The organism is Arthrobacter sp. NPDC057013 (assembly GCF_042674585.1).
Classification (GTDB): Bacteria; Actinomycetota; Actinomycetes; order Actinomycetales; family Micrococcaceae; genus Arthrobacter.
In genome coordinates this window covers 1-115,343 of sequence record NZ_JBHUSE010000004.1, presented here as the reverse complement: position 1 = coordinate 115,343, position 115,343 = coordinate 1, and the positions used below count along the sequence as shown (strand labels likewise).

Annotated in this window: 97 protein-coding genes and 3 pseudogenes; 41 read left to right on the top strand and 59 right to left on the bottom strand. The window is 62.9% G+C overall.

Annotated features, from left to right (window positions below; all coding sequences use genetic code 11):
• The first annotated feature begins 27 nt into the window (after positions 1 to 27).
• The 4 genes from ACFTSA_RS07790 (at position 28) to ACFTSA_RS07775 (ending at position 4,616) form a co-directional block, all read left to right on the top strand.
• The gene (locus ACFTSA_RS07790; protein ID WP_377950708.1) at positions 28 to 1,146 is read left to right on the top strand and encodes a carbohydrate ABC transporter permease; all 1,119 of its coding nucleotides are present in this window, start codon (positions 28 to 30) and stop codon (positions 1,144 to 1,146) included.
• A complete protein-coding gene (locus ACFTSA_RS07785) occupies positions 1,146 to 2,057 on the top strand; it encodes a carbohydrate ABC transporter permease (protein ID WP_377950707.1) in 912 nt (303 codons plus the stop codon). The genes ACFTSA_RS07790 and ACFTSA_RS07785 overlap by 1 nt, the downstream gene beginning before the upstream one ends.
• A 55-nt stretch (positions 2,058 to 2,112) precedes the next feature.
• A complete protein-coding gene (locus tag ACFTSA_RS07780) occupies positions 2,113 to 3,492 on the top strand; it encodes an ABC transporter substrate-binding protein (RefSeq protein ID WP_377950706.1) in 1,380 nt (459 codons plus the stop codon).
• Positions 3,493 to 3,593: 101 nt separating this feature from the next.
• Positions 3,594 to 4,616: a LacI family DNA-binding transcriptional regulator gene (locus ACFTSA_RS07775; protein WP_377950705.1), complete on the top strand. Its 1,023-nt coding sequence runs from the start codon at positions 3,594 to 3,596 to the stop codon at positions 4,614 to 4,616.
• Between the two features lie 1,021 nt (positions 4,617 to 5,637).
• On the opposite strand, the pseudogene ACFTSA_RS07770 reads toward ACFTSA_RS07775, so the two are convergent.
• A pseudogene (locus ACFTSA_RS07770) lies at positions 5,638 to 6,176 on the bottom strand (hypothetical protein).
• A 268-nt stretch (positions 6,177 to 6,444) separates the two neighbouring features.
• Here ACFTSA_RS07770 and ACFTSA_RS07765 point away from each other — a divergent pair.
• Positions 6,445 to 6,688 (top strand): annotated as a pseudogene (locus ACFTSA_RS07765) (ACP phosphodiesterase); the annotation flags it as partial.
• 273 nt (positions 6,689 to 6,961) lie between these two features.
• Here ACFTSA_RS07765 and ACFTSA_RS07760 read toward each other — a convergent pair.
• Both ACFTSA_RS07760 and ACFTSA_RS07755 read right to left on the bottom strand, forming a co-directional pair.
• Positions 6,962 to 7,984: an LLM class flavin-dependent oxidoreductase gene (locus ACFTSA_RS07760; protein ID WP_377950704.1), complete on the bottom strand. Its 1,023-nt coding sequence runs from the start codon at positions 7,982 to 7,984 to the stop codon at positions 6,962 to 6,964.
• 29 nt (positions 7,985 to 8,013) lie between these two features.
• Positions 8,014 to 8,439: a hypothetical protein gene (locus ACFTSA_RS07755; RefSeq protein ID WP_377950703.1), complete on the bottom strand. Its 426-nt coding sequence runs from the start codon at positions 8,437 to 8,439 to the stop codon at positions 8,014 to 8,016.
• Between the two features lie 275 nt (positions 8,440 to 8,714).
• Here ACFTSA_RS07755 and ACFTSA_RS07750 point away from each other — a divergent pair, with 275 nt between their 5' ends.
• Positions 8,715 to 9,128 carry a VOC family protein gene (locus ACFTSA_RS07750; RefSeq protein ID WP_377950702.1) on the top strand — a complete coding sequence of 138 codons (414 nt, stop codon included), beginning with the start codon at positions 8,715 to 8,717 and terminating at the stop codon, positions 9,126 to 9,128.
• Positions 9,129 to 9,940: 812 nt separating this feature from the next.
• On the opposite strand, the gene ACFTSA_RS07745 is transcribed toward ACFTSA_RS07750, so the two are convergent.
• The gene (locus ACFTSA_RS07745) at positions 9,941 to 10,240 is read right to left on the bottom strand and encodes a muconolactone Delta-isomerase family protein (protein WP_377950701.1); all 300 of its coding nucleotides are present in this window, start codon (positions 10,238 to 10,240) and stop codon (positions 9,941 to 9,943) included.
• A 961-nt stretch (positions 10,241 to 11,201) separates the two neighbouring features.
• On the opposite strand from ACFTSA_RS07745, the gene ACFTSA_RS07740 reads away from it, so the two are divergent.
• The gene (locus ACFTSA_RS07740; RefSeq protein ID WP_377950700.1) at positions 11,202 to 11,822 is read left to right on the top strand and encodes a DUF1269 domain-containing protein; all 621 of its coding nucleotides are present in this window, start codon (positions 11,202 to 11,204) and stop codon (positions 11,820 to 11,822) included.
• A gap of 817 nt (positions 11,823 to 12,639) precedes the next feature.
• Here the strand turns inward: ACFTSA_RS07740 and ACFTSA_RS07735 are convergent.
• From ACFTSA_RS07735 to ACFTSA_RS07690, 10 genes are all read right to left on the bottom strand, one after another.
• Positions 12,640 to 12,930 (bottom strand): MFS transporter, encoded by a 291-nt coding sequence (locus tag ACFTSA_RS07735; RefSeq protein ID WP_377950893.1) that lies wholly within the window; start codon positions 12,928 to 12,930, stop codon positions 12,640 to 12,642.
• A gap of 282 nt (positions 12,931 to 13,212) precedes the next feature.
• The gene (locus tag ACFTSA_RS07730) at positions 13,213 to 14,163 is read right to left on the bottom strand and encodes an alpha/beta hydrolase (protein ID WP_377950699.1); all 951 of its coding nucleotides are present in this window, start codon (positions 14,161 to 14,163) and stop codon (positions 13,213 to 13,215) included.
• A 289-nt stretch (positions 14,164 to 14,452) separates the two neighbouring features.
• On the bottom strand, positions 14,453 to 15,295 hold the full coding sequence (locus tag ACFTSA_RS07725; protein ID WP_377950698.1) for an alpha/beta hydrolase: 843 nt from the start codon (positions 15,293 to 15,295) through the stop codon (positions 14,453 to 14,455).
• Positions 15,296 to 15,411: 116 nt separating this feature from the next.
• The gene (locus ACFTSA_RS07720; RefSeq protein ID WP_377950697.1) at positions 15,412 to 16,782 is read right to left on the bottom strand and encodes a Dyp-type peroxidase; all 1,371 of its coding nucleotides are present in this window, start codon (positions 16,780 to 16,782) and stop codon (positions 15,412 to 15,414) included.
• Between the two features lie 91 nt (positions 16,783 to 16,873).
• A complete protein-coding gene (locus ACFTSA_RS07715; RefSeq protein WP_377950696.1) occupies positions 16,874 to 17,470 on the bottom strand; it encodes a hypothetical protein in 597 nt (198 codons plus the stop codon).
• 32 nt (positions 17,471 to 17,502) lie between these two features.
• Positions 17,503 to 18,696 carry a catalase family protein gene (locus tag ACFTSA_RS07710; protein WP_377950695.1) on the bottom strand — a complete coding sequence of 398 codons (1,194 nt, stop codon included), beginning with the start codon at positions 18,694 to 18,696 and terminating at the stop codon, positions 17,503 to 17,505.
• Positions 18,697 to 19,123: 427 nt separating this feature from the next.
• Entirely contained in the window at positions 19,124 to 19,471 is a 348-nt protein-coding gene (locus ACFTSA_RS07705; protein WP_377950694.1) for a UBP-type zinc finger domain-containing protein, read from the bottom strand.
• Positions 19,472 to 19,540: 69 nt separating this feature from the next.
• A complete protein-coding gene (locus ACFTSA_RS07700; RefSeq protein ID WP_377950693.1) occupies positions 19,541 to 20,512 on the bottom strand; it encodes a DUF5996 family protein in 972 nt (323 codons plus the stop codon).
• Between the two features lie 242 nt (positions 20,513 to 20,754).
• Positions 20,755 to 21,639 (bottom strand): NmrA/HSCARG family protein, encoded by an 885-nt coding sequence (locus ACFTSA_RS07695; protein WP_377950692.1) that lies wholly within the window; start codon positions 21,637 to 21,639, stop codon positions 20,755 to 20,757.
• A 331-nt stretch (positions 21,640 to 21,970) separates the two neighbouring features.
• Positions 21,971 to 22,267 carry a hypothetical protein gene (locus ACFTSA_RS07690; protein ID WP_377950691.1) on the bottom strand — a complete coding sequence of 99 codons (297 nt, stop codon included), beginning with the start codon at positions 22,265 to 22,267 and terminating at the stop codon, positions 21,971 to 21,973.
• Between the two features lie 205 nt (positions 22,268 to 22,472).
• Here ACFTSA_RS07690 and ACFTSA_RS07685 point away from each other — a divergent pair, with 205 nt between their 5' ends.
• From ACFTSA_RS07685 to ACFTSA_RS07670, 4 genes are read left to right on the top strand one after another with little or no spacing between them, the layout of a single operon-like run.
• A complete protein-coding gene (locus tag ACFTSA_RS07685; RefSeq protein WP_377950690.1) occupies positions 22,473 to 24,176 on the top strand; it encodes a DUF2397 domain-containing protein in 1,704 nt (567 codons plus the stop codon).
• Positions 24,173 to 25,597 carry a DUF2398 family protein gene (locus ACFTSA_RS07680; RefSeq protein WP_377950689.1) on the top strand — a complete coding sequence of 475 codons (1,425 nt, stop codon included), beginning with the start codon at positions 24,173 to 24,175 and terminating at the stop codon, positions 25,595 to 25,597. The genes ACFTSA_RS07685 and ACFTSA_RS07680 overlap by 4 nt, the downstream gene beginning before the upstream one ends.
• Positions 25,587 to 30,098, top strand: a complete 4,512-nt coding sequence (locus tag ACFTSA_RS07675; protein WP_377950688.1) for an SbcC/MukB-like Walker B domain-containing protein — start codon at positions 25,587 to 25,589, stop codon at positions 30,096 to 30,098. Before ACFTSA_RS07680 ends, ACFTSA_RS07675 begins: the two co-directional genes overlap by 11 nt.
• Positions 30,095 to 31,414 (top strand): TIGR02679 domain-containing protein, encoded by a 1,320-nt coding sequence (locus ACFTSA_RS07670; RefSeq protein ID WP_377950687.1) that lies wholly within the window; start codon positions 30,095 to 30,097, stop codon positions 31,412 to 31,414. Before ACFTSA_RS07675 ends, ACFTSA_RS07670 begins: the two co-directional genes overlap by 4 nt.
• A gap of 1,346 nt (positions 31,415 to 32,760) precedes the next feature.
• Here the strand turns inward: ACFTSA_RS07670 and ACFTSA_RS07665 are convergent.
• From ACFTSA_RS07665 to ACFTSA_RS07655, 3 genes are all read right to left on the bottom strand, one after another.
• Positions 32,761 to 33,393 carry an MFS transporter gene (locus tag ACFTSA_RS07665; RefSeq protein WP_377950686.1) on the bottom strand — a complete coding sequence of 211 codons (633 nt, stop codon included), beginning with the start codon at positions 33,391 to 33,393 and terminating at the stop codon, positions 32,761 to 32,763.
• A 132-nt stretch (positions 33,394 to 33,525) separates the two neighbouring features.
• Positions 33,526 to 36,090 (bottom strand): S8 family peptidase, encoded by a 2,565-nt coding sequence (locus tag ACFTSA_RS07660; RefSeq protein ID WP_377950685.1) that lies wholly within the window; start codon positions 36,088 to 36,090, stop codon positions 33,526 to 33,528.
• 5 nt (positions 36,091 to 36,095) lie between these two features.
• The gene (locus tag ACFTSA_RS07655) at positions 36,096 to 37,094 is read right to left on the bottom strand and encodes an AAA family ATPase (RefSeq protein WP_377950684.1); all 999 of its coding nucleotides are present in this window, start codon (positions 37,092 to 37,094) and stop codon (positions 36,096 to 36,098) included.
• A gap of 907 nt (positions 37,095 to 38,001) precedes the next feature.
• Here ACFTSA_RS07655 and ACFTSA_RS07650 point away from each other — a divergent pair.
• The 3 genes from ACFTSA_RS07650 (at position 38,002) to ACFTSA_RS07640 (ending at position 40,322) form a co-directional block, all read left to right on the top strand.
• Positions 38,002 to 38,445: a hypothetical protein gene (locus tag ACFTSA_RS07650; protein ID WP_377950683.1), complete on the top strand. Its 444-nt coding sequence runs from the start codon at positions 38,002 to 38,004 to the stop codon at positions 38,443 to 38,445.
• A gap of 297 nt (positions 38,446 to 38,742) precedes the next feature.
• Positions 38,743 to 39,003, top strand: a complete 261-nt coding sequence (locus ACFTSA_RS07645; protein ID WP_377950682.1) for a hypothetical protein — start codon at positions 38,743 to 38,745, stop codon at positions 39,001 to 39,003.
• A 158-nt stretch (positions 39,004 to 39,161) separates the two neighbouring features.
• Positions 39,162 to 40,322: a PIN domain-containing protein gene (locus ACFTSA_RS07640; RefSeq protein WP_377950681.1), complete on the top strand. Its 1,161-nt coding sequence runs from the start codon at positions 39,162 to 39,164 to the stop codon at positions 40,320 to 40,322.
• A gap of 635 nt (positions 40,323 to 40,957) precedes the next feature.
• On the opposite strand, the gene ACFTSA_RS07635 is transcribed toward ACFTSA_RS07640, so the two are convergent.
• Positions 40,958 to 41,128, bottom strand: coding sequence for a hypothetical protein (locus ACFTSA_RS07635; protein ID WP_377950680.1), 171 nt, complete (start codon positions 41,126 to 41,128; stop codon positions 40,958 to 40,960).
• Between the two features lie 382 nt (positions 41,129 to 41,510).
• Between ACFTSA_RS07635 and ACFTSA_RS07630 the strand changes: the two genes are divergently transcribed.
• Complete coding sequence (locus tag ACFTSA_RS07630) at positions 41,511 to 41,951, top strand: hypothetical protein (RefSeq protein ID WP_377950679.1); 441 nt, start codon at positions 41,511 to 41,513, stop codon at positions 41,949 to 41,951.
• A 370-nt stretch (positions 41,952 to 42,321) separates the two neighbouring features.
• Here the strand turns inward: ACFTSA_RS07630 and ACFTSA_RS07625 are convergent, their stop codons facing one another.
• Positions 42,322 to 43,032: a hypothetical protein gene (locus ACFTSA_RS07625; protein ID WP_377922862.1), complete on the bottom strand. Its 711-nt coding sequence runs from the start codon at positions 43,030 to 43,032 to the stop codon at positions 42,322 to 42,324.
• Positions 43,033 to 43,105: 73 nt separating this feature from the next.
• Between ACFTSA_RS07625 and ACFTSA_RS07620 the strand changes: the two genes are divergently transcribed.
• Positions 43,106 to 43,984, top strand: a complete 879-nt coding sequence (locus ACFTSA_RS07620) for a PIN domain-containing protein (RefSeq protein ID WP_377950678.1) — start codon at positions 43,106 to 43,108, stop codon at positions 43,982 to 43,984.
• A 15-nt stretch (positions 43,985 to 43,999) separates the two neighbouring features.
• Here ACFTSA_RS07620 and ACFTSA_RS07615 read toward each other — a convergent pair whose 3' ends face one another.
• The 11 genes from ACFTSA_RS07615 to ACFTSA_RS07565 all read right to left on the bottom strand — a co-directional run bounded on the left by ACFTSA_RS07615 (position 44,000) and on the right by ACFTSA_RS07565 (position 54,074).
• Complete coding sequence (locus tag ACFTSA_RS07615; RefSeq protein WP_377950677.1) at positions 44,000 to 44,671, bottom strand: hypothetical protein; 672 nt, start codon at positions 44,669 to 44,671, stop codon at positions 44,000 to 44,002.
• A 722-nt stretch (positions 44,672 to 45,393) separates the two neighbouring features.
• Positions 45,394 to 47,865: a VWA domain-containing protein gene (locus tag ACFTSA_RS07610; RefSeq protein ID WP_377950676.1), complete on the bottom strand. Its 2,472-nt coding sequence runs from the start codon at positions 47,863 to 47,865 to the stop codon at positions 45,394 to 45,396.
• Positions 47,862 to 48,665, bottom strand: a complete 804-nt coding sequence (locus ACFTSA_RS07605; RefSeq protein ID WP_377950675.1) for a PASTA domain-containing protein — start codon at positions 48,663 to 48,665, stop codon at positions 47,862 to 47,864. Before ACFTSA_RS07605 ends, ACFTSA_RS07610 begins: the two co-directional genes overlap by 4 nt.
• Before the next feature lie 410 nt (positions 48,666 to 49,075).
• Positions 49,076 to 49,312, bottom strand: coding sequence for a hypothetical protein (locus tag ACFTSA_RS07600; protein WP_377950674.1), 237 nt, complete (start codon positions 49,310 to 49,312; stop codon positions 49,076 to 49,078).
• A 98-nt stretch (positions 49,313 to 49,410) separates the two neighbouring features.
• Complete coding sequence (locus ACFTSA_RS07595) at positions 49,411 to 49,749, bottom strand: hypothetical protein (RefSeq protein WP_377950673.1); 339 nt, start codon at positions 49,747 to 49,749, stop codon at positions 49,411 to 49,413.
• 36 nt (positions 49,750 to 49,785) lie between these two features.
• On the bottom strand, positions 49,786 to 49,953 hold the full coding sequence (locus ACFTSA_RS07590) for a hypothetical protein (RefSeq protein WP_377922877.1): 168 nt from the start codon (positions 49,951 to 49,953) through the stop codon (positions 49,786 to 49,788).
• Between the two features lie 23 nt (positions 49,954 to 49,976).
• Positions 49,977 to 50,726 (bottom strand): hypothetical protein, encoded by a 750-nt coding sequence (locus tag ACFTSA_RS07585; protein ID WP_377950672.1) that lies wholly within the window; start codon positions 50,724 to 50,726, stop codon positions 49,977 to 49,979.
• Between the two features lie 12 nt (positions 50,727 to 50,738).
• Positions 50,739 to 51,005 carry a hypothetical protein gene (locus tag ACFTSA_RS07580; RefSeq protein WP_377950671.1) on the bottom strand — a complete coding sequence of 89 codons (267 nt, stop codon included), beginning with the start codon at positions 51,003 to 51,005 and terminating at the stop codon, positions 50,739 to 50,741.
• A 188-nt stretch (positions 51,006 to 51,193) separates the two neighbouring features.
• A complete protein-coding gene (locus ACFTSA_RS07575; RefSeq protein ID WP_377950670.1) occupies positions 51,194 to 52,192 on the bottom strand; it encodes a hypothetical protein in 999 nt (332 codons plus the stop codon).
• Positions 52,189 to 53,385, bottom strand: coding sequence for a sensor histidine kinase (locus ACFTSA_RS07570; protein WP_377950669.1), 1,197 nt, complete (start codon positions 53,383 to 53,385; stop codon positions 52,189 to 52,191). Before ACFTSA_RS07570 ends, ACFTSA_RS07575 begins: the two co-directional genes overlap by 4 nt.
• A 2-nt stretch (positions 53,386 to 53,387) precedes the next feature.
• On the bottom strand, positions 53,388 to 54,074 hold the full coding sequence (locus ACFTSA_RS07565; RefSeq protein WP_377950668.1) for a LuxR C-terminal-related transcriptional regulator: 687 nt from the start codon (positions 54,072 to 54,074) through the stop codon (positions 53,388 to 53,390).
• Between the two features lie 260 nt (positions 54,075 to 54,334).
• Between ACFTSA_RS07565 and ACFTSA_RS07560 the strand changes: the two genes are divergently transcribed.
• The 5 genes from ACFTSA_RS07560 to ACFTSA_RS07540 all read left to right on the top strand — a co-directional run bounded on the left by ACFTSA_RS07560 (position 54,335) and on the right by ACFTSA_RS07540 (position 57,735).
• On the top strand, positions 54,335 to 54,679 hold the full coding sequence (locus ACFTSA_RS07560; RefSeq protein WP_377950667.1) for a hypothetical protein: 345 nt from the start codon (positions 54,335 to 54,337) through the stop codon (positions 54,677 to 54,679).
• A gap of 119 nt (positions 54,680 to 54,798) precedes the next feature.
• Positions 54,799 to 55,179: a hypothetical protein gene (locus ACFTSA_RS07555; RefSeq protein ID WP_377950666.1), complete on the top strand. Its 381-nt coding sequence runs from the start codon at positions 54,799 to 54,801 to the stop codon at positions 55,177 to 55,179.
• A 305-nt stretch (positions 55,180 to 55,484) separates the two neighbouring features.
• Positions 55,485 to 55,943: a DUF4870 domain-containing protein gene (locus ACFTSA_RS07550; protein ID WP_377922908.1), complete on the top strand. Its 459-nt coding sequence runs from the start codon at positions 55,485 to 55,487 to the stop codon at positions 55,941 to 55,943.
• Between the two features lie 319 nt (positions 55,944 to 56,262).
• A complete protein-coding gene (locus ACFTSA_RS07545; RefSeq protein ID WP_377922906.1) occupies positions 56,263 to 56,592 on the top strand; it encodes a DUF4190 domain-containing protein in 330 nt (109 codons plus the stop codon).
• Between the two features lie 3 nt (positions 56,593 to 56,595).
• Positions 56,596 to 57,735 (top strand): DUF4190 domain-containing protein, encoded by a 1,140-nt coding sequence (locus ACFTSA_RS07540; RefSeq protein WP_377950665.1) that lies wholly within the window; start codon positions 56,596 to 56,598, stop codon positions 57,733 to 57,735.
• 538 nt (positions 57,736 to 58,273) lie between these two features.
• Here ACFTSA_RS07540 and ACFTSA_RS07535 read toward each other — a convergent pair.
• The 4 genes from ACFTSA_RS07535 to ACFTSA_RS07520 form a co-directional block, all read right to left on the bottom strand.
• Positions 58,274 to 58,831: a hypothetical protein gene (locus ACFTSA_RS07535; protein WP_377950664.1), complete on the bottom strand. Its 558-nt coding sequence runs from the start codon at positions 58,829 to 58,831 to the stop codon at positions 58,274 to 58,276.
• 253 nt (positions 58,832 to 59,084) lie between these two features.
• Positions 59,085 to 59,888 carry a Cof-type HAD-IIB family hydrolase gene (locus ACFTSA_RS07530; protein ID WP_377950892.1) on the bottom strand — a complete coding sequence of 268 codons (804 nt, stop codon included), beginning with the start codon at positions 59,886 to 59,888 and terminating at the stop codon, positions 59,085 to 59,087.
• 43 nt (positions 59,889 to 59,931) lie between these two features.
• Positions 59,932 to 60,813: a pentapeptide repeat-containing protein gene (locus ACFTSA_RS07525; RefSeq protein WP_377950663.1), complete on the bottom strand. Its 882-nt coding sequence runs from the start codon at positions 60,811 to 60,813 to the stop codon at positions 59,932 to 59,934.
• Positions 60,810 to 63,230, bottom strand: a complete 2,421-nt coding sequence (locus ACFTSA_RS07520; RefSeq protein ID WP_377950662.1) for an ATP-binding protein — start codon at positions 63,228 to 63,230, stop codon at positions 60,810 to 60,812. The genes ACFTSA_RS07525 and ACFTSA_RS07520 overlap by 4 nt, the downstream gene beginning before the upstream one ends.
• A 158-nt stretch (positions 63,231 to 63,388) precedes the next feature.
• Between ACFTSA_RS07520 and ACFTSA_RS07515 the strand changes: the two genes are divergently transcribed.
• Positions 63,389 to 64,435 (top strand): DDE-type integrase/transposase/recombinase, encoded by a 1,047-nt coding sequence (locus tag ACFTSA_RS07515; RefSeq protein WP_377950661.1) that lies wholly within the window; start codon positions 63,389 to 63,391, stop codon positions 64,433 to 64,435.
• Between the two features lie 373 nt (positions 64,436 to 64,808).
• On the opposite strand, the gene ACFTSA_RS07510 is transcribed toward ACFTSA_RS07515, so the two are convergent.
• Positions 64,809 to 64,949 carry a hypothetical protein gene (locus ACFTSA_RS07510; protein WP_377950660.1) on the bottom strand — a complete coding sequence of 47 codons (141 nt, stop codon included), beginning with the start codon at positions 64,947 to 64,949 and terminating at the stop codon, positions 64,809 to 64,811.
• A 244-nt stretch (positions 64,950 to 65,193) separates the two neighbouring features.
• On the opposite strand from ACFTSA_RS07510, the gene ACFTSA_RS07505 reads away from it, so the two are divergent.
• The 3 genes from ACFTSA_RS07505 (at position 65,194) to ACFTSA_RS07495 (ending at position 68,960) form a co-directional block, all read left to right on the top strand.
• Complete coding sequence (locus ACFTSA_RS07505) at positions 65,194 to 67,125, top strand: hypothetical protein (protein WP_377950659.1); 1,932 nt, start codon at positions 65,194 to 65,196, stop codon at positions 67,123 to 67,125.
• Between the two features lie 1,102 nt (positions 67,126 to 68,227).
• On the top strand, positions 68,228 to 68,362 hold the full coding sequence (locus ACFTSA_RS07500; protein WP_377950658.1) for a hypothetical protein: 135 nt from the start codon (positions 68,228 to 68,230) through the stop codon (positions 68,360 to 68,362).
• 439 nt (positions 68,363 to 68,801) lie between these two features.
• Positions 68,802 to 68,960: a hypothetical protein gene (locus tag ACFTSA_RS07495; protein ID WP_377950657.1), complete on the top strand. Its 159-nt coding sequence runs from the start codon at positions 68,802 to 68,804 to the stop codon at positions 68,958 to 68,960.
• Positions 68,961 to 69,581: 621 nt separating this feature from the next.
• On the opposite strand, the gene ACFTSA_RS07490 is transcribed toward ACFTSA_RS07495, so the two are convergent.
• A complete protein-coding gene (locus ACFTSA_RS07490; protein ID WP_377950656.1) occupies positions 69,582 to 70,064 on the bottom strand; it encodes a winged helix-turn-helix transcriptional regulator in 483 nt (160 codons plus the stop codon).
• 128 nt (positions 70,065 to 70,192) lie between these two features.
• On the opposite strand from ACFTSA_RS07490, the gene ACFTSA_RS07485 reads away from it, so the two are divergent.
• From ACFTSA_RS07485 to ACFTSA_RS07435, 11 genes are all read left to right on the top strand, one after another.
• Entirely contained in the window at positions 70,193 to 70,909 is a 717-nt protein-coding gene (locus ACFTSA_RS07485; protein WP_377950655.1) for an SDR family oxidoreductase, read from the top strand.
• Between the two features lie 48 nt (positions 70,910 to 70,957).
• Positions 70,958 to 71,482, top strand: coding sequence for a PaaI family thioesterase (locus tag ACFTSA_RS07480; RefSeq protein WP_377950654.1), 525 nt, complete (start codon positions 70,958 to 70,960; stop codon positions 71,480 to 71,482).
• Positions 71,479 to 72,522, top strand: a complete 1,044-nt coding sequence (locus ACFTSA_RS07475) for a TDT family transporter (protein ID WP_377950653.1) — start codon at positions 71,479 to 71,481, stop codon at positions 72,520 to 72,522. Before ACFTSA_RS07480 ends, ACFTSA_RS07475 begins: the two co-directional genes overlap by 4 nt.
• 666 nt (positions 72,523 to 73,188) lie before the next feature.
• Complete coding sequence (locus ACFTSA_RS07470) at positions 73,189 to 74,178, top strand: LacI family DNA-binding transcriptional regulator (RefSeq protein WP_377950652.1); 990 nt, start codon at positions 73,189 to 73,191, stop codon at positions 74,176 to 74,178.
• Between the two features lie 2 nt (positions 74,179 to 74,180).
• Entirely contained in the window at positions 74,181 to 75,161 is a 981-nt protein-coding gene (locus ACFTSA_RS07465; RefSeq protein WP_377950651.1) for a 2-hydroxyacid dehydrogenase, read from the top strand.
• Positions 75,158 to 76,375 carry a D-mannonate dehydratase ManD gene (gene manD, locus ACFTSA_RS07460; RefSeq protein ID WP_377950650.1) on the top strand — a complete coding sequence of 406 codons (1,218 nt, stop codon included), beginning with the start codon at positions 75,158 to 75,160 and terminating at the stop codon, positions 76,373 to 76,375. The genes ACFTSA_RS07465 and manD overlap by 4 nt, the downstream gene beginning before the upstream one ends.
• A 3-nt stretch (positions 76,376 to 76,378) precedes the next feature.
• Positions 76,379 to 77,902, top strand: coding sequence for a mannitol dehydrogenase family protein (locus ACFTSA_RS07455; protein ID WP_377950649.1), 1,524 nt, complete (start codon positions 76,379 to 76,381; stop codon positions 77,900 to 77,902).
• Positions 77,899 to 78,966: an alcohol dehydrogenase catalytic domain-containing protein gene (locus ACFTSA_RS07450; RefSeq protein WP_377950648.1), complete on the top strand. Its 1,068-nt coding sequence runs from the start codon at positions 77,899 to 77,901 to the stop codon at positions 78,964 to 78,966. Before ACFTSA_RS07455 ends, ACFTSA_RS07450 begins: the two co-directional genes overlap by 4 nt.
• An 82-nt stretch (positions 78,967 to 79,048) precedes the next feature.
• Positions 79,049 to 80,440, top strand: a complete 1,392-nt coding sequence (locus ACFTSA_RS07445) for an MFS transporter (protein WP_377950647.1) — start codon at positions 79,049 to 79,051, stop codon at positions 80,438 to 80,440.
• 91 nt (positions 80,441 to 80,531) lie between these two features.
• The gene (locus ACFTSA_RS07440; protein WP_377950646.1) at positions 80,532 to 81,218 is read left to right on the top strand and encodes a bifunctional 4-hydroxy-2-oxoglutarate aldolase/2-dehydro-3-deoxy-phosphogluconate aldolase; all 687 of its coding nucleotides are present in this window, start codon (positions 80,532 to 80,534) and stop codon (positions 81,216 to 81,218) included.
• On the top strand, positions 81,215 to 82,186 hold the full coding sequence (locus ACFTSA_RS07435; RefSeq protein ID WP_377950645.1) for a sugar kinase: 972 nt from the start codon (positions 81,215 to 81,217) through the stop codon (positions 82,184 to 82,186). The genes ACFTSA_RS07440 and ACFTSA_RS07435 overlap by 4 nt, the downstream gene beginning before the upstream one ends.
• Positions 82,187 to 83,171: 985 nt before the next feature.
• Here ACFTSA_RS07435 and ACFTSA_RS07430 read toward each other — a convergent pair.
• From ACFTSA_RS07430 to ACFTSA_RS07400, 7 genes are all read right to left on the bottom strand, one after another.
• A complete protein-coding gene (locus ACFTSA_RS07430) occupies positions 83,172 to 84,524 on the bottom strand; it encodes a NosD domain-containing protein (protein WP_377950644.1) in 1,353 nt (450 codons plus the stop codon).
• Positions 84,525 to 84,573: 49 nt separating this feature from the next.
• On the bottom strand, positions 84,574 to 85,524 hold the full coding sequence (locus ACFTSA_RS07425) for a carbohydrate kinase (protein WP_377950643.1): 951 nt from the start codon (positions 85,522 to 85,524) through the stop codon (positions 84,574 to 84,576).
• 35 nt (positions 85,525 to 85,559) lie between these two features.
• Entirely contained in the window at positions 85,560 to 87,140 is a 1,581-nt protein-coding gene (locus ACFTSA_RS07420; protein ID WP_377950642.1) for a glycoside hydrolase family 32 protein, read from the bottom strand.
• A gap of 37 nt (positions 87,141 to 87,177) precedes the next feature.
• Entirely contained in the window at positions 87,178 to 88,221 is a 1,044-nt protein-coding gene (locus ACFTSA_RS07415) for a LacI family DNA-binding transcriptional regulator (RefSeq protein WP_377950641.1), read from the bottom strand.
• A gap of 69 nt (positions 88,222 to 88,290) precedes the next feature.
• The gene (locus ACFTSA_RS07410) at positions 88,291 to 89,241 is read right to left on the bottom strand and encodes a carbohydrate ABC transporter permease (protein ID WP_377950640.1); all 951 of its coding nucleotides are present in this window, start codon (positions 89,239 to 89,241) and stop codon (positions 88,291 to 88,293) included.
• Positions 89,241 to 90,128, bottom strand: coding sequence for a carbohydrate ABC transporter permease (locus ACFTSA_RS07405; protein ID WP_377950639.1), 888 nt, complete (start codon positions 90,126 to 90,128; stop codon positions 89,241 to 89,243). Before ACFTSA_RS07405 ends, ACFTSA_RS07410 begins: the two co-directional genes overlap by 1 nt.
• Before the next feature lie 68 nt (positions 90,129 to 90,196).
• Entirely contained in the window at positions 90,197 to 91,474 is a 1,278-nt protein-coding gene (locus ACFTSA_RS07400; RefSeq protein WP_377950638.1) for an ABC transporter substrate-binding protein, read from the bottom strand.
• A gap of 282 nt (positions 91,475 to 91,756) precedes the next feature.
• Between ACFTSA_RS07400 and ACFTSA_RS07395 the strand changes: the two are divergent.
• Positions 91,757 to 91,861, top strand: a pseudogene (locus tag ACFTSA_RS07395) (hypothetical protein); the annotation flags it as partial.
• Positions 91,862 to 92,343: 482 nt separating this feature from the next.
• Here ACFTSA_RS07395 and ACFTSA_RS07390 read toward each other — a convergent pair.
• The 10 genes from ACFTSA_RS07390 to ACFTSA_RS07345 form a co-directional block, all read right to left on the bottom strand.
• Entirely contained in the window at positions 92,344 to 93,372 is a 1,029-nt protein-coding gene (locus ACFTSA_RS07390) for a LacI family DNA-binding transcriptional regulator (RefSeq protein WP_377950637.1), read from the bottom strand.
• A gap of 453 nt (positions 93,373 to 93,825) precedes the next feature.
• The gene (locus ACFTSA_RS07385; RefSeq protein ID WP_377950636.1) at positions 93,826 to 94,311 is read right to left on the bottom strand and encodes an RpiB/LacA/LacB family sugar-phosphate isomerase; all 486 of its coding nucleotides are present in this window, start codon (positions 94,309 to 94,311) and stop codon (positions 93,826 to 93,828) included.
• Positions 94,304 to 95,587 carry a Tm-1-like ATP-binding domain-containing protein gene (locus tag ACFTSA_RS07380; protein ID WP_377922964.1) on the bottom strand — a complete coding sequence of 428 codons (1,284 nt, stop codon included), beginning with the start codon at positions 95,585 to 95,587 and terminating at the stop codon, positions 94,304 to 94,306. Before ACFTSA_RS07380 ends, ACFTSA_RS07385 begins: the two co-directional genes overlap by 8 nt.
• A 3-nt stretch (positions 95,588 to 95,590) precedes the next feature.
• Positions 95,591 to 96,418 carry a phosphoenolpyruvate hydrolase family protein gene (locus tag ACFTSA_RS07375; RefSeq protein ID WP_377950635.1) on the bottom strand — a complete coding sequence of 276 codons (828 nt, stop codon included), beginning with the start codon at positions 96,416 to 96,418 and terminating at the stop codon, positions 95,591 to 95,593.
• Positions 96,419 to 96,440: 22 nt separating this feature from the next.
• Positions 96,441 to 97,241 (bottom strand): triose-phosphate isomerase, encoded by an 801-nt coding sequence (locus tag ACFTSA_RS07370; protein ID WP_377950634.1) that lies wholly within the window; start codon positions 97,239 to 97,241, stop codon positions 96,441 to 96,443.
• A 2-nt stretch (positions 97,242 to 97,243) separates the two neighbouring features.
• Positions 97,244 to 98,368: a Gfo/Idh/MocA family protein gene (locus ACFTSA_RS07365; RefSeq protein ID WP_377950633.1), complete on the bottom strand. Its 1,125-nt coding sequence runs from the start codon at positions 98,366 to 98,368 to the stop codon at positions 97,244 to 97,246.
• A gap of 11 nt (positions 98,369 to 98,379) precedes the next feature.
• Entirely contained in the window at positions 98,380 to 99,228 is an 849-nt protein-coding gene (locus ACFTSA_RS07360; RefSeq protein WP_377922961.1) for an amidohydrolase family protein, read from the bottom strand.
• Complete coding sequence (locus tag ACFTSA_RS07355) at positions 99,225 to 99,641, bottom strand: cupin domain-containing protein (protein ID WP_377950632.1); 417 nt, start codon at positions 99,639 to 99,641, stop codon at positions 99,225 to 99,227. Before ACFTSA_RS07355 ends, ACFTSA_RS07360 begins: the two co-directional genes overlap by 4 nt.
• 24 nt (positions 99,642 to 99,665) lie before the next feature.
• Positions 99,666 to 100,298, bottom strand: coding sequence for an NADPH-dependent F420 reductase (locus ACFTSA_RS07350; RefSeq protein WP_377950631.1), 633 nt, complete (start codon positions 100,296 to 100,298; stop codon positions 99,666 to 99,668).
• Positions 100,299 to 100,311: 13 nt separating this feature from the next.
• A complete protein-coding gene (locus ACFTSA_RS07345; RefSeq protein WP_377950630.1) occupies positions 100,312 to 100,599 on the bottom strand; it encodes an antibiotic biosynthesis monooxygenase family protein in 288 nt (95 codons plus the stop codon).
• A 625-nt stretch (positions 100,600 to 101,224) separates the two neighbouring features.
• On the opposite strand from ACFTSA_RS07345, the gene ACFTSA_RS07340 reads away from it, so the two are divergent.
• The 4 genes from ACFTSA_RS07340 (at position 101,225) to ACFTSA_RS07325 (ending at position 107,291) form a co-directional block, all read left to right on the top strand.
• Entirely contained in the window at positions 101,225 to 102,544 is a 1,320-nt protein-coding gene (locus ACFTSA_RS07340; RefSeq protein ID WP_377950629.1) for an ABC transporter substrate-binding protein, read from the top strand.
• The gene (locus tag ACFTSA_RS07335; protein WP_377950628.1) at positions 102,537 to 103,487 is read left to right on the top strand and encodes a carbohydrate ABC transporter permease; all 951 of its coding nucleotides are present in this window, start codon (positions 102,537 to 102,539) and stop codon (positions 103,485 to 103,487) included. The genes ACFTSA_RS07340 and ACFTSA_RS07335 overlap by 8 nt, the downstream gene beginning before the upstream one ends.
• A 7-nt stretch (positions 103,488 to 103,494) precedes the next feature.
• Positions 103,495 to 104,373: a carbohydrate ABC transporter permease gene (locus ACFTSA_RS07330; RefSeq protein ID WP_377950627.1), complete on the top strand. Its 879-nt coding sequence runs from the start codon at positions 103,495 to 103,497 to the stop codon at positions 104,371 to 104,373.
• A gap of 1,565 nt (positions 104,374 to 105,938) precedes the next feature.
• Positions 105,939 to 107,291: a NosD domain-containing protein gene (locus tag ACFTSA_RS07325; RefSeq protein WP_377950626.1), complete on the top strand. Its 1,353-nt coding sequence runs from the start codon at positions 105,939 to 105,941 to the stop codon at positions 107,289 to 107,291.
• An 852-nt stretch (positions 107,292 to 108,143) separates the two neighbouring features.
• Here the strand turns inward: ACFTSA_RS07325 and ACFTSA_RS07320 are convergent.
• From ACFTSA_RS07320 to ACFTSA_RS07295, 6 genes are all read right to left on the bottom strand, one after another.
• Positions 108,144 to 109,187, bottom strand: coding sequence for a LacI family DNA-binding transcriptional regulator (locus ACFTSA_RS07320; protein ID WP_377950890.1), 1,044 nt, complete (start codon positions 109,185 to 109,187; stop codon positions 108,144 to 108,146).
• Between the two features lie 92 nt (positions 109,188 to 109,279).
• Positions 109,280 to 110,272 carry a carbohydrate kinase gene (locus ACFTSA_RS07315; RefSeq protein WP_377950625.1) on the bottom strand — a complete coding sequence of 331 codons (993 nt, stop codon included), beginning with the start codon at positions 110,270 to 110,272 and terminating at the stop codon, positions 109,280 to 109,282.
• Between the two features lie 99 nt (positions 110,273 to 110,371).
• A complete protein-coding gene (locus ACFTSA_RS07310) occupies positions 110,372 to 111,721 on the bottom strand; it encodes a hypothetical protein (protein ID WP_377950624.1) in 1,350 nt (449 codons plus the stop codon).
• 116 nt (positions 111,722 to 111,837) lie between these two features.
• Positions 111,838 to 112,884, bottom strand: coding sequence for a ribose ABC transporter permease (locus ACFTSA_RS07305; protein WP_377950623.1), 1,047 nt, complete (start codon positions 112,882 to 112,884; stop codon positions 111,838 to 111,840).
• On the bottom strand, positions 112,877 to 114,409 hold the full coding sequence (locus tag ACFTSA_RS07300; protein ID WP_377950622.1) for a sugar ABC transporter ATP-binding protein: 1,533 nt from the start codon (positions 114,407 to 114,409) through the stop codon (positions 112,877 to 112,879). Before ACFTSA_RS07300 ends, ACFTSA_RS07305 begins: the two co-directional genes overlap by 8 nt.
• A gap of 76 nt (positions 114,410 to 114,485) precedes the next feature.
• Positions 114,486 to 115,343: ABC transporter substrate-binding protein (locus ACFTSA_RS07295; RefSeq protein ID WP_377950621.1), on the bottom strand; the 858-nt coding region annotated here is incomplete at its 5' end.

Sequence of the window (115,343 nt, the reverse complement as noted above, 5' to 3'; positions counted from 1 at the left end):
TTTTGCTACGTTGAATAGGTGTCGAAGATGACTACAGGCCAAGATGCACTCAGGCCAGCGATTTCGAAGCGTACACTCCGGCCGGGAAAGGCATCCGGGCTGGCCCGGAGGGCCATCAGGGATGGCTGGGCTTTCCTTGCCCCCTTCATGCTGGTTTATGCGGCGTTCATCCTCGTCCCGCTGTTCCAGTCGGTGTACGTCAGCGGGTTTGACTGGGATTTGCTGGGGGCGACGCGGAAGTTCATCGGCGGCGGGAACTACGTGAAGATGCTCTGGGGCCGGGACATCGTCTGGAGTTTCGGCCACGAGTGGCCCGTGCGGCTCGCAGTTGTCACAGTGGCGACTGCGGGCGCCTTCGGACTACGCCGGCATCGGCGAAGGGCCATTAGTGTCCTCGCAGCAGGCGTGACCGTTGCTGTCCTGCTGGGGTTCCATCCCTCCCCGTCCGGTTCCTGGAATGATGAGAACTTTTGGATTGCGCTAAGGAACACCTTGGGCTTCACGCTGATCTCAACGCCGGTGCTGGTGCTGATCGGGCTGGTGTTGGCCCTGCTCCTGCACACCAAGCATCGCGGAACCGGTATTTACAGGGCACTGTTCTTCATCCCGTACGTGCTGCCGGTTTCGGCCGTCACGCTGATCTGGAGTTACCTGCTCAATCCGGAACGCGGACTGATCGCCGGATTCCTCAAATGGTTCGGCATCGATGGCATCCCCTTTCTCTCGGACCCGGCCCTGGCGATGCCATCCATCATTGCCACCACGGTCTGGTGGTCCGCAGGTTTCAATCTCGTGCTGTTCCTGGCCGGGCTGCAGGACATCGATCCCAGCCTGCATGAGGCAGCGTCCCTGGATGGAGCCACCCGCTGGCAGCAGTTCCGCCACATCACCCTTCCTGGCCTGTCACACGTGACCGTGCTGGTCGCAGTGACCCAACTGATTGCCTCCTTCCAGATCTTCGGACAGGTCTACATCATGACGAAGGGAGGCCCCGGCACTGCCACCCAGGTGCTCATCCAGCACATCTACGAAGCAGGGTTTAAAAACTACGAGCTCGGTTACGCCTCCGCGGTTTCCGTGTTCCTGTTCGTCATCATGGCTGCCGTGTCCGCTGTCCAATTCCGTCTGCTCTCCAAGGACTCCTGATGGCCGCCTCCACCCCAACAACTTCCCCCAGCACACCAACACCCGCTGCCTCGACAATTACGAACACGCCCGGCGCACCCACCAGGCGCCGGTCACGCGGGTCATGGACCTACCACTCCTTCATGATCGTGGCCGCGCTTCTATGGTTCGCGCCGATCCTGTGGATGATCTCGATGGCGGTCACGCCGAACGATGTACTGCAGCAGTCATCCAGTGATTTACTCCCCCGGAGCCTCACGCTGGAGAATCTGGTCAGCGTCTTCGCCACCGGTGACCTGGGACGCTGGTTTCTTAACAGTGCCGTCGTCACGACGGTGACAACGGCTGTGACGGTGATCTTCTCAGCCATGGCCGGCTACGCCTTCGCCAAAATCAGCTTCCCTGGCCGCCGAATGCTCTTCGTCATCGTGCTCGCCGGGCTGATGGTGCCCAAGGAAGCCATGTTCGTCCCGCTATTCCTGATGTTTTCCGGAGCACACGGGCAAAACAGCTACGAAGCGCTCATCCTCCCCCGTCTGGCCGCCCCGCTCGGCGTATTCATCATGACCCAGTTCTTTAGCAAGGTCCCGGCCGAGGTCGAGGAGGCAGCCCGCATCGACGGAGCCGGCCGCTGGCGGGTCTTCTTCGAAATCATGCTTCCGCTGGCCCGGCCCGCGATGGCCTCCCTGGCAATCTTCACGTTCGTCCTGACCTGGAACGACTACCTGTGGCCCCTGGTCATATCCACCAAGACGGAATGGTTCACCGTCACCACCGGCCTGGCGTCCCTGCAATCCAACTTTGCCGCTACCACCAACCTGGGAGACCTCATGGCCCGCGGGCTCATCGGGAGCCTGCCGCTGCTGATAATCTTCCTCGCCTTCCAGCGCCAACTCATCCGCGGCATCACCCTGGGCAGCGGCGAAAAATAGCCCCCTAGTAGGTTCCCCTCAACGACTTGGAACAACCCTTCAAAGGAGAAACCCTATGAAACAATCCCTGCGACACATGACCGTCGCACTAACCGCATCAGCCATCCTCACGACCGCCCTGGCCGGCTGTGGCGCATCCGAGGGCAGCACCGACAAATCCGGACCGGGAGCAATAACCGCCGTCACCGACGACCAGCTCAAAGGCTCCACACTGCAGATGTCCAACCCCTTCGGCAACTGCCCGGAGGCAGCCGGCACCAACACCGACCTGTCCAAGGCCGTCGGAGAATGTGCGACCCTGCAGACCCTGGTGAACAAGTTCAATGCCGACAACAAATGGGGCATCAAGGTCCAACGCCTCGGCGGCAGCGCCTGGGACTCCTACTACGACGCCCTGAACACCGCCTTCGCCGGCGGAAACCCGCCCGACGTTGCAGTCATGCACGGATCCAGCCTGGTCGACTACGCCAAACGCAACCTGCTCGTACCGCTCGATGACCTCGCCGCAATTACCAAGCTTGACACGAATGACATCGCCCCTGCTGCAAAGACAGCCATCGGATACAACGACAAGACCTACGCCGTCCCCTTCGACGTGCACGCCATCCTCGCCCACGTCAACGTCGACATCTTCAAGGCCGCCGGGCTCATCGACGCCACCGGCAAACCCAAGCTGCCCACCTCGACCGAGGAATTCCTGGCTGACGCCAAGACGGTCAAGGAAAAAACCGGCAAGAACTTCATGGCCGTCGCACGCTCGGGCGACCAGCTCGGCATCCACACCCTGCACAGCCTGATGCAGCAGCAGGGTGGGGACTTCCTCAACGCCGACGGCACCAAACCAACTCTGGACTCACCGCAGGCACGGACGGCCCTGTCATTCCTGGACGAGGTCTTCAAGTCCGGCTACGCGAACGGTAACCAGACCTACGACGCGGCGGGCCAGTCATTCCTGAACGGAGACGCCGCCATGCTGGTCAACGGCACCTGGGTCGTGGACGAGTACAGCAAGAAAGCAAAGTTCAACTACGAAGCCACGAACTTCCCGACGCTGTACGACAAGCCCGCCGTGTGGGCCGATTCGCACACGTGGGTGATCCCCAAGCACGCGGACGCCGATCCGGTGAAGTACCGTGCCGCGGCAGAATTCCTGTCCTTCCTGAACGCAAACGACAGCGCTTGGGCGCTAGGCACCGGGCACATCGCGGCACAAAAGTCAGTACTGAACAGCGCAGCCTACAAGGCAGCCCCGCAACGGGCCAACTACGCCGACACGGGACTGAGCATTGCCCGCGCCGTGCCGCACATTGCCAGCTGGCCCGCCGTCGCCAAGGCCGTCCGGGACTCCATCGAATCAATCTGGTTCCAAGGACGCCCCGTGGACCAGGCCCTCAAAGATGGCGACAACAGCATCAACGCCGCACTGACAAAATAGCCGCCTCCGGGGCGGGACACCCGGTCCCGCCCCGGAGCGCCGCTGATATGACATTCTGGCTTCAGAAGACCCGCACGACCACGGCACCATCAGGAGGAAACATGGGAACAAGCATGCGAGACGTCGCGGAACTGGCCGGTGTCTCGCAGCGCACCGTGTCCAACGTCGTCAGTGGCTATATCCACGTCAAACCCGAAACCCGGGCCCGCGTCCAGGCAGCCATCGACAGTCTGAAGTACAAACCGAACATCTCTGCCCGAAGGTTAAGGCAAGGCCGGACAGGCATCCTCGCCCTGGCGCTTCCGGAAATAGCTGCCCCCTACTTCGCTGAACTGGCCGACCACGTCGAACAACGGGCCGCCGAACTTGGCGTCACTGTCCTGATCGGCCAGACCGGAGGCATCCGGGACCGGGAACTCCTGGTCCTGCGCGGTTACCAGTCCAACCTCATCGACGGCCTGATACTTAACCCGCTCTCCATCACCGCCCAAGACCTCGTCGATGAAGATATTGATTTTCCGGTCGTCCTCCTGGGCGAAAGCCTCGAAGCCACCGGCACACCCGTCGTGCACATCTCCGTGGACAACGAAGCAGCCGCTGCGGAAGCAACCCAGCATCTGATTGACATGGGACGACGCTCGATCGCCGCCATCGGAGCGTCACGCAATATGGCCGTATCCGGCCCTGCCAGCCACCGGCTCCGCGGATACCTTGCAGCCATGGACCGCGCCAACCTCCCCGTCACCACCGAAATAGATTCCGAGTCAACAGCCTGGACCAGGGCCGCGGGCTACGCCGCGGCCCAACGGCTGCTCGACCGCAAACCCGACATCGACGCCATATTCTGCTTCAACGACACGCTCGCGCTCGGCGCACTCAAGTGCTTCTTGGACAGAGGGGTGAAAGTCCCCCAAGACATCGCCCTCGTTGGGTGGGATGACATCGAAGAATGTTCCTATTCCAGCCCGGCGCTCACGTCGATTTCTCCCGACAAGGCAGGAATCGCCAAGACCGCCGTCGATACACTCCTGGCCCGCGTCTCCGGCCAGACCATCAATCCCGCCGACCCCACCGAAATAAGAGCAGACTACAAGCTCATGGCGCGGGCCAGCACAACCGGATAACCCAAAGAACGATGCAGGCGGGTTGATCGGCTACCCGCCCCTACCGGCCCGGCCCGGCCCTGTAACGCAAATCCGCCGCCCGAGATGCTATGCACCCATGGCGTCCGTTTCCACCCCGCCCGAAAGGTCGACCGCAATACCCATACCCGCTGACGAGACGTTGCCCGAAATTCCCTCCGCTGTCGCAACCGGCCTCCGACCGCTCCGCGCTGACCGCAGGCATCGTCCATTTGGCGAGGGCGGTTTCCACCGCGTGCACACCAGGCCATGTACCTGGACCGGCTGATGAACGCCGGGAAGGACCACGACTGGGCCATCTGCGGCGTCGGCGTCCCGCCCTCAGACGCCCGTAGGAAACAGGTCATGGACGCCCAGGGCTGCCTCTACACCCTGGTAGTTGAAAACCCGACGGAACGCGGGAAGGGCGCCGTCATTCCTGCGGGGAGCTTAACTGGCCGCCGGTGGGCAGAAATTAGTGGCCACAGACACACGGACATGACTTCTGCCAGAGCCAGGACTCGGGCATGCCCAACGGGCTTTGAGACGCTTGTTGACGAGGAGCAGGATGTCGCGGTGCGCCTTTGACACTTACCGTTTGAGGCCCCATCCCCAGACGGTGAATGAGGCTGGTCCAATGAATGGCTTCGAGAGGCGAAGGACCGAAATGCAAGTCAGATCCACGTGCTCCCAAAGCGCGACCGGCTCACGGGACGATTTCCGGGCGGGCCTCTTCCGGGACCACTGGAATCGGAATTTCATCAAATCACCGTGGATGTCTTGGCTCCAAAGCGAAAAGCCAATAGCGTGCGGCAGCGACATCCGTACGGAATGCTGAATTCGACCGGCATTTCGTAATCTGAAGAGGAGGTAGTTCCCTTGAGCCAAAGAAAGGGGTGAATCCTCCTCATTCTCGGGACATGCGTGTCACCCAGCAGCAAGGAATGTAATACGCGGTTCATGCACCCACCTTCCCTGGCCGCCCGCCCGTTGCTGTGGACGGGAACGCTGGACTGGTTTGACCCTAGACTGCGTGGCGCACGCTACCATCGTCCGCCACCGCGGTGAGCGCCGGCCGCTGGAGGCGGGCCAGGGCTCTTGCACTATCGCTTCCTGGTTCCGAGGCGTAGGTGAGGATGCGGTGGCCGGAGTCGTCGGGCATGGTCAAGACCTCGAACCCCAGCTCCAGTGATCCGATCTGCGGGTGGTTTAGTGTCTTGTGCCCCGACATGCAGTTCTCAACCGGGTGCTCTGCCCACATGCTGGCGAAGTCAGGACTTTTGAGAGTCAGTTCGCCGACGAGAGCTGCGAGGTCTGTGTCGTCGGCGAAGCGTCCGGAGAGCAGCCGCAGAGACGCCACTGCACGTGAGGCCTCTGATCGCCAGTTCGGGTAAGGGCGCGAGTGGGCTCGTCCAGGAAGAGCATCCGCGTCATGTTGGGGCGCTCTGAGGGCCTCTCCGGTGCATCAAAATCCACGTGCGAGGCAACCAGCCGGTGCCCGGCCCGGTTCCAGGCAAGGACTTCAGTGTGTTTGCCGAGCACCACAGCAGGGACGGTGCCCATGGCGTCGACCAAGCGCCCGGTGCCGGGTCTGACCTGATCCGGCCTGCTGCGGGAAGCCTTGGTTGTGCGGCGCTTGGCGCTGGAGAGGTCTGCGAGGTGTTTCCGCTCAACCTCTGTTCGGGCCAGGGCGCGGGCCAGCCGGTCGATAACCGCATCGGAAGCATTGACGTGCTGGCCGTGCTCCAGCCTGGCGTCAGCCTCCTACGCGGCAGCCCTACAGACCCCATTGCTGTGGACCGTGAAACCGCGCACCTGCTAGTGCTCGCGCACACGACATATGCAGTCCTCCATGCGCAGTGTGCTGAGCTTCCTGGACGCCCCGCAACTAAACTCCCCGGAGGCCTACATCAGTTTCGACCCAGCAAGCCTACGGCGAGGACGGCGAGGTCAAAAACGAAGGGACGAGGGAGTTCCTGCGGCACTCGATGGGTGAGTACGCCGCCTTCGTCGCCCGGGTCCTTGACGCGACGTCAGCCGGGCACATCGGCGATGAGCACCCCGACTCGCGCAAGTATGCCACCAGCTTCCGAGACCCGCGCCAGAGGGCGGGGCCGCCCCCAGGAACTCTCGGGGGCGGGCTTGCGCGGCAGCTTGCCTTCCCGTCGGCCTAATTAATTCCCCTGTTGTACTTGGCCCGGGATGCCTTCGGCAGCACGGGCCTTGCCGAGGTACTGCGGGCCGGAGGACGTAGGGGATGCCGTCCGGGCCGGAAAGCCCGGTTAGAGCGACGTCACAGCCACAAATAAACGCGACCGTCGTACTGGGGGAATCTGCCGCGGGGGGGGTCAGCGCCAGCCGAGTTGCGGCGCCACATACTTCAGGATCGACTCGATGACGTGGGCGTTGTAGTCGACACCGAGCTGGTTCGGGATCGTGAGAAGCAGGGTATCTGCCGTGGCGATCGCCTCGTCCCCTGCCAGCTCCGTGGCCAGCTCATCGGGGGCACCCGCGTAAGACCGGCCAAAGACCGCGCGCGTCTTCTCGTCGATGTTGCCCACCTGGTCGGAGCTGTGGCGGTCGCGGCCGAAGTATCGCCAGTCGCGCTCGTCCGTCAGTGCGAAGATGCTGCGGCTGACCGAGACGCGCGGCTCCCGCTCGTGCCCCGCCTCCCTCCAGGCGTGCCGGTAGAGCTCGATCTGCTCGGCCTGCTGGACGTGGAAAGGTTTCCCGCTCTCGTCATCCTTGAGCGTGGAGCTCTGCAGGTTCATGCCGAGCTTCGCCGCCCAGATGGCCGTGGCGTTCGAGCCCGAACCCCACCAGATGCGTTCACGCAGGCCCTCCGAGTGCGGCTCCACGCGCAGCAGGCCAGGAGGGTTCGGGAACATCGGGCGGGGATTGGGCGCCGCGAAGCCCTTGCCAGTGAGGACCTCCAGCAGACGCTCGGTGTGTCTACGGCCCATGTCGGCGTCCGACTCGCCCTCGGCGGGGGCGAAGCCGAAGTGGCGCCACCCGTCGATGACCTGCTCGGGTGAACCCCTGCTGATGCCTAGCTGTAGCCGGCCGCCCGAGATCAGGTCGGCCGCGCCGGCGTCCTCCGCCATGTAGAGCGGGTTCTCGTAGCGCATGTCGATCACGCCGGTACCGATCTCAATGCGGCTTGTCCGTGCACCGATCGCAGCGAGCAACGGGAACGGAGAGGCGTATTGCTGCGCGAAGTGGTGGACGCGGAAGTAGGCGCCGTCCGCTCCCACCTCCTCGGCCGCGATCGCGAGGTCGATCGCCTGCAACAGCGCGTCCGACGCGTTGCGCGTGCCGGACTCCGGGTGATCGGTCCAATGGCCGAAGGACAGGAATCCGATGTTTTTCACACAGGAAAACAACGTGGTGGCGACGGTGCCTATTCCCGCGGTAGTACGCGCAGCTTTTCGACCAGCGCTGTTGCTTTGCCGGTGTACTCCACCCACACATTTGCCGAAGGCGTTGCGTTCGCGGGCCCGGTTCTGGAGACCTTGCGTTTGTTGCGCGCGGAGGCGTTCCATTCCGCTGCGGCCTCGATGGCCAGGTGCGGTGAGTCCGTGCATTCTTCACGCAGGGCACCGAGCTTCAAGTGGGAGGTGAGCGTGCCGCCGCCGAACCAGATCGGGCGCGCCCCTTGCTTGGGGCGTTCCGTTACGGAGTACCCAACGATGACGTCGGTGGTGTTCTTGGCATACCGCGGGTGTACCAGCAGTCCGGTGTCGCGGGCGACCGCGGACGAACTCCGCTTCTGTGGCTGAGGAGCTGGCGCTGACGCAGACTTGCGGGTCAGGGAGGCGCGGTGCATTTAGCGTTCGTCCCGGAGGGCAGGGCCTTCTTTGCCCGGTCGTAGCCGGCGGGTGCCCTGCATACTGGAGCGCTCTTCGAGGCCGTACTTGGTTTCCAGTTCCCGGCAGGTTTTTTGTGCTCGTTTTCAGTCCCCGGGGTAGATGCATTGGTGCTGTCCTCGCGGACGAGGGACACGCTCACTCCATCACTGCCGTCAGCAGGGGCGGGGCAGCGGAAGCTGAAGTGCCGTCCGGAACACTGGTCATATCCCGCGGGCAGGTCAACAATGACTGGATGGGGTATTCAGCCAGGGTCGCATCGTCTGTCCAGTTCGTGGCAGAACTGGACAGGTCGGTGAACTTCTACCGGGACCTGTTCAGGTGTGAGGAGACCATCCGCTCGGGCGAGGCGGCCCTCCTCCTGGCGCCCGGGGGCTTCCAGCTCTACCTCATCGAGCGTGGCAAGCGGGAGGAGCGCCACTCGGGCGGCCTCGGACAACACCTGCTGATGTGGGCGACAGACACCGCCGAAGGCTTGAAATATTTCGAGCAGGCTCTGAAGGAGATGGGGCGATACACGGAGACCCGCACAGCCGGAGGAATCACTGTGGTGGAAGGCCGCGACCCTGATGGAATTCGCGTCATGGTCGCCCACCCCGATCCCTCAGAAAGGCCCCGATCGGTCGTCGACAGCCACCTCTATACCTGAACCTTCTTGAACCGGAGGACGCCGTTGTCCAATTGGCCCGCCTGTGTTCGGTGCCCCCAGCCCCCATTTGTCCAGATGGGCGTGAACGCCAGGAGAAGCTGGATCCAGTCGCGCTAATCGGCAGTCCCTACTCGTTACTTGCCCTTGCCCGGCTCGATCAATTCAGGCCCGGGTCTCCTGAAGCTGTTCACGCGGGGGCTGCCGACCGCCGGATCTGCCCTGGCTCCGGGAGGGAGTTTAACAGGTGCTGGATGTCACCCTTGTCGGTCAGGTCAGGATCCAGTCACTCGGCGAAGCGGTCCCGCGGAATGATCACCGGGGACCGGCCGTAAGGGTGTTCATCAGGTACCATGGCGCGCACCATCTCATCTGCAGTAGGCGAACTCTCAAACACTGTCATTGTCGGCCACTCGCTCGGCGGCCTCACCGCCATCGCGCTGACCCCAGCCGCTGGAAAGGTTCCAGGAGTTCACGGGTGAGTTTGCGTGCCCTCATCAATTGCCAGCACGAGTATGCGAATCCTCCCGTATGGGAACGGCTTAGCCTACGAGGCACTGCCGGAAGCGTTGCAACAGCCTCTGCCGTCACCCGAAGCATTCGCCTCTGCCCTGGACGTGGACATCGAGTAACCGACACTGTGGCTTTGTGCAGATGCTGCGATCCCTATTCCCGGCTGCAAGCGCCGCAGCTGCTTGGCCGACGATGGACCACGGCGAAGAGTCGGATTTTAAGGATCCCGCTGAACGGGTTGTCGGTGTGGATATAGGCGTTTCGCTTCCTTCGTTCCACCAGACTTGTATGCCGAGGGGCGTTTACGCGTGCTTGCTTTCCGGGTCGTTCGGATGCGGATTGAGCGGTGTGATTTCGACCGTCATCCATTTGTACAGGGGAAGGGTGGCGATCATGCCCTTCAATTCGGCCTCGCTGTTGGCCTTCCAGAGGCCGAGACTCCGCCATTCACCCGGCTCGAGCGGAGGCCTCCACAGGCGGAGAAGGTGTCCCTGCTCCCCCAGTTCCGCTGCCCTGATCGCTTCTCGCGCCTTGATGTCATCTACTGTCGCGTCCGGCGTCCCGTCGGGAACGTTGGTGATGAGGTTGGTCAGGAATTCCATGTCCTTCTTCTTTCTTGCCAACGGGTGACGAACCGTGGCGACCTCCAGGACGCAGTCACCTGCGCAGGCCCGGTCCTTGCCAGCCCGCCGTGACGTCAGCGCGCAAGAGAGCTCACTTCGGGTCACGCCCGCGGTGCCGGTGCAGCCCCTTGCCCCGACCATCCGGCACGTCATGGGCGGTCTGTCCGCTCTCAGGCTAACCCCGCCCGTAGGTCCGGTCGAGGACCGTGTCGGCCCGGCCGGGTGGCCAGCATCGTCCGGGTCCTGAGGCTCCTCTGCGGTCCCAGTGGGCAGATGTCCTCCCTGGACTTTCACCCCACACGAGGCCAAAGGAGGTCCCGAGGGCGGCACTTCACCGTTCAGTCAGCGATCGATGTTCCGGGCGATAAGAACCGGGCTATCCCGGATGCTTTGAAGGGGAGTACGGCATCAGCCTGGAGACGGTGTACCAGTACCTGCGACAGGCCAGGCTGGCCGGAACCGCTCCCCTGCCACCAGACGGAACTCCAAGCGTGACGAAATCTCCATTATCGGCGCCTGAACCACCCGGGTTGCTTCAGCTTCGAGAGCTTCTGTCCTACGGCGAATCCGACGATTACCAGATCACATTCTGAGGCAAACCGCAGGCGAATGGCGTTGCGCGCCCGGCCGGATTGAACCTCACACCTCCAGCAGACCGCGACGCGCCTGGGCTTGGTCGGTCCGGTCCATCCTGATATCCGCGACGCCGCCGGCCGCTGGCATCCGTAAAGCATCTGCCCCGCGGAGCATTCCGACGGCGCCCTGTACAGGGCGCTGTCGGAGGACGATAGTTAAATTGGCCGATGCGGCCATTTCCCGTGGACACGAGTTCTTCACGATGCGCACGGGCACTCCACAAGAGCTCCCGGAGTAACGTCGTCGCCGATGGCGTCTGGGCGCATCAGTCCATTCACTATTGAGTATCATTTGGAGGCATCTGATGGATAACTCAGTTATTCTCATTACGCCGGCAGACCAAAGCCAGGCATACGAGGCTCAGAGCAAGATCAGGGACCTCAGCTCCAAGGGTGCCATTGACCTCTTCGGCCAAGCCGTCATCCAGACAGATGACAAGGGCACTCCAACGATCAAAGATTCCGACGAACCCGCCCTCGGGATCGGGACCATCACCGGGGGCCTGCTGGGCAGCGTTATCGGAGTTCTCGGCGGCCCGGTCGGTGTGCTCCTCGGGTTCAGCGCCGGCACCGCGGCAGGATCGGTGGGCGACGCGATGGCAGCGGCCGATGCTTTCGATGCCCTGCCGCAGATCGCTGAGAAACTGAAGCCGCAGACAACTGCATTGGTCATTGCCGCGCGGGAACCGACAACGGACGCGGTCGACGCCCTGGCTGAAGCCACAAACGCGACGGTCAGCCGCTGGCCAGTCGAAGAAGTTCTGGCCGATGTGTATGCGGCCCGGGAAGCCGCTGACAAGGCCGCCGTCGATGCCCGCCGCGCTGCGCGGGAAGCGAAAACCCAGGAAGTGAAGTCCAAGCTCTCCGAAGGATGGGCAAATTTCACGGCACAGTTCGATACCCACAAGACCGGACACATGGCCTAAAACTCTTTCTGAGCGATGCAGGCGCCGTGGCAGCCAACACCGCCACGGCGCCGCCCATTCGCGGCAACTGACCATGACACTTTCCCGGCCGCGATTGCGTACTCACTAACGGTGCCGGCCGCGTTTCCCCAGGCCCGAGTCGCCGTTAGGCCTGGTTCCCCCTTCCAGCGTCTGGAGGGCGGCAGCATCCATCGTGTCGTGCCGTGCACGTTCACACAGCTCCCCGGGTAGAGGCCCTGCTGGGGCCACCAATTTGAGTGTGGGCCTTTAGACGGAACCTTGGCCGTCGGAGACAGGCAATGGTTCGGGCCCTTGCAGGGCATTTGAACCGTGCTGCACGTCGACAATGCGGATGGGCCTGTAAAACAAACAGCCCCCAGCCGCCGCAGCAAAAGTACAGGGGGCCAGCAGACTGTCTCCCATGAATCCGGCGGTGCCCCGGCAGAGGGCCGGCCTGCCGCAATGGCCCACGCGACGTTCAAACGGCAGTAGTAGCATCCGGGACTCACCGAGATCAAGGAAATACCCGGCCGCGGCCACTCACTGACCAGTGACCACGGCTGGCGCGACGGCGCCGACACGACCTTGGGATTCATCAAAATGCAGGGACCCAGCGGCATGAGCGGCTGTTTGGCGGTTGCCTGCCGCCAGATGAACGCCCCGAGGCAGAGTATTCCAAGGATGAAGGGCACCAGGACGACCGGGCTCCCCCACCCATATGTGCCCTGCTCGATCAGGGCATTACACCGGCCCGCCCAGCCCGAGAACACACAGCACCGACCCCGGATAGTCGATGCCCACCCCTGGCTGGCGGACGTCAGGCGCGCGCAGCAGGGCCAGAAGGCACATGGTGGCGGCAAGAGGTAGAACGTTTATGCCACACCCAACGCCAGCCGACAGAATTGAGCAGGATACCGCCCATCAGAGGCCCGGCAATGAACGCCACAGTGGTACCGGCGGTCCATTGGCCGACCGCCTTTGCCCGGGCCAGTCCGGCAAAGTGAGAGGTGACCAGTGCGAGGGAACTGGGCACGAGCAGAGCCCCCGCGATCCCTTGCAAGGCCCGGGAAATGATCAGAACCTCAGCGGTGAGCGCGAACGCACACATCAGTGATGCCATCCCGAAACCGACCAGTCCTCCGCGGAGAATGAGAATCCCCCGAAGCCCGCACACCGGTGGGCAATCAGGTCCGTCACCCCACCGGCGGCGACCGGCACTGGTATGCACTATCGTGCGCGCCGCATCCCCGCGGCGTTGGGGCGCCCCTCACCGGTGGGTTCGAAGTCGGACGGGAGGTCCATCATGCCGTCGTGGATGCACTGGTGGGGTGCCCGCGGAGGCCCTCGGCGTACCAGCCGGGATGGGGATCCCCCGCCTTGCCGGTCTCCCTTACACGATCCCAAATGCCTTACGGAGGACATGGATAGCCTGCTCAACGGCCGCCGTGCTAGCGGCGCTTTCGCGCAGGGGATTCAACATCATGAAATCGTGGATGGTGTTGTTATAACGTGCGCTTGTGGTCCGGACGCCTGCTTCGACGAGCCTGCGTGCGTATGCCTCGCCTTCGTCGCGAAGGACGTCGTTTTCATCGACAATGAGGAAGGCTTCGGGAAGTCCGGTCAGCTCTTCAAGGGATGCCCGGAGCGGTGAGGCCGTGATTTCGCTTCGCCTTTCCGGGTCAGGCAGGTAGGCGTCCCAGAACCACGCCATACCTTTCGCAGTGAGAAATGGTCCGCCTGCGAACTGCTGGTAGCTTTCGGTGTCCTGTCGTGCATCGGTGACCGGGTAATAGAGTGACTGGTGGATGAACGTTACATCTCCGCGCTGCTTGGCCATGAGTGTGACTGCAGCCGTCATGTTACCTCCCACGGAGTCGCCGGCGATGGCCATCCTTGAGGTGTCCAATCCCTCCGATGCACCGTCACGGGTGATCCATTGAGCGGTTGCGTACGCCTGTTCAATCGCTACGGGGTACCGGACCTCGGGCGATCGGTCGTACTCCACGAATACAAGTGCTGCGTCGGCGCCCACCGCCAGTTCACGCACGAGGCGGTCATGTGTGCCGGCATTTCCGAGGATCCATCCTCCGCCGTGGATGTAGAGGACGGGCGGAAGGACCGGTTCGGTGTTCCTGGGCCTGACGATCCTGACTTTCACGTCCCCAACGTCAGAAGGCACCATGAGCCACTTCTCGTCGACGTCGGGCATGGCGATGGGAACTGCCTGAATATCGTCAAGAACTTTCCTCGCTCCCTCCGGACCGAGCTCGTACAGGAACGGTGGCTTGGATGTTGCATCGGCGATTCCCTGCGCCGGGACTTCCAGAATGTGCTTTTCCATTGCAATGGTCCTCAATGAACTATGGGCTGCAAATAAGTGGCCTGACTGGCCAACAGAACCGGATGGCACCGGCTCGTCGCTCCAAATAAGCAAAGCGACAGGGCGAAAAGGTCTCCCCCAATCGAAGAGCAGCGACGGGGTTTACCGGCACAGGCCAACGGCTCAGATCCCCCGGGCAGCCACTACCGACTCCGTTTTCTCTGGCGAACCAGCTGTCCGGCGGCCGCCAGATGTGCGTCGTCGTGAGTCGATGCCGGGATGACTTGAGCTGAAGAGCGGAAGCCTGCGGCTACGTCGAAGCTCCCGGGCGTTTCGCATGCTCGACGGCCCACTCGAGGGCGTAGTCTGCGACTTCTTCCCATCCGTCCTCACCCACGGTGTAGTGCGAGCGTCCGGGGAACTCCTTGTAGTCGGTAACGGCCTTGGCATGCCGGTAGTGCTTGGCGTTGGCCTGGTTGACCGCCGGGGGCATGAGGTTGTCGTCTCCACCGGCTATGAACAGCAAGGGCGCGCGGTCTTCGTTCCTGAAGTTCACGTAGGTGTCCTGGTGTCCGGGCGTGAAGTTGGCCAGGGGGCCAGCCCACACGAAGCTGCCGGGAGCCGGGATGTGGTAGCGCTCGTAGACCTTGTCCGATTCCTCCCGGGTCAGGGTGGTGGCAAAGGCGTAGTGGAACTGCTCCGGGGTGAAGCCCACCGCCTTGTGGCGGTTGGCGGGATTTTTCAGCACGGGGAACAGGGAACGTATCTGTGAAACAGGGGTTACCCTGACGCCCTCTGCGGGTGCAGAGTCTATGGCCACGCCCGCTGCACCGTACCCGTGGTCAAGCAGGATCTGGGTAAAGAGGCCTCCCGCCGAATGGCCCACGATGATCGGCGCCGTGTTGAGCCCGGCCACGATCCGCTCGAGGTGCTCGACGACCGCCGGGATAGTCAAGCTCTCGATCGGTGAGGGATCCGCGTTGAGCGCTTCGACTTCGACCTCAAAACCAGGGTAGGCAGGCGCGAGCACGCGGTACCCGCGGCCCTCGTAGTGTTCGACCCACTTCTCCCAGCTCCGTGGGGTGACCCACAGGCCGTGAACCAAAACGATGGTGTCCGGGGTGTCAGGGCTGGCGGGGATTTCTTCAGTCATGGGGTCCTCCTAACGTTGTTGGGGTGTACTGGCCTCTGGGAACGTGGCCGCTAACCGGCTAAGCCAGTTTTGGCGGGTGATCGCCTCGGACATGGCCGCGGTCGCGTTCCGGCTCGTCAGCCGCCCAGTTCGGCAAGCCAGTTGAGAGCCGAAAGGCTGGGCAAGAAGAGATACTCTCCGCCGCGGAGGACGTTGAACGTTTCCAGACCGTGGATGCGCTGCCTGACGGGTTCCTTCGGAATCGTAAAGATCCCTGGCTGCTCCTGCAGCCCGATGAGGGGATCGCGTTCGTCGTCCAGGGTCATGAAGTTGCCGTTATTAATCCACTCTCTTTGTAGGAATTCGATGGTGTCCATCGCCCGGGCTCCCAGGAAGATGAAGTAGATTCCGTGTGGCATTTCGTCGTCGCTTTCGGTGAGTGCGGCGGCATCGTAGGGTTTCCCGTAGGTGGTGCTGCGCCTGATGATCCGGTGGAGGTTTACGTCGGTGAGCTGCGCCAGGGCTGTGTCACGGGGGTTCATTCGCCGCATGTGGGCGCCGAACGGCACGCGACGGCCATCGGCGTCGTCTGCGTAGGTGAAGTTGTTGTTCCGTTGCGGGTCCTGGCCCAGGTCGGGGTCGTCCTGTTCGGGCGCCAGTGTGAGCGGCGCACCGCTGCGCCAGCGGCCTACAAGCTTTGCCGCGAGCAGCTCCCGTTCCTGCTCGGTCTGCCCGTTTGCCTGTAGGAACCGGTTGAACGCTCCGACCCGTGACTGGTACTTGCGTACTCCCACGAACGTGCCGTTACGGCCCAGTACGTCCGGTTTTGGCATGAGAAGGGGCACGCCCGCCTCGCCGGGATAGCCGAGGATGAACTCGCCGGCCTTGATTGGCCGTCCCTGCCCCGGCAACGGCTCGACGCCGCTGCCTTCAACGGCCGGTTGGCCGATCAGGTCCTTGTAGCCGAGAGGATTGCGGTCCCCGGGCTGGGCGCCAAAGTCTTGTATTTCCAGTACGGACGTCCCGGACAGTCCCTGATACTGCTGCCGCGCCGTGTCCATGGCACGGTGCCACTTCTGCCTGTCGTCACTGAAGATGCTGAGCTGAATGTGGATCTGGCCGGTTCCGAACGGTGCATCCCAGTGCTGCGGGTCGTTCGCGCCCGTATCACCCAGCGCGTCCGAGCGCGCGGCCATCCCCCATCGAAACTTCTCCGGAAATGATTCCAGCGAGTCCTCAGGAACGCCCAGGGCCACCAGCCCGGAATAACTGATGGCAACCGCGGTCCAGGCGTTTCCGGCCTGCCACCAGTCGGCGGCGGAGTCGATATAGGGCACGATCCGGTGTAGGAGCTCGCGCCCGGCGGCCGCGTCGGCGACGTGCAGCATGACATGCGTGCCGTAGTAGGGCTCGGGCCGGTAGCGGAGCACGGTCGCTTGGATGTCGTCCAGCTCAACGCCGACGGGTCCAGGCCGCGGACCCCCATCGGACCTGTTCAGCAATGACATGAGCGCTCCCCAGTAAGGTCCGTGTCGGTAAGGCTCCGGCCCGCTCCGGACCTAGTCGCGGGAACGGAAACGGCTGGTGCGTGCTGGACGGTCAGCCGATCTTGTCCAGGAACTCATCCAGGGCCGCGCCTACCCGTTGCAGGCGCCTGGTCTCCACCACGGTCAGGTCAGGGTTCGCCACATACCAGGCGTCGGCCGTCAACTGGTACTTCAGGATGATGTCTTTGACCGAGGGGTCGTGGATTCCCGGCCAGTCCTCGATCGCCGAGAACACGATGTCCATCAAGTTCGGAATCTTGGTTACGAAGTCGTCGATGTAGTCGTCCCAGTTGCCGTCGTAGGCAGTGGTGAAGAGCATCTTGGTGTCGTTGTCCAAGAAGACGAAGCGCATGTCGTGGACGGTGCCGACCCGGTCCGCGCCTTCAAAGTTGCCGTCCAGCATCTCCATCAGAGCCCGCATTCGCTTGGCTCCGCCCGGGGCGACCGGGGCGATCAGGGTCAGTTCCGAGACTTTCCCCAACCGCTTACCGACCCGGCCGGCATTTTCCACACGCGATGCAGACCGCCGGGCCTGCATGTCCGGGAGTTCCTTCTCCAACGCCACCCTCGCGACTTCCGGTGCGTCTGCGAAGAGTTCCCGCAGTTTCTCAGCCTGCTGCTGGATCTCGTTGGACTGCTGCGTGGTCATGGTGACCTCCTCGTTGTGGTTTCCCTCGTATGTCATGGCGTTTGGTCCGCCGCTTGCAGTAGGGGTTGAGCCGTGACGCCCGCAGGCGGTCCGAAGACGTCGGCGAGGTTCCTCGGCTCCCGGCGTGCCTGGTGATTGAGCTGGTGGCGCAGGATCGACGACTGCCGGTAGACCTCCTTGCGGGTTCGCATAATGTTGCCCAGGGGCCGGTGGGCTTCGGTGACCCGCCAAGGAGTCATGGACGTCGCGTCCATCCTGGCTAGGTTGTCGGGGTCGCCGATGTCCTGCTGCGGGAGCGACAGCCTGGCGACCGTCACGAACGGCGAGAGCGTCTCGGGCCAGGGGACGGTCATGTCCTCGACGGGCATGTGGTCCAGGTCGGTGCAGAGCTGGACCTGGATGTCTAATTCATACGGGCGCTCCTGCAGTTCCGCCACGAGTGCAGGGCGGAACACCTCATCGGCTGAGTCGACGCCCAGCGTCCGCCGCACCACACGGTCGGCGAAGGCCTGATCGGGAGACACGCGTACCTTCGCGATGTAGTCGCCGTGGCGCACCGCCCCCATCGTCCAGTAGGTAAACAACAGCGGGTTCAGGAACTTGATCTGTGTGAGCGAGAGAAAGGCGCCCAGTTCTTTCCAGGCCCATTCCTCCGGCGGGAGGGTGCCCCCACCCGTCACCCAGTCGTGCAGGAATCGGTAGAGGCGCCTGCGCTTCTCGTCGGCCGACTCATCAGTGGGGGGAACGGTGCCGACCTGAAGGATCAGGCCTTGTATGAAGAGGTAGTGCTCAACGGTGTTGACGAAGAACGTGGGGTTGTTGATCATCGCGTAATCGAAGGTGCGGGTGTCCGGCTCGTCCTCCAGCATTGTCGGTCCGTCAATGTCAAAGATTTTCAGGCCGATTCCGCAGGTGGCAGGCAGGAACTTGTCTGCCCCGGTGTGCGCCGTACCGTTGGAAAAACGCACCATGGCCTCGTGGCGTCCGGGGGTGGCGTAGATGCCCTGGGCATACACGTCGGGTAGCCCCCGGAGGATCTCAACCTCCCCGCGGGCAAGGCCGTAACCTTTGGCGTGCGCGTCGCGGACCGCGACGCCGAGGCCCTCTACCTCGACCGACCGCTCCGTATGGCGTCTCATGTTGTCGATAACTGTCTGAAGGTTCTTATCGAAGTCAGGATCAGCGTGTTCGACGTCGGAGCTATAGCGCACGAATTGCTCTGTCATGACCCGGGTCCTCCCACTCATGAGCGGTAGCAGCGCCAGGACGGCGTGCGCCGCCGGAGCGCTTCCCGTAAAGTCCGACCCCGCAACTACGCCGACGTGGTCAAGCGCCCGGGAGTACACCAAGCGGGGCGGTTGTTCTCCTATGCCGGCTTCGCAGCCCGGCTACTTGATTCAGGATCATCCACGGAGTCGCCTGCCACGACACCGGAACAGGGACATACGCCAAAAGGATGCAGGTACGAGATTTCCGTCACTCGCCTGCCGACCCCAGTATAGGACCGGCTGAGTGACCAGAACAAGGCACAGTTGCCTGATTGACCGGCTTCCTGATGAATTCGAAGTACTTCGTCGTAAGGCAGCTGTTCCAGCGGTCACCCGGGCAGTTTATGATGTGCTCCGGACTTGGAGGCCGGGCGGCGGTCAGGGGTCAGTGCAGCCGGTCCTCCCAGTCCACTGGAACCCGTGAGGCGGGCCCGGGAACGGGCTGGTCTTTAGGGTGATATGCCGGAGGCGCCAGTTCGGGGCCGCGGAAGTAGGTGGAGCTGCGGTAGTCCCAGAACCAGTCCTCTCCCGGTTCGAAGCTGCGGATGAAGGGGTGCCCGGTGGAGTGGGCGTGGGCGGTGGCGTGCCGGCCCGGGGAATTGTCACAGCAGCCGATGTGGCCGCACTGGGCACAGCGGCGCAGGTGCAGCCACCAGCCGCCGGCGGCGTCGCATTCAACACAGCCCGGACCGCTGGGCGGCACCGAAACATCGATCCCTGGGGTCTCGGCCATGACCGCCTCCTCGCTTGGATCCGCGCGGAACAAGGCTAACTTTACGCCCGGCCGGACTGGCCCGGGGAGCTACAGCGGTGGCTCAGGACCCCGGTTCGCTCGATGCCGCAGCCTGGCTGGATCGGTCTCCAGCGCGGTACGGTCCCATCGCCCCGCCACCGCCGCGGCGGTGTAGGTGGACTGCAGGAACCGCAGCACGTGCCGGTCGGGGTCGGGTGCGCGGCGGACCGCCTCATAGGGCAGCAGATAGAGCCCCAAATCATGGTCGTAGGTTGCCTCGGACGGTTCGACCATGGATCCGGTAAACCCCTCGGGCTCGGGGTAGGCGTAGGAATAGAATGCGCCTTCGTCTCCGCCGCCGGGCCAAAAACCGCAGCTGCTGACCTCGTGGGAGTAGCCCTCCGCCATGACCCAGTCGGCACAGTTCGGGATCCCTCCGGGGTGCCTGGGGGCCGGGCGGCCGGAGAATCTCGCGCAGGCCAGGTCCATTCCTCCCCAGAAGAACTGCACGGGACTCACCTTGCCCCGGAAGGAGGACCTGAACACATTGATCAGGCGGTCCGCCTGGATCAGTTGGGCCCGGTACAGGCGCACGGCTTCTTTCTCGTAGGAGGCGTGAAGGTAATCCTCGGCGAACGGTATGGCCGGATCGACCTCGTTAGGCACCGCCCGGATGACGGTGGCAATCCCGAGCCGGTCCAGGGCATCGAAGGTCTCGGCATGGAATTCAGCCACCGGCTTGGGGCTCAGTCTGATGCCGGCACCACTGCCGTTGCTGGTCCGGATCCGCAGGACGTGCTCGTGAAAATCGAACTCCATGTCGAAAGCACCATTGCTGTAGGGAATGGTGGACGTCGTCAGCCCGCGCGGGCTGACGTACAGCGTCACATGCCACCAATGGTTCAGCATCGGCGCATGAGCCATGCGGATCTTGCCAACGATCTGGGTCCACAGGTGCAGGGTGTCCCGGGTCCCGGACCAGTCCTGAACCCTGAGTTCAGGCCACCCGCCTCCAGGACCGGTCCCTGCAGGGACTTCCATCACGGACCCTCGCTTCCGGATCATGCCCACAGCACAGCACCTGCCGAACGACAAGTCAGCACAGCATCGGCGGCCTGTCCGCTCTCAGGCTACCGCCCGTCCGATGCGCGGTCGAGGAGTGACCCGCCAGGGTCAGGGTCCCCCGTATCGGTGGTCCAGGCCACCATAAGGAACCCTTCTCAGCCCAGGTACAACCGGACTTGCCGAGGCCGACGACCACCAAAGCGGCCTCGGCAAACTCCTCAAGCGGGAGGCTTCCAGCCCGAAGCGGCCAGCCACCCGGGGAAATCGAGGACGTCGGGCACCAGCGCGCGGGTTGCGGCGAAATCTGCCTGATAGGCGGGGGTTTCGGCGAACCAGCGGAACATCGCAGCCTGATCCTCCGCCGAAGCGACCGCTTCCAGCGGCAACGCCTCGTACCTTGCGGGAAGACCGGCGCGCTCCCCCATGGCCTGGGCGAGCTGCGTACCAGTGAGCTCATCGCCGGCGATCTCCACACTGGAACCCTCGACGGCGCTCCCGCCAAGCAGGATTGCCGCGGCCGCTTTCCCGAGGTCGCGCACGGCAATCATCTGCAGCGGAATGTCACCGGGCATGGCCATCCGCACCACGATCTGGCCATCCTCAACACTCGTCGAGTAACGGCTGAAATTGTCCATGAAGAAGACCGGGCGCAGGAACGTGTGGTGGATGCCGAGTGATTCAATGTGCTCCTCAACCCGCCGCTTGCTCTCGAAATGAGGGACGCCGGAGTCCCGTTCGGCGCCACCGACGGAACTGTAAACCAGATGCGGCACGCCCCCGCGGGCAGCGGCATCCGCGATCGCGATGCCTGTCGAGGTCTCGCGCTCGGTGCCGTCAGGGAACGGCGTGGTCATCACGAAAACGGCATCCACCCCGTCAAGGAAGGTGTCCAGCGACGCCTCGTCGGCCAGATCCCCGACCGTGAGTTCGACGCCACGGGCGGCCAATGCCCGTGCTGCAGGCTTGCCCGCATCACGCACTAGCGCACGCACCCTCACATCCCCGTCCAGGAGAGCCTGAACCACGGAGCCACCCTGGTTGCCGGTAGCACCGACGACGGCGATGTGCCGCGACCCGCCGAACGGTGTATCACTGCTGTTCATGGAGTCCTCCCAGTTCCGGAACTGACACAAAACAAGAACGCCGGTCGGCTAGTGAATATGCCGGGGGACAAGGAGCTGACTTGGGCCGCCTGGAAAATGCGCGTGCCGCTAGGGCCTGCGACTCGACGCCACAGGAGGCGGCAATCGTCCCATAATCCGAGACTTGGACTTCCGGGTCCGTGACCGTGTGCGGGTAAGGTGGGCGGACAACAATGCGGACTCGGACGTCACCATGCTGCTGCTAGTCCGCCGCGGCCGGGACCGTGTTACGGCTTCCGGGCGGGTGGACGCCCGAACGAAGGCCATCCGGGGGTATCGGCGGCGTTGCGGATTAGGCAGCCAGCCGCGCTGATGTCCGCACGTACCGGGACCCCTCGATCCTGGCTTGTCTAGAACCCCAGGGTCTCGTCGCAGAGGATGACGGTGATGCGGCCGGGGATCCACTCGCGGTGATGATGATCAGCTCGTTCACGCCGCCGTGCACGCCATAGGCTGCCTGGGCCCGGGCGTCCTCGAGCGGAAACGCGTAGTCATGGATGCGGCGCAGTGCGTCCTCCAGTCCGTCTACGATATCGGGGGCAGTCCCGTACGAGCCAGTCCGAAGCGAAATGGTGTGTACTTTGTACACACCATTTTTTGCCCCCTTCCGCACCATCAAAGCGACTGCCTCGCCTTCAAAGAGGCGCGGCGGTTTTGTCGGTGCAGGTTCAAGCTGATGGCGATCGATCGGCCACTGATGCGCAGAAGCGGAGCCGCTCCCGGCTGGAGGAATCGAGGGTTCGCTAGTTCACTGTCAGTGGGTCAGCCTAGGCTATGGCGAAAGGAGGTAACCAATGCCGATTCACGACCCCAAGACAGCGTCAGGTGGTCCGCATGAGGAATTATGGAAGGCCATCGGCCTTCCTGGCGTCATGCGCGTCGCGAGCTACCTCACCGAAAGCCTGGCGCCGATCTACCGACTAATCGTCGACGTCATGCTCGAGCACCAGCCGCAGTACCTTAGTGGGATCCCGCACGACCAGCTCGAAATGCTTATCCGAGAGCGCCTCGCAAGGCATCTGACCGGCGATGACCAGACCCTCGCCGCCGCCCTCGACCCGGACACTCTCAACCTCGACAACCGCCTGGCGCAGCTCGCCGGTTGGGGTGTCATCGTCATGTGGGAGGACAAGGTTCGGTCCGACGAGGACTTCACCCGACACCGCGGTCGCTACCAGCTCTCCGAAGAAGCCGCTCATTTGCACCGAGCGGTTCGCTCTTTCGGTGCCGAGAGCAGCTCCGCCATCGCCGCGACGCTGGCGCCGCCAGTCATCGCGGCCCAGCTTGCCCAGCTGCGCGCGACCATTGAAAGCGACCCTGCGGCCGCCGCTGCCGCGTGGGGCGTAATCACCCCGACGATGCGGAATATGTCTGACGCCGCTAACGGCTGGCAGGCGCGCCTTGCGGCCGCCTTGTCTGGAAGCCCGGACGCGGACAAGATTGCCGCGCTCAACGACACGCTGTCCGGTTACGTGTCGATGTGGGGCGCTGGCATCGATATTTATTCTGCCGACATCAGTCGCGATGCCCGGGCGGTTCTTGCGGTCCCCGAAACCGCGCTCCGGCACATCGCGCTCCACATCGCGGGACCTGACGTTTCGGAGGACATTCTCGCACGGATCGTCTTTGAGATCGTGGCCGTATTGGGACGCGTTCTGTCCTGGTTCGACGGCGAGACCAGCCAGGCCGGGTTGTTACGCCGGCAGATGCGCGACACCATCGTGCCGATGGTGCGCGGCAAACGCGCGCTCGCCGCGGTCGGCGGACATGTGTCGAGGCGCAACCAGTTGCTCAACCTTGCCGAACGTCTCGACTGCACCACCGACGATGACGCAGCGTGGCATGTGTGGACCACCTACACAGGCTTATTCTCAGCACGCCATCTGGGCCAGCCCGCACCTCATCCGGGTCACGGGTCGGACGCTCTATCGTTCTGGACGGCTGACCCGGCGCCGGTCGAGGCCCGGCTACGTCGGCAGGGACCCCGATCCGGACGCAGCGGCCCCTCGCGGATGTACGACCGCACCGCCGGCAAGCAGGCCGCCCGTCGGGCGGCCACGGAAGCCGCGCGTGAAGAAACGAGGACTTGGGAGCGGCTGCTCGCCCTATCTGGGAACCCGATGTCGCAGTGGAACGACATTAGCGGCAAGGTCGCGGAGCACCTGACCGAGTTCGTGATGGTCCTCGATTCCACGATCGCGGAAATACGGCGCAGCTGCGGTCATGACCTCAGGCCCGGGACAGTGGTGCGCGCTTGCACCGGTGACGGGCTGTGGGACCTCACTGCGACCGTCCCGCCGGCCGCTACGCCCGATGCGGTCGTCAAGCTGCCCGAGGGCCGGTTGGTCTACCGGGACCTGACAGTCAGCGTCTCCCGGGCAGTCGACGCACCCTCCCTCTCCGGCAGCGTCGCTCCCACAACCAGCAGCAGAGGCGACAGCGTCGGCAGCACACCTGCCCATGAGCTTGTGGTCGTCGAAGATGGGAGAAGGCGATGACGAAGGCGAACCATCCGACGCCTCTGGTCCCGGAATACGCGCCAGCCCAGGCGACATCAACGAGCGAGGAGGTACAGGCGCGGCAGACGTTCCTGCGGCTGCTCTGCCGACCGCTGGTGACCGCACATGTCGACACACAGCTTTACCGTGATGTCCTGCGCTACGCCAAACAGATCGATGGGTACTGCAAGCGACTGGACTACCGGCGCGCGCATCTGGGCGGAGCCATCCGGCTCGTCCGCAATCCCATCCTCGGTACAGTGATCGCCCCGCCCCGGCCGCTAGATCTGCCCCCGAAGCGAGTGCTCTCTCTCTCCGCCCTGCTCGCGGCCGCGTGTGAGGAGGTAGAAGGCGGAGTCACGCTCGTGAAACTCTCCGAGCTCGTCGCCGAGCTCTCCTCCAGCGCCGACCGGCAGCTGACTCCGTATGACCCAGACCTGCTTGCTGAACGTCGTGCGCTGGTGAAGGCGGCTGCAATCCTGGAGTTCTGGGGCGTATTGCGCAAAAGGACGACCCTGGTAAGTGATGTCCAGGAGTGGACCGAGACGCGCCACGGGATCGGTGCCGGCTATGACGTTGACCGCGAAGCCCTCCTGCTGTTCGTCACCCCGGACACCATCGCGCTCGCCGCACATCAGCATGTCCAGTTCGCGCAGCTCCACCGACCTGACCAGGTCGACGGGGACGAGCCCGCGACACGTTCCCCAATGATCGCCCCCTCCGCCGAAGAGGACTCTCTGGATGCCATTTGGGAGTCGCAGCGGCAGGCGAGCCGTGTTGTCCGCCACCTGCGCACTCTGGTCGAGACCCCTGCCTTGCTGTATGCCGACCTTCCCCCGGACGAGGCCGAGCTCGCACGAGGGCAGCGTGGCCTGCGAGCCGCCGAGTCGATCGGACTGATCGGAGGATCCATCGAAGCGCGCGCCGAGGGGCTCGTGTGGATCAGCCGCGAGGACGAGTGTCCTGCGACTGTCGTGTGGCCAACCGCAAGAACCGAATCCTGGGCGGCGTTGATGGTGGCCGATAAGGCTGGCCGCGATGGGCACCACGACGACGACGGGTTCGTTCACCTCGCCAGCTCCCAGGTCGAAGAGGTTCTCGAAGACCTCACTGAGTGGAAGGGGCACTTGTTCCGAGTCGACCTGCGCAACGACCCAACAGAGCTTCGCATCGCAGTCGAGGACACCCTCCGATGGCTTGACCTGCTTCGTACGGGGGCCGACGGATCCTGGCACCTGTCCCCGGTCACCGGCCGCTACCGGGACCCCGAACTCGTCGAGCCTATGCCTGGACCCGAGCAGGCAGACTTGTTCCCCGACCCCACCAGCGACTCAATTTACTCCACATCCCGCCAGGCCGACCGTGCCGATCGGGCGACCCAAAGCGCAGTTGACCTTCCGGAGGACACACGTGACCAGTGATACCGCCAATAACACCGTGGACAACCCCCCCAACGGGGAATCAGTTGGCCGACACGAGCCGCTGAGCGTAACCGCGCTCGATGGCGCCTCCGCCACGCTCGATCTGACCTCAGACGACGAGACCCTACGCGCGTGGCGGCAGGCGGCCATCAGCGGGGGCCTGCCCGAGCCAGGCCGGGACCGGTGGCAGCAGCTGCGCGCCGGCGTGGTGAACATGTGGGAGTTCGATGCCGCGGAGTATTGGACCGCGGACGGACGCGCCCAGTTCGTCGGCGGAAACGAGCAGGGCAAGTCGACGATGATGACGATGACGACCCTGACCATGCTCACCGGCGACCTGTCTCCGAGGTATGTCGACACGTTCGGGGAGTCACACCGCACCTTTCGCTACTACCTCGAGCCGACCGACGACCCGAAGGACCGACGCCCGACCAAGGACCAGCTGAACCGCGGCTGGACCTGGGTCGAGTACGGCCGCCGCGGCGAGAATGGCCCCGAGTACTTCACCACACTGCTGTTCGTGCAGGCACGACGTACGTCCCCAACCGTCGCGAAGCACTGGATCACCCACCGCGGACCCGAACGGATCCGGGCCGGCCTGACGCTGGTGCGGGAGCAGGCCACTGTCCCTGCCGCCGACTTACCTACCCTGCCCGGGTTGACCCCGCACCCGAACGGCCAAGAATACGTCAAGACGGTCGCCTCCGTCCTGTTCGGATTCACCGACCCGCAGCGCCTGCGTACGGTTGTGGAGCTGCTGAAGACCCTGCGCACTCCGAAGCTCGGGAACCGGCTGAACCCTTCATGGGTCGTCGACCGGATCCGGGAGGCGCTCCCTCCGCTGGACACCTCCGAAATCAACGAGCTGGCCGACGGGTGGGACCAGCTTGGCCAGCTCGCCCAAGACCGCGACGACGCTCGCGAGGCACAGGAGGCGGTCACTGCCTACCTGCGGTCGACTTGGAACCCTTGGGCCGACGCGCTCCTCCGCCGGGCCGCCGACGACTTGGTCTCCGCAGTCACCGTCCTCGACGGCGTCACCCGGGAACGCGGCCGCGCAGAACAGCAGCAGAAGAAGGCCCGCGAGGAATGCGAGGCCGCCGAGGCCGCCGAACAGGAGAACGAAGCCGACCGCAGGATCACGACCGGTCGCCGCAACACCCTCATCGCATCCCGGGCCTACCACGCCGCCGCCGCGGCCGGCCGTCAGGTCGTCGATCTGACCGAGCAGGCGAAGCGTGCCCGCGAGGACGAGCGTGAACGCACCAAGACCGCTAATGACGCCCGGGCAACGGCCCACCAGGCCGACGGCGACCTCGACCGCGCGCTGGGCGACCTCAAGCAGACCCAGCAGGGGCTCGCCGCCCAGGTCGAGCTAGCCGCGACCGCAGGCACCGACGCCGGCCTCCCGGACGCGGCAGCGTGGGCGGCGGCACATGACAGCCAGCGACTGTTGACCGCCATCCGACACCGGTCCGAGCACGTCGAGCACGCCCGCCGCCGCGCCGACAAGGTCAAGGAGGCGACCAACCGGCACGAGCGCGCGCTTGCCCTGCTCGCCGACGCGGAGAGCCGGGAGCACCAGCGCCGGATGGCGCACGAGGCCGCCGAGGGCGGCTACGAGAGCGCCGCCCAGGCGCTCTCCGACGAGCTCGAGGCCTGGGCCGCAGCCGTCGGTCAGCTCGAGCAGGTGACGCCCCCGGAAGCACCGTTCCGTGAACGGTGGCTGGCCATTGTCATCTCCGCGTGCGAGCAGCCGAGGCCAGCGCAGACACTCGCGTGCCTGATTCGTGACGAGTGGCTGACCCCAGAGGTCGAGCCAGTCACCGCCGCTGCAATCACGTCCCGCAACGCCGCCGCCGCGGCCATCGACCGGGCGGAGAAACTGAACGCCGAGGCGTCGCAGGTCGAAGCCGAGCCGGTCCCTGTTCCCGCCAACCCACATCTGTGGGAGCGACGCACCCGTCCCGCGTCGGGGCCAGCCGGTGCACCACTCTGGGAGCTGCTCGACCCGCTCCCCCACCTCACCGAGGCACAGATCGCCGGCCTCGAGGCAGCACTCGCCGGCGCGGGCCTCCTCGACGTCTGGGTGACCCCCGACGGAGTCTGGGCCGCTGACCGCGACGGGCACGAACAAGTCCTCACCCTCGCCGCCCCATCCGATCACACCGACCCATCCGATCACACCGACGACGACCGGCTTCGGGCGGTCCTGGCGTTCGCCGAGAAGGTCCAAGACGGACAGCCGCTTGCCGCGCTTGCCGAGACCGCAGGGTGGGTGCTCGACTCGGTAATCTGGCACGACGACACCATCGAGACGACTGACTCCGCTCGTGGTACCACTCATGAAGGAGCTCGGGAAGCGTGTGTTCACGTTTCCAGCGATGGCTGCTGGATGACGCCGACCACGACCGGACGTGCAATCCCTTCCGCCAACGGAGCCAGCCTGCTCGGTGCGTCTGCCCGGGAAGCAGCCCGCGCTCGCCGGGTCACCGCGCTACGAGAACAGGCGCACCAGGAGCGTGAGGACGCGGAGGAGCACACCCGGAACGCCGAAGGGAACCGGGAACTTGCGGAGCGGCTGCACTCGCTCGCGCAGGCTGCACCCGACGACGTCGCGCTTATCGACGCCGCGCGGGTGCTGGCCTCCGCGGCCACCGAGCTGGAGGCTGCACAGCGCGACCGGCACGACCGGAACCAGACCGCCGAGGCGGCCGAGGGCGCGAAGGACCAAGCGCAGGCCGACCTCGTCGCGTACGCCGCCGAGCACAACCTAATCGTGACCCGGCTCCCAGAGACTGAGACCGCACTCCACCAAGCGCGCCTCGAGGCCGACCGGCTCGGATCCCGCGTCTCCGAGCTGGCACGCGAGCAGCGCAATGTCGACGGGAAACAGTTGCTTGCCCACCAGGTCCGTGCCGCCGCCGACGAAGCCGAACACCTCGCCCTTGACTCCAAGTCACGACGGGAGAACCTCGACGTCGCACTACAAGCAGCCGAGGACGCGCTGGAGTCCACGGATCAAGAACTGCTTTCGAACGCTGAACGGCTCGACTCCCGAATCGAGGAGCTCGAGGATGAGCGTAAGAAGCTCAACATCCGGATTCGAGACCTGGGCGGGGAAGTCGTCAAGGCCACCAGTGTCCTCGAGACCATCGAGGACAAGCGGCGCGAGGCCGAGGAATACCGGACGGAAAAGCTCGCCGCCTGGTGGGTCCCGGTAGACGCAGGATTCGCAGCAGCCCGAGGCATCGACACAGGAGATGCGACCCGAACGCTGAGTGCGGCCGTGAACCAGGCCCGCGCTCTGCGCGCCGAGCGGCGTCCGCCGCGCGGCTGGCCCGACACGACCGCCGGCACCGCCGGCGACAAGGAACGGGACCAGATCCTCAACCGGCTCCGCGACCGGCTCTCCGGGCAGGACCTCGTGGCCCTGAACAATACGCTGAACCGGACCGGCGGGCGGACCGCTTTTGTCGAGCACGACGAGGTCACCGGCCTGCCGCAAGTTCGGGTCATGGTCGACTCCTCCGGCACGACATTCGAGCCAGCTGCAGCGGTCCGGGCGCTGGAAGCAAAGGCCGCCGAGCTCGGCGAGCTGCACGACGAGCAGATGCACGAGGTGATGCAGGAACTGCTCTCCTCGACGTTCGTCGACCACCTGCGTGCGAAGGTGAAGGAGACCGAGAAACTGATCAATGACGTCAACGTCGTACTCTCCAAACACCCGACCGGCACGACCCGCACCGTAGTCCGGCTGCAGCGCAAGGCGGTCCCCGAGCACGTCGGCGGCTACCACGTCCTCCAGCGCCTCCTGACCGATGGCATCGACTCCCCCGCGGTCCAGGAGCAGGTTCAGACCTTCCTCGCAGGACAGATCCGCGCGGCACAGGACGAGGGGCACGCGACCGGGCAGGACTGGAAGGAGCTAGTGGTAGACAACCTCGACTACCGCAACTGGTTCGCAGTCGTCACGGAGTGGCGGGTCCTGGCGAGTGCGAAGGAGGGCGCGTCGCAGAAGTGGACCGAGCTCACTACCGCCCGGCACGGACAGGACTCCGGTGGCGGGAAAGTGATGACGATGGTGCAGCCGCTGCTGGCCACGCTCGCGACCCTGTACCAGACGTCGCAGACCTCCCCGCGGCCGCTCTGGCTCGATGAGGCATTCGACGGTCTCGACCCGGGCAACATCTCCAGCCTGCTTGGCATGCTGGTCGAGTTCGACTTCGACTTCCTCCTCGCCGGCCCGAAGACCCTGGTCGCATCCCGGCACGTGCCCTGCGCGGCCGTCTGGATGGTCAACCGGGCGCCAGCGCCGCTGCCCGGTGTAGACCTCGGCCTATGGCTGTTCGCTGGCGGCACCCAGGAGTGCGTGCCGATGGGCGCACAGGCCTGGGCTCCCGTCGACAGCACCACGGCCGTGCTGGCCTCGGACGATGAGAACAGCGACGGCGTCGGCTCCGCTGACGCGCATCGCCAGCATCAGGGGCTGTGGGAGTGACCGTCAGCCCCAACCAGAACCGCGCGGTGCCGGAGGCGGTGCTGCGATGGGCTCGCCGTCCCGGTTCCGCGACGCTGCTGGCCGAGGTGCGGGAGAAGGTCGAAGCAGGCAAGACCGGTGACCGGGTGCAGGTTGCGGTCGTCGAGGACCAACGTGACGACGTGGGACGGATGCTCGGCGTTGCGTGGGAGCTCTCGCGCAAGCCCGTCACGTTGCGGCTCTTACGAGATGCACTCACCAAGGCGGGGGCGGACCTGACCGGGCTGCTGACTGAGGTCGGTGGGCCGCTGCGGGACAAGCCGACCGAGCGACGGCTGGTGGCCCACGCGAAAGAGCAGATGCGCTCCGATGTCGTCGATTTGCTGGCCGGCGCAGGGGTCCTTCGACCCATTGCGGAACTGGCCGTCGTGCGTCGTTGGCTCGGCGCGGACCCGCAGGCGGTCGCAGGCGTCGTTGCTGCCGCGTGGTCCGCACTGCCGACCCAGCCCGGAGGCTCGCACAGCCAGCTCGACACGGTTGGTCTGGCCGAGTTTGCCGGACAGAAGCTCCTCGACCCACATGCGCTCGACCGGGACCACCCCGCAGGTCGCGCGGTCGCCCGCCTCCTCGCCGCGACGTTCGCCTGGCTCGACCAAAGCGAGGCACCCGGCGGGGGTGTCGAAGCAGTTATGAAAAAAGTACTTGAGGATGCACTGGCAGCGGCCGCCGTCGACGCTGCGGGGTCGGTGCTTCAGGCTAGGTCGTGGCGTGGAACGTGGACGCGCGCCGGGATCTCGTGCGACCAGGTGTCATCTACGGTCCTCGTGCTCAATTTGCCGCTGAATGGCGTCAATCCTGCGCTCGCAGAGGTAACGGCTGTAGCTGGGGAGCCTATCTGGCTGACCGCACGAATGACCGTTGAGCCATGCCATACGGCGATGAACTGGACCAGCAATACTGGTCTCCCGCGCTGCCAGTCCAACGGTACGGAGCCCGACCAGCTGGTCGTGCGGGTGTGCGAGAACCCGTCGGTGATCGAGGCGGCGGCCAATCGGCTCGGAGCCTCCTGCCCGCCCCTCGTGTGCCTGTATGGACGCCCATCATCTGCGGCGTGGTCGGTGTTGTCCGCCGTCGCGGCCGAGGGAGCTCAAATCCTTCTAAGTACCGATCGGGACGTTGCCGGTGACCAAATCGCGACGGAGGTGGAAGCACGAATCGGACGGCGGTACGGACCACTCGTATCTCCTTGGCTACCCTCAGAAGATGGCATTTTCGAAGAGGAGCGATTGACGGCGTTGCTCACCGACCTGACGAACCATGCTTCAGCTCACTCCTAGGAGCTCCTAAGAAAGGCGTCTCGCGTCTCGATCGCTTCCGCAACTTCAAGCAGGCAGTACAGAAACTCTCCCAGCATCAAGATTCTTTTTGACCACGCTCTTGAGTCTCCGACGTGATGCTGCAGCCTGCGAAGGTCGGGCCGTCCCCGACAATCTGCTCTATTCCGTCATCGCGTCCCACAGCCCGCACACCCCCAAGGCCACCCGCCACGGACCAGAACATCGCAGCGCGTGAGGAGGGCTGGATCCACCTGCCAACCAATCCGCTCACCGAGCTCAAATCGCGCGACCGAACGTTCACCACAGGCCATTTTGCCGCCGCCCGAAAAGGGCACACTCATGATACCGACGACCACAGTGATGACCGGCACGCATCGCACAGAGGAGACGGAGCCTCCTGAATAGGATCAAACCACAACCGCCTGAATGACGCATCACCAAGTAACGCACCGACGCACAGGCTAAACAACCGCCGCGCAGGAGGCATCGGCGTGAAGAAATACCGGCCGCAAGAACGTTGCGGCCGCCAGTGTCACAAGTCATGCTGTCTTCCCCCGGCCCGTCCATGAATGAACAAGAACAGCCGCCAACAGCCCAGCAAGAGGGAACCTGCTGAACACCCAAAGACGCAGCGAGGAAACCCGCAAAAAATTTTCCTCACGTCATGCTGACCGCACCATAAACACCCATGAACAGGTATGGAACAACGACACGTCGATCCAGGAAGCTAAGGAGCCACCCGGCCACACCACCGGCCAGCAATGAAAACGGCCACTGAAGGGGCCCACAATTGAACAATTTGTCCACACTCAGAGGCCTAAACGCCCCTGAACAGGGAAAACACGTGCCCGAGGTGGGACTCGAACCGGGCGCCGACCCTTGAAAACCAGCCACTCCCCCGAAAACATCCCCAATCCGGCCCAGTCCGAAGCCGGTACAACCGAATCCGAAGCCCAGGGTGTGCACATTGTGCACACCCTCCTTTTTGCCCATTTTGCGCTCCGCCCGAGCGGAGTGTGACGGTCCATTTGGCTTGAGAACTTCTCTCCACCACGCGGCGCTGTGGCACCCACTGTAGCGCTGCTCCGCCGTCTCAGCCTGAGTCGAACGCGCCAAAGCCGCTGAGCTGTGATGCGACGAGCAAGTCGGGGTCTGGGATCAGATAATGGCATAACGCTGCAGCCTCCTTGAGGCATCCCATAGCTGAGGCAATCGATGAGGACGTGACTCGATGCTTGCTGAACAGACGGCATCAGACAGCCATGAGGCCCAGCGAATTCCCGCCATAACGAAATAACGGTTATCGGGTGTTCAAGTAGGACGAGTGCAAGTGGTGAGAAGAGTCGTCAGCTTTCCACCAGGACAGGGACGTCATCGGCGCCTGGCTGACGCGCCGACGGGCGGTGTGCACAAAGGAGACCCACGCTGATCAGGACGCAGAGAACCGCTGAACCGGCGTAGAGCGTGAAGAGGCCGGGAGCGCCGTCGGATGCGAAGGCCAGGCCGCCGAGGAACGGTCCCATGAACGATCCGATGAACGCCATAGTGTTGGTGAGGCCCAGAATCCTGCCCCTGCAATGAGGTGCAACGGCGCCGCTGACCGTGGCATTGATGAGGTTCACGGCCCCAAGGAAATCGGGCGTCGGCGCCATCGCGGCGAATGCCGAGCCCAGCGCGAAGATCGTGGCGGCAAGCGCCATCACACGCTGCCGGCCAATCCTCTCGGCCAGTGCGGTGCCGCCGAGGACGCCGATCAGTGCGCCAGCGTAGACGATTCCGCCCACCAGGCCGGCCGTGGCCTCGTCCAGCTTGAGGGACTGATCCTGTAGCAGCAGTGGCACAACGGAACCGAAAACGATCAGGTTGTAACCCTCCATCAGGGTCACCACCGTGCAGAGTGCAATGACCGCGTTGTTAGACAGCAGGGGCCGAAGACTGCCTCGGCGCGGAGAGTGCGCCTGCCTGAATGTGGGGTTCATATTGCAATCTGTACACTTCCTGGGGGTCAGGCATGGCAGCCGAGCACGGCTGATGGCATCTGGGGCATTTACAGTCTCGTTGCCGTGCAGCGCTCTCGCTTTGGTCCCTCGTGTCGAAGCGTGAAGAGACGTCTATACCTCGATTACGGTCGCGATCTGCTGCGCGACAGGTGTCCACAGATCAACATCCACTTCTGGTGCTTCGATGCTCACCACAAGCGAGTAGTTCACGCCGTCGCTGCTTTTGTCCATATGGGGCCAGTTCTTCCACCAGCCAGCGACGGGATAGACGACGACCGCTTCCTTGCTCGCGAGATCGACGGCCGCTCCCGTCCAGATGTCTGTGTGCAGTGAGCCGGCCGATGTCTGCTGGTCTCGTCCGAACAACCATCCAGTCTCGGTGTTGAGCGTCAGTGGCTTTTGTCCGTCATCCCGAGCTTGCTTGTTGATTCGCTGGCGGAACGCGTCGATGCTGTCTTCGGGGCGCTTCATCGCAAAGCGCAGTCCATGCGACGGGTAGATATAGCGGCCGGTCCATCCGCGGCTGGAGGGGTTCGGCTCGACAAAATACGAAAGGGTTACCCGCAGCCGGACCTCTGTCTCGCCGAGTTCTGATAGTTCTCGTGTAGGCCAGGGAAGCTGATGGAAGTTCATCTCTCGAGCCTTGCCGCTACTGGACTGACCTTCGCGTTCGTAGGGATGGATTACTGCTTCATCCACCAGGGTCAATGCGTTGGATGCGCTTCGGGTCGCTCGTTCGAGGTTGGGCACTCCCATGCCGTACCGCCTCAGAAGGTTGACGGCATCCTTCTTGGTCGGGGCCGCATCGATACGCGACCACATCGCGTCGGTCCATTCGGCCGAGTGGACAACCAATGCGCGTACGGTTTCCGGCCTGAGGTGCGGGTAAACCATACGAATGTCCGCGGCTATCGCCGCCACCCGGGCTGTCGCGGCCGAGGTATCACGCGTCGTCGTAAAGAATCCCTCGCCTGGGCGTTGCATGCGCGTCGTGAGTGTGGCCAGGTTTTCCGGGGTGTCAACTCCCGTGCCGTCAGGGGTTCGGGCGAGGTTTCCGCCGGGAGCGACAACATCCGGTTTGAATGGCCATCGCTTCTGGTCGAACGACACTGACGTGCGACTGGTCGGTGACAGCTCGCCGCGTCTTGCGACAGGCACATAGCCACGAAAGATATCCCGTGCGTGGTCCATCGCGTCGTGCTCGGCATATGCGCCAACGGTGAGCGCGTTCCATGACTGTGAGGGGTCTTCGACAGCCTCGGCATCACTGCGGTCGAGGTGATCATCCTTGGCCTGAACATCCCGGATGTTTCCTGCGGAGATCACAAAAAGGCGAGGAGTGGGTTCTTCATCACGGTCGAGGTAGGTGAACTTCGCGGCGGTGTCGTCAATGGCGCGGCCAAATGCGAGAGCATCCACGGTCGCAGACCAAGCTGTGGGCTTTCCGGATTCCTGTTTCGGGCGATCTTGGACGCTGGATCCCGGATTCGGTGCGGCGGCGGGAGCAGTTACTGCGAGCATGAATACGCGCGACCGATCGCGGTCTGTGATCTCGGGCTGGTCTACCGCGCGGGCAGTAACTGCCCCGTATACGTCAGGGTCATTGTCGCCGCTGTCCGGAAGAATCTTTACCGATTCGAGCCGGTGCCCGAGCTGGATGCGGTGGCTGGATACAATCGCTTCTTGGAGGTCGCCATAGAGCGCCAGTCCAGCCATCTCCGTGCCATGCGGATGAATGGCGATGTCTTTGCGCCAGCTGGTCTCCACCGCGTGGAGGTCATCTGATGCCAGGGAGTCATCGAGTAGGGGGTGCCCAGCTTGCACGCCGCGGTCCAGAATGCACACGACCGGAACTCCCACGCCGGCGTGGTCCACACGTGATTGGAGATCGCGCACCCACTCCCGCTGTTCGGAGGCGGCAAGCCCCGGCACGAACGATGAGACCTCGTGCGGCCGGCGAATCTCTGCGATGTCGTCAATGCTGTGGAACGTCATGGCGAGCTGCTCGGCGGTGGCCTGCATGAGGATCACCGTACGGTCGCCGAACCCTAAATAATGGTCGCTCGTTCGCAATTCATGGTCTCGGGCGTATCTTGCAAGGCGCTCCGGTTCCTTGCCGTCAGTGTTCCGGAGCCAGATTTCCCACCATCGGGATTGTGTCCGGTCGGATGGGAACTCGTCGGCAGGGTCCGTCCAGAGTTCGCGGATCGTTGCGCGCCGGATGGAGGCGATCCCTTCGATCAGCGCGGCATTCCTCGGATTGCCGTCCGTGGCTTCGGCAGTGGATACGTACTGCTCGAGCTTCTTGAGGAAGAACTCCTTCTTTCCTTCCGGGATAAAGACCGTCGCATTGCAGACGATGCCTGCTGGAGTCTCCTCTTCCTGGACCGCCACCAACTCGGGTTGCGCGCCTGAGCGATGAGATTCGAGGCTCTCAAGCGCCAGTTCCAGCCCGGGGAAGGACGCGAACGTTATGTATGCACCCTTTGGCTCAGCGACCTCTTCGACTGGCGGCGTCGACGCGGTCTCGAACTCAGAAGTTAGACGTGTGCCGTGGGCCTTTCGATCACCGAGGAAAGCTGGCTTGTCCCCGCTGCGACCAGTGCCAGCGAGCGTGAAGGGCTCAGCGGAAGGCGGCGTGGGCACAACAATGTGAGGGTGGTCTCGTTCTGCCATACCAGTTAGACAATTCCTTCAGACGAATGCCGTGCTCGGGGGCGCTCTTCGAGCGCGGTGATGAGATCGTCCGTGCGTACCCGGGTGCGGTTGCTGAGGACAGTTCGCTTCGCCGCATTCTCCGCTGCCGTCGAGACCTCTGCGTGGCTGAGTCCTCGTGCTACGGGGACGATGCGCGCCCAGCTGAGGTTGCTGATCTGGAACAAGGCGAGCCGGTTCCGAATCACCGATTCGACTATCTTGTCGTCCGGAAGCGTGAAGTCCATGACGGTGTCGAAGCGACGGAACAACGCGTTATCGAGCAGACTTGCGTGGTTAGTTGCGGCGACGATGACGCTCTCGGAGGCGTCTTCTTCGAGGAACTGGAGGAAAGAGTTCAGAACCCGACGGATCTCCCCCACATCGTTCTGCGCGGCACGGTCACCTCCGAGCGCATCAACCTCGTCGAAGAGGTAAACACCTCGGGTTTGAGCGAGCGCATCGAAGATGAGCCGCAGCTTCGCCGCCGTCTCTCCCATGAATTTGGTCAAGACTGTGTCGAGCCGGATCGAGAACAACGGCAACCCGAGCTCCCCTGCAATGACCCGCGCCGTGGAGGTCTTCCCGGTCCCTGGCGGACCCATAAGTAGCAGCCGCCGCGCAGGTGTCAGACCGTGCTTCGCGAGCGCGTCTCGTTGGCGCTGTTCCAGGAGGACGTGCTGCAGTCTCTCAGCGAGCTTGCCGGTGAGCGCGAGGTCGCCGAGACGTGCTTCGGGGTACGAGACGTTCAGTAGCGCGCCGAGTTCGCCCTTGGGTTGCGCGAACGGGACGATCGACGCTACGCGGGCGGTGTTCCCCGCGTGTTCCCGCAATTCGTTGACGAGGTCGCGAAGCTCCTGAGCAAACTTCGATTGTCCGGCGCGTGCGGCTTTGGCGGCCACTTGCATCGCTACCGCGTAGAACTGGGGGTCGTCACCATCGCCGTGGCTCTTCACGAGTGCTTTGACCTGATCGTTGGTCGCCATTTGGGACCTCCTCTCAGCGCGCTCTGTATGCCTCCCGATCTCTGTAGACAGATTCATTGTAGCCCGGCCCTGTCACCATTCGGGGGCGACCAACGCCCTGCCGGTTGCATTGTTTCGGGCCCGGCCTGAACCCGAAGCACCTTGTACCCTACACCTGCCAGACCGCCGCCCTGCGGTAGGCCATCCGGTTCCTCCATGTGGAACATAGACCCTTCCGCTGCCGTCAACGGCGCCGTGAATGTTTTCGAAGTCGTCCTCCGCGGCGCGACTGACATATGGAGACGGATCGCTCTGGCAAGTCCGGTCCCTTATCTTGCCCGCGACGTTCAGAGCAATCTTTCCCATGGGTGGGACCTGTCGGCTCTGACCGCGGCCGTATCCGGGAATCCGCTTAGGAGGATCGTCGCAACCATGCCAGCGCCTACATTTCCGACGAGTGCCGAGAGCCAGTCAGTGATAACGGCCATAGGGCCACCTTTCCCAGAGTCATTGCGGACAGATACATAGAGTGCAAGTCCGAACGAGACCAAAATCAGAATGATGGCAACGACAATCCCCCACGGCCCCGTCGATGCGAGGTTTGAGAAATCTACTATTAGACAACCACAACCTCCTGGCAAAGTCGCGGAAGACCACGCCGATGCCCGCACACAAAAACTTGCGCATGGGAGGTCTTTTACGACTTGTCGTGCTCCCTCCCTAGTATCTGAATCATGACCTTCATCTACACATCCGCGGATCTGGCTCAGATCGTCGCCAACATTCCAAACAGGCCAGCGCCGCCGGGTTAGCAATCATTCCCGGGGTCGAAATCATTCGGGAAACAGATGTACGGATCTACCCGCTTGAAGCTGAAATCGGTGACGCTCTCCGAGTAGCAGCCCTGGCGAACGCTCCATTTATTGCAGTGGAGACAGAAATATTCTGGACTAGCAGGATACGGAGCACCGAGGCTTACGAGGAACTCCCGCTCAAGGCCGAACGCCGACTCGAGGCAGCTGAGGTAAACAAGCGTCGTCACATCGCCCCTGCCATTCTCGCCGAAGCAGGCCTGGGCGAGATCAATGACGTGCTGCTTACACACCAAGTCATGCCCGACACCAACAGAATCGTGAACGCCAAGGCTATGGAGTTTGAGGAGGACTTCCGCGCCCGAAAGCACGAACTGGCCAGCGAGCTATCGAATGTCCCCTACTTCTATACGCAGAACACCAAGGCTGGCAAAAAGTTAGTTGCCATCGATTTTCTTACCGAAAAGGCTGACGGATACAGGTTCCTTAACAGTAACTTTGCGGTCGAACTTAGTGACGCGGCGTCCCCGCCGCGAAACATCCGCCGCCTCCAGCCGTGATCAAGATTTCGAGCCCCTAGGAACTCGGCCGCCGCTTACCGGCCCCAGAGCATCGACGGCGCTATCAACTCGGGTATGGCGCACGCTCATTCTGCAGAGAATCGGCAACAGATTCCCAGGGCCAGCTATGCCGACCCCACCGCCGTCAGGACCACCATCGTCACCAGGACGGTTTGAACTACGGCTTCTCCCCCGACCGAGGTTCTGCGCCGTCACAGCGGACTCACTGACGGATGGTCAGTGGTTGGACCGTGACACGGCGGCGAGCCCGGGCACCTTGACCTGTATCCTTCCGGCATGACAAACATTGCAGAAGCCCAGTTCGAAGTTGCCCCCTACCCCAGATCTGAACAAGTGACGCTTAACCGGCCCGAGGGATACACCCATGATCAAGCAATCCTTTGGAGGGAAGCTCGCGAGCAGGTGGAGAAACAGCTTGCCGAAGGTGAATACGTTCAGTCCGAGGTTGCCATCTCTGGTGAGTCGGTAGGAGAAAGAATGAGGTGGACGGCACTGTTCCAGATCGAGTTGGAGGAAGAAAGCGAAGACACGGACTAATTTCGGATCCCGGTGCGATTTCCGTTAGGTCGGCCGTGGAACCCCGACCAAGCCCACCCCTGCGCATAGGCCGGCAAGCCTCGGCGGTCATTCGCGGACCGGCCGCCTTCCTAGTCCCCAACAGGTCGGCGATCACTCGCTGGGCCTAAGATCGGAGAATGCAGATAGCGCCGCTGACACCGGACCCAATAATCGTTATTACAGATACGACTGAGCTGCATAATTCTTACCCGTTAGCCGACACGCGGTGGGTGTTGTTGGCCAAGGAGATCAGCGCTGGAGTAGTGCAATGGGTTGTTCCGGAAGTTGTTGTCCGGGAAACCGTGCGCCATCAGACCGCAGCCTGGGAGAGGGCTCAGAAAGAGACTCTTCCCGGTATCCAGCGGGCTGAACGAGGGTTGAAGCAGATCGGCATAAGGGTTTCCGTCGACACCGACACTCTCACGGAAGCGACCAAGATCGCCGCAGACTACGAGAGCTACCTGCGGGCGCGCATCGCTGAAATCGGCGGCGAAGTTGCCGCGTTGCCAACCATCGAACACGAGAGACTACTTGCATGGGACCTGGCCAACCGAAAACCGTTTAGGACCGAAGGGAAGGGCTACAGAGATGCCCTCATTTGGGCCACGGTCCTCGAGTACGTGACAGCAGCCGGAGCGGACAATTGCGTCATTTTTGTCTCCAACAACAAAAGCGATTTCGTCGACAAGGGCGGTATCCACGCCGATCTCCTTGGTGACACGGCGCAGCTTCAGTCTGCAGCTGAGCTCAGGCACTCGCCGGGGCTGACGGCCGCCTTCACACTCGCAAGGGAACTCAGAAGCGTTGAGCCGGGGCCCGAGCCCGCGGAGCCAACAGTAAATCTTGAGCAAATCCTGTTGACCGCGTTGGATGGGCAATGTTCGGAGCTGACCGGTTCAGACTTCGAAGAGCGCACCCAGGACGGAGACGTTTATGGCCCAGACTGGGTCCCGTCCGAGGTGCAGAACCCGAGCGTTTACCTACTCGAGCCAGATGCTGCTTCCATGACCTGGGATGTGGTGGAGACCTTTGCCGAGGGGACGCAGTTGATCAACGTAACGGCGGACGCGGCGCTTACTGTGGACGGCTACATGGAAAAAGGGGACTTCTATCGCACCGAGTGGAATTTTGAAGATGACATCTATGCGTTGACGGCGGATCACAATGACCACTACGCCTGGGTCGCAACTGACGGCTACGCGCGAATTACATTCAGCATTCTGCTGTCACCCGGAGACGGAGCCGTGAACCACACTGAACTCGTCTCGTTCGAGACGGGCGCCAGCACTCTCAGTTGAGACAACGCGGGCGCCCGCACCGATCGCTAGCCCTCCGAATAATGACCCAATTGCGGCAGTTGCCATGACAAGATTGCCAGAGTCGCCGCTGAACTCAATCGCAGACCAGGCGAAATCTTGGGTTGGTAGAGCTCCATGGAGCACCTGGCTTGACTGACTTCAACGTTGATAGAGCCATTAAGCTGTTGCTACGACCCCTGAACTCCGCCACGTCACAATGGCTCACTTTTCGACCGTCACCGACAACCCGGACTGGGATTCGTCGCCGTTGAGATTCTCGTTGGTGCCAGGTCGTTGGCGGATAGCTTGATCGCGGTTTCGATGCCGACGAATTCTGTTCCCGTTCGGTGAGTTTGGATCCGCGGCCGAGCACGATGAAAGAATGGTCAAGCTGTTGGATGATGATTCTGTTGCCGGGCCTGGAAATCTCGGCGGCAAAGTCCAGCAAGTCGGAAGTCCCCGCTGCGACTCCGACGACGAGGTCGAAGCCATCGTCCGTGTGAAGTCATGCGGGTATTCGGCCACGCAGAGGTCTCATCTCTAGAAGCAACTGCAGAGGCGGGTGGTTCGTTCAGATGCGAGACTTGGGATGGACGCCCTAGAGACGCCCTAGATAGGTGCCGTTCGGCCGTCGTTCAGACCTCAGATCGCTTGATGAGCTCACTAACAGCCTCGGCGAGCGCACCAACATCTTCGACTAGAGTCCTGGAGAACTCTTTCGGATCCGAGGCTTCCTTGACCTGGAAGTTCCGCGTGCGGGCGATTATGTCCTGCACCCGTGAAAGGTGTCCACTGAGTTCGCTCATGGAGTCCACTATAGAGCTCCTCGCAGCCACCTCTCGCACTGCGCTCGGCGGGGACTGGGATCTCTCGACCCCGGTTTCGACGTAGCCGCAGTGGACGCCCTTTTGCGTAGGTATTCGAAGTTGATCTCCCGACGTTGTTCCCGGGGATTGCCGTCACCGACCAGCCGCTGATTTGCTCGGGCTCGGTTAGCCTATGGCGTTGATACCCAAGGCAATGACCGTGTTCAGGGCATCAACGACCCCTTGCACGGTTCCCGTGGCGGCTCGCTCCAAAAGCTCCTGCTCCAAGACCTTCACAACAGAGCGCTGCGGTGCAGGTGACTCTATTTCGTCTTCAAGCCGCCCGGACTCTTCCCTCGATTTTCCAACACTGTGGAGTCTGATGCAGGAGCTGATGAACAGCTACCACAAAATCGCCATGAGCCAGGCGGATCAGAGCTTCAAGGCCTGCCAGGTGGCAATGGGCGTAGGACTGCTTCTGATTGTGGGGTTTGGCGTAGCCGCGGTGATACAGACTGATCCCGTTGCAGCCGCCGCTGCCGGCGCGATAAGCGTCGTGAGCGACGCTGTTAGTGCGTATATCAGTGCAACCTACATGAAGGCATACACCCAGGCCACGGCCCAAATCCGGCAGTTCTTCATTCAACCAGCAGATTTCACCCGACGGCTGGGGACCGAGCGTCTGATTGGGCTCGTTACTGACGACGACCATAAGAAGGAGGCAGTCATGATTGTCCTCCAGTCCATGTCGTTAGCTTCGCCATTCACTCCTGCCGAGTTGGGCAAAGGCGTCCAAAAGGCAATCGGAGACGGCAAAGTGTAGGACTGATTTGCTACCGAGCTCCTAGCTCCGTGTTTAACATATTTGAAGTGGGGCGATTATTGCAGCGCGATTAAATAGCCAATCCTCTCTCCATAGCAGGTCGCTAACGGTATGGCCACGTGGCTTGCTGGCCTGGTTCACTGCTCATACAACGCGTCAGCCCTTTGGCGTCTGCTAATGGCCCGCATGATACTCCGCGCTGAACGCCATGGACCGAGCATCGTCGATTAACCGGCGCTTGTGTATCCACGCGCCCGCTTCTGACTGGCTCACGGCATGTCTCATCGCCGAGACCAGTCGAGTGGCAGAAACCCCAGGACGTTGTTTACAGAGGCAACGAGTCGAAAAGTAAGTAGATGGGCTGCCGTTGCTATTCCTCGTCCTTGAAGACCTTTCGCCCCGACGTATAGCGCCAGATAACGTGATCCAAACGATTAGCGGGGACGGGGTATAGCTTCGCCACCTGCTTGATCAGATCGCCAGTCTGCCTCGACGTGAGATTCCTTGTGACGCCGCCGTGTCCCTTGACGAATCGCGTGATCATGCGGTCGGGCTTCACCGACGGATAGCCAGCCAAGATCAGCAAGTAGTTGAACGTGACACCCGACGACTGGCTGGGCAAATCCAGCCAAACGCTTTCAAGCTCCGTGAGATGTTCGTCTGCCGAGTACTGTGCGTGCAGGTCCTTCATGGTCCTGACACCTATGCCGTGGAGTGCCACAGCAGCCTGGTAGACCACTTCGGCCTTCAGCGGAGCTCTCTTGTCTGAGTAAGCACGATTGTGGTTCTCGACCAGGTCGGCAAAGCTATCGCTGCCGCCTTCATCCTTGAAAACGCGAAGGAGCTCTTCTGTGCCGTCCTGGTGAGCATCATGACCATTGAGTCGGCGATGAGCTGTATAGCGCGCTACGACGTTCTCTACAGCCCCATACGTCGGCCCCGTGGACCATAGCGAGTCGATGACGCACAGAGCTAGGCTATTCGGATAGCCATCGGCCGTTATCCAAGTGGCTGGGTCGCCGAAAATCGTCCGGCACGCTTCGGTCAGCCGTTCCGCCTCCGCGGCGAACTCAGTCGTCATGGTCGGACTCTAGCAAGCTTTGCGCAGGAATCAGCCCCATGGCCCATCGAGCCGCGCACATACACTGAATCCCATGATCAGATTGCTTCCTGGTGCTTCCCCAGACACCACGCTCAAGATGCTAGCTACCGCAGTTAACGAGGCTGCCACCGTGTCGAGCGCCGGCTACGCCAGCGACCGGTACAACAGCTACGTTGAGTGGGCGTCCCGGAATGGCAATCTGCTCGCCCATTACCTGCACGCTGACGAAGTCGACGCGCTCATCACCTCACGGCGTTACTGGTCACTGCTCGCCCTTGATATCTCGACCATCCCGTTCGGCGCCCTTGCGCAGCTGGTTGATGGCGAAGTGCAGCAGCGCGTTCGTGCCCTCGAGGAGGCTAAGCGAAGGATCGGAGCCGATCTGCAGCTGTGGGACAACGGCGAGGCTGTGGCAGTCGTCCTAGATACCGGAGCGTGGCTGAAGTATTTCGATGATCCGATGAACTATGACGAATGGCGTGAACGGCTCGACGAGCATCCGCATGTCCCCTTGGTAATCACCGTCCCAATGAAGGTCGTGGATGAGCTCGACGGCAGCAAACGGAACCGCGTCGATGCTCCAAAGGGAGGCAAGTCGATCCGCTTTCGGGCAGGGTTAGCTCTGAAGTATCTCGAGGCCCAGGGAGTCGTACCGGGTGAGCGCGTAAAGCTCCAGGAAGGAAGCACGGCAAGTGCGCACCCTACTCGGACGGTCTATCTGTCCGTCCTAGAGCAGCCTCTTGACCAATCGCCTCTCCCAGATGGAGATCTGGAGATCATCGAGCGAGCAGGAGCAGTCGCACCGTACGTCAGCGGTATCCGGATGATTACCACCGACTACGGGATGGTCTACCGGGCGAAGCAGGCTGGCATAGCGGCCGTACGCGTCAGGGGCTACGAGGAAGAAATGACGCAGCAGGCCGCCCCTTAGCCTTCGCCTGAGAATTCAGCTGTCATGCTCGGGCCTCTCTGGATCGTCCAAAAGAGTCTGCTCGGGCATGTCCAAGTACGCGTACCGGCGCAGCTTATCGACCGTGCTCGCGTTCATGCACAGCAGCCGGCCCTCGACCTTGCTCGGGTTGTTGGTGAGCTCGTAGAACGCGGGTCCGTGCTGGCCCGGAGTCCAGTGGTCAGTCAGCTGGCAGGATTCGCCGGCCTGGAACAGTGAGTCTTTGGCATCGACGCGGATGCGGCGCACCGGCACGGACTCGACCGGCTCAATGGAAGCAATGTATGTTTCGGCACACGTGGCCCTGACGACCTTTGCCTGTTTCCGGGCCAGCCGGAAGCATTCGGTGACATACCTCGGATTAAACGATAAACGCCACGTCCCGGTGTCCCGGGACCGTGCGTCGGCGCTGAAGGCGATGGTCGGCCGCTCACCCAGTGCGAACAGGAGCTGAAATACATCGCGGGACAGCCGCTCCCTGCCGACAAAGATGATGCCCTGCTTGGCTGCGCAGCCGTCGGAGTCGAGCAGGCCTTGCAGGAGGGCGATGCGCTGGTCGATGACTGGGCCGGATCGGGGATTTTTCGGGGGGAGTGGCGGTTTTTCAAGGGTTGGCGCCCGGTTCGAGTCCCATCTTGGGCACGTGTTTTCCCTACGACGCCGGTCCAACCGAATCCGAAGCCCAGGGTGTGCACAATGTGCACACCCTCTTTTGGTGCGCATCTACGCGCCATTTGGCAGCTCCTGGCCTTACGCCCAAATCCTGTCCATGAACGTGTACGCACCCCGGAGTGTTTCCAACCACGGGTGTCCTGAGCCGTTGCGGGCATACCGCCGCGGCTAAGCACGTCGGCACTGCGACAGACGTGGGCCGGGATTCAGTGAGCGTCATTCCGATGCACCTCCTTCAACATTCTCATCACCGCAAAAATGGAAACTGCATGACTGGCCCTGCCCTTATCGACCGGGGACCTCCGCAACCGGCCGGGTGACTCGTCCGTCGACAGGCTGATTCTCAGAGCCACCGCGCACCCGTCCTGCAAGGAGGCCCCGTACCTACCCAGGTTAACCGGCTTCGATGAGCGCCCGATCTCCCAGAAAGCGTTCTGATCGTTGATGCTGATCCGCGCATACCCGCGCTTCATGGCCCTGCCTTTGTCTGTCTCAATTCTCATAAGGCGTTCTGAGACACTGCGGTGAGACCGACTTTATGAGACAGGACTGACAACGAAAGGGTGCTTGGCCGTGGAGGAGACGGACGTTCCCATAGAACTAGAGTTTGCGACTGCCAGCAAGGCATGATCGCCCGGCAACGACCTCCCCAGGGATGTCGGGAACGAATGCTGTCCGGTAGGACGGGCAGGCCGCCCTGAGTAAAACGCCGGTTCCTCTCATGACCCCGTGGCAGCTAGAGGTCGAGCCCGCGCCCCTGCAAGCATCCGCCATGCCGCCAGGCCTAGCAGAATTGCGGCGACCCCGAATATCCAGAGAGCTAAGGGGAATGGCTGTGGAATCGAGATGGCTACAGTGCCGACTACGGGCTTGCCGCCCTTTGCAGTTCCCAGAACGTTAATAGTGTGGTGTCCCGGCGGAAGGTCCGTCGCTTGCAGATCGACCGTCAAGGAGCCCCTTCCATTTTCGTCCAGTTCCACGTGTCCCAGGACAATCGGCTTGGACTTCACGTAAATCGTCGTGCCCGTGAAAGGGTCCCCACCGGTGACGGTAATGACGGTTCTCCCATAAGCGTCCACCTGCGGCTGTCGAATAGTGTTTGGCTGATCTAAGGGGACATCAATCTCAGATTCGGTGGGCCACCACTGGACGGTCGCACTCTGCCATGCTGGCACACTTTCAGAGTTGACCATGCTGCCCTTAACCGCTCCCGCGGACGACGCCCATGAGTTTAGCGCCGCCGCCATAGCTTGGTGCCCCGCCGCATTTGGATGAAGCATTTCGGGTGAATGCTTGTAGGCCCCTGCCAATGTAACGGGCACAAACCAGGGATCGGCGGAGCACATGTTATGCGAAGCCGGGATGGCTCGTTCTATTGAGGCGATGTAAGCCGGAATCCCCTTTCTGGTACTGGAAGCGACACCTACCTCCACTGCATTATTTAGCAACGCCTGCAGCGTCGAGAAGTCTCTAAAGGCGGCGCTGAGCGTTCCCGTTTGGAAGCGGTGCGTTCCGTTGCAGCGAAGCGGAGAGTCGGCGTCCCGGGCCAAGAGCTGAGGATACTTTAAGACGATTATCGGAGGGACTTGCAGGCGCGACTCCGCGAATACCTGGCTGGTGTGGTCCAGAACGTTGGCCACATATTCCGGTACGGAATCCACCAGCCCGCGAATTTCTACATAGGCGGCGCCGGATTTCGGACTTGCCGGGCAGGACGCCAAGGGATCACCGCCCGATACGGGGGCTGTGGGTGCGGCCAACAGTGCACTCATGGCGCACTTGTTTGCTATGTCGGCAAAATGTATGTCGTTACCGGTGATACTGAGAAAGATCGCGTCCGGCCGGTAGCCGGTCTTGAGTATGTCCTTAACCTGGGCCAGCTGACTGGCCTCTCCGTTCTGGCCGCTCGCGTAAATGTTCCGGCTGACGGCACCGGAGCACGCCAAGATGCGGACCTGCTCTGGGCTATAGAGCCAGTTGGCGTACTGGTTCTTCGTCCTATGGCAAGCGGAGGCTTGCTCAGCAGTCTGGAAGTACGGCCTGTCCGCGGTGCCGGCGCCCTCCCCCGACGAATAGGAGTCCCCCAGCACAAGTACGTTCTTGAAATCTTTCAAACTCCCATTGAGGTTCGCCCCGGCGGGTAGGTCATGCCTGTAGGTGACTTGGAATTCCTTTTTCTCGGCTGTCAGCCCGTCAGCTGTGACTGTCACTCGGAAGGTGGAGTGGTCGAGCTTCGGATTGGTCGGCGGCCTGACAAGCCACTTGGTGGGGATGCTGGCATTCGATCCCATGTTGCCAAGCATCATGATTGGCCGCTTGACGGAAGACCCCGACGATGCGTCCGTGTCCCGGACCTGCAGCTGGACGTTTGAGGCGCGGTGGCCTTTAGCGACGGAGACTGTAACCCCGACCGCGAAAGTCTCCTCATACATCGGGACGGGCTCAGCCGGTGCCACAACGCTGACGCTTAGTCCCTTGCCGAGCTGCTCTTTCAGGACCTGGGTTAGCTGGGCTGAGTCCTGGGCCGTGACATATACACCGCCGGAAGCGGCGGCAACGCATTCGAGTTCCGACTGGCCGCTGGTACTGATGTCGAAACCGACGGTGTTCACGGTGACATTGACGTTTTCGGCCTTCAGTTTCTTCGCTGTCTCACAAGGGCTATCACCGCAGTTTGATTCGCCATCGGAGACCAGGACGATCGTGACATCAGTCAGTCCTTCGCTCTTGAGATAGTCGGCAGCATCCAGCATGGCGTCACTGGTGGGTGTTCCTGCATCGGGCTTAGGAAGGGCCGCCAGCGCGGCGCCCATCTCGCTGATCGAGGAAGTGCTGACGGGAAGCCTGAGTTTGGCGGACGGGCATTGGGAGGACCCGTTTGCAGACCCCGCCGGATAGGTCATGAGACCAAGCCTTGCCGTCGGTGGTACTTCCTGCACCTGTTGGAGAATAGCGGTTTTCGCGGCCCCGATTTTCACGACTCCTTTGCTGTCCTTGTCCGCCATGGAACCGGACGTGTCAAGGAGGATCAGCACATCAGAACTACCAGGACGAAACTGTGCAGGTGAATTACCTGGAGTCGATTGTGCGGGCGGCGCCGGGACCTGAGTGGCTGCCCCGGCCGGGGCGTTCACGGTAAGGAAGAGCGAAGCAATGCACAGCAGGCCCACCAGACGATGCAAGCGGTTCATGGTGTTGACCCCAATGCCGATATTGCGTCTGCTGAGCCGAGAAGAACCGCGTTTCCAAGCAGGACGGACTCGCTGCTGAAGCTCTCGCTGCCGCCGACTTTAGTCGCCTCGATGTCCAAACGGAGAGCGCCGGCAACATCCGCGTCCAGGTTCGCGCTTTCGCCGTACCCGAGTTCACGGTCGAGCACCACCTTGTCGTCGGCGAGTATGCGGACATGCACCCGACTCTCCTCAGGTTCCGTGTCGTCTATGCCGACTGTCGCCTTTAACTGCGCCGCTTTGCGTCCGAGTATCCAAAAAGTAGTTTCAGCCTCTTTGCGTGCACTGCATCTCACGCCGTCCGTGACGGCAGTTCCATTGACGGTCCCGGAGCTAACGGCTCCACAGTCTCCGGTGGCTTTCAGGGAGGACAGAGGAACACTGCTTGCTGCACCCGCAACAGTCAATGCAGGCGTGGCATTAAGGAGAGCGCCGGCAGCGGGGGTTGTCGTGAGCACTGTTCCTGTTTTGGCCCCGGGGTCGTAAATTCGTTTCAGCGAGGGCTGTGCTCCCATTGCGGTGAGTGCCTTCGTCGCTTCATCTATTGGTTTCCCAGCAAGTTGGGGCATCTTCGCCGGGGACGGCAGGGAAAGCGTGATCGAAGCCGGCGTCTCCGTACCTGCAACCGGGTCTTGGGCAGCGACCGTACCCGCGGACACGACAGACGGAACCTTGGCGATCTTCACCAGGGACTGGCTGTACCCTGCATCCGCGAGAACCTGTCGCGCGTCAGCTTCACTCAGACCCCGGACATCTGGCATGGGCAGCATCTCGGCTGCAACGGCTGGGGCCGGAGCTGACTCGCCCGGATTGGCTGCTTCTGTCCCTGGGCCAGGGATTAGCACCCCGCGCGCGACCCAGCCCAAAATGAGACCTGCGAACAACGACGCGAGGCTGAGCATGAGGATGGCCGAGCTGAGCCGCAGCCACCGCGGTGATCGGCGGCCACGTCCGGGGCCTGAGCCCGGCGTTCCTGCCTGTTTCAATCGCGGTTTCCACCGCGGGCCATGGTCAACCCCCGGGCCACTTCCATCTGAATCGGTGCGCATGGTGTCCCCCTCTATCGATCAGCCGTGTTCGTGCCGCACGGGGGACGAAGACGATTTCATTATTGGAAATGGCTTCACCGTAGCCCGTGCAAAATGATCGGGCCACGGTGATGCCGATCAAGTCAAAAGATGAAGAAGCCCCAGCGACCACCCCGGTAAAGGTAAACGGCATACGCGATGAGCAACGGGCCGGCCCACAGGCCGTTTAGGTGTCCTGAGGCCGAGGACGTGAAGGCGAAGATGAGGCTGGCTACGCCGATCAGCATCCAGAAAGTCCCAAGGATGTAGCGGGGCTTGCGGCGGACGCGGGGAACCGAAGAGTTGATGGTCTGGTTCAGGGTTGGTGGCTGTTCTGACATGGTGTGCTCTTTCTGTAATGGGTTTGCTGGTGAGTCCAGCGGCTTTGTAATAGGGGATTTCTAGGGCGCCGGTGAGGGCACCATATTCATGGCCACGATCACCACCGTTTGGCTGACCAGTTGACGGCGTTCTCGAGCGGATTGTTGCGATTTGCTTTTGCCGCTGGCTCCTTGTCCGTTACACCGTTCAGGCCGCAGTACGAGTCGACAGCTTGCGACACCCCTAGAGAATTGCCCATGTTGTTGGGCTCCAGGTCGTGAGCAATTAGCAGCTCCCTTTCCACTTTGAGGCGTTCCCCGGTGGACAGGGCGGCGTACTCGTCGCATGTCATGGCTCCTGGGTTGGAGCAGCTGGTGAGGCTGGCGGCCGCCACGATGGCGACGGCTGCGGTGGCCAGGACACGGCCGTGGCGGACGGGTGATGCGATTGCGGGCATGGGGATTCCTCGGTAGGCGGGCGGTAAAGGAACGTGCTACTTGGACGGAAGCTTGTGGCCAATGAAGGCGCATACGGCGCCGACGACGAGGATGCCGATGAAGAGCGGTGCTTCGCGGGGGTAGTAGCCCAGGATGGAGACTTTGAAGATGCCAATGGCGACCAAAATGATGCCGATGACGGTGAATATTCGCTTGGCGTTCATGGGAGACCTTTCAGTTGGGGGTACTAGTGGGTTCCTGCTGCTCCGTGGGTCGTGGGAGGCGCCGGCGGCAGCGTGGGTGGTGCGTATTGGGCGGCGGCGCCTGCAGGCCAACTGCTGGGTAACTTGTAGGCCGCCATCGTGCCTTTCTCTGGCAATGGTGCGGGGCCGGCCTGGAGCAAAGCGTTCAAGGCGTCCATTTCCTCCTCGTCGAGAGGGTGGGTGTCTGCCTTCCGGTAGGCGACGGTGCGTTTCATGAGGTCGTGGGCGAGTGCAGCGGTGTCGGTGCTCTTGTCCAAGGTCAGCTGCAGGTACATGGCGCTGCCTTCGGAGTTGAAGGCGAGCCTGAGGGTCTCGGCCGTGAGGACTCCGTACCGCGGTTGGAAAAGGATGGAGTCCAGCCAGGGGTAGCGCAGGTGCCCGGCGAGGGCTTTGCCGCGGCTTCGACCGGCCGCGAGGAGTTTGCTGCCAGCGTTCAGCAGCAGGGCTGCGCCTCCCCCGACCCAGCCGCCGCCTTTGTCGTAGTTGGAACAGACCATGGCGAAGCGGGAGTCGGTGACATAGCAATCGATCCGCACCTCATCCACGCCGGCTGCCTTGCGGAACCGCCCGCTGGCGGGATCGTAGATGTGGACTTCCGCGGCGGAGGCGTGGATGGGCCCGATGATGTCCCCGTCCAGGTCTTCCCAGATCAGACTGAGGTTTCGGCTGATGCTGGGGTACGCGAACGACTCGGGCTCCCCGGGTTCGGTGATGGCCAGCGGGTTGTAAACCACAGTGTGCTCCGATCAGTTCTTCACGAATGGGTTGGGACGGACCCTCGGGTCCTCGGAGACTGCGGTACTTCCGCTGCCAAGCAGCCGCGGCAACACGAGCAGGAGGAAGGCCGCGTCGGCGGCCAGGCCTGCAGCGCCGAGGATGCCGCAGATGGCTAGCGTCGTAATCCAGAAACCCCGGTTCCGGTCGGCGGCCAGCCACATGCCGGAGGGGCGGGTCAGCGCGTAGAAGAAGATGGCCGCGTTGGCGATGTAGCAGATGGTGATGAAGGTGTTCATGCGGTCCCTCCGGCAGCGAAGGACTGTGTGCCGGATTGCCCCCAGTCCCGTGGACAAGGCTCAGCGGCCCGAATCCATGCTGGATCCTAGGCATGCGACAGAGGGGTGAGGCATGGAGACTGGGCCGCGAGGGCCGAAGTGTCCCCGGAAGGGCGTACACCCGTCTCCTTATGTGACGGGTGTCCGGCTCAGGCGTCCGGGGAACGGTCTGCGAACTCGATGAACGTCGGCTCGTCGGGGTTGTCCGGGGTCGAGGCGAAAATGGTCACCGCGAGGTCGCCGCCCTGTGGCCTGGCACGGGCGGTGACGGTGCCGGCGCGGGCCTGGTTGAGGATGTTGACGACGCGCTCGGAGACGGCGGCCAGCATGCGCGGCGTCAGGTCCTGGCGGCGGTCATCCAGAAGCTGGACGGTCACACCGCGTTCCCGTGCTTTCCGGGCAGCTTCGACGACCTCAGCGGTGGCCAGGACGCGGCCGCGGATCTCGTCGCGGAATTGGGCTTCGGCGAGCTGGAGTTCCTGGCGTTCGGCGTCGCTAATGGTGTGGTTGGGGTCGGCGATGCGGGCCAGGGCAGGCCCGGCGACTTCGCGGACGTGTTCGAGCCATTGGGTGCGCGCGACATGCAGCGCCTGTTCGGCAGCGTGCCAGTCGGCAGCGGCCTCGGCGTCGGCACGGTACTGGCCGACTTTGTGGTCGTTGGTGCGCAGCAGGTGGCCGATCCCAGTGCTGACCAGGACCCAGCCAACGGTGGCGATGTTCAGCATGAGGCCGCCGACCAGACCCATGGATGCCCCTGACGCCCACACGGTGGTGAGGATGACGGAGAGCAGTACCCCGATCCAAGAGAGCAGGACCCTGCCTCGGATGTTGACGGCGACCAGCATTGTGTATGTGGCGGCCAGGTGCCAGGAGGCGTAGCCGGGCCACCTGTCTGTGGGCAGGACGTTGTCGACGAGGACGATGACCGCGACGGTTGCCGCCAGGGCGGTGATGCCTGATGTCAGGGGGAGGCGGCCAGGGCTCGGCTTGAGCACGACGGCGATGCCTGCCAGGTAGATGGCCATCGCCAGGTAGACCGGCCCCGGGGAGGAGACCATGTCGAGGGCGAGGAGGCCCAGGGTGATGTGCACGGCGACGAAGACGATGCACAAGACGGTCATGACTTTGGTTGAGATGGCGCGGATCATGCCTCCGCTCCTTCCCATGTGAGGCGGACTTCGGTTCCGCCGAGAGGCGGGGTGATGATGGTCGCCGAACCACCGGCGGCTTCCATACGTCCGATGATGGAAACGCGGATACCGAGCCGACGGTCCGAGACGAGGCCCGGGTCGAACCCGGTGCCATTGTCTTTGACGGAGACAGCGATCTTCGCTGTCCCGGCCGCCCGGTGGCCGGTCAGGGTGACTTCACAACGGCTCGCCCTCGAGTGGCGGACCGCGTTATTGATCGCCTCTGTGGTTGCTTCGAAAACAGCCCGAACCACATCGCCCGGCAGGAGCAGGTGTTCAGGAGACTCGCACACGACGTTGACGACGGGTTCGCTGGTGCCGGTTCCGGCTGTGAAGCGGATGCGCGCGGCGACTTCGGCAAGGGTGGCCGGTCCCGCCTCTGAGGCCGCCGTCCCCTGCTGCTCGAGCCTTTGCAGGGCGCTTTGGGCCAGCCGGGCGCTGGCGTCCCGTTCCTCCACGGATCCGGCCTGTGACGCGGTCAGCAACGCCGTCATGACGGAGTCGTGAAGCAGCCCATCGAGCCGGAGCCGCTCGTTGCTGAGTGCCGTCGCTGACGCAGCCTCCCGGTATTGTTCAATGGCCTGCTCGGCGGCGGTGTCGGCGCGCGCGGCGGCACGACGGAGGATGCCGATGGTCACGCAGATGATGAGCCCCAGCACCGTGGCGAACAGGGCATCCTCCAAAGCCACCTGCAGGCTGGCCGAGCCGCCCTCCGGGGTCGTCCTGACCATTGTGAATACGGCCCCGATCACGAGGGTGTAGATGCAGCCGATTCGAGTGCCGAAGCTAAAGGCGCACCAGGCAGCACCGACATTGATCATGGCCCACAGCCAGGGAGTTCCGAAGCCTTCCGGGACGGTCGGGGGAACCGCCAGCGGCCACAACGCCAGGCCTGCCAGGACGAGGGATGCCAAAGCTCCGGCAGTCGAGGTCAGGCCGCGGCCGCGGCCTGAGGCGGCCGCGAATGCCGCGACAAGGGCCAGGAAGAGCCCCAGGAAGATGGTGTTCCACCAGCCGGCCGCGAAGGCGGACTGGCCCACTATGGAGCCGGAGGCCTGGAGCAGCAGGAGGAGGGCGAACGCTGCGATGCCGCGACCCATGAGGCGGTGGGTGTCCAGGGCCGAGATACCGGCCAATGAGGGTGTCAGCACGCTCAGCGCTTCCGCAGCGGGAGTACCGGCGGCAGGATGCCGTCTTCAACCGCCCGGATGTAGAGGTCGATTTTGGTGTTGGCGGGGCGGCCTGCCGCTTCGTACTTTTCCCGGATCCGGTCGATGTTTTTCTTCACGGTGCTCTCGGCGATGTTCATCCGCCTTGACACCTGATACTGGCCGAGGCCGGCCGCGTACAAGGCAATGCATTCGCGTTCACGGTCCGAGAGGTTGGCTGCGACGAAGTCGGAGTCGACCTCGATCGCTGCGGCCAGCTCCTGGCTGTCGATCGTTTCGCCGGCAGCTATTCGTCGCAGCTTGGCGAACGTCTCCGCGATGGGCTCAGACTTCAAGGAGACTCCCATGGCCCCGTTCGCGAGGGCGTCCTGGATCTGTCCGACGTTGTCCCCGAGGGTGAACACGAGCACTTTGTACCCCGCGGCCGTCAGTTTGGCGACGTTCCCACCGGGCTGGGAGCCGTCCGCCAGTGACAGGTCCAAGGCAACGACATCGCTGGGCCGGGAAGCTTTCCCCAGCGCCCCGAGGAAGGCATCAACGCTGGGCGCAGCTCCTAACACTGTCACTCGCGGTGTCCTGGTTGCCGCTTCCCTGCCGGCGGACAGGGCGAAGCCGACCCGCACCGCCTCGTGATCGTCAATGATTCCAGCGCGTACTGTTTCCAACCCCATTGCCCCCTTCTGCGATCGGACAGCTCCGATGAGGATCAGTTTGAGGTTCGGCCGGAATTGTTCCAACTGTGACGCGCCACATGTTCTGTATGTGTCATGAAGCCCGCGCATGTCCACAGTTCCGGTGACAACCGAGGCCCGATCCCCTCACCAGCCGGTACGGCACGGCGTTGCCGATCTAGTCTCGGAGCGTGCCCCGAGCCGGGGCTCCACCAACCGAAAGGCAGTCCATGGTCTCGCCAAGGAAAACACTCAGGTCTTTGGCCACAGCCACCGTCCTCATCGGAGCCGGCCTGGTGTTGACGGGCTGTGGCGGAGCACCGGAACTGACAGGCAACTGGTCAGCGGATGACGGCAGCGGCACGAAGGTCATCAACGACGCGGGTGCCTGCCGCGGCATGTTTTACTCCGGCGGCAAACCGCTGGACATCGGCGGCGGCATGTCGTGCTCCCTGTCCGACAAAAAGGGGACAAACGGCCGGTACTCCCTCGTCGTCACGCAGCCGCCCAACGAAGCGTCGTACCAGGTCGAATTCAGCGGCAACGACTCAGCGACCGTGTACGACGTTTCCGGCACACGCCTGTATTCGATGAAGCGCCTCTAGCCGACTTCACCACACCCGGGCCCGGAACCCAGCGGCAAAATATGGGGGGCCGCTGGATTCCTTGCCCCTGGGTGCACACGCTCCGCGCCACTCCCCAAACTGACGGACAGGAACAGACCATGGCAGCCATCGACGACAAGATCCAGGCAACAAAGCTCATCCTTCACACGCCCAAGTCCTTTGACCAGATCCGCGCCCTCGGACTTGAAGCCGCCGCAAGGGCCTCCGGAACACTGACGAAAGTCAGTGAACTGGAAGTCGACTCCAACAAGTCCATCTCCTACACCGTGAAACGTTCCGGTTTCCTGGACGTCATGAATTTTGGGATCGTATTCAGCCAAGCAGAAGGCGACAGGGACAACACCGTCCTGCTCGTGCCTGGCACGTACCTGACAAGCCAAGCGACCTTGCTGGTGTTTATCCCGATCGGACCCAAGGATGCCGCCGGCTACCCCACGCTGAAGAAATTCTCTGACCACGTTCGGGCCGCATTGTCCTAGGTCCCGGCTCGCAGCACGCCCCGGCGACTCCGGCTCTGGCGCCCGTTCGCTCGCAAGCAGCAGCCAGCACCAGGAAATACCACCCCGCTCCAGATCCAGAGCGTGCCGCCGATCCTAACTAGCGCCGACAGGACCGAACAAGGGGACGCGGGATGCAAACGTGCAATCGAACGACACAATCCGGAATCTTGATGTGATCCTGAGGCAGCGGCTCTAATCTCAGTCCTACCTGAGGGGAGGGTAACGACCTGTATCAGGTAGCTGTGAACACTGAACTCGCAAACACGACCTGAACAGGACACACGATGAGCAACCAGACGCCCGAGTCATACCCTGAGCAGCCGCCGGCACCGCCCTATCAGCCGGCACCCCCAGAAGCTGCCTGGAGCGGCACCCTTTACCGGCCGGCGGTGGCCCCGCCGTCGCACCAACTGAACCCCTATGAGGACAAACAGTGGGCGACGTTCGCTCACCTGGGAGGAGTTACCGGCTTCGTCCCGGCCCTGGTGATCTACCTGGTTTTCAAAGACAGGGGACGGTTCGCAAGGCAGGAAGCAGCCGAGGCGCTCAACTTCCAAATCACCATCGCCGCGGCCAACCTGGTCTGCATCGTCTTCTCCCTGATCCCGTTCATCGGCCTGCTGTTCAGCCTGGCGATGCTCGGCCTCTGGGTGGCCCTGATAGTGTTCTCGATCCTTGCCGGTGTGGCCGCCAACAAGGGCGAGCCGTACCGCTACCCGATGCCGTTCCGCATCATCACCTGAGCCGTCCGCAGCCGGCGGCGGCGCTGCATACGTTGCGGTGCAGTCCGGGTAGCGGGGGGTGCCCGTCGAGCGAAACATTAGGGGCCATGTACGTACATTCGCTTGACCGGGAATGCCCTGCCCGTGGATTCTCAGTACAACTCGCGCGGGAGCTTCGACCCGCCGCGGACATCACACATGGGGGAACCTTATGAACTGCCCGAACTGCCACACGCCCAACGCCTCATCGGCGAGCTCCTGCAGTACCTGCGGAACAACAATCAAGACGCCTTCAGGGGACAGCGTCGCTCCCGCTGCCTCCTCAAGGCGGGACGGCCGCATGACGATTGCGGAACGCCGTGCTGCCGGCATCGAACCCGCCGCGTCGCCCGTTCAGACGGCTGAGTACAGGGCGTCGGTGTACCGTCCCGCACCCCTGCACACCGGCACGAACGGTTTCGCCATCACAGCTCTGATCCTTGGGTTGGTCGGCGGGTCCATTCTGGCCATCATTTTCGGCCACCTGGCCAAGGCGCAGATCAGGCGCACCGGGGAACAGGGGAACGGCCTGGCAACCGCAGGCCTCATCCTTGGCTACGCCGGGACCGCGCTACTCGCCATTGTCCTCACCGCAATGATTGTCGCAGCCGTTTCCTACAGGGGGTACTGAACCATGCACAACGACCACTTTGAGCCCAGCCTTCACGGCTATGCCCCCCAAGGGTATGGAGCGCTGCCCACCAGGACGAACCCCTTCGCGATTGCGTCCTTTGTCCTTTCCTTTTTCGTGACGCTTTTATCGATCATCTTCGGCCACGTAGCACTGAGCCAGATCAAGCGGACGGGTGAGGGAGGGCGCGGCCTTGCCCTCGCAGGCCTTTGGATCTCCTACCTCTCAGTCGTAGCGGCGCTCACCGCCCTAGGCGTGTTCTGGGTGATGGCGTTGAACGCCCAGAACGCCGCAACGAGGTCTTTCGCGAGTGGCGACGGGGTCTACGCCGCCCCCACGCCGTACTACAACAGCACCCCGCAGCCCTACTATTCGGCACCGGCGGACAGTTCCCAGCCCATCTCCGGCTCGGATGCTTCATACGCGGTCCCGCAATTCAGCTCAGCCCCTGCCGCCGACGGGCCCGCTGCAGTGGCCCAGCCGGCCTCGTCGTCCCCGGTCAGCGACGCGGACCGGGCCTACTGCCAGAACCGCGGAGTGCTCCTCTGGCTAGCGGGTTCTGCCACATATCGCGGGGCCCTGTGCTCGATTGACGGATCCCCGACACTCATCAGCATGGCGAACGACGTGGGCGGCAATGTCACCCTGCCGGCGCGGTCCGAGACCAACTCGTTCAGCGCCACCGCGCCGGACGGCACTGAGTATTCGTACGGACAGGGAACGGTCACCATCACAACGACGTCCAAGACGTTCACTGAACCGACCACCGAGTGGGAGGCCGGCAACGCATCGTCTTTGAGCTCGCCAGGGGACCTGGGTCTCAGCGTGCCGATTTCCTATCCGGCATGTGACGAAAACGTCATGATCGTCTACGGCACGTCATGGCACAGTGCGACGAACGCCGGCGCCGTCCAGAAACTTCTCGACACGCACCCCGGGTCTTCATACATGCGAACCGACCTCAGTTGCCGGGCCTTCACTGGTCCTTCGACAGCAAACAGCGAGAGTGCATATGTTTATGTGGTCTACTCCGAAGAGTCGAGCGAGGATGCCGCGTGCAAGGTAATCTCTGGTACCGCCTACTACGGTCGCCTGCTGAGCAATTCCCGGGAGTCGGGTGAAAACAAGCTCCAGTGCGGCTGACCCTGTGATTGGTGGGCTACACCCCTGCCATAACGGCCGGCTACCCGCGGTCGGACAGGAACCCCACCTAAGTCATCGCAGCTGGCGGGTGAGGTCCGCAAGTAGTGCCCGTCCATCTTGCAGCAACCTCGTTGACAGACTGCCTCTGTAAGTTTCGCTGCCTTTCCGCCAGCGAAAAGGGTGCCTGACCCTTAGGCCAGGCACCCTTTTCGATTGTTTTCAGGTAATGACCACCAGGGCGCTTCCAGTCCATTTGGGGTACTTGCAAGCCATATCCCTGAGCGGGTACGGGTGCCCTTAATACTGGCTGGACGGTCCCGATGCTGGCTGGTAGTTGCCGTCCTTCATGTTGAGCCCCAGAAGTGCCTGATTGTTCGGAGTCCGATTACTGGATGGCAGTCCGCGACACGGAAGTCAGCGGGCTGTTACGGTCGTGATTTTTGCAGCCACGGGAAACTGCCGGATGTCCGGCGGTTATCTCTGGACGCCAACACCCCGGCAGCTGAGGCCGGGGTTCTTGACGGGGTAGGACGAGGGTTCAGGAGCCGAATGCCGCGGTGTACTGCTTGTTGACGGTTGGCGTGAGCTTGCCGCTGACGCGCAGCAAAGCCGTGCCTTTGAGGTGGTGCCATTCGGTGCCGTAAGCGGGGCCCATCTCTTTCAGGACACCCAGGATGTATTCGGAGCGGGCCTTCGCGTCGGCCGCGTTCTCGAACACCTCGACGACCGCTCCCCCGTCGATGCCGGTCTCCCCTGCCGTGGCCCCGGAGTCGGTGATCCAGGCGGCCGAGATGTACTGGTTGGGCCGGCCAAGGAGATGGTTCGAGTCCAGCGCTTCGGTCACTGTTGTGACCTTCGTGATGCTGGCGACCTTCGGCTTCAGGGAGGCAGCGATCGATGCCGCGTCGGCGGCCTTGGTCGGTGCCGGAGTGGGTGTTGCGGTAGGCGTCTCCGACGGTGTGGATGCAATTGACGATACCGCAGCGACCGAAGACGGTGCCGCCGACGCAGGCTGGCTGGAGATCGGGGTGGAAGGTGCCGAGCAGCCGGCCAGGAGAAGTGCCGTCGCCCCAAGGGCGGCCAAATGTTTACGCATGGACCTGATGCTAGCCGTCAGGCAGGACTGGATCGGAAATGCTACACGCATGGCCGCTATTGGGTCTTTTGCGCCTCCAGCGCACGCTCGGCGCCGCCGATGACGCCTTCTGCTCGCCCGCCACGCCCACGCCCACGCCCACGCCCACGCCCACGCCCACCACGATGAAAATAGGCAGCTCGAGAACGATCGACATCCCCGCTACCAGCTTGTGCGCTCGAAGGCCAACCAAGGAAAAACCCGCGTGTGGCGATCAACTTCCCGCCGCGGCGAGCCAAGTCTCTAGGTAGGCCGCGACGCCATCATCGTGGTGGCGGGCGGTGGTGACCGTCGCGGCGTCGAGTACAGCTTGCTTTCCGTTCGCGACTGCGATGGAGGTTCCCACGGAGGCGAAAGCCGGGATGTCGTTATAGTTGTCCCCGAAGAAGTAGCAGTCGCCTTTGTCGTAGCCAAGTTCTTCGGCGGCGGCCTCGACGCCAAGGCCTTTCGAGCATGCGGCGTTGGCGATCTCTAGGTAGGTGTCTTTCGAACGGTAGGTGACTACACCAGGCTCAGTGCTGAGGAGCGTCTCGATCCCGTCAACCAGGGACTGCTCGCCCATGCACATGACCTTGTGCGGCGGATGCACATCGACCCGGCCAGAGGAGATGTACTCATTTGACCGCATCGAGCGCGGCGACACCCCGGTGTTATTGATCTCGCGTGCGGTCCACGGATCGTTGCCCCAGACGTGCCAGTCCTCACCGGCGAAGAAGCTCGCATGCAGGTCGACCTCGGAGCAGTATTCCGCGATCTTCCGGGCATGCTCCGGCGTGATGGCGACGTCATGCACGATGGCGCCTGATCGGGACAGCACAAGCCCTCCGTTGTAGGCAATCAGCGGCTCATTGTCACCGTCGTAGAGCCGCTCGAGGATCCGCATGGACTCAGGCATGCGCGAAGAACAAAGGACGAAGGCGTGACCCGCGGCACGGATCGCCCGGACAGCATCGATCGTGCGCCGGGATAGTGTTCGGTCCGGATTAAGCAATGTACCGTCGATGTCTGTGCAGAACATAGCCATGGCTTGGGTCTCCTCGTGCGGGTAGGAACTGATTGAGTCAGGTGTGAGTCAGAACAGGCAGTCGGGTCCTATCGTCGACGATCGGTTCACGCAGGACGAGCCCCTCGACGTTGCAATCGCGAAGGTCAGCGCCACGCAGGTCGGGCGTCTCGATCGTCGCGTTCCTCAGGTCGGCCGCGCGCAAGTCAGCGTCTCGCAAGTCGGCGCCCTTTAGACAGGCCCTACGTAGACTGGCGGCCCGTAAATCTGCTCCGCGAAGAACGACTGCGCTGCCGCTGCAGTCCGACAGGTCGGCACGCCGCAGATCCGCTCGCTCCAAATCGGCGCCCTCGAGTACGGCTCGTGGTAGCCGGACATCTGTTAAAGACGAGTCCACCATCCGGGCTTCAGTGAAGTCGGCATCCGAGCCGGCGACACGCGAAAGGTTTGCCGCTGTCCAGTTGACGCTTCGCGCCTTCAGACCGTCGACGGTGGCGCCATATAGATTCAGGCCGACTGCGTGAGAACCGCTCAGGTTAGCCCTTGAGAGATTCGACCTGCGAAGGTCTGCGCGGGCCAGGTCCGTAGACGAGAGGTCACCGCCGCTCAGATCGCGCGCCGCGAGGATGATTCCCGCCAAGCTCCTGCCCGGGATACGGATCTCAGTCAAGTCAGGAGCGGCAATGAGGGTCTGAACAAACCGATGTTCCTCAGCAAGACGCCGCTCACGTTCCGCCTCGACCCGACCGACCAGCGCTTCAACGTACAGGACGGCCACGCCGAGCACCGCGCCGACGCCAAGATTGATCCCTAGGTCGGAAAACTTGTTGCCTTCGGTGGGGCCTAGGACCCACATTGCCATTCCAACCACGAAAATGACGGCGATAAGGATCAGTGCGGGGAGACTAGTCGATTGCAGCCTCGTCCACAGCCGCGTCATGCCGTGGCCGCCTCGGCTTCGATTGCATCGCGGATCAGGGCCGCGCGATCTTCCTCTCCGTTGGCGTCGAGCTCAATCGCAATCACCTCCAGCAGGTCGTTCGGCCCAAGGTCGCGCGCGTCAGCAGCCGAAGTGAACCACTCAAGCGCCCGTTCGAGGTCACCGGTTCGCAACGCAATCTCCCCGAGAACGATCTCAGTCTCGCGAATACCCTGCGCGTAACCAATTGATTGATGCCCGTGCAGGGCGCGCTCCGCCGTCGCATTCGCTTCAGAGAAGGATTCGTCATCCCTCGCGAGAGTCATGAGGAATGTCGCCTTATATTGCCACCCGATCGCCTGGGACCGAGCGGAACCGACCTGAGTGCTCCACGAGATGACACGCTCGATGTGGTCAAGCGCTTCGTCCGCCTTGCCCGCCCGCCGAAGCGTCTTTGCGTAGGGAATGAGGAACCGGTGACTCGCCACGCGGCTGTCAACGGTGTCGATAGCCTGACGGTAAAGGCTTTCGGCCACCGAGAGGTCGCCGGACACACGCGACAGCTTCGCCTTGTTCCGCAGTGCCCGGGCGCGCAGGGGGCCGGGAGCGAGCTCGCCGCGCATTGCAAACGCCTTATCGACATGTGCGACGTACTGGACCCGATGATTTTCTGCGCTGCCTGGTGCGATACCCGCCTGCCGTTCGTACTGGCGGCCGTGAAGTTCGGCCAAATCACAATGCACTTCGCACAGTGCTTCGGTGTCGTCGAGCGCCTCCGCGAGCCGTTGGCTCTCTTCGTAGGCTTCGAGCGCTTGGTCGATCTCCCCCTCGAATATCAGCACGTCACCCCACGAACCCAGCGCCACAGTCCGGATTGAGGGAGGATTCTCTTTACCGGTCAGCTGGGCGAGCAGACGCCCGGCATTTGCAACCTCGCTAGCGCTTATATAGGAGTTAACGAGCTCGAGTTGGATCGAGGCCCGTGAGTCGTCCCCGTCGAACACGACTCCGTCGGAAAACTCCAGCACTTTGCCGAACAGCGCAGCGGCCTCAGCCGACGCCCCAGTGGCCTGTGCGTTGCGTGCCGCTCTAAGGAGGTACGGGAAGGCAGCCGCGTGCTTGGCGGCCAGATACAAGTGCTCTCCGATCAAGGCGTCCCAGTCCTCGTTCGAGCTCGCGCGAAGATTGGAGATGACGTCGGCTACCTGGGCGTGTAACCGGCGCTTTCGCAATCCACTCAGCTGTGAGTAGAGCACGTCGCGGATCTTGCCGTGTGAGAACTCAAAGGATTCGTCGCTTGTCTGGAGCTCACGGATCAAGTCGACGTCGAGAAACTTCTCCATGTCGCGCAGGAGTTCGTCCTCGCCTGCTTCCATCAGTCCGTGAAGTACGGCGAAGGCGAATCGACGGCCGACGACCGCGGCGAGCTCCAGTTCGTGCCGTTCCTCGACGTCGAGCAGGTTCAGACGGGAGGCGATAACCTCTTCCACGGAGTCGGGAATGTCCCAGGACCCAATGTCTCCATTGAACATCCAGACCCCGTCGACCTGGCTCAATGAGACTCGACCGGACCTCGGGTCTGGGGAGCAGAGCATCCGGATTAGCTCCCGGGTAAAGAGCGGATTGCCTTCGGTCTCTTCGTAGAGTTTCTTGGTGACCGACTCCGGCAGGTTTGTGGGACCGCCGAGCAACGACTCCACGAGCGCCCCGAAGCCCGTGACGTCGAAACCGCGGATCTCGTGATTCTGGTAGATCCCTTCCATGCGTCGCGCCGAAGCGATGACTGGACGGACTGGGTGTGCGGGCTCCGCGACCCGGTCGGAGCGAAACGCCCCGAGAATTACTACGGGGCCTTCGCTCAGGCGCGAGACCAGGCAGATCAGTGCGTCAGCGCTGCCGACGTCAAGATGTTCGAGGTCATCGATGAACAATAGCTTCGGTGAGGAGCCACCTTTGCGATAGGCACCCATGATCACATTCGTGAAGGTAGCGACGATGGCCTCTCTACGGCTTGACGGATCAGCAGAGATCGATTCGCTCACGGCTGCCATCTCGACCTCCGGCGAACCGGCGCCGAACTGCTCGGCAACGACTTCTCCCACAGAACGGCCGTCCGCCATCTGCCGTACGAGCTCTCGCACCGGGAAGTAGCTCATCCCTTCGTGGAAGGGTTCGCAGGCCGTGCGGACGCAGTCATACCCGAGTTGCTCCGCTGCCACCAACACAGCCTCGGCCAGTGCCGACTTTCCCGCTCCGCTAGCGCCACTGAGCATAATCACTGCCCCCGCGGGACCGGCTTCTCGTCTGCTTACGCGCTCAAGTGTCCGATTGATCAGTGCCAACTCAGCGTCACGGCCATACAACCCGCCGACAATTTTGCGATTCACCGACACCCCAATACGACCCACATCGCACCGGATCGGCGATAGTGGGTTCATGTTATGGGCGGCTCAGGCGAAGGTCAAGGATTCGCGTTGACTCATTGAAAACCTCCGCGTAGCCGGATTCGTTGCCTCATTTGAATACCTCCGCGTAGCGGCGTGGTTGAGGGTGTTGGTGGCGGGTGCGGGCTATGCCCGTTTTCATGGAGCTAACGATGGCCCAGCGGCAAGCTGTGACGAAGAAGAAGGCCCTCGCCTATCAGAGCGCGGACCGTGCAGGGAAGTCCCGGATCCTGGACGAGCTGGTCGACCTGACCGGTTGGCACCGCGACTATGCCAGGGCTGCCCTGAGGGACGCGCTGGTGCTGAAAATCGTCAGGCCGAGGCCGGGCAGGACACCCGTCTATGGGCCGGACCTGCTGCCGGCGCTGATCAAGTGCTGGGCGGTGCTGCGGGCCCCGGCCGGCAGGCTGCTGGTGCCGATGCTGCCGGTGCTGGTGCCGTTGCTGCGGCGGGACCGGGAGCTTGAGCTCACCGATGAACAGGCTGCGTTGCTGATGCGGATGAGCGCGGCGACGATCGACCGCAAGCTCGCCGGCGAGCGGGCCAGACTGATCCCGCGGGGACGGTCCCACACCAAGCCGGGCACGCTGCTGAAGTCCCAGATTCCGGTCCGCACCTGGGCCGAGTGGGACGACGCGGTCCCGGGGTTTGTGGAGATCGACCTTGTCGGTCACGAGGGCGGGAACAGCTTCGGGGAGTTCTGCTGCACGCTGACCGTGACCGATGTTTGCACCGGGTGGACCGTGAACCGGTCGGTGCGGAACAAGGCCGCGAAATGGGTCTTTGAGGCCCTTGAGCACGTCACTGCCCTGTTCCCGTTCCCCATCACCGGCATCGATTCGGACAACGGTTCCGAGTTCATCAACGACCACCTGCTGGCCTACTGCCACGCGCACCAGATCACCTTCACCCGCTCCCGCCCGGGGAACAAAAACGACGGCGCACACGTCGAGCAGAAGAACTGGGCCCGGGTCCGGGAACTGGTGGGCTACCTGCGCTACGACACGCCCGCGGAGCTGGAGAAACTCAACGAAATCTGGGAGCTGGACCGCGTCTTCACCAACTACCTGCTGCCCCAGCAGAAACTGCTCTCCAAGCAACGCCACGGCGCGAAGATCACCAAGAAGCACGACGCGCCGGCCACACCCCACCAGCGGTCCGGCACGAACGGGTGCACAAACGGCCGGTCATCCAGATGAACGCGGCCTTCAAACGCATCAAACCCGCGCCCTCTCCCGCCAGATCCTGGCTCTGACCGCAGAGCTGGAAACACTCGCCCTGGCCAAGAAACCAGCCCCTCTCAAACCGGTGAACCGCGCCTGGAACGGCTAACCAATCCGGAGGTTTTTCAACGAGGCAACGAAGCCACTCATCCGGAGGTTTTCAAATGAGGCAACGTATTACCCCTCCCGGAGGTATTGCAATGAGGCAACAGGGGATTCGCTTTGACTCCTAGGAAACCTCCGCGTAGCGGCGTGGTTGATGGAGTTAGCAGCGGATGCGGGCTATGCCCGTTTTCATGGAGCTGACGATGGCCCATCAGAAAGCTGAAACGAAGCAGAACCCCCTCGACTAGAAGTGCCCGATCGTGCAGGGAAGTTTCGGATCCCGGACGAGGCTGTCGAATCGAACGGATGACACCGCGACTACGGCCGGCTGGCGCTGCACGATGCCCTTGGAGGTGAAGTCGTTGACCGTGATCAAGACGTACACGGTCGAAGGCCCCACCGGCCCGGTCGACACAAAAAGATGCCGTGGCCCGGCCTGGTGAAACTGGATTGGTGAACATTGCTGGGCCATATTCCCTGCGGAACGGGCCGCCCTTCCGAAGGACGCAAGAACTATAGTTCCTGAGACGGGCCCGCGTCTTGGCATGTCGTAACACGCACCTGACTTGACCATTCTGACCACATAATTGGAGTGGCCGGGGTCTGCCGGCACCGGCGGAGGGGGACGCATGAAGAAGTGGCAATTGATTGTGGCGCTTGTGGTAACGGCCATAGTGGTCTCGGCGGTCATCGTCTGGCAGCCGTGGGCATCGACGCCAACCGTGGCCAACGACCAAGTCCAGGAATCGACTACCGGAACAGGGTGGTCGGCCACAGCGTCCTTTCCGGGTGAGGCCAGCCTAAAAGCGCGGGTCCAGCAGGCCCAACCGGACGAGAAACAGAGTGCCGCTTTTCCAGCCGCCACCAGGCTCAGAGCGCTTGCCGAATTCAGTGTTGAGGGCGGTCCGTTTCCAGCCAGCGGGGCAAAGGTGTCCTTCACACTGAATGAGCCGCTCGCCGGTGAAAGGGTACCGGTAATTGCACACTGGGACGCGGGCAACTCGATTTGGCAACCAGTGCAGACGACGCTATCCGGGGATCGCCGTACTGTGACCGCCGCAGTCGCCCATTTCTCGCAGTACGGATTCTTCGATTACCTCTTCAACGCGCTCGGTCAGGTGACAGGCAACGCTGCTGCTTCCGGTGTGACCTGCGACCGTCCCATTCCAAACTGGGCCGACCCACAGTACTTTGACGACATCAATTCACCCGTCCTATGGTGCGGTGGCAAGGACGCCAAGAACGCGGACATACTCGTAGCAAAACTTAAAATGAACCGCGACACGGCAGCGAAGGTCACGCTGGCCATCGACCCGGCCTGGGCGTGGAGCGACCTCTGGAAAGCCTTTCCGACAGACCTAGCCACGATGGCTGCCGCGGCTGAACTCCCAAGCAACCCGTTCAGCAAACGCCAGTACCTAATTCAGCCGTTCGGAGAGATGGATCTTGGATTCAGCCGCTCCGATCTCGAGGCCCTCTACTACGGTGGGACCAACAAACCACTCATAAGGGTGGAGACCGGCTGGTTTTATAGTGCTGCGGCCATCATGTGGGACATGGCTGGTGACATGTCAGGACGTGACAGCCCGATCGGAGCGGTGTCCTCAACACTGGCGATGATCGAATGCGGCCAAGCCCTGCTCTCCGCCAGCTCTGCCGACGGAGCGGTCGATGCTTTCGGCAACGCTATGACCTGCTTAGGTACCCAGCAATCCAAGGATGCGCTCAACCGTGGTGTCCGAACAGTGCTAGCAGACCGATACCCCCACCTCACCAGTGGATGGATCACTGTCCACTCCAAAACAATTCTTTCCAAGTTTGGCCTCATCGGGCTAGGCATGAAGACCGCCGACTTCTCGCTCAAGGCCTTTTCGGCCGTCGGCGATGCCTCACTTCCCGACAATGTCAGGCAGTTCCAATATGAGCCGTCTCTGGACGCTATCAAGCAAGTCGCGGCAAAGAAGAAGACATCTGCAACAGAAAATAAGTTTTCAGGATCGGCTGTAGACATCGCCTACACATTCGCCTACCCCTCATCCTGGTCGGTATCTGGATCCAACGGGCAACTGACCGTAAAGAACGCCGCAGGGACGCAGGTAGCAAGTCTTGTGGCACTCCCTGTCTGGGGGGCTGAGGGCCCTCCCGTGTCAGCACCCGTAGCAGCTGAGGCAAATTACGGGAACTTCATGCTTCAGCAACCACGCAGCACGCCATGCGCATCCTGCACGACTCACGTCAGAAGCATCATCGTGGATTCGAGGAAAGCCACCGCCCCGCCCGAGTTCAGTTTGCCGCCCACCGGTCTTGGTTGGCCCCAGCCGGTCGTCGTCAGCACCGGCCTGTCTGGAGCACAAGCCCCGGCCGTGACCGTGGACCCCCGCATTTTGGATGGTGTGGCAGTGGTGGAGTCAGGTGTCAACGGCAGCAACGGTGACTCGAAAAGAGTCATCATCTTCGACAGTCGCGTCTACTTTCCAACAGTCGCAAAGGCAAAAACTTGGATGACCTCTGAAGAGCATCGGGCCATAGAAAAAATGATCGCTTCAATCCGCGTGTCCTGACGGCCGGAGTGTGAAGCTCCGGCGCTCTATCAAGCTACATTTCGTCTGGCTTCAGTTGTTGTCACCAGACATGACTTCTGCCGTTTTTAGTCTCACTCACAGCTGACGTCCCCTACGGATGGATCCACGAACTTGACCAGGCAAACCATGCAGAAATACACCCAAAGCAACAGCAACTCGCGGCCTGAGTCCCGGCCCGGAGGTACCCCGTCCGAAGTGCTGAACCTTCAAGATCCGGCGTCCTGAACCTTCAAGAAAGGAGCTCTCAATGGAACTGGCACTAGTCATCGCACTGGTGGCCATGAACGGCCTCGTCTTCAGGCGCGCAATCGCCCGTCTGCAGGCCAGAACCTTTATGATCCGACAAGACCGTTATTCGAAGGGTCCTACCGGACACACTGGTCACTGAGCGCTATATGACCACGGTCTTCGAGCAAATTGGACTCGCTGTCTGGTGCATCGTGGCGCTCGGCTCAGCCATTATCGCCCTCAACAGCACGCACACCTGACCCACAGAAATCCCCTCCATGCACCCTGCTCTACATCCAGGGAGACGCCGAAGTTGGGCACCGGTTGAGCTGCCGCCGATCTCATCGGACTGGTGCGGGCAGTAGGCCGCGAAAATCTCGTAGGTCTTCCGAGCGAGAAGCAGGGCGTCGGTAGGGCGAATCTCCTCGCCGAGTGGCAGCGCCGGCCTTTTCACCGGACACTGGCGCCTACTTGCGATAGGTTAGAGGCCGAAGTGGAGAGGAGATGCCCGTGGGCTACACCCACTACTTCCCGGGCCTCGCAGCCACCGCTGACGTCATCACCGATGCCGTGAAGATCATTGAAGCCTCCTCGGAGACCATTTGCGGCCCGGCCGGTCAGGGACATCCAATACTCAACGCAGAGGACGGAATCCGTCTGAACGGCTTTAAGGCTGCCGGCGAGGCCTACGAGACGTTCCATCTGGGGGCACAACAGCGTCGGCCTACCAGGAATTGGGGACGTTCTGCACGACGGAGAACCGGCCCTACGACGTTGTGGTCACCGCCATTCTGATCGCTGCGGCGGTCCGGTCCCTGGGCTCCACGACCGGCACTATCCGCAGTGACGGTCGGTGGGACAACTGGCTGCCGGGGTGGACCTTTTCGAGAAGGCGGTGCGCCCGCTGACCGAGGACGAGAAAGTCGCACTGGAGCTCGACGTCGAGGCCATGCGCCCACCTCCCACTCCACACTCCAACGATTCTTAGGAGTCGTGGAAACCTCGTGTCGGATGGCTTAAGGAGGCAAGTTGGTTGCTGGGGACCTCAGCCGGTCGTAGTTCCTTCCGGGGAAACCTGACCGCGCTCCGTCTCCAGGTCAGGGCCACCTGGGGTGTTACCGGGTCCGGTGAAGTCGACTGGTTCGATCGTTTGGCCGGCGACGGATTTGTACTGCCGCGGCATCCCGGTATGAGGCCTCAGAGGTCCGGAACTCCTCTGGCCGTGGAGACCAAGCCCCAGTTGCGCCCCTCACAGAGCCCTACTAGTCATGCAGCCGGCCGGAAGCCCTGCCATGAACGGTCGTGGAGGCAGAAACAAGAACAAAACGCACAGATGGCTCCGCAACTAGAAGGTCATGCGGTTCCACCCCAGGCCGACCATGAATAAGCAGAACAGTCCACCACAACCGAAAAGGAGGAGGAGGGGGATGAACAACCAACGTCGAACAGAAAAGAAATTTTCCGCCGAACGTTCAAAGATCATGTCGGCCGACCCCAAGCTGCCCATGAACAGGTACCAAAGACCAAACACTCAAGCACAAGAACTAGGCAAGGAGGCCACCGGCCACACCACCGGCCAGCAATGAAAAAGGCCCCCGAAGGGGCCCTTCACAACACAATTTGTGCACACTCAGAGGCTAAAAAGCCCCTGAACAGGGAAAACACGTGCCCAAGGTGGGACTCGAACCGGGCGCCAACCCTTGAAAAGCCGCCACTCGCCCGAAAACATCCCCAATCCGGCCCAGTCCGATAGCCGTACAACCGAATCCAAATCCCAAGGTGTGCACATTGTGCACACCCTCTTTGTGAGCATTTCGAGGTCCAACCATTCGAGTGTGACGGTCCTTTTTGGGCATCGGGAATCCCCCGCCGTCAGTGGCCGCCGTGTTGCCCACTCCGACAACGTTCCCGGGCTCAGCCGGCATCCGACGCACGGTATCGGCGGAGTGATGTGCGGAACAAGCCGAGGGCTGGGGTTCAACGAGCGTCATAGGGGTTGCGACCTCCTTCGAACATCTCATGGGTGGAGACCAAGAAGAAGGCATGACCCGAACCTCGTCCTTTCGAACACCGGATTGCCACAAGGCCCCGGGCAGGAAGGAATGGCTGTAATGTCGGACTCAGGCACACGTTGCCTGTCCCCAGGTCATGTCAGAGGACGACGGCGGGGCGTACCGCCGTCGTCCTCCTTCGTCTGGGTTTTGTGGTTACTGGCCGGACGCCGGGCTGGTTCCCGCCGCTGACACAAGCGGGCCGAGCATCAAGCTCCCCGGCTTGAACTCCTCACCACACTCCGCACACAAGACCACCGGTTTCAGGTCAGCACCGCAACTGTGCTTGTACGAGGCTCGGGGCGTCTCGTCGCGCATCCACGTACTGCTCCAGGCCGCGAGCGAAATGAGAATTGGCGCGACTTCGGCTCCGGAAGTTGTGAGGTGGTACTCATAGCGCGCGGGGCGTTCGGAGTACTGGACGCGCTCGATCACGCCGCGGCTTTCGAGGGTGCGCAGCCGGCCCGTCAGGATGTCGCGGGACGCGCCTGTATTCCGCGCAATCTGATCGAACCGATGAACGCCCAGCGACATCTCACGAAGGGCCAGCAGCGCCCAGCGCTCCCCCAAGACGTCCAGGCCTGCCGCGATGAAACACGCCCTCGGCGCGCCAGTTGACGTATTGGTCGGCTGATTCATCGTTCACCTGCTTTCAGTACTCTCCACAAGTATACAGGTTAGTTGGAAAATCCAACTGACTCAGGTAGCCTGAAATTCCGAGGCCGCGACACCCTGCGGCGTCGCCAAAACCGACATCAGGAGAATTCATGCCACTGCTATCTGGCGCCGTCGTCCTTGTCACCGGCGCGAACGGCGGCCTGGGCCGCGAACTCGTGGAACAGGCCCTCGCCCGGGGTGCTGCCAAGGTGTACGCAACAGCCCGCCGTCCGCGGGAGTGGAACGATCCCCGGGTCGTCGCTCTGGATCTCGATATCACCGACCCCGGCTCGATCCGGGCAGCCGTGGCCCAGGCGCAGGACGTCACGGTCCTGATCAACAACGCCGGCATGAGCGTCGAATCGGACACCCTGGTGACACTCTCCGACGAGCAGGTCCGCGAAGTCATGGAGACCAACTTCTTCGGACCCGTCGCCCTGACCAAGGCATTCGCGCCGGTGCTCGCCGCCAGCGGGACATCAGCGGTCCTCAACATCCACTCGGTGCTCAGCTGGATCGCGCTCACCGGCGCCTACAGCGCATCAAAGGCGGCCCTGTGGTCGGCCACCAACTCCTTCCGGGTGGAACTCGCGCCCCAAGGCACGCAGGTCACGGGCGTGCACGTCGGCTACATCGACACCGCCATGGCCAAGGGCGTGGATGCCCCGAAGACCTCCCCCAGGGAAGTAGCGCGGAAGTCCTTCGACGGGCTCGAGCACGGTGACTACGAGGTCATCGTGGACGACATCAGCGCCGGCGTGAAGCTCGGCCTGTCCGGTCCAATCCAGGATCTGTACCCAGCCCTGGCTGCCAATGCCCCGGCCTGACGGTGCCAAACCCTGACGACCTGCACAGAACCTGAAGAGGAAATCCCCATGGCAACCAATACCCCGGCGGAACGCTCGGAAACCTTCACCTGGACGGATCCGGCGATCGCGCTTGAACAGCTGCCGCGGCTATCGGGGCTGGAGTACTTTTCCGGCCTGCGCGACGGCAGCATTGCGCCGCCGCCGATCGCTTCGCTCATGAAGTTCGATCTCGTCGAGGCGAAGTACGGACACGTCGGGTTCCAGTGCGAGCCGGGAGAAGCACACTACAACCCCCTCGGAATGGTGCACGGCGGCCTGGCATGTACGCTCCTCGACACTGTGCTCGGCTGCGCAGCACACAGCACTCTGGAAGCAGGGATCGGCTACACCTCCATCGATCTGGCGGTCAAGTACCTGCGGCCCATCACGCTCCACAAGGGCGCCCTTCGCGCCGAGGGGTCAGTCGTGAAATCCGGCTCACGGGTGATCTTCACCGAAGGCCGCCTCAGCACAGCCGACGGAGAACTCCTCGCCACCGCAACGAGCACGCTGCTCGTCTTCACCCACCAACCGAGCGGACCGACGACATGACTGATACCGGCACCATTGCGGCGTTGACGCCGACCGTTCAGGACCGCGCCTCGTCCCCGGCGACCCCTTCGTCCGCGGCCGTCCCCTCGGGAATGCCGGCGTTGAGCCGGTTCGGGATTCCCTTGGGCCTCGCCGGTCTCGGCGGCGGCTGGTCCGCGGCCAGGAGCTCACTCGGCGCCCCGATGTGGCCCGAGGAAATCCTGTACGGAGCGGCCAGCTCTCTGTGGCTGGTCCTGACCGCGCTCTACGTGGTCCGGGGCCTCCGCCGGAAAGGAGCATTCAGGGCCGACCTGAGACATGAACTCGCGGGGCCGTTTGCGGCCTTCATCCCGCTGGTGGGGATTCTGCTTTCGGCGCACTACGGCCAGTACCTGCCGGCATGGGGCGCCTGGCCGTGCGTGGCTTTCATTGCCGCCCTTGCCATCGTCACTGCCCAGCTCCTCGCCCACTGGGTCACCGGCGGGGTGTCCATGCAATCCATCCATCCCGGCTACCTGTTGCCTGTCGTGCCCGGATTCTTCGTCGCCAGCATCGGATTCACCAGCATCCATGCCCGTGATGCGGCCATGGCAGCGTTCGGCGTTGGTGCGTTCTTCTGGCTGGTCATGGGAACCGTCGTCACCGTGCGGCTGATGACCGGCGGCGAGGTGCCGCCAGCCGCCAAGACCGGACTGTCCGCATACCTGGCCGCGCCGGCAACGGCCAACATCGCCTGGATGGTGTCGCATCCAGGACCCGTGGGCGCAGTGCAGCTTGGTCTAACAGGCGTGCTGGTGATCATGGCCCTGATGCAGCTCATGGTCCTCCCCGAATACCGAAAGCTCCCCTTCACGCAAATGTTTTGGATATTCACTTTCCCCGTAGGTGCAACCGCGAACTACTCCATCCGCTGGCTCGCAACAACCGCCCCCTCCGCCCCCGACATATACGCCTGGACGATTCTCGGCCTCGCAACAGCCTTCACACTGGGCATTGCAGCCCGCACGGTCCCAACAGCCATCGCCCGCCCCAAAATACAGGGAGCCATATACCGCCGCTGAGCACAGAAGCGCACTGCGAAATAGTCGGACGGACACCGGCCAGCCCACGGAAAATGGACATCAAGTACCTGAAGCGACCCGACGATAAATCGCGGAACTCCTAGAAGCCGCTGGCATTGATGATTCTCGCGATTTCGCCTGGTTCATCCTCATCCTGATCAAGGGAGCCAACGTCGAAGCGGTGGAACGACGAAAATAGCCCCCATCATGTTTACAAAGCGCGGTCTCGGCTCTGACCAAACGGCTGAATAGTGATTAACGGAATCTTCACTATCGGCGTGCGGTCCAGGCCTTCGTTAGGCGCGAGAATCGTGCACTTGATTGCACATCGGTGCTGGAGAGATGGTCTCGCCATTCCAAAGCTCCGCACCGGCGTTGGATAGCTTGTCTCGTTTGCCGAGCATCCTTCCGCTTTCCCTCCAGTTCCGGCAGTGCCGGCGCGGCGGCCTTGGGTTTTCGCGACGGCGGATGAGCCGCGCGACCTGGTCGGCCGGGCTCCAATCTTTGTTAGCCACGGCAAGCCCCGCGGCGTGCGGTAGGGGATCGATCCCTTATGTCATTTGCCCGGGGCCCATTGTGATGCACCTCATGGAAAAAGCTTGACAAGCTTGTACAAGTTTTTCCATACTTGAGGAGAAGGGTTTCAGCGAAGCAACTGGAGGACCGATGGCGGCAAAACTCACGGACGTCGCGAAGCTCGCGGGCGTCTCGCTCGCCACCGCGTCGCGGGCGTTCGGCGATCCCGGCCGGCTCGCCGCCGAGACGCGGCAGAAGGTCATGGATGCCGCCGCCCAGCTCGGGTACGACGTCCCGGGCCCTAACGGCAGCCGCACTTTCGGCGTCGTGGTCCCGGACATTTCCAACGCCGTCTTCGCCGCGCTTATCAAGGCGATCCAGGACCAGGCCTGGCACGGCCGGCACCGGATGGTCCTGGCGGATACCGGCGAGTCCTCGGCCCGGGAGCGCGAGCACCTGGCAGCGTTCGCCACGGGCGTGGACGGCATCATCCTCTGCTCCCCGCGTCTGCCTTCGGACCAGATCCACAACCTGGCCGGCAACTCGCCGCTCGTGGTGATCAACGGCGAGGCGGACCAGGCCGCGCGGGTGCTGATGGAGGCCGGCGAGGGGATCCGGCAGGCCGTCGAGCATCTTCACGCCCTCGGCCACCGCAAGCTTGCCTACATCCCCGGCCCGGCCTCCTCGTGGGCGAACGGCCAGCGACTCGGAGCCATCACCCGTCTCTGCGGTGAGTGGGGCATTGAACTGGTCACCGTGGGCAACCAGAACGCCACGGTCGACGGCGGCCTGGCCGCCGCCGCCTCGGTGGTCGCCAGCGGCGCCACCGGCGTCGTCGCCTACAACGACCTTGTGGCCATCGGCATGCTCGCCGGCGCCCGGACCCTCGGCCACCACTGCCCCGAGGACATCAGCGTGGTGGGCATCGACGACCTCGACATTGCCGCGGCCGCCGAACCCGGCCTCACCTCCGTCCGCGTTCCCATCAGCCGCAGCGGCTCCCTCGCCCTCGAACTCCTCCTCGAACAGATCGCCGGCAAGCCCACCGCCACCGAGGCGGTCCACCTCAACTCACAGCTCATCGTGCGCGGCTCCACGTTCGCCGCCCGCAACGCCAGCCAGACCCTCCAGGGAAAGTAACCATGAGAATCGTCATCGCAGACGCCAACCTGATGCCCCAGCGTGCCATCTTCGAGGCCGCGCTGCCGGAAGGGACCGTCACGTCCTGGCACGACAGCTGGAATGAACACTCCGTCCTGACCGACCTCAAGGACGCCGACGTCTACGTCGGACCCAAGTTCACCGCCGCCATGGGCGCCGAGGCCCGGAACCTCCGGCTGGTGCACGTGGGCGGTGCCGGCTACGACGGCATCGACGCCAACGCCCTGCCTGCCGGGGCCGTCTGTGCCAACACCTTCCACCACGAAGCCTCCATTGCCGAACACATCGCCACCGTGCTCGTGGCCCTTCGCCGCAACCTGCTCGGCCAGGACGCTGCCCTGCGCACCGGCGTCTGGTCCTCCTCGGTCTACTCCCCCGACATCCGCCAGCCGGAAACGCTGCGCGGCGCGGTGGTCACCTTCCTCGGCTTCGGCCACATCGGCAGCGCCGCCTGGAAACTGCTGCAGGCCTTCGGCGCCGAGGGCATCGCCATCACCCGCAGCGGCTCCGTCAACGCTGACGAGCACGGCCTGCGCTGGACCGGCACCACGGACCGCCTCGGCGAAGCCCTCAGCGAATCCGACGTGATAGTGGTCAGCATCCCGCTCGACGCCGGAAACACCTCCCTGATCGGCGCGGCAGAACTGGACGAACTCGGTCCCAACGGGCAGATCGTCAACGTCGCCCGCGGCCCCGTCGTCGACGAAACTGCGCTCTACGACGCCCTCAAGGACCGCCGGATTGCCGGCGCTGCCATCGACGTCTGGTACCAGTACCCGGGCACCGACGGCCGCGGGGAACCCTCCGCCCTGCCGTTCGGCCGGCTCGACAACGTCATCATGACCCCGCACTCCTCCGGCGTCACCGCCGAAACCTTCCGCGGCCGTGCCCGCGAGATCGCCGAAAACATCACCCGACTGTCCAAGAACCAGCCACTGAAGAATGTAGTGATTTCCCGATGACCCGAAAAATCGTCGACGTCGACGTCCTCGTCACCAGTCCCAGCCGCAACTTCGTCACTCTGAAGATCACCACCGACGACGGCATCGTCGGCTGGGGCGACGCCACCCTGAACGGCCGTGAGCTCGCGGTGGCCAGCTACCTCCGCGACCACCTCGCCCCTGCCCTGCTGGGCCGGGACGCCGACCGGATCGAAGACAGCTGGCAATACTTCTACCGCGGCGCCTACTGGCGGCGCGGGCCGGTGACCATGGCCGCCGTCGGCGCGATCGACCTGGCGCTGTGGGACATCAAGGGCAAGGCCCTGGACGTCCCTGTCTACCAACTGCTGGGCGGCGCCGCCCGGGACAAGATCCTTACCTACACCCACGCCACCGGCTGGGACGTTCCCGAGCTCCTCGACTCCGTGGACCGACGCCGCGAGCAGGGCTTCCGCGCCGTCCGCGCCCAGTCCGGCGTGCCCGGCCTGGACAAGGTCTACGGCGTCACGAAGGGCGCCGCCAGCTACGAGCCGGCGGGCCGCGGCGCCGGCCCCGTCGAAGAGGACTGGGACACCTCCGCCTACCTCCGCCATGCCCCGAAGGTCCTGTCCGCGGTCCGCGAGCACGTGGGCCCGGACCTCAAGCTCCTCCACGACGTCCACCACCGGCTCAACCCCACAGAAGCCGCCCGGCTGGCCCGGTCCCTGGAGGACGTGGACCTGTTCTGGCTCGAGGACGTCACCCCTGCTGAAAACCAGCGGCTCCTGCGCACCCTGCGGCAGCAGACCACCATCCCGCTGGCCATCGGCGAGGTCTTCAACACCGTCTGGGACTGCGAGCACCTCATCACCGAACGCCTGATCGACTTCATCCGCACCGCCCTCGTCCACGCCGGAGGCATCTCCCACGTCCGCAAGATCCTCGCCCTCGCGGAGGTCTACCAGATCAAAGGCGCACCGCACGGCCCCTCCGACGTCTCACCGATCAACCTCTCCGCCTCGCTCCACCTGGGCCTGGCCACCAGCAACTTCGCCATCCAGGAATACATGGGCTACGACCCCCTGGTGTCCGCGGTCTTCCGGTCCAGCTTCCGCTTCGAGGACGGCTACCTCCACCCCGGCGACGAGCCCGGCCTCGGAGTGCACGTTGACGAGGACGCCGCCGCCCGCTTCCCGTACAAGCAGGCCTACCTGCCCATCGCCCGCGAGCTCGACGGCTCCATGAAGGACTGGTAACAAATGACCTCCATACCCCCGCTCACCGCGGCCACCCCCGGCATCCTCCGGCGATCCGCAGCACCGGCCGCCGGCATCGTGCACCTGGGTCTCGGCAACTTCCACCGCGCGCACCAGGCCGTCTACACGGACGCCGCAGTCACCGCCCACGGCGGTGACTGGGGCATCATCGGCGTCGCCAGCCGGTCCACCGCCATCCCGGATGCGATGCACGCCCAGGACATGCTCTACACCGTGGTGGAAATTTCGCCCGAGGGCTCCAAATTCTCCGTCCCCCGGGTCCACGCTGACGCCTTCACGGCGGCGGCAGATCCGGACCGGGTGGTCAAGGCGATCGGCGACGCCGGCACCCGCATTGTTTCCCTGACCGTCACGGAGAACGGCTACAACTACACCCCCGCCACAGGCTCCCTGAACCTGCAGGACCCTGCCATCCGGCATGACCTCGCCAACCCAGGCTCGCCGCAGACGCCGATCGGGCAGATCGTCCGCGGCCTCCAGCACCGGTCCCGGACCAACGGCGAGGTCGTCACGATCCTCAGCTGCGACAACCTCGCCGACAACGGCCGCCACACGCAGCGGCTGGTCCGCGAGTTCGCCTCGCTGCTCCCCGCCGCCGAAGCCGCCGAAATTCTCGCTTTTGTCGACACCCGCACCAGCTTCCCCTCCTCGATGGTGGACAGGATCGTGCCGGCCACCACCGACCACTACCGCAGCCTGGTCGCCTCCCATTGCGGCTACAGCGACCGGATCCCGGTGCCGGCCGAACCGTTCACCATGTGGATCGTCGAGGACAACTTCATCGCAGGCCGCCCCACGTGGGAAGTCGGCGGCGCGGTGTTCTCCGACCAAGTGGGCGGCTACGAACAGCTCAAGGTCCGGCTGCTCAACGGCACGCACTCCCTGATCGCGTACCTCGGAGCCCTCATTGGGGCGGTCACCATCCCGGACTCCGTCTCGCACCCGGACATCGAACTGGCCGCCCGCTCCGTGCTGCGGAACGAGTACCTACCCAGCGTTTCCGTCCCGGCAGGCGTGGACGTGGACGCCTACGAGGAGCAGCTCTTCTCCCGCTGGCGCAACACCGCCCTGGGCCACCGCACCAGCCAAGTGGGCTCGGACGGGTCCGTGAAACTCCGCCAGCGGATCCCGCTGCCGGCACTGCAGATACTCGACGACGGCCGGATGCCCCAGCTGCTGGCCCTCACCACCGCCGCATACCTCGCTTGCATCGCCCCGCTGCCGGGTTTCGATCCCGGCCCCCAGGCCCACGCGATGGACGACCCCGCCCGCGGCCTGCTGGCCGGCCTGGCATCCGCTTCCCGCTCCGGCGCCGACCTCGCCCAAAAGGTCCTGGGCGACCATCATCTCCTCGGCGAGGAACTGGCCGAACGTGACGACTTCATCCTCCGCACGGGCGACTTCATCGACATTCTCCACTCAGCCGGACCGCGGGCGGCCATCGCAGAAGCCAACACCGCCCTGCCCGCCGCGCCGTCCCTTCAAACCACACGGAGCACGCCATGACCACCCAAGCTCTTCCGGAAACCAACACCGCCGGGCTTCCCACCGGCACCCTGGCTGCGGTGCTGCACGGCGCCCGGGACCTGCGCATCGAGCAGAAGCCGTTGCCCGCCCTGGGCCCGAACGACGTGCTGGTCGAGATGCGGTCCGGTGGAATCTGCGGCTCGGACATGCATTACTTCGCGGCCGGCCGTAACGGCACCAACGTGCTGCGCCAGCCCACCGTCCTGGGCCATGAGGGAGCAGGCGTCGTTATCGCTGCCGGCCCCGCCGCAACAGTCGCCGCCGGGACCGCCGTTGCCATTGAACCGGCTCTGCCCTGCCGGGAATGCCCCACCTGCCTGTCCGGACGCTACAACCTCTGCCCGGCCGGCACCTGCTTCGGCTCCCCGCCCACTGACGGGCTGTTCGCCCGCCACGTGGTGGTGCCCGAAACCGCCGTCCACCGGCTGCCGGACAGCATTCCGGCCGAAATCGGGGCCGCGATCGAACCGCTCGCCGTTGCCGTCTGGGCCGTCGAACGGGCGCAGGTCCAGCAGGGCCACCGCGTGCTGATCACCGGCGCCGGACCCATCGGCCTGCTGGTCGCCCAGGTGGCTGCCGCCAAGGGTGCCGCCGAAATCGTGGTGACCGACGTGAACGACGACCGCCTCGCCGTTGCCACCAAATTCGGCGCCACAAGGACCGTCAACACCGCCACCACTGCACTGGACCTGGCCGGCATGGACCGGCTGATCGAATGCTCCGGCAACACCCGTGCCCTCGCAGACGGCATCCAGACCCTGGCGCCGGCAACCCGCGCCACCGTCGTCGGCCAGGCCAAGCCCACCGTGGACGGCATCCCCCTCGGCTTTCTCCAGCGATACGAGATCGACCTCGTCACCGCGTTCCGCTACGCCAACGCGTTCCCGACGGCGATCGAGCTCGCCTCCACCGGCGTCGTTGACCTCCCGTCCATCATCACCAGCACGTTCCCGCTCGAAGACGCCGCGGCCGCCCTCACGGCACCCATGACCGACCCCACCAACCTCAAAGTACTCATCACCTACACCCCAACCGCCCCCTAGCCTCGCAAGCTCGGCCTGGGAACCCGGCGGTCGTGGCCCCAGGCCCAGCCACCGCGTGACATCCATTCAAAGGAGTTTGGAAATGACCACAGCAGCGCACGTTCCCCCAGGGGATATCGATCAGAGCAAAGTCCGGAAGGCCGCCGTCGCCGGCCTCATCGGCACCACCCTCGAACTGTATGACTTCGTCATCTACGGCACAGCCTCGGCGCTTGTCTTCAGCAAACTATTCTTCCCCAACGTCTCGCCCGCGGCGGCGCTGATCGCCAGCTTCACCACCTTCGCCGTCGGCTTCCTGTTCCGCCCGCTCGGCGGCGTCTTCTTCTCCCACTTCGGCGACCGGCTCGGCCGGAAGTGGGTACTCGTGGTCACCCTGCTCCTGATGGGCGGCGCCACGCTGGCCATCGGCCTGCTGCCCACCTTCGACCAGATCGGCCTGTTCGCCCCGGTCCTGCTGTGCGTGTGCCGCGCCGCCCAGGGCTTCGGCGCCGGCGCCGAGCAGTCCGGCGGCGCCACGCTGCTCACCGAATCCGCAGCCCCCGGCACCCGCGGCAAGCTGGCATCGCTGATCATGGTCGGCGCCGCCGCCGGCACCGCGCTCGGCGCGCTGGTGTGGATCGCCGCCCAGTCCCTTGCCCCGAACGACATGCTCACCTGGGGCTGGCGCCTCGTCTTCCTCTCCAGCATCTTTGTCACCATCGCCGCCCTGATCATCCGGCGCAAGCTCGATGAATCCCCCGTGTTCGAAGAGATCAAGCAGGCCCGCACCGAACCGCCCGCCCCGCTCAAGGAAGTCGCCAAGCACGGCAAGGCCAACGTCCTGCGCGTCATCCTGATGAACTTCGGCGTCAGCACCCAGTCCTACACCATCCAGGTCTTCATGGCCTCGTACCTGATCACCGTCGTCGGCACCGACCCCAAGTTCATCCCGCCGGTACTCCTCATCGGCGCGCTCTGCGGCGGCGTCGCCGCCGTGTCCTTCGGCATCCTGTCCGACAAGGTCGGCCGCCGCCGCGTCGTCTCGCTCATCACCGGTGCGCTCATCCTCTTCCCGGCACCCGCCTTCATGCTCCTGACCACCGGCTCCCCCGTCGCCATCGTGCTGGTGATCATCGTCGGCTTCATGCTGGCCTGCCAGGGCGTGGTGGGCGTGCACATGAGCTACTTCCCGGAAATCTTCGGCAGCCGCTACCGCTACGCCGGCGTCACCCTGGGCCGCGAGTTCTCCTCCATCATCGGCGGCGGCATCGCTCCCATGATCTGCGCAGCCCTCCTGGGAGCGTTCAGCAACTCCTGGATCCCGGTGGCCATCTACATGTCACTGACCATGCTCGTCAGCTTCATCGCCACCCGGCTCTCCCCGGAGACCGTCAACCGCGACCTGACCGACCCGGAGGACGCCCGCCCTGCCGGCGCCAGCGTCGTCCACCCTACGGTGGCGGCTGACCTCGCCCCGACCCGCCTGGTCAAGTAGCCCCACCCTTCCACAACAAGGTTCGACGGCGGTGAGCGCCGCCGTCGTGCCTTTCAGTCCGCAGCATCCCGCCAACCCTAAAAGGAATTCCATGCTCCGCCTTGAAACCCCGGGAACGGCGTCCCGACCGGCACCGTCTCCGGTCCTCCTCGACACTAAAGCCGTAGCCGTCCTCCGGGCCAAGCACGCGTCGGACTACGGGCCGGTCATCGAGGCGCTGCAGCGCGGAGGTGTGCTCAGCATCGAACTCACGCTCAGCACCCCCGGCGTCTGGGACGAACTCCCCCTGCTCCGCGAACGGTTCGGGGACGCGCTCGAGATCGGAGTCGGGACTGTCACCGATGCAGGTGACGCGGCAACGGCACTCGACCTGGGAGCGGCCTACATCGTCACTCCCGTCACGAACCCCGGCGTCATTTCGGTGTGCGTTGACCGCGGCGTTCCCGTCTACCCGGGCGGCCTGACCCCCACCGAGCTGTTCACGGGCTGGAACATGGGCGCCACCGCCGTCAAGATCTTCCCGGCCTCTACCGTCGGCGCCGGCTACGTGTCACAGCTGCGCGGGCCATTCCCGGACATCGAGGTGATTCCGTCCGGCGGAGTCAACATCGAAGACGTGCCCGCCTGGATCCGGGCCGGCGCTATGGCCGTCAGCCTCGGCGGACCTCTGATGGGGGATGCCTTCAAGGGCGGCGACCTGCAGGACCTCTCGGCCAGGGCACGACGTGTGCGCGAGCTCATCGACCAGACGGCAGAGCAGTTGGGGGCCGGCAAGTGAGTGGCGGCAACCCCGTGAATTCTGCACCGTACGTCCTCACGTTCGGCGAGACCATGGCGCTGATGCGCGCCGACCAGCCAGGCCCCCTGGCGCACGCCTCGACTCTGACCCTGGGCATCGGCGGCTCGGAATCCAACGTCGCCATCGGCCTTCAACGTCTCGGTGTCCAGGCTGTCTGGTGCGGACGAGTGGGAGACGACTCCCTCGGCCAGTTAGTAGAGCGAGAAATTCGCGCAGAAGGAGTGCAAACCCGCACTGTTCTGGACGAAGCAGCGCCAACAGGCCTCATGATTAAGGAACGCCGAACACCGTCCGCCCAGCGCGTGAACTATTACCGTACCGGCAGCGCCGGATCCCGGATATCCCCTAGCGACGTTGACGAAGAGCTCATCAGCAGCGCCGGGCTGCTGCACCTCACCGGTATCACCCCGGCCCTGTCTGAAAGCGCACGCGCCACAATCTTTGAAGCGATCGCAATCGCCAAAACAGCGAAAGTTCCAGTGTCCTTTGACCTGAACTACCGGGCGAAACTATGGTCAGCCGACGAAGCCCGGGAGGTGTACCGGGAGATCATTCCGATTGCCGACATCGTATTCGCCGGCGACGAGGAGGCCGCAATTGCCGTCGGTGCTGAATCAGACCCCGAGGACTTGGCGCATCGGCTGGCGAAATTGGGACCGCGACAGAGCATCATCAAACTCGGGGCAGCCGGGGCTATCGCCCTCATAGACGGCCAGCTTTACCGCCAACCACCCGTACTGGTGGAAGCAGTAGACACTGTCGGTGCCGGCGATGCCTTCGTCGCCGGATACCTCGCGGAGTTCATGAACCACGCCTCGCCGCCGGAACGACTGCAAACTGCCGCGGCTACCGGCGCTTTCGCATGTTTGGTGCCTGGTGACTGGGAAGGGTTCCCGCGCAGGGACGAACTACCCCTCCTTAGGACAAATGAGCCGGTACACAGATGACACCTCCCCATCTCACCCCGTCCCGTTGCTCCGGACCGGCCCGACCTTGCCGCCTCGCCACCAGACTGCACCAGGACGCCGGCCAGGGGCCGCAGGATGAGGCGTGCGCTAAGCCTGCTTGACCAACGTGACGGGGAAGCAAACGAGTTCGCCGCAGCCGACAACGGATGGGATGATAGGCGGAAACAGCACCTTGTTTGCCTGGCGTGTGGAGGGCGGGCGGCTTTCAAGATGTCACAATGCGGCGCCGGGGATGCCCGCACAGCAGGAGGCCTTCCCGACAGCAGCCCAAGACGCATCACTGATGATGCTGCCAGCCAAGTAGCCGGGGCAGCAATGGGGGAGCAGAATTGCGCCTCAGATCTCGTGCCGTCTCATACGCTGCACGAAGGAGAGCGACGAATCTCGGCCTTGGTCCGGGCGCAATCGTCGAGTACGGTTGCGGTTCCGCGTCCCAATGTCACTGCTTCCACTTATCGTCCTCTTTGCCTCTCCCTCGTTCTCCTTGGCTCCGCCCTTAGGAGGAGAACAACTCGGAGGACCGCTCCGCCAGGTCGACCGAATCGCGGTTATCGGCGCGCCGGGCACGAGCAGCGGATAGGCTCTGAAAGGGGCAGCGCGGCAGCGCTTAAGGGCGTGGGACACCGTGCGTTCAGTACACCGTCCGCGTCCAGCAGCTGCTGCCGTGGTCGGTTGAGAAATGGGTCGATCACTTCCCGTACGACGGTTGATCGTGTTGGGGACGCCAACTGGGCAGCGAAGATGCTATCGAGGGTCAGCACGCTCATCGACTGCCAAAGTAACAACTGCAGGTCCTGACGAAACCGCCAGGACCTGCAGGCGTCAGCGCGACTAGTGCACTGGCATTGGATGGACTGGTTCAAAGGCCGGGGACAAACGATGGCGAGGTCCTGTTGTCGACAGTGCTTGGGCTTCGCCTCGGCAACTCCTGGGAGCTTCGCCAATCCCAAAATCAAGAGTTGGATCAGATTCCTGCAGCCCACAAGCGGACCGTGGGCGTGGCCCTGAATGCGTTGCCGGTCCGGTCTGCTATAACTTGGGGATCGGTTCCGGAATCAAGAATGGTGTTCCGGGCTGATTCGGGCTCCACTACTACGGCCGTCACGGCGAGTCCGGTGGCAGTGTCGGTGGCCAGCAAGGCGTCCACCTGGGACTCGAAGCAGGAGTCGCTGGTCTTGGAGTCGACATCCATTGCCACAACGTGGTTGTTGGAGACGAAGTTGCCGGTCCCCTCCTTCAGCCGGATGATCACAGGCGTTGCGCCCACAGGCCGGATGGTCTGCGAATCGATGAGCTCCGAGAAGTGGTTGCCAACCACTGAGTTGTTACTGCCGCTGATGCAGAGAAGCCCGGTAAGGTCGTCCAAGCCGTTGTCGACGCCCAGGAAAGGCGTCCAGGGCTCATGGTCGCGCAGGAAGTGGTTCGTGGCCACGAGGTTTTCCGAGCTGCTCCCTTCGAGAATAACCATCCCCGGGTAGAACGAATGCAGGCGGTTGTTGGTGACGCTGGAACGCGTGACGCCGTTGAAGTGGACGCTGCTCGCCCCGCGGGGAAAGACATTGTTGGCGGTGACCAGGAGCCCGCCGTGGTTCTCGGCGTAGATCGAGTAGCCTTTGGGACCGGCGCCAATCAGGTTGTCGGTGATCTTGGAGGCCTGTCCCCAGCCCCGCAGCTCGATGCAGCTTCCGCATTCGGCGATGAAGTTGTGGTGGATGGACAGTGCGTCGGCGTTGTGGATGGTGAGGGCGTTTTCCAGGTAGACGAAACCCATATCGGTGACACGGAATGAGTCATTGGCGCTGGCCACATAGATGCCGGTCTTGCCGTTGGCGTACGTGTTCTGTGCTGGAAGCGCGGAGCCGTCGGGGAGGAAGCGCAGTCCGTCGATGCAGAAGTTGGAGAATTCCACGGAGCTGATCCGCGGGCTTCCGCTCCGCTTAACCAGGAAGGCGGCCCGCTCGGACTCGCTGTCTCCCCCGCCGGGCAGGTCGACGATGATGCGACTCCCGCCCGGCCACAGCTCATGCAGGTCCGGCCACTCGTCTTCGGGCACGTTGAAGCGGATGCTCGACGACGTAAAACCATGCCCCGACCCCTCGATCCGCAGGAAGCTGATGTCGATCAGCACCTGTGTGCGAAGGTGGTAGTCCCCCGGCGGAATGTAGATGACCGCTCCGGGCTTTCCGCCGTCGTTCACATCGGTGGCGGACTGCCGCTCCTTGACGTCGGCGATGATGCTGTTGATGACTTCACCGACGTCCTTGGACGGGTTGCCCACGGGCCACGACGTTACGTCGTAGTAGTTGCTGCTTGGCATTGCTTCTTCCTTCGATATGTGTCGTTCCCCGGCCCCGCTCCGGGGTAAGTTACGGGGCCACCGGCTGGTGCTCCGGCAGGTCCGCCTGCAGTTCGTCCGACGTCGGCGGGTTGGCTCCCGCCCGGCGCACCGTGATTGCCGCGGCCTTGGCCGCCATCCGGCCTAGGGACTCCAGGACTGACGGCGCCAACCCGTCGGCTCCGCGCATCAGGAGCCCGTAGATCAGGGCGGACATGTACGAGTCGCCTGCCCCGATGGTGTCCACAACCTCGGACCTCACCGAGGGTACTGCCACCTGCGCGGCGCCGGTGGACAGCAACGATCCCTCCGCTCCCCTGGTGACGGCCACCAGAGCCGGTCCGAGGCGGAGGATGCGTTGCGAGATTTCTTCCAAAGTTAGCCGCGGATAGAGCCAGCGGGCGTCCTCGTCGCTGAGCTTGACTACCTCGGTGTACGGGAGGAGCTCCTCGAAAATGCCCAACGCCTCGGCGTGGCTGCCCACAAGCGCAGGGCGGATGTTGGGATCGTATGTGACCGTGCAACGCTGATGCGATTGCTCGAGCAGTTCCCTCACCACCGAGGCTCCTGGGGAAAGGAAAGTGGCGATTGAACCGGTATGCAGGATTTTGGGCAGTGTCGACGGCGTAATCCGCGGGAGGTCCCAGCGGATGTCAAAGTCATACTGCGCCGAACCGTCGGAGGCCAGGATTGCTCTCGCTGTGGCGGTTCCGCCTGGGACCTGGGAGCCCGGCAGGAGACGAACACCAGCGCCGCGGAGGTGCTTTTCGATGGTAGCGGCATAGTGGTCGTCGCCGATCGAGGTCAGTAAGCCGGTGGCAACTCGGAGCCGTCCGAGCCCGTAGGCGACGTTGGCCGGTGATCCGCCGGGATGCTGCATTGTGCCCTTGGGTGAGACAACGATATCCACGAGGGCTTCGCCCACGACGACCACATCAAATCCATGTGTGGGTTCACCGCCGGTGTGCTGGACTGAGCGCATTTTAAGACCCTTTCCTGTCTGTTCGTAGGTCGTCTTTAGCGAAGTGTCGTGACAGTGAGCGTCCGAATGGTTGCCCGCCCGCCCTCGACCGTCAGCCGATTCGCAACGTTTCCCTGGTCGGGGAAGACAAGATCGGTCAGGACCACCTTGCCGTCCTGTGCGAACACTTCCACCGAGCAATGGTCGACGACGATACGCAGCTTGAGTCCGTCCTCCTCGAGAACAAGCGGGGCCGAGTCAGCGGAGGCAAACTTTTCGTGAAAGCCGGTGTATCCGGAGCGCCGACGGTCGAGGATGAGTTCGGCAGTGTCGGTGTTGTAGCTCAGCACGGTCCCGGCACTTCCGCCATTTTCAAACAGGTGGAAGGCCACACGTGCGGCGTCCCCAGGCTGGATTTCCGCTTCGATTACCTGGGCACTGCCTGTCTCGGCGTCCGGCAGCTGGAAGGCTGCATCCTCCAGCTCGAAGTTGCCGGAACGCATCTGTTCGTGGGCGGCAGCCCGATCTCCCATTGCGCCCGGAGTGTCCAGGACCGGCTGCTGGATCAAGCGGGCGGAGCCGTTGATCGCGGTGAGGCGCACTTCGCGGGCGAGGGTCATCGAGGACCGCCAAGGCGTGGTGGGCAGGTGGTTGGCGTAGTCCCAGTTGTTCATCCATCCGATGATGATGCGCCGGCCGTCCGGGACGTTGCTGAAGGATACGGAGGCGTAGCAGTCGCGTCCCCAGTCCAGCCACAGGCACTGCTGCAGCGCCGTGGCGGCCTCCGCGGAATCACCGAGGGCGCTGACCCCGCCCGGCACGGCAAGTGAACCGGCGTCCGGAACGAAGTGTTCGCCGTCGAACTGTCCGATGAAGTATTGGCCGCCGGAACCTCCTGCCACGGCGCCGGGGTTCACATTGACGATCAGCACCCACTTGATATTTTCCGGGTCCCCGTCGACTGGGAGCGGAAACAGGTCGGGGCACTCCCATTCCCCGCTGTCGGCGTTGGCCGGGCCGAACTCGCTGAGGGAGTCCCAGGACTTAAGGTCGTCGGAACGGTACAGGACCACCTTCTGGTGCTGCGCTTCGACCGCGACCATCACCCAGCAGGCACCCTGTTCCCCCTCGTAGCGGAAGACCTTGGGGTCACGAAAGTGCGCGGAATTGCGAGTGAGGACGGGGTTCCCGTCATATTTCCACCACGTCATTCCTGCGTCCGTGCTGTACGCCAGTGACTGGGCCTGGGTGCCACTGTGCTCGGAGGCGGCTTTGTAGGCGCTGGTGTAAATGGCGACGAGGGCGGGTGAGTCCGGCGTGCCGAAACCGGACGTGTTGCCGTGGTCGACGACGACGCTGCCGGAGAAGATGTCCTCTGTTTCGTCGCACGCGATGGCAACGGGCTGTTCGGTCCAGTGCAGCAGATCATGGGAGGTTGCGTGGCCCCAGGACATGTTGCCCCAGACGTTGCCGTACGGGTTGTTCTGGAAGAAGAGGTGGTACAGGCCGTCATGGAAAACCAGGCCGTTGGGATCATTCAGCCAGGTGTCCTTTGCCGTGAAGTGAATGGCAGGCCGGAACCTGGAGGTTTCTGCCGGGGCTGTTTCCGGGCGTGCGGCATCAAGCCAACTGGACATATCTGGCGTTCCTCTTGGGAGTTGAAGGGTTTGGGTGTTATTGCCGCGGAGCCGCGATGGAATCGCGGCGGACGAGGGGGCAAACCAGGATGGTCGGGTGGAGTGCCATCAGGGAAAGGTCGGTTTTCCCTTCGACGGCGTCAATGAGGTGCTCGGTGGCCCAGGCGCCCATCTCGTAGTGGGGCAGGGCCACGGTGGTAAGGCCCGGGTGAAGGTTGGCGGCGATCAGTTCTTGGTCATCAAAGCCGACGATTGAAAGATCAGAAGGGATGTTCAGTCCCAGTTCAGCAGCGGCGCGGTAGGCTCCCATCGCCATCCGGTCGTTGTAGCAGAACAGGCCCGTGGGACGGTCCTCCCGTCCCAGGATCCGTAGGGCCGCTTCGTAGCCGCCCTGGACCTCGGAGATCTCGGACTCGACAGGTGCCGCGTTGCCGTCCAGCCCTGCCTCAGTCAGTGTGGCCCGGAAGGCCTGGAGCCGCTGTCGGGTTGCGGGGACATCGTCGGTGTTGTTGATGAAGCCCAGTCGTGTATGGCCTGCTTCGAGGAGCGCGCCCACGGCCGCGCGTGCGCCGCCTTCTTCGTCCGGGATCACGGACGTGATGTTTCCGTCACTGGCCACGGAGTCGACCAGGACGGAGGGCACATTGCCGAGGTTGGCCGGAAGCTCCACGTCGCGGTGGTACATGGTGGCGTAGAGGATGCCGTCCACCCGCCGGTCCAGGAGGGCCTGAACATCGGCCTGACGGGATTTGAGGGTGGCTGAGCCGGAGGTGTTGATGATCATGAGGTTGTATCCCCGGGCTTTGGCGGCTTCGTCAGCGCCGAGGATGATCCGGCCGGCGTGGGGCGTGGTGGCGATCTCCTCGCTGACCAGGCCCAGCATGCCGGTCCTTTGGGTTCGAAGGGCCTGGGCAAGGCGGTTGGGTCCGTAGCCCAGTTGCTCGGCAGCGGTCCTGACCTTGTCCCGGGTTTCGGGCTTGACCCGGGCGTAGGAGACCTCGTTAAGGACGTGGGAGACAGTGGTCACGGACACGCCGGCGGCGACGGCCACGTCCTTGATGCCGATGTTCTTGTTGCTCATCTGTCTTCCACGTCCTAATGGTTTGGTGATGCCCTTCGGGGGCTATCAGTAGGCTACTGGTTGGTTGTGCTAGCCCTTGACGGCGCCGAGCGTCATGCCTGCAACGATCTTGCGCTGCAAGAGAAGCGTCAGAAGGATGACCGGGATGGAGTAGACGGCGGCCAGCGCCGTCATGGATCCCCAGTCGAGGCCGAACTGGGTCTGGAAGTTCGCGATCACCACGGGCGTTGTCTGGGAGCGGATCGCTGTCATCAGGAGTGCGAAGAGGAACTCGTTCCAGGAGGCCAGGAAGGCGAAGATCGCGGTAACGGCGATGCCGCCGGAGACCACCGGAATCACCACCCGCCACAGGGCCCCGAGCCTGCTGCACCCATCCACAGTGGCAGCTTCCTCCAGGTCTTTCGGCACCGCTTCGAAGAAGCTGGACATCAGCCAGATCGAGAGCGGCAACGAGATGGTGGTGTGGGCGATGGACAGAGCGATGGGCGTATCTGCCAAGCCCAGCGTTGCCATCATCGAGGCAAGCGGAATACCGATGGCCACCGGCGGCACCATGCGGGTGACCAGGGCGCCCATGATGAAGATCCTGCCGCTGAGGGTTTGGTACCGGGTGATGCCGTAGGCCGCCGGTACCGCCAGTACGAGCGAGAGCAGGGTGCTGATGATGGCCGTCTGGACGCTGTTGATGAAGGAGGCGAGGACTCCGTTGCGGCCCAGTGCGTTGGCGTAGTTCTCCAGCGTCCATTCCCTGGGGAGGATGGTGGGTGGCACCGCGATGGTGTCAATCGGTGTCTTGAAAGACGTGAAGATCAGGTACAGGAACGGGAAGCCGTAGAGCACCATAGCTGCTGCGAGCAGGATCCACAGCAGGGTGCGGGTGCTGCGGCGGCCCGCTTCCAGGCCTTCCCGGTTTACACCGCGGCGCTTCCGGGTGGGGATGGCGGCTGCCGGAATGGAAGGTGCCGTGGCCGCCGTGGCCGGGGTCCTGCCGTCGTGCTTAATTTTTTCGTCGACGCGCATCAGTTGTCCTTTCCTGGCCGCCAGATGGTGGACACGGCGACGAATGCGACGGTGAGCATGGCCAGCAGGTAGAGGGTGCCCATGGCGCTTGCCAGTCCGGGATCGCCGAAGCGGATCATGGTGCGGTAGATGAGCAGGCTCATGGTTTCGGAGGCGGACTGGGGGCCGCCGTTGGTTTGGATGAGGATAGTGTCGAAGGCCCGGGCTGCGTCGATTCCGCGGACCACGAGGGCGACGGCGATGACCGGACGGAGCAGGGGCAGGATGATCCGGAACAGCAGGGCCGGCGCGCGTGCGCCGTCAAGGCGTGCTGCTTCGATGAGGTCGCCGGGAATGTTCTGGAGTCCGGCGAAGAGGACCAGGCACATGAATGAGGTGGTGAGCCAGATGTCCGGGATGGCCACGGAGTAGAGCACGATGCCCGGGTCTGACAGCCAGCCGATCTGGTTCGGGTTGGACAGGATGCCGACCTGGTGCAGGAGGGTTCCGATGAGGCCGAAGTTGTCGATCATCAGGAACTTCCACAGCAAACCTGCCACGATCGGGGCAATCATCAGTGGATACATAAAGACGGTCCGCCAGATTTGGGAACTGCGGCCCAGCGTGGTGAACAGCAGTGCCATGCCCAGCCCGAGGGCGAATTCGAGGGTGACCACCACCAGGGTGTAGGCCAGGGTCCGCCATCCGGCACCGGTGAAAGCTTCAGAGGCGAAGGCCCGAAAGTAGTTGTCCAGGCCCACGAAGTCCCGGGGTCCGCCGGCGACCGGGGAGATTTTGAAGAAGCTGTCCGTCACCAGACGGAACAGCGGGAAGGCCACGAAGACGGCCAGGAACAGCGCCGCCGGGGTCATCAGGAGCAAGGCGAAGCGGCGATCGGAGGTGCGCACGGTTTTCTCTTCCGCTGGTTGGGGCCGCGGCCGGCACCGGGGATGTTCAAGTGCCGGCCGCGGGGGTCTTACTTAAGGAGGTCCTCGATCTGCTTCTTGGCGTCGGCGAGGAGGGCGGTGGTGTCACCGCCGGCGACGGCCTTCTGCAGCATGGGGACCAGCACGGTGTCGACGATCTGCTGCCACTTCTCTGTGGCGGGGCGGGTGGCGGTGGCCTGGCCCTTGAGGGTTTCGATCAGCGGCCTGAAGCTCTCGTAGCCTGGCTTGTCCTGGTATTTCTCGAAGGCGGAGATACGGGAGGCGAGACCCAGGCTGGATTCGATGCCCTTGTCGTTGTAGTCGTAGGCGCACTTGATGAATTTCTTGGCCGCGTCCGCGTTCTTCGTGGCCTTCGGCACGGTGAGATACCACGGCCCGGGAACGGCACCGACACCGGCGGATCCGGCGATCATGGGAGCCGCACCGACCTTGCCGGCCACCGGTGAATCCTTGGGGATCTGCCGGTAAGCGTGGGCCCAGAAGCGGGTCATTGCCGTCTTCCCCTGGTTGAACAGGTTTTGCGCGGCGGCCCAGTCCACCTGGGCCGCTCCGGAGGGAGCGGACTTGGCAAGGCCGACATAGAAGTCCAGTGCTTCCTTGTGGGCGGCGTTGTCGATAACCACCTTGTCGCCGTCCAGGACCATGGGCGAGCCGGCCTGCAGGACGTGGGCCAGCCATTCGGTTTCCACACCGCCCTTGACGTCCGTCCCGTACATACCGTCCCTGGTGAAGAACGCGGAGATGTCCTGGTACTGCTTCCACGTGGTGGGGGCGGCCAGGTCGTAGCCGTACTTGGCCTTGAAGTCCGCCTTGTTCTTGGCGTCCTCAAACAAGTCTTTGCGGTACAGGATAATCTCAGCGTTGGTCCAGGCAGGCATGCCGATGAAGTGCCCGTCCACGTTTGCTTCCTTGACCAGGGCCGGGAAGATGTCCTTCTTCGCCTCGTCGGTGAAGAGCTCGTCGATCGGCTGAACCGCATTCTTGAAGCTGGGCAGCCATACGGAGTCCAGGGCGGCCACATCGAACGAGACGTTGCCGGAGGAGAACTCGCTGGAGAGCCTGTTAAACATGCCGTCGTAGGGCAGTTCGACGAAATTGGCGCTGACGCCTGTTTCCTTCTTGCACTGTTCGGCGACGCCTGTCAGTTCGGCGTGGCCGCCGGCCTCGACGAGGACATTGACGGTGCTGGGGCCAGCGCCACCCGGCGTGTTGGCGGGGCCCCCTGCGCCGCATGCGGAAGCGGCCAGTGCGACGGCGGTGCAGATGCCGCCGAGGGCGAGCCTGCTGGTGAGTGTACGAGTGGACATCTCTGTCTACTCACTTTCTGTGAGGAGCCGTGGGAATCAAATTCGAAAGCGTGACAAATCGTTTTGGTAAAACGACTTGGCATTGAGTGTAGGACGTGCTCAGGGTCACTGTCAACGCTTTGATCCTTCGATCCGGCCCTGCCTGCGGGTGCTTCAAATGTTGGGAAAGGCGACCGGCCGTATCCAGAGGGGGCGGGACGGCCAATCGTGTGCGTGCCGTTGGTGGGTTGTTTCAGGAGGTGAAGTCAACGCGAAAAGAAGGCTGCGGAGGCTTCCCAGCAGGTCGTCATCGACGCATCCGCCACGCGATCCAAGGTGCTCGACAGCGGAGCCGAGTCCACGGTCACGTCCTACAGCCCGGACACCGCCATCCGCCCGACTCCTTAATGTCCGGTCCGAGAGAGGGAACCGGATCCGGAGCGGTTCCCGCTTGTACGCCTGCCAGCGCAGCTGTGCCTTTTGGCCATCGTGGGCAGGCAGGGCAAGTGCACCGGGGAATCCGCACATAAGGGCAGACATGGATGAATTGCCCGCGGTGTCCACCCATCCGGCAAAACTGGCCGCGGGAACTGCGGCCCGTGCAGCCGGCATGGTGAGCAAAGCTTCCCTCCGCTCCCGTTGCGGCGCGGACGGGTCCTGCAGCGGTCCGAAGAATGCGTTGGGATATGTCGCCCAGGCTTAGCCGTGAACAAAGCCACCGTGCGTCCTCGTCGCTGAGCTTGGCGTCCTCTGCGAGTGGGTCGAGTCCGTCGACGGCGGTTCTTGCCCTGCGGCCTACGGGATCTAAGACCTGCACTCAGGGATGACGGATACGGGCACCCATGCCGACCGTCATGATCCTCGACGTTGGGGGCACGGGAATGCTGGGCTTATCGGAGCAACGCCACGGAATCACGTTTGATGAGAGTGTTTGGGATAGCTCCGGGGTTCTTGCTGGTGGTGCCGTCCTGAAGTTCCGCGATCGCTGCTTCCACTGCCATTGCCCCCATCTCATAGTAGGGAAGGGCCACCGTAGTCAGCTGCGGCGACAGGGCCTCAGCTACAATTTCCTGATTATCGAAGCCCACTACGGACAAGTCCCTCGGGACCAGTAGGCCCAGTTCCGCGGCGGCGCGGTAAGCTCCCATAGCCATGCGGTCATTGAAGCAGAAGATGGCCGTTGGCCTTGTCTTTCTCGAGAAGAGGCTGAGAGTCCCCCGGTAGCCGTCCTCCGCGAACGAGGACGCCTCTTCAATGACCAGGTTTGGGTCAAAACGAATGCCGGACTCCTCCAGCGCCGTTCGGTACCCTTGGAGCCTGCCGGAGCGCGCCGGTATGTCCATTGCTGTGCTGACGAATCCGATCTCCCTGTGACCTGCATCGATAAGTTCACGGGTGGCGATATACCCGCCCTGGATCTCGTCAGGAAACACGGACCAGAAGTCACCCTGTGTGGCCTCGGCATTCGCTAGGAATACGGGCTTTCCATTCAAAGCCTCAGGTATGTCGAGAAAGCGGTGTGCTGTATCGGCGTAGATTACGCCGTCCACCTGGTGCCGCCAGACAGCCTCGATTTCCCTCTCTTCTACGTCCTTTGCTCCCCCCGTACTCATGATCAGCATTATCCAGCCGTGTTTGGAAGCTGCTTCCTGGGCCCCACGGATGAGGCGGCCGGCATATGGAACGGTAGCGATTTCCTCGCTGATGAGAGCCAGAGTGTGGGAGCGGTTCGTACGCAATGCCTGAGCCAGACCGTTGGGGGCGTAACCTAGCTCCGCGGCGATTTTCTCCACCTTGAGACGGGTCGCGTCAGCGATCCTCGCACCGCGAACGTTGTTCAGCGCGAGTGACACGGTCGCGGGTGAAACGCCCGCAGCGTCCGCGATGTCCCGGATGCTGGGCCGCCTGCGTACCTTCATTTCACAATCTCCTGTGCGGCGTCGAATTATCCTGTAGATGCAGCGGCGACGTTACATCTCGTACCCAACGCCCGGCTAACACCAGTGTAAGCTAAACCCATTTACCACAGTTAGCGCCCATGGCTGTGGAAATGAAGCTTAAGATGCGGCGCCTCGGCCTTGGGCTCTTTTCCCAGGCCGAGGCGCCACGTAACCCATCCTTTCGCCATTACTGCAGCGTGCCGCGTCGTGCTGCTGGTCCCATCGGAGATCCGGGTCCGGCGGCATCCTACTTTGCCGGCCGCTGAATGACTAGCAACGCCGGCTCCCCACCCACGGCAGCGGCGGGACCATATTGCCAGGCGGTCTCACCTCCGCGGGCCCCGTCGTTGTTGTTCTGCCGATGGGTGCGGCTCTCCTGGCGCGGCCCACCGTCTCACCGACGATGAACTGCCGGATGAGCCCGCACTTGTGCTACTGAATTGCTGGTCCGCCACATGCTTCAAAATCCTCGATAAGGGCGACTTTCTGTCGGGAGGGGCTGGAGCTATCAAACGTGTAATCAAGCCACTCCGATACGAGCCGGCGGGCAAGTTCCAGTCCTATGACGCGCTGGCCCAGTGTGATTACCTGGCAGTCGTTGGATAGGACGGATCTTTCGCAGCTGAAGCTGTCCGCGACCGTGGTCGCACGAATTCCCCGAACCTTGTTGGCGCTGACGGCCATGCCGATGCCCGTTCCGCAAATAAGCACTGCCCTGTCTGCCCGTCCTTCCAGGATGGCGGTCGCGGCTTTTATCCCTACCTGGGGGTAAGGGGTTCCTGGGCCATCGTGGATACTGAGGTCAGAGACAGACGCCACCCGGGGATCCCTTTGCAGGTCCTTGAGGATCCTGTCTTTGTACTGAAGCCCGGCCTCATCTGCTCCGACGATTAATCGCCAGCCAGTTTGTTTATCCATTGCTCTTCCTTTCCACAGCAGGAGCGGTTACAGCTGATGACACCGGCCGTGCGATGCGTATGAACGCATCTGCTACCAGATCGGCGAAAACCGGATCGTTCGCGTGCGTGGCTGCGGCAACGACTTCGATGCCGGGGCGAAGCCGTCTCTCGAGTTCGAGGACGAAGGACGCGTCCGCGGCGACGTCTTCGAACGGGCCTCCCTCCACGGCATAGCTGTCGAAGCCCTTAGCCGGAATGACCACACACACAGGCCCTGTGGCCTGGTTGAGGTGCTCGGCCAATATGCCTGCAACATTTGTCAGTTCCCCGGCATTGATTCGCACGGCCGTAACCTCCGCGTTGTGTTGGAGGAGCGGCCGGCTTCCATCTCTATACTCTTCAGGCACCGTCGCAAGGGCTCCGAAGTTCAGCACCTCCACGGCGCCGGGTACGACAACCTGGGGGAATCCTTTTCGTCCTGCTGTTCGAAGGCGGTCCGGGCCGGCACGGAAAATCCCTCCATATGTCTCGTCTGTCAGTTCCTTCACCGTGTAATCAACGACTCCAGTAATGACCCCCTGTTCCAGAAGGTTTTCGAGTGCTTTTCCGCCGGAGCCCACTGCATGGAAAACGATCGGCTCGAAACCGGCGGCTTCAAGGCGCTCAATGACCTGTAGGACCCCTGGCGTGGTGACACCGAGCATCGTCACACCGACGGCCGGTTTTTCAGGTGGGGCCAGAACCGGGTGCTGACGAGAAGTGAGCATCCCAGCAAGGGCGCCGGCCGCGTTGGCCAGTATGGGTTTCGAGATACGGTTCAGGCCGGCAATGTCGGTGACCGAGTGCATGATGCAAAGATCGCTCGACCCAACGTAAGCGCCGACATCGCCCGAAGCCATTGTCGAAACGAGAATTTTGGGTACTCCCAAGGGAAGCGCCCGCATTGCACCACTGATCAGAGCACTGCCGCCCGAGCCCCCAAGACCGAGCACCCCGTCGCAGCGTCCTTCGTCGGAGAGCTTGCGTAGCAGGCAGGCGGCCCCGCGGGTCATAGTCTCGATGGCAACAGCCCGCGCGTCGGTGCCCTCCCGGCCGAGTCTCAAGTCCTCGAGTCTGGCGCCCCCGGCTTCGCAGACCTCCTCGGCGGTGACGTCGGGCGTAATGCCCGAGGTTGTTCCCAAGACGCTGACATCAACGATGACTACGTCGATCCCCGCCTCATGGAGCCGTTCTTGCACGAAAGCGTATTCGCGGCCCTTGGTGTCGAGCGTGCCTATAAGTACGGCCGTTGGCACCGTTTACCGCTCTCGAAGCTTCAGGGACCGAAAAGCCTCAACTGTCTCCGTGATGGCCTTTTCTACCGGCAAACGCTCAATGCTCGATGCTCCCAGGAACCCGTCGACATCGACGCGGTCGTAAACAGCCTGAACGTTCTCGGGTTCATCGAAGGGCCCTCCGTGTGCCACCACCCAAACATCCGGGCGGGCCGCCTTTGCTGCTGCCGTCATCGCAGCGACACGTTCGCTGGCCTCCATCAGGTCCGGTACCTCGTTGGCGCCGATGAACCCGCCCATGGTCAGACCCACATGAGCACCAATGACATCTGCGCCTGCGGTCGCCATGGCGGCGGCCTCCTCCGGCGTGAAGGCGTACGCAACCGTGAAGATATCGCGGCGGTCACATTCGGCGATCAGCTCCATTTCCTTGGAGTAACCAAGACCCGTGGCGTCAATGTGCTGCCGGAAGGTCCCGTCGTAGATGCCGGCGGTCGGGACGTTCGTGATGCCCGAGTATCCGGCGTCCATGAGGGCGGTGATGAGTTGATCCGTGTTGCGGTACGGGTCTGCGGCGCCAATTCCTGCAATGACGGGGGCGGTCTTGACCACGGGAAGGATGTGCTGGGCGAGCTGCAGCGTCATGCCGTTTGAGTCGCCGTATGCGAGGTATCCGGAAAGGGAGCCGTGCCCGTCCATCCTGAACGGTCCGGTGTTATAGGCCATCAGGGCGTCAATCCCTGCCCGGTCGGCTGCTTTGGCGACCAGCCCGATTCCGGCACCACCGAGGATGAGAGGGCTGCGCTGGGCGACCTTGGCGGTAAACCTGTCGCGGATCTGCTGTCTTGTCATGGCGGCCATATTGTTTATCTGCCTATCTTTGAGAAGCGGTTGCGGTGTTGAGTGCGTCGCTGATTCTGATGAAGTTTTCGACTTGAAGTGCTGCCCGGCCAACGAAAAGACCGTGGACGCCGGGCACCAGGGCGAGGTTGGCTGCGTTGTCGGCGGTGACGCTTCCGCCGTACAGCACGGGAACACATAGCCCGGGTGCAGGGCCGTAGAGTTCGGTCAGCGTGTCCTGCACGGTGGAGTGCATTTCGGCTATCTGGTCCGGCGTGGCTGGAATTCCATTGATCCCTATCGACCAGGCGGGTTCGTAGGCCAGGAGCACGCTCTCCAGGTCATCTGCGGTCAGGCCGTTTAGGGCGATTTTTACCTGGCGGCGCACGGCCTCCAGGTGAGTTCCGTAGTGGCGGTCCTCGGCTGTGTCACCGATGCAGATCAGGGGCCGCAGACGCCAGGCGAGGGAGCGCAGTACTTTTTTGTTGATGAGGGCGTCGGTTTCTTGGTGATCCCGGCGGCGTTCCTGGTGGCCGATTTCGACGATCACAGCACCGGCGTCTGCAACCATTTCTGCAGATATGTCGCCAGTGTGTGCTCCGTTGTCTTCGTGGTGAATGTTTTGGGCACCGACGTGGATGTTGCTGCCGTTCAGCTCGGCGGCCACTGTGGCTATGGCGGTGTGCGGCGGGATAAGGAAGTATTCCCTTCCGTTCTTGGCGGAACTGCTCACGTACTCCCTGAGATGTGCCGCGTATCGCGCCGACTCGCCCAGGGTCTTGTTCATCTTCCAAGAAGTGCCCAGCCAGAAGGGCAACACTTCCTTATCCCCCATCGTCAGATGCCCGGCTGCCCGGCTTTGGCCTTCAGGAAGGCCTCAGTCACATCGTCGGGGACCACTACGTCAATTTCTTCCCGCTCGTTCAGGCTGCGGGCCAGCGCTTCCATCGTGACCGTGTTGATGACGGTCTCCGCCAGGCCTACGCGCGGCTTCGCATCATTTCGGACGACGTCGGCAACGTTGAGCAACTGATCCTGGAAGGCGTTTGACTTAGCAATGGCATACCGGTCCTCCAGGGTCCTGAAGATCCGTTCCGGGTCCCTGTGGCTGGTCGGGATGGCCCGGCGGATTGAGATTTCTGTCTCGTCATAGATCGTCCAGGTGAAAGGCAGATAAAGCGTTCCCTTGTCCCCTGAAATCTGCAGTTCTTGGGTGGAATCGGAAATCTCGCTGGCCTCGATCATGCCGACGGTGTCGTTTGCGTAATCAATGAGGCCGATGATCTTGTCGCTGGTGCCGAAAACGTTCTTCGCGCGTCCGAAGGCGGCGACGCGTGTCGGCACGGCACCTGCGACGTGTGTGCAGGCGTTGATGGCGTATGCGCCGATGTCGTAGAGCGCGCCGCCGCCCTGGTCCGCGCGGAACCGCCACGGGCGGTTCGGGTCGTTCGGATCGATGCCCAGTTCGGACGCCAGGTTCACGTAGGTGAAGCTGGCGCGGACGTGGTCAAGCTTGCCCAGCTCGCCGGCGGCGAGTAGCCGGTCAATTCGTGTGATGGCAGGGTGGTGGCGGTACATGAACGCTTCGGTGATGATGGCACCGGTTTCCTTGGCCAGGGTCCATACTTCGAGTGCTTCGGCCCCGGTGAGGACGAAGGGCTTTTCGCAGAGGACGTACCGGATACCTGCTGCAACGCACTGGCGGATCAGTTCCAGGTGCGTGCTGGGCCAGGTGGCGATAATGACGCCGTCCAGTTGTTCGGAAGCGAGCATCGCTGCAACGTTGCCGTATGCCTTGCCCCACCCGTACTTGGTAACTATCGCTTCGGCGGCCTGAAGGTTTTCATCGGCGGCTGCTACGATCTGCAGTTCGTCTTGGATGCCTGCTGCTGCGACGCCGTGGACGCCGGCGATGTAGCCGGCTCCGATGACGCCGAGCCGGACTGGGTTTTTTTCTGACATGGTTGTCTCTCTTACTTGATCAGCGAACCGCGGTGCAGCTGTGCACGCGTGTCGAGGACTTTTTGGACGTTGCGGAAGAGGATGTTGTCTTTTTCCGTGTCGGTGATGTTGGCGGAAAGGACGGACTGCAGTACCTTGCCAAGGTCGTAGAAAGGTGCGTCGCTCCCGAAAACGACGCGTTCGCTGCCCACCGCCGCGACAAGGGACTCGGTCATCCGCGGGTCTGACTGGTAGGCCACGTCGAAAAATACGTTCGGCAGATCTTTGACTATTTCGACCGACTCCGCCTGCTGCTGCGGGGTGAGGAACGCGTGGCCGAGGAAGATCGTTACGTTCGGGAACTTGCTTGCAGCCACGCGCACGGCCCGTGGTGATTCCCCGGAGCCGGGATCGGGAGAGCAGTGCATGAGGCACAGGGCCCGCCGGTCGTCCAGGACCTCAAACAGTGGATCTACCCGCAGGGGGACGTCCAGGTAGTAGCCTTCCAGCATTGGATGGACAGAGATGCCGGCCAAACCCAGGTCATCGAGCAATCGGAGGAGCTCCGTGACGGCCAGTTCCTCGTGCCTGGGTTCAACCAGGCCGAGCCCGGCAGGGAAACGTTCCGGGTGATCCCTGACCGCCTCGGCGACAATGTCGTTCATGCGCCGGGTGTTAACGATGCCTTCGGCCTGACGGTCCGCTGCTGCCGGGGATAACAAGGATTCTGTTACGCCGGCAGCGTCCATGCTTCGGATCATCTGTTCCACCGTTTGGCCGATGTTGTTCGCCACGGTCTTGCCGATGTGGGCGTGTACATCGATGGTTCGGCGCATCATGATTCCTGCTGATTCAGCGCCGCGTGCCTCGGCCGCCGTCATGCTTCTTCCACTGATGTCCGCATGGTCAGGGTTGCTCCTGCAGGTACCAGCTCGTGGGCGTTTTCCGGAGTCGTGCCTTCGGGCCCGCCGGGGCTGTACATCACCAGCAGATGCAGGGGTGCCCAGCCGGTGTTATGGGAGTCATGGAAGACGCCGACGGGAATATGGATCGCGTCCCCCGGGCCGATGGGAATCCGGTTACCTTCGCCTACGGTAAAAGCGCCGTGTCCGGAAATGACATAGACCACTTCGTCGCTGTCCTCGTGGTTGTGCCACTCGTGGGACTGGCCCGGGAGGACGATCACCTCGCCAAGCGACATCTGTGCCCCTTGGTCTGCCGTGATCAGCCACTTCGCGACCCCCCAGGGCAGGACGACGGACTCTACAGTGTTTGCGCTGTTGGAACTATTCATGCTTTATCTCGTGTCTGCTAGTGGTCAGTTCTCGGTCAGACCGGTGAAACGCCACCCGGTCTTCATCGTGAAATTGGTGTACGTGCGGTCCAGGATCAGCATGAGTGAGACCATGCTGTCGATGAGCCGTGCATTGTGGAGCGGTCCGCAATCGAGCACGCGGTGGTTCAAATCCGCGGCGAGGGCCGCGACTACGGCTTTGGCTTCGTCATCGTCGCCAGCGATTTTCACATCCGGGCGGTTACCGTCCGCTGCGCCGGGTGCATTGACGGTTGCGGCGAAGTTGTCTTTGAAGGCTGCAACGAGGCCGTCGGTGGTTCCGAGTGCCTTCGCCGTGTACTCTGCGCCGGCCAGTTCATTGCTCGGCAGTGCGTCGAAGGGGTTGGAGATGTCGATGATGGTCTTTCCTGCCAGGGCTTCCTGGTGTTCCTCAACAAAGGGGGCGACTGCTGTGAAGGGAATGGCCAGGACGACCGTGTCGCTGCCCGCCAGGGCGGTGCGGTAATCGCCTACCACCGCTGGCTCATAGCCCAGGTCTGCGCTCTGAACAGCTTCAGGGGAGCGGGATCCGATCTGGATCTGGTGTCCCGCCTTGGTCCAGCCCTTACCGAGGGCGCTTGCCATGAGTCCTGTGCCCATGATCGCGATAGTGCTCACGTCGTTGTTCCTTTCAGATTTCTTGAAAATGCTTTACGGTCGGCTCTCCGGCGAGGTACTCCCCGATGAGGCCCTGGAACTTCGAAAACTCCGGGGATCCTACGAATTTCTCGACGTGATCCTCGAGAGTCCGCCACCAGACGAGCAACACATATCCGTCTGTCGAAGCCGAGCGGGTCAGCGAGGACTCAATGTGGCCGGGAGCAGCTTCAATAAGGAGCTTTGCCTCCGGAAACGCAGACTCAAATGCGGCCTCTGAACCGTCCTTGATCGACAGTTGGGCAACTTCCAAAACACTCAATGAACCCTCCTCAGGGAAAGTGGTAAGTGGGGGGTGAAAACGGAAAAGGCGCAGGTCCGTGACCTCTGGGGAGCAGGCATTAGGGCTTCAGATCCCGTGCGCCCTGGAGCGCCTTCTCGTTCGCGGCGCTCGATCCATCGCCGTGCTAAATGGATTTAGCTGACTATAAGCAGCTCCCCGAACCCGGGTCAAGAGGCTTGCCGAAAAACGCATAATCGGCCGCGGGCCCCATTCCCTGCCTTGCCCGTCGGACAGGCACCCGTTCGTACCAGGGCCGAATTTTCGCCCACAAGCCGCTTGCCCCGCCCTCCCCTTGACCCCTCCCGGCGGCCTCCGATTGGGGAGGAGGCCCGGCGGGCTTCCGCGGGCCGCACTGATTCGGAACATGGAGATGCTGAGGAAATCTATTGACAACCTGAGACGTGAGCTGCTTCACTCATTCCCGACGCTAAATGCATTTAGCAGGCTCGGCCGGGCTAAATGCACGTCTGGAGCCATGGAACCCTCGTCTGCAGGCCGTTCGCCGGGAACACGAGGCCTGCCCAGAACGACGAGCGCTACCCCGGACAATGACGTGACGGATCCGCGTTGACCGCGGACAATGCACGATGCAAAGGAGCACGATGTGGGAATAAAGAAAACTGCACTACTTCGGATTGCGGCGCTGGCAGCCGCATCCTCTCTGTTCTTGGCCGGTTGCGCCGGCGGAGATGCCGGCGGGACAAGCGAGGGCCCGACGGGGGATTATAAGGCCCCGGAATCGAACGTTCAGGCAAATCTGACCATCTCGAACTGGGGAAATCCCGGTGATGAGGCCGTTTACGACGCGGCCATTAAACGCTTCAACAAGAAGTACCCCAACGTCAAGGTCACCAACAACTTCACCCAGGTCGTGAACTGGAGTGATTACATCAACAAGATCCTGACATCCGTGGCCTCCGGCGACGCACCCGACATCATCAACATCGCCACCGAGGGCGTCGAGTTCGGCCTCAGCAAGGACCTCTTCCTCCCGCTCACGAATTACGTCAAACAGGATGAATCCGTAAAGGCCCTTATGGCCGACATTGATCCGAACCTCCTGAAGGGCTTCACCAAGGGCGAAGACACCTACCTGGTACCCAATAACTGGAACGCCATGGTCATGTACTACAACGAAGACATGTTCGCCAAGGCCGGCATCAAACGGCCGAGTGATGACTGGACGTGGGACGACTTCCTAGCCGTGTCCAAGAAACTGACCAGCGGCCAAGGCGCCGAAAAGAAGTACGGCTTCGGCCTCCAAAACTACACTTTTGCCTACATCCCGTGGCTCTACTCCAACGGGGCGTCCCTCGCCTCCGACGATCTGACCAAGCCCACATTGAACTCGCCGAAAACCATCGAGTCAATGAAGTTCCTGCAAAGCTTGGTCAAGGAACACGGCGTAGCACCGGAACCGGCCGGGACCGAGGCCAACGACCTTTTCACTGCCGGAAAAGTCGCCATGGTGGCGGCGCCGGCAAATCTCTCCTCAACCCTGATCAAGGGCTCCCCTAATTTGAAGTTTGGCATTGTCCCCATGCCCAAGAAATCGGAAAAGGCGACCGTTTTTGGAGCAGCAGGGTTCTCCATCTACAAAAACAGCAAGAACCGGGACCTCGCATGGGAACTCCTCAAGGAACTTGCAAGCCAGGATGTTCAGAAAGCGTGGGCCACTCTGGGCACGTCCAACCCCACCACGCACACTGCGGCAACTTCCAAAGTGTTCCTCGGCCGCCACCCCGACGCCAAGTACCTGTACGACACGATCAAGTACGCCAAGCCTGTCGCCGCGCCTACATTCTTCACCTCCCTTGAGCCCGCCTTCCAAAGGGCCATTGCCAGCATCCTGGCCGGCGGAGACGCTGCAGCAGAGCTGGAGAAAGCAAATTCCGAGGTAGAGGCAACGGTCGGTAATGGCTGACCTTATCTCCGCCGAGCGCTCCCGGCTTCCCTTCCGGACCTCGATCACCCTCCGGAAGGGAAGCCCAGCGAGCCGCAGGGAAGCCATCACCGGCTATTGGTTCGTGGCACCGTCCGTGTTGGGATTTGCGATATTTGTGCTCGGACCCCTCGCGGCCGTTCTGTACTTCAGCTTCACCAAGTACGACGTGATATCCCCTCCGAAATTCGTCGGCTTCCAAAACTATGCACGCCTCTTCTCCGATTCCCGTCTCGGGACCGTGTACTTCAACACGATCATTTACGTGATCGCAGCAGTGGTCTTCATCAACGTACTCGCAGTGATATTCGCTGTTCTCGTCAACCAGCGCATGCCGCGGTCCATGACCGTCATTTTCCGGTCGGTGTATTTCTTCCCGTCCCTCGTCTCCCTGGTCTACGTCGCACTCATCTGGCAGGCACTCTTCCAGCGCGACACAGGCATTGTTAACTACTACATCCAGGCACTCGGAGGACAGCCCCTGAGCTGGCTCACGGATGACGCCCAGGCACGGTGGAGCGTGATCATCGTTGATGTCTGGCGGAACATCGGGTTCGCGATGCTCATCTACACGGCCGCCCTGCAGGAAGTGCCCCGCGAGCTCGAAGAAGCCGCAAAGATCGACGGTGCGGGGCCGATAACAATCTTCCGCAAGGTAACCGTCCCCATGATCAGCCAAGCGATCTTCTTCAATATCACCATCACCGTCATCGGCGCATTCCAGATCTACGAATCGATTATCGTCCTGACCGGCGGCGGCCCCGGGGACGCCACCCGAAGCATCGTTATGTATATCGCCGAGCGCGCCTTCAGTGACTTCCAAATCGGGTACGCCTCCGCGATCTCCGTGACGTTGTTCGTGATCATCCTCCTGGTGACGCTGGTTCAATTCCGACTCCGAAAGAAGTGGGTTCACTATGAGTAGGACACTCGTGACCGCCACAAAGCCCCAAGCCCCAGCCGCGCCCCAACGGGATAACGCGCCCGCAATCCCCGTGGGCCGCATCCTTGCCATGGCTGTACTGGTTTTGGGCGGGATCGGCATGTTCGCCCCGTTCCTCTGGATGTTTGTCACGTCCTTAAAGTCGCCCGAAAACGCCTATGACCTACCCCCAAACTGGATCCCCCTTGAGTTCAGGTGGGACAACTACACCCAAGCGGTTAACGGGCCCTTGCCCCTGCTGACCAACATGCTCAACAGTTCGGTCATCGCAATCGTCACCACTCTCGGGCTCCTCATCACAGCACCGCTGGCAGGTTATGCCTTCGCCAGGCTGAAATTCCCCGGTCAGAACGGTCTCTTCGTCATGTTGCTGGCCTCAATGATGGTTCCCATCCAGGTCACAGTGATTCCGCTGTTTCTCATTATGAGAAACCTAGGGCTTATCAACTCACCTTGGAGTCTGATCCTTCCCTACGTGACAGGAGCCTTCGGCGTCTTCCTGATGCGGCAGTTCTTCCTCACCATCCCCAAGGAGCTCATCGAAGCTGCCAAAATAGATGGCGCGGGTCCTTGGCAAACCTACCGGCTGGTCGCGCTCCCTCTGGTCAAGAACGGACTGAGTTCCCTGGGCGTTATCACCTTCCTCGCCAGTTGGAACGCGTACTTCCTGCCTTCTATCTTCCTAAGCAGCCAGGGTTCGGCCACCCTGCCCCTGGCCCTCGTCCTTATGCGAGGCCCATTTAGCACCGGCCAGGTAAACATCATTATGGCAGCGACGGCTCTGGCCATCCTGCCGGCCCTGATCGTCTACGTCATAGCGCAGAAATGGATCATTGAAAGCCTCACCCAGTCGGGCGTAAAGGGCTAGTAAGACACCGGGCCGAGAGACCGGCGACGGACAGCCTGGCTGGAGAAACTCTAGCGTCAACAAGAAGCATCTATGGCAACAAAAAGCATCTGTAAGGTCGGAGGAGAAATGCCCTCTTAGGTCCCGGCCTCTGTTGATCCAACCATCGTTGATAACTCCCGACAATAGTTCAGTGCCGCCAGCGTGGCGGCACTGAACTATTCTTCTGCCGCGCCCATGCACATTGATGACAGCAGCTATATCACGCCCTTTGAGCCGGCACTGAAGGCCGCAAAACTCCGGTCACCCGACCATCTCACCTGCCGGAGTGCCGAAGTGTCATCCAGCAATCCTCTCGACGAATGAACAGTTACGGCTGGGTGTACTTGAACATAGGTGACAGAATTTCTGCCCGGCGTTCTGGCGCTGTTGCAGAACCGGACATTGTCCACACGATCAACGACGAAGCCAATGTTTTCTGCGACCCGGCGCCTACAAAAGGACGGAAAACACCCTAAATGCGGAGCGGGCTGCGGAGCTGCGTCCAGCGAGCCTGCGACGGCGCTCCAGAATCTATCCTTGCCCGTAATTACGGCATCAGCCGGGAGACGGCGTACCAATACCTAGGCCAAGCCGTGCTGGCGTAGGGACGAGCAACGGCGGCTGTCCGGTAAGGAGGTTCAGCCGTAGTGGCCGGGCGTTGTCCCTGATATGAAGAGGCGGCATCCAGTAGCGGATGGTTGCGACCTCGACCTTGAAAAAGCGGCAGCTCTAACAGCGCCGGACTTTCCCGCAGCTGGAGTGACAAACGCTAATGCATCCAAGCCGTCATCCCGGCGTCCCCGCCGGACGTGAGCCCGTAGTTCGAGAATTAGCCGGGTTTGGCGGGGTTCCGGGGAACAGCGTGCAGAGCAAGCGTGTCGCTCAGCAGCGCCGCGAACGTCCTCCGCACCTTTGAGCTGCCCGCGCGCGCCAACGCTCCGGGGACACAGCGGCGAGAGCCTCAGCGACATGGTCCTGGGCTCACCCAAGGTCATGAGGGGACATCAGCAGGTGCCTTCACCTCCCCGCCGTCATGTCGACCGCGGCCGGGTCTATTTGTAATCCGCACTGATTTTCCCCCTTGCTATGCGCGATTTGTCGCATAGACAACGATGTCAAGCAGGACGATACGGAATGTCCTTGAGACAAATCACTGCGTCTTTTCGTCCGCAATTTTCCGCCGGATCCCATTTCATGCAATGACAACCTTGTCAGTGATGGACCATACTATCGCGTGCGAGATCCGGATGCCCAGGGAAGCCTACCCGCTGCTGTCGGTCGGGCGGAGCCACCGCGGTGCCAAATTGCGGCCTAAATTTTGGCGTTGACAGCCTTGGAGGCGACTCCTATTGTCGATCCATGAAGTAGCGGGAGAAACGTTTTGGCAAACTTTTGGTTGCCTTGAGCAAATGGGTCGGGTGAGGTCGCCTCCGAAGCCCCAGGAAACCCCGCACCTCAACCAGCAGATCGGCAGGAAGCCCTGCCATAGGTCTATCAAGCTGCAGATGAACAGTGCAGGAATTCGAATACTCAGAGGAGAGATAGTGCAAGCTGGAAAGACTTTGTCCGCCGCAGATCCGAGCCGGCGAGGGCTCATCGGCGCCGGGGCCGTGGGAACCCTCGCTGCGGCCCTGACCCTGGGCGGCGCGACGGAGGCGAACGCCGCGGACGTCCCGGCGAACACACCGCTGCGCGCGCCCAACACCTACGACGTGACCCAATGGAAGATCCCCGGGCAGTCGGCCGTGACCGCCAAGTCCGACATCGGCGCGGTAATCAACGACATCATCGCCGACATCAAGAAACGCCAGACCGACCCGAACGCCCGCCCCGGCGCCGTCATCGTCATCCCCCCGGGGGACTACGACCTGAAGACGCAGGTCATCGTGGACATCAGCTACCTGACCATCGCAGGCTTCGGGCACGGCTTCTTCTCCCGAAGCATCATGGACAACTCGGACACCACAGGGTGGCAGGACCTCCAGCCCGGGGGCAGCCATATCCGGGTCCTGACCTCACCGGCTGCCCCGCAGGCGTTCCTGGTCAAACGCGCCGGGAACCCCCGCCTCTCGGGAGTTGTGTTCCGCGACTTCTGCCTCGACGGCGTCGCCTTCAGCCCCCACGGGAACAGCTACGTCAACGGCAAGACCGGCATCGAGGTGGCCTCGGACAACGACTCCTTCCACTTCACGGGCCTGGGGTTCGTATACCTCGAGCACGCGCTGATCGTGCGAGGGGCCGATGCGCTCCGCGTGAACGACAACTTCATCGCCGAGTGCGGGAACTGCCTCGAGCTCACCGGAGCCGGCCAGGCCACGATTGTCTCCGGAAACCATATGGGCGCCGGCCCGGAGGGGGTGACGTTCCTGGCTGAGAACCACGAGGGCCTCCTGGTCACGGGCAACAACCTCTTCCCGCGCGGACGCAGCCTGATCGAGCTCTCCGGCTGCAACCGGTCCTCGGTCACCGGCAACCGCCTTGCTGGGTCCGTCCCCGGCATGCTGCGCCTGCTCAACGGGTGCAAGGAGAACCTCATTACGGGCAACCACCTCCGGCGCTCGACCGAGGGGTACCCGCCGTTTTTCGGCCGCGGCAACGGCCTGGACGACCTCTTCGGGACCATCCACGTGGTCGGGGACAACAACCTGATCTCCAACAACCTCTTCGCCTACGACGTTCCCCCAAAAAACATCGTCCCTGCCGGCGCCCGGCCCACCCAGATCCTCATCGCGCGCGGCGACGCGAACGTCATCGCCCTCAACCACGTCGTCAGCAACGTCCCCTCCCAGCACGTGGTCCTGGACGGCTCGACCAGCAACGCCAAGGTCCTGGACAGCGGCGCGGCCGACCAGATCACCTCCTACAGCAACACCGCCGCCATCCGCGCCATCACCTGAGCGGAACCCGAGCGGGGAGGGCTGCTTCCGTCGCCGCGCGGAAGCAGCCCTCGCCTACCCATGCCCTCACTCGGGATTCGGGAATAACCCAGCAAAGGACACCAGCAATGTCCCGAACGGATGCTGACATTCTCAGTCGGACCGCAGCCGCCAGGTTCCCACCCGGCACTAGGGCTGCAACGCCACTCAGTGCCCGGCGCAATAGCCGAGGCCACGCTTCTTCAGCTGGGCCCCCATGGACCCCGACGATACAATCCCCGCCGCATCATCCGCCAGGCAAGACCGATGACATCCCCCCAGCACCATCCACTACTCCCCCAACCTCACCGGCGATCACGGCACCGCCCTCTACCCGCTGGGCCCAACATCTCCCCGCAGCCAAGAGGACGACTTTTGACTCTGAAGCAGACTGACTCAGGGGCGCGCCGCGCGCCACTGAGGGATAAATAGGGTGCCTCTAGCCTTCGCCGCAGAGGTGCCGGGAGGGTTTCCCTGCTCACGCAGAATTCGTGAGTCACGCCGGTACTCTGATCCGCGATCCGCATTCCAAGATTGGATCTCACGCCAGGTTGAGCAACACCCCAACCTGACATGGGCCGTTTGATTGGGAACCTTCCTTATCGGTGTTGGAAACCGTCAATGAGGAAGGGGCCCAGGATCGCCCCGAATGCATGCCGCCCTCGCCTGCAAAGCCCCGGAAAACCGTGCGAAGGGCAACGGCCGGCACCGGCACGACGTAGGGAAGCGTCAAGGAAGCCTTGGAACAGCTGCGCCAGGACCGTGGTCCCGGCATTGGCCGGTTAAAGGCCTCATGTTTTCGGTGGCTCAGGGGTTACGGTCGCATTGGGCCGATTAGACTGCGTGTGGCCGGCTCGTTGTCGGTCCCGGCATCCTACGCGCAACAGTCGAGCTGATTTCTCCTGACCCTCTGAGGACCAGTTGACTGGGGACGATATAGGTCCGGGGTTGTTGCCGGTCTCCGCCGATGCGTGCCAGGATTCGTTCTGCGGCGAGCTTGCCGATGTGCTCGGGGTGCTGTGCGACAACCGATATACCGGGGTCGATCATGTCGGAGAGGGTGAAGTCGCCGAAACCGACCAGGGCCACTGTCCTGTTCAATGCCAGCTCCTTTAAAGCCCGCATAACGCCTAGGGTGACCAGAATCTGCGCAGAGAAAATGGCCGTTGGCGGCTCCTCGCTGGTCAGGAGTTCCCTGGCTGCTGTCCGGGCCGATTCCTCGCTACGAAGTCCTTCGAGGAAGGCAACGGTGCCGGTGGATATACCTGCGCGGCCGAGCTCCTCGGTGAACCCGCGCAGCCGCTCCCGGGCGGTCTGGATATCAGTACGACCCCCGAGGTAGGCGAGCTTGGTGTGGCCTTGCGAAATGAGGTGGGCGGCGGCCCTGGCCGCACCTGAGGCGTTGTCGCTGACCACGGCGTCGGCATCGATGCCTAACGGTTCCCTATCAATGAAGACCATCGGGAAGTGCCTGGAATGTTCAGGCATCAGGTATCCCTGGCTCTTGGCGACCGGTGTCAGAAGCAGCCCATCCACGCGCCTCCTGTGGAACGCGCTGACAAGGGCCCTTTCACGTTCTGCGTCATCATCCAGGCTTGCAGCGAGGACCGCGATGCCGTGGGCTGCCAGGACATCCTCCACTGCACGGTGGATTTGCCCGTGAAACGGGTTTGCAACACTGGGCAGCAGCAGTCCGATGGACAGTGTCTGCCGGCCCGCCCGGCGCAGGCTCCCGGCTGCCATATCCAGCTGGTAGTTCAGCCGCTGTACGGCTTCCAGCACTTTCCGGCCGGTGGCTTCGGAGACACCCGGCTCATCGTTGATGACGCGGGAAACGGTTTTGATGCCGACGCCAGCCAAAGCAGCCACATCACGCATCGTCGGCCTGGCTCTTCCCGTCACCCCGAAATGCCCGCTGGCGCCGTCTCCGACGATTCCGATTCCGTCGGCCTTCGGCTCTGCCGGGTGGTTCACCGCACGGCCTTGAAATCTGCCGGGACGGCAAATCCGTCGCTGTTGACCTCCCGCGTCCACGGTGGATCGGCTCCGGGCCTGGAACAGGTGATGGCTGCCGCCCGGTTGGCGTAGTCAAGGAGGTTCCGAAGTTCCTGGGGAGAGAGATCCCCCAATTTACCCCGGGCGCCTGCGCCGAGTAGGTTTCTCGTGTCCAGCCAAGCAATTAGTCCGGCCATGAAGGAATCGCCGGCGCCTACGGTGTCAGCCACGTCGGTCTTACGGGCCGGCACCTGTACCGTCCTCTGGCGGTTGGTGATCGCCGGGCCATCTGCCCCGCGGGTGACTGCCACCAAGGCAGGTCCAAGCTTGAGCCAAGCTTCCATGGTCTGCTCAGGCGTCCTGTCCGGGTACAGCCATGCCAGGTCCTCGTCGCTGGCCTTCACGATATCGCTCGCCGCTACGAACCGCTCGATGTCCCGGCGGGTGCGGTCAGCATCCCCACTGATCGCCGGCCGGCAGTTCGGGTCGTAGCTGATCGTGGCGTGTCCACGGGCCGCTTCCAGGAGCGTGTAGACGTCGTCGCGGCCCGGAGCCAGGACCGTGGCGATCGAACCTGTATGGACATGTCGGGAGCTGTCGACGGCTGACAGGGCGGGAAGAGAGACACCCTTGAGGTCCCAGCTGATGTCAAAGGTATAGGATGCGGCTCCAGCCTGGTCGAGGTTCGCAGTGGCAACGCTTGTCGGGGCCGATCCGCCGACGAGGGCGGCGACCCCGTTGGCAGTGAGTTGTTCTTCAATCATCCGTCCATGCCGGTCCTCGGCGTAGTGGGTGATCAGATTGGTCATCATGCCCAGGCGTGCACAGCCAATAGCAACGTTTAGCGGGCTTCCGCCCGGGCGTATGACGGTCTGGATTCCCGGTTTATGGGGGTGACTGATGACGTCCACGAGGGATTCGCCGATGACCGTCAGTTTGGGTTTAGTGTCTGGAGCGGTGGGCGGCATTGCTTCCTTTTCGCGTTGCAGCGGCAGTCCGGGATAAAGCCCGGGTCCGGACCGGGGACTGATTTCCTGGCCCGGGGATCCTTGCTGTGCTTTTGGCGGTCACACGCGGTGGGCGGTGGGTGCGGTCTCCAGTTGGTCGGCCACGTGCTGCCAGCCGTCGCCGAACATGCCGTATGCCGTTTTGATCTGGACGCCGACGGGAAGCTCGGGGCATTCGTTTTCGCCGTTAGTTCCCCAGTTAACCCAGCCGGACTGGCGGCGCTGGACGATCTGGAAGGCACCAGACGGTTCAGAGGTCCACCAGACCATGGTTCTGTCCAGTTCTGAATGGAATTCGGCGGTTTTGGAGGCCGGCCCGGCGAAGATGGTTTCGTGCGGCACGGCCGAGACATCGACAGGGGCGTCCGCTATTGTCCACTGCCGCTCGGGCAGGTCGGCGAGCACGTGTGAACTTGCCCGGACCCGGGCGAGGCGTTCCCTGATTTCATCGTTGTCCAGAGCACCTTCCCAGCTGCAGAACAGGCGCCAGTACAGATCCCAGTGGGCTGCTTCGATGTTGCCGGTGAGTTGGCGGCGGAATTCCTGGAACTTCGCTGTGCTTGACGTTGAGTTCGCGATGGTTTCATCGACCATGTGTGCGAGTTCAGCCGCGTAGGGATCGCCGGAGCGGTACCGTGTGCCGTCGTATGCCTCGAAGCGGTCGAAGACCACGTCGCCTTGGCCGGCCTCGAATTCATCGCCGACGGTGATCTTGTTGGTGATCGAGCGTCCGTTGATGACTGTCTGGAAGTCGTCGACCCGGTAGCTGCGGGTGAAGTAGGGCGTGCCGTGGGTGAATTGCCAGTCGATGGAAAAGGTCTTGCCCTTGAGTTCCTCGAGCAGGCCGTCGGGGATTGTTCCGTGCATCCGGTAGTGATGCAGGACGGGGCCTTGTTCGAGGGTTTCGATGTGGACGGTGGTGTGTTCGGGCGGGTTGATGAGGCCGTTCTCCGGGGTGAAGAAGGGGCCGTAGAATCCGCCGATGGCGTTGTTGCCTGAGGGCAGCAGGTCGACGCCTTCTTTCAGCGTTGCGAAATGACGCAGTCCCCATTTTGAGGCGCCGGTACCCTCGGCAGTTCCCGAGCACATTTCGAGGTCGAAGTATCCGGTGTCCAGGCGGACGAAACCGTCGGCTTCGACAGGTTCCCGCGTGGTGATCCCGTCAACGTGACCGGTGACAGGTGCGCTCAGCGTGAGCTCCACGCTTCCATCAAAGGATAGGACGGTGACGAACGTGGTTTTACCGGGTTCGGGTTGGACGTTCAGCCGCTGGCAGATAACGGTGTCTCCGGAACTGGTAGTTGCAGTCCAAAGGCTCTCGGTCAATTCGCCGTCGACGGTGAAGGTCACCGGTTCGTTGGTGCGGCGGCCGGGAAGGGCGTCCTTGACGGCGATAGTGGGCAATGCCACGGGCTTTTCCTCTCAGTTTTTTGGCGTGGGGCTGCATTCCGGCCGCTTGGGAAAGCGGCCGGAAATGTCCCCAGGGGGCAGGCAGCATGCAGCTGCCTGATGCGTCGGTCGTGCGCTTATGCAGGTTTCTGCGCCGCGATGACCTTGGACCACGGAAGCCGGAGCGTACGTTGCTTCAGGCTGTCGATAGCCACCGCGAGGATGATGACGAGGCCCTTGATCAGCAGTTGGGTGAAGAACTGGACGTTCATCAGGATCAGCCCAGTGCTCAGGACACCGAGAATGATGGAGCCGATGAGCGTTCCGTAGATCCGGCCCCGGCCGCCAACAAGACTCGTGCCGCCCAATACGACCGCTGCGATCGCATCCAGTTCGTAGCCGCCGCCCGCTGTCGGCTGGGCAGAGACGACCCGGGCGGAGAATATGACGCCGGCGAGTCCGGCGCAGACACCCGCGATGACGTAGACGGAAGTGAGGACCCGTTTGACGTTGATTCCTGCCAGCCTGGCTGCTTCGGCGTTGCCGCCGACGGCGTAAACGTGACGGCCGTAGCGGGTGCGCTCAAGGACGAACCATGCCGCGACGTAGACGATGATCATGATCACCACGGGCACGGGGATGCCCGCCATGTACCCGTTGCCGATGTCCCGGAAATTCAGGGTGTTGGAGACAATGGGCTGCCCGTCGGTCATGGTGTAAGCCAGGCCGCGCAGGAATGTCATGGTGCCGAGGGTGACGATGAAGGCGGCCAGCGCCAGGTAGGAGCTGAGCAGGCCGTTGATCAGTCCCGCGAGGGCCCCTGTCAGGACTCCGACCAGGATCGCGACGGGTGCGGGAAGTCCCGCGATGCCTGTCATGACCGATGCGACCCCGGAGACGGCCAGGATAGAGCCGACGGAGAGGTCGATTCCGGCCGCGAGAATGACGAATGTCATTCCGGCCGCGAGAATCGCGTTTATGGAAATCGACCGGGCGATGTTGAGCAGGTTGTTGACGCTCGCGAAGTTTGGGGCGATGACGACCATCAACGCTACGAGGGCGATCAGGACAACGAGGATGCCAACGCGGTCCCACCAGTAGGCGAAGTCGAAGCCGCGGGCAGGCGGTGCTACGGCCTCTGGCCGGACGTCAGCGCCCTGTGGGTTGAGAGCCTGGTTAGTCATGGAGTTCTCCGTTTGTCTGTGCTGCGGTACCGGTCGCGTGGGACATGACGTCCTCTTCGCTGGCGGCGCGTGAGTTGAGTTCGTGGACGATCTGGCCGGAGCGCATCACGAGGAGCCGGTCGCTGATGCCAATGGCTTCGGGCAGGTCCGAGGAGATGACCAGGATGGCCTTGCCGGCCTTGGCGAGGTCGTTGATGACTTCATAGATTTCGCTTTTGGCGCCGATATCCACGCCCCGGGTTGGTTCGTCCAGGATCAGGACGTCGGATTCTCTCATTAGCCACCGGGCCAGGACCGCCTTTTGCTGGTTGCCGCCCGATAACGCGCTGACCGGCAGGCGCAGGGCGTTTTGCCGCAGGTGCAGGCGTTCCATTTGCTTTTTCACGGCATTCCGGATTCTGGTCCGCTGGAGCACGCCGGCGTTTACGTGCCCGCCAAGGGAACTGACGGCGATGTTGTCCTCGACAGTGTGGGAGACGAACAGGGCCTGGTCTTTGCGGTCCTCTGGCACCATGGCGATTCCGTGTGCGATCGCCTGGGCCGGGCTGGAGGCGATTGCGGCCTTGCCTTGGACGGTGACGGTGCCGCCTCGGGGCCGGTCGGCGCCAAAGATCATGCGGGCCGTCTCGGTGCGGCCGGCCCCGATGAGCCCGGACAGGGCGACGACTTCGCCTGCGCGGACCTGGAAGCTGACCGGGCCGATGCCGGCTCCGTCGGTGAGGTCTTTCACGTCCAGCAGGACCTCTCCCGGGCTGTGCCGGTCGTGGTGGTACAAGTCCTCAAGGTTGCGGCCGACCATCATCCGTACGACGTCGGGAGGGCTGATCTCAGTCTTTTCCCTGGTACCGACGTACGTTCCGTCGCGGAAGACGGTGACGCGGTCCGCAAGCTCCCAGACCTCTTCCATCCGGTGGGAGATGTATACGAGCCCGACGCCTGCGCCGCGCAGTTCGTTGATGATCTGGAAAAGGTGGAGGGTTTCGCTGCGTGAGAGGGCCGCTGTTGGTTCATCCAGGACCAGGATCCTGGCGTTCTCGCTGACGGCCCGCGCAATCTCAACCATCTGTTGCATGCCGATACTCAGTTGGCCGAGCTCGCTGCGCGGGTCGATCCGTGCCCCAACCCGGGCGAGTTTCTCTCGGGCCTGGGAAATCATGGCGCGCCGGTCCAAGGCCCCGAACCTGTTCGCGGGCTCGCGTCCGAGAGCCAGGTTCTCGGCGACTGTCATCGCCGGCACCGTGTTCAGCTCCTGATGGATGATGGCTATGCCGTGGGAAACGGCCTCATGCGGGGAACGGATGTCGATTTCGTTGCCGTCCATCAGGATCCGTCCGGAATCGCGGGTAACGTTTCCCGCCAGGATTTTCATCAGAGTGGATTTACCGGCCCCGTTTTCGCCCATCAGAGCATGGACTTCACCGGCACGCAGGTCGAAGTGGACGTTGTTGAGCGCCAGGGTCGCGCCGAAACGCTTTGTGATGCCTTCCAGCTGCAGCAGCGGGTGGCGGGAGGTTGTTGTGGTCATGAGGGGCCTGTTCTCGATCCGGTTATGTTGGGGCCGCTCCGGGAGGCGAGCGGCCCCACGCGGGAGTGGCTAAGCGCTACCAGCCTTTGTACTGGCTGACGGTGTCGCGGGTCACAAGCTCGCTGGGGATCAGGATGGTGGTCTCCGCCGGGGGCTTGTTGTCGATGATGTTCTGGGCGACTTCGACGGCCTTGCGGACCATCTCGGCCGGATTCTGCGTCGCCGTTCCGATGAAGGGCGACCCGGACTGCTTCAGTTCCGCCACCGACTCGGGGCTTCCGTCGACACCGGTGACCTTCACGGTTCCGGCCTTGTGGGCCTGCTGGACCGCCAGAACCGCTCCCAGCGCCGAGGGGTCGTTCATGCCGAAGATGCCTTGAACGTCCGGGGTGGCAGTGAGCATGTCAGTGGTTACGGCGAGGCCGGAGGCGCGGTCGTTTTTGGAGGCCTGCTGCCCGACGACTTTGATGTTGGGGAACTTCTTCACGACGTTCTTGCAGCCGGTGATGCGGTCGCGGATCGTCTGGAGCGGAGTTCCGTCCACCAGAAGAACATTGCCCTTTCCTCCCATCTGCTCGAACAGGTACTGGCAGGACTTTTCACCGGCCTGGACTGCATTGGTCATCACGACGGCGTCGGCGCTCTTGGCCGGGGTGTCCACAGCGATCACAATGATGCCTGCCTGCTTTGCCCGTTCAATGGCCGGCTGGATGCCGTTTTCATCCACGGCGCTGATGACAATCAGGTTCACGCCCTGCTGGATGAAGGTGTCGATCTGGGTGTTCTGATTCGCCAGGTCAAGCTGGGCGTCTTGGGTGTTGGCGGTGGCGCCGATCTTGGCGGCGGCCTCTTTGGCTCCCTTGTCCATGGCTGAAAAGAACGGGTTTGACATGTCCTGAACCATCAGGCCGATCTTCTCGATCTTTTTCGGCTT

What these genes read in the sequence shown, in the direction of transcription:
- ACFTSA_RS07790 (WP_377950708.1), top strand. Translation starts at nt 28, where the DNA reads ATGACTACAGGCCAAGATGCACTCAGGCCAGCGATTTCGAAGCGTACA.
- ACFTSA_RS07785 (WP_377950707.1), top strand. Translation starts at nt 1,146, where the DNA reads ATGGCCGCCTCCACCCCAACAACTTCCCCCAGCACACCAACACCCGCT.
- ACFTSA_RS07780 (WP_377950706.1), top strand. Translation starts at nt 2,113, where the DNA reads ATGAAACAATCCCTGCGACACATGACCGTCGCACTAACCGCATCAGCC.
- ACFTSA_RS07775 (WP_377950705.1), top strand. Translation starts at nt 3,594, where the DNA reads ATGGGAACAAGCATGCGAGACGTCGCGGAACTGGCCGGTGTCTCGCAG.
- ACFTSA_RS07755 (WP_377950703.1), bottom strand. Translation starts at nt 8,439, where the DNA reads ATGCACCGCGCCTCCCTGACCCGCAAGTCTGCGTCAGCGCCAGCTCCT.
- ACFTSA_RS07750 (WP_377950702.1), top strand. Translation starts at nt 8,715, where the DNA reads ATGGGGTATTCAGCCAGGGTCGCATCGTCTGTCCAGTTCGTGGCAGAA.
- ACFTSA_RS07745 (WP_377950701.1), bottom strand. Translation starts at nt 10,240, where the DNA reads ATGGAATTCCTGACCAACCTCATCACCAACGTTCCCGACGGGACGCCG.
- ACFTSA_RS07740 (WP_377950700.1), top strand. Translation starts at nt 11,202, where the DNA reads ATGGATAACTCAGTTATTCTCATTACGCCGGCAGACCAAAGCCAGGCA.
- ACFTSA_RS07735 (WP_377950893.1), bottom strand. Translation starts at nt 12,930, where the DNA reads ATGTGTGCGTTCGCGCTCACCGCTGAGGTTCTGATCATTTCCCGGGCC.
- ACFTSA_RS07730 (WP_377950699.1), bottom strand. Translation starts at nt 14,163, where the DNA reads ATGGAAAAGCACATTCTGGAAGTCCCGGCGCAGGGAATCGCCGATGCA.
- ACFTSA_RS07725 (WP_377950698.1), bottom strand. Translation starts at nt 15,295, where the DNA reads ATGACTGAAGAAATCCCCGCCAGCCCTGACACCCCGGACACCATCGTT.
- ACFTSA_RS07720 (WP_377950697.1), bottom strand. Translation starts at nt 16,782, where the DNA reads ATGTCATTGCTGAACAGGTCCGATGGGGGTCCGCGGCCTGGACCCGTC.
- ACFTSA_RS07715 (WP_377950696.1), bottom strand. Translation starts at nt 17,470, where the DNA reads ATGACCACGCAGCAGTCCAACGAGATCCAGCAGCAGGCTGAGAAACTG.
- ACFTSA_RS07710 (WP_377950695.1), bottom strand. Translation starts at nt 18,696, where the DNA reads ATGACAGAGCAATTCGTGCGCTATAGCTCCGACGTCGAACACGCTGAT.
- ACFTSA_RS07705 (WP_377950694.1), bottom strand. Translation starts at nt 19,471, where the DNA reads ATGGCCGAGACCCCAGGGATCGATGTTTCGGTGCCGCCCAGCGGTCCG.
- ACFTSA_RS07700 (WP_377950693.1), bottom strand. Translation starts at nt 20,512, where the DNA reads ATGGAAGTCCCTGCAGGGACCGGTCCTGGAGGCGGGTGGCCTGAACTC.
- ACFTSA_RS07695 (WP_377950692.1), bottom strand. Translation starts at nt 21,639, where the DNA reads ATGAACAGCAGTGATACACCGTTCGGCGGGTCGCGGCACATCGCCGTC.
- ACFTSA_RS07685 (WP_377950690.1), top strand. Translation starts at nt 22,473, where the DNA reads ATGCCGATTCACGACCCCAAGACAGCGTCAGGTGGTCCGCATGAGGAA.
- ACFTSA_RS07680 (WP_377950689.1), top strand. Translation starts at nt 24,173, where the DNA reads ATGACGAAGGCGAACCATCCGACGCCTCTGGTCCCGGAATACGCGCCA.
- ACFTSA_RS07665 (WP_377950686.1), bottom strand. Translation starts at nt 33,393, where the DNA reads ATGAACCCCACATTCAGGCAGGCGCACTCTCCGCGCCGAGGCAGTCTT.
- ACFTSA_RS07660 (WP_377950685.1), bottom strand. Translation starts at nt 36,090, where the DNA reads ATGGCAGAACGAGACCACCCTCACATTGTTGTGCCCACGCCGCCTTCC.
- ACFTSA_RS07655 (WP_377950684.1), bottom strand. Translation starts at nt 37,094, where the DNA reads ATGGCGACCAACGATCAGGTCAAAGCACTCGTGAAGAGCCACGGCGAT.
- ACFTSA_RS07645 (WP_377950682.1), top strand. Translation starts at nt 38,743, where the DNA reads ATGACAAACATTGCAGAAGCCCAGTTCGAAGTTGCCCCCTACCCCAGA.
- ACFTSA_RS07640 (WP_377950681.1), top strand. Translation starts at nt 39,162, where the DNA reads ATGCAGATAGCGCCGCTGACACCGGACCCAATAATCGTTATTACAGAT.
- ACFTSA_RS07635 (WP_377950680.1), bottom strand. Translation starts at nt 41,128, where the DNA reads ATGAGCGAACTCAGTGGACACCTTTCACGGGTGCAGGACATAATCGCC.
- ACFTSA_RS07630 (WP_377950679.1), top strand. Translation starts at nt 41,511, where the DNA reads ATGCAGGAGCTGATGAACAGCTACCACAAAATCGCCATGAGCCAGGCG.
- ACFTSA_RS07625 (WP_377922862.1), bottom strand. Translation starts at nt 43,032, where the DNA reads ATGACGACTGAGTTCGCCGCGGAGGCGGAACGGCTGACCGAAGCGTGC.
- ACFTSA_RS07620 (WP_377950678.1), top strand. Translation starts at nt 43,106, where the DNA reads ATGATCAGATTGCTTCCTGGTGCTTCCCCAGACACCACGCTCAAGATG.
- ACFTSA_RS07610 (WP_377950676.1), bottom strand. Translation starts at nt 47,865, where the DNA reads ATGAACCGCTTGCATCGTCTGGTGGGCCTGCTGTGCATTGCTTCGCTC.
- ACFTSA_RS07605 (WP_377950675.1), bottom strand. Translation starts at nt 48,665, where the DNA reads ATGCCAGATGTCCGGGGTCTGAGTGAAGCTGACGCGCGACAGGTTCTC.
- ACFTSA_RS07600 (WP_377950674.1), bottom strand. Translation starts at nt 49,312, where the DNA reads ATGTCAGAACAGCCACCAACCCTGAACCAGACCATCAACTCTTCGGTT.
- ACFTSA_RS07595 (WP_377950673.1), bottom strand. Translation starts at nt 49,749, where the DNA reads ATGCCCGCAATCGCATCACCCGTCCGCCACGGCCGTGTCCTGGCCACC.
- ACFTSA_RS07590 (WP_377922877.1), bottom strand. Translation starts at nt 49,953, where the DNA reads ATGAACGCCAAGCGAATATTCACCGTCATCGGCATCATTTTGGTCGCC.
- ACFTSA_RS07580 (WP_377950671.1), bottom strand. Translation starts at nt 51,005, where the DNA reads ATGAACACCTTCATCACCATCTGCTACATCGCCAACGCGGCCATCTTC.
- ACFTSA_RS07575 (WP_377950670.1), bottom strand. Translation starts at nt 52,192, where the DNA reads ATGATCCGCGCCATCTCAACCAAAGTCATGACCGTCTTGTGCATCGTC.
- ACFTSA_RS07565 (WP_377950668.1), bottom strand. Translation starts at nt 54,074, where the DNA reads ATGGGGTTGGAAACAGTACGCGCTGGAATCATTGACGATCACGAGGCG.
- ACFTSA_RS07555 (WP_377950666.1), top strand. Translation starts at nt 54,799, where the DNA reads ATGGCAGCCATCGACGACAAGATCCAGGCAACAAAGCTCATCCTTCAC.
- ACFTSA_RS07550 (WP_377922908.1), top strand. Translation starts at nt 55,485, where the DNA reads ATGAGCAACCAGACGCCCGAGTCATACCCTGAGCAGCCGCCGGCACCG.
- ACFTSA_RS07545 (WP_377922906.1), top strand. Translation starts at nt 56,263, where the DNA reads ATGACGATTGCGGAACGCCGTGCTGCCGGCATCGAACCCGCCGCGTCG.
- ACFTSA_RS07540 (WP_377950665.1), top strand. Translation starts at nt 56,596, where the DNA reads ATGCACAACGACCACTTTGAGCCCAGCCTTCACGGCTATGCCCCCCAA.
- ACFTSA_RS07535 (WP_377950664.1), bottom strand. Translation starts at nt 58,831, where the DNA reads ATGCGTAAACATTTGGCCGCCCTTGGGGCGACGGCACTTCTCCTGGCC.
- ACFTSA_RS07530 (WP_377950892.1), bottom strand. Translation starts at nt 59,888, where the DNA reads ATGTTCTGCACAGACATCGACGGTACATTGCTTAATCCGGACCGAACA.
- ACFTSA_RS07525 (WP_377950663.1), bottom strand. Translation starts at nt 60,813, where the DNA reads ATGACGCGGCTGTGGACGAGGCTGCAATCGACTAGTCTCCCCGCACTG.
- ACFTSA_RS07520 (WP_377950662.1), bottom strand. Translation starts at nt 63,230, where the DNA reads ATGAACCCACTATCGCCGATCCGGTGCGATGTGGGTCGTATTGGGGTG.
- ACFTSA_RS07515 (WP_377950661.1), top strand. Translation starts at nt 63,389, where the DNA reads ATGGCCCAGCGGCAAGCTGTGACGAAGAAGAAGGCCCTCGCCTATCAG.
- ACFTSA_RS07505 (WP_377950659.1), top strand. Translation starts at nt 65,194, where the DNA reads ATGAAGAAGTGGCAATTGATTGTGGCGCTTGTGGTAACGGCCATAGTG.
- ACFTSA_RS07495 (WP_377950657.1), top strand. Translation starts at nt 68,802, where the DNA reads ATGAACAACCAACGTCGAACAGAAAAGAAATTTTCCGCCGAACGTTCA.
- ACFTSA_RS07490 (WP_377950656.1), bottom strand. Translation starts at nt 70,064, where the DNA reads ATGAATCAGCCGACCAATACGTCAACTGGCGCGCCGAGGGCGTGTTTC.
- ACFTSA_RS07485 (WP_377950655.1), top strand. Translation starts at nt 70,193, where the DNA reads ATGCCACTGCTATCTGGCGCCGTCGTCCTTGTCACCGGCGCGAACGGC.
- ACFTSA_RS07480 (WP_377950654.1), top strand. Translation starts at nt 70,958, where the DNA reads ATGGCAACCAATACCCCGGCGGAACGCTCGGAAACCTTCACCTGGACG.
- ACFTSA_RS07475 (WP_377950653.1), top strand. Translation starts at nt 71,479, where the DNA reads ATGACTGATACCGGCACCATTGCGGCGTTGACGCCGACCGTTCAGGAC.
- ACFTSA_RS07470 (WP_377950652.1), top strand. Translation starts at nt 73,189, where the DNA reads ATGGCGGCAAAACTCACGGACGTCGCGAAGCTCGCGGGCGTCTCGCTC.
- ACFTSA_RS07465 (WP_377950651.1), top strand. Translation starts at nt 74,181, where the DNA reads ATGAGAATCGTCATCGCAGACGCCAACCTGATGCCCCAGCGTGCCATC.
- manD (WP_377950650.1), top strand. Translation starts at nt 75,158, where the DNA reads ATGACCCGAAAAATCGTCGACGTCGACGTCCTCGTCACCAGTCCCAGC.
- ACFTSA_RS07455 (WP_377950649.1), top strand. Translation starts at nt 76,379, where the DNA reads ATGACCTCCATACCCCCGCTCACCGCGGCCACCCCCGGCATCCTCCGG.
- ACFTSA_RS07450 (WP_377950648.1), top strand. Translation starts at nt 77,899, where the DNA reads ATGACCACCCAAGCTCTTCCGGAAACCAACACCGCCGGGCTTCCCACC.
- ACFTSA_RS07445 (WP_377950647.1), top strand. Translation starts at nt 79,049, where the DNA reads ATGACCACAGCAGCGCACGTTCCCCCAGGGGATATCGATCAGAGCAAA.
- ACFTSA_RS07440 (WP_377950646.1), top strand. Translation starts at nt 80,532, where the DNA reads ATGCTCCGCCTTGAAACCCCGGGAACGGCGTCCCGACCGGCACCGTCT.
- ACFTSA_RS07430 (WP_377950644.1), bottom strand. Translation starts at nt 84,524, where the DNA reads ATGCCAAGCAGCAACTACTACGACGTAACGTCGTGGCCCGTGGGCAAC.
- ACFTSA_RS07425 (WP_377950643.1), bottom strand. Translation starts at nt 85,524, where the DNA reads ATGCGCTCAGTCCAGCACACCGGCGGTGAACCCACACATGGATTTGAT.
- ACFTSA_RS07420 (WP_377950642.1), bottom strand. Translation starts at nt 87,140, where the DNA reads ATGTCCAGTTGGCTTGATGCCGCACGCCCGGAAACAGCCCCGGCAGAA.
- ACFTSA_RS07415 (WP_377950641.1), bottom strand. Translation starts at nt 88,221, where the DNA reads ATGAGCAACAAGAACATCGGCATCAAGGACGTGGCCGTCGCCGCCGGC.
- ACFTSA_RS07410 (WP_377950640.1), bottom strand. Translation starts at nt 89,241, where the DNA reads ATGCGCGTCGACGAAAAAATTAAGCACGACGGCAGGACCCCGGCCACG.
- ACFTSA_RS07400 (WP_377950638.1), bottom strand. Translation starts at nt 91,474, where the DNA reads ATGTCCACTCGTACACTCACCAGCAGGCTCGCCCTCGGCGGCATCTGC.
- ACFTSA_RS07390 (WP_377950637.1), bottom strand. Translation starts at nt 93,372, where the DNA reads ATGAAGGTACGCAGGCGGCCCAGCATCCGGGACATCGCGGACGCTGCG.
- ACFTSA_RS07385 (WP_377950636.1), bottom strand. Translation starts at nt 94,311, where the DNA reads ATGGATAAACAAACTGGCTGGCGATTAATCGTCGGAGCAGATGAGGCC.
- ACFTSA_RS07375 (WP_377950635.1), bottom strand. Translation starts at nt 96,418, where the DNA reads ATGACAAGACAGCAGATCCGCGACAGGTTTACCGCCAAGGTCGCCCAG.
- ACFTSA_RS07370 (WP_377950634.1), bottom strand. Translation starts at nt 97,241, where the DNA reads ATGGGGGATAAGGAAGTGTTGCCCTTCTGGCTGGGCACTTCTTGGAAG.
- ACFTSA_RS07365 (WP_377950633.1), bottom strand. Translation starts at nt 98,368, where the DNA reads ATGTCAGAAAAAAACCCAGTCCGGCTCGGCGTCATCGGAGCCGGCTAC.
- ACFTSA_RS07360 (WP_377922961.1), bottom strand. Translation starts at nt 99,228, where the DNA reads ATGACGGCGGCCGAGGCACGCGGCGCTGAATCAGCAGGAATCATGATG.
- ACFTSA_RS07355 (WP_377950632.1), bottom strand. Translation starts at nt 99,641, where the DNA reads ATGAATAGTTCCAACAGCGCAAACACTGTAGAGTCCGTCGTCCTGCCC.
- ACFTSA_RS07335 (WP_377950628.1), top strand. Translation starts at nt 102,537, where the DNA reads ATGGCTGACCTTATCTCCGCCGAGCGCTCCCGGCTTCCCTTCCGGACC.
- ACFTSA_RS07320 (WP_377950890.1), bottom strand. Translation starts at nt 109,187, where the DNA reads ATGCGTGATGTGGCTGCTTTGGCTGGCGTCGGCATCAAAACCGTTTCC.
- ACFTSA_RS07315 (WP_377950625.1), bottom strand. Translation starts at nt 110,272, where the DNA reads ATGCCGCCCACCGCTCCAGACACTAAACCCAAACTGACGGTCATCGGC.
- ACFTSA_RS07305 (WP_377950623.1), bottom strand. Translation starts at nt 112,884, where the DNA reads ATGACTAACCAGGCTCTCAACCCACAGGGCGCTGACGTCCGGCCAGAG.
- ACFTSA_RS07300 (WP_377950622.1), bottom strand. Translation starts at nt 114,409, where the DNA reads ATGACCACAACAACCTCCCGCCACCCGCTGCTGCAGCTGGAAGGCATC.